This window comes from Nostoc sp., assembly GCF_036919895.1.
In the GTDB taxonomy this organism is placed as follows: Bacteria; Cyanobacteriota; Cyanobacteriia; order Cyanobacteriales; family Nostocaceae; genus Nostoc.
Genome location: NZ_JBALBW010000056.1, coordinates 1 through 115,343 on the forward strand (window position 1 = coordinate 1; position 115,343 = coordinate 115,343).

Genomic DNA, 115,343 nt, shown 5'->3' on the forward strand with positions numbered 1-115,343 from the left:
AATTCACCGTCTTCCTCATCTCAAAAAATGGTTTGTGGAAATTTTTGCTAAATCGGCATAGCTATTGGATCATTTTTTCTGTGGAGTTCTCTTATATAAAATTGCCTGTCTCCGTCAAGGCGGAAGTGTAATTGCCCAAGAGTTGGGGGGAAGGCTTTTACTGCCAGATATGGCAGATGAACAAGGGCAACAACTATTAAATATTGTCGAGGAAATGGCGATCGCTTCTGGTATCTCTGTCCCACAAGTTTATCTCCTTGAAAGAGAAACCAGCATTAATGCCTTTGCTGCCGGATTTACCCCCAATGATGCTGTAATTGGAGTCACCCGTGGAACTTTGCAACACTTGAGCCGAGATGAGCTACAAGGAGTCATTGGCCACGAATTCAGTCACATCCTTAATGGAGATATGCCAGCAATTCTCATTTTGAAACCAGTTTGCGTCATTTGAGCGATCAATGAAATTATTAAGAATTATTAAACCCTTGCATAACAAGGGTTTTTATGTAATGAAATCTTAAAATGAGAATTGCTGGAGATATGCGGCTAAATTTGCGTTTAGTGGGACTCCTGCATGGGATTTTGTTCATTTACTTAACCGGGGAATTGCTATGGCGAATTCGCGGTGATTTCCGCTTAGGAAAAGAAGATAAGGGTTTGCCCCTGTGGGCTTTTGGTTTAGCACTGATGGCAATTGGCGGTATCGGATTACTCTGCGGGCGACTGATTAAAGCCGCCGTCTCTCGCCAACGCGAATTTCTCGCTGATGCTTCAGCTGTACAGTTCACCCGCAACCCAAACGGACTTACCGGAGTCTTTCAAAAGCTCCAACAGATGGATTCACGGTTGATTTCGCCCGCAGCAGAAGCTGCTAGCCACATGTTTTTTGGCAATGCCCTCAACCCTTCTTTCTGGGAAAATATGTTTTCTACCCACCCGCCCCTAACAGAACGTATTCGCCGCGTTGGGGATTTAAACGTCAGCAATTTGGCAGCAATGCCATCTCGCAATCAAATGCGTTCCCCCTCCCAGGAATCTCTAACAATGGGCTTTGCTGGTGGTTCCAGCGCCACGCCAGAACAGGTAGTCAACCAGGTAGGAAGCGTTACCCCAGAGCATTTTTCCCATGCTCAAGCGCTGTTATCGCAGTTACCAGAATCCCTGGGCTTGGGCGTGCGGGAGCAGCAAAGTGCAATGGCGATCGCTTTTGCCCTAGCATTAGATTCTGAAAATATCGAGATCCAAAAACGTCAAATTGCTTGGTTACGCGAGGTGCAGCCGCCTGAGTTGGTAGATAAAACCTTGGAATTGAGTAGCGAAATTAGCCAGTTAGATCCTAAAATTCGCTTGCCACTTGTAGATTTGGCAGTACCCATATTGCGCCAAAATTCTGCCAAAGAATGCCAAAGGTTGTGTAAATGCGTCCACGGTTTAGTTGTAGCCACTGGAAGTTTATCACTGTGGTCTTTTGTGTTGCAGTTAATACTGTGGCATCGTCTCCAACCTAGTATAAATTCTACATCTACTACAACAGTAGAATTTACCTCCATAGAACAAATTTGGCCAGATTGTCTATTAGTACTATCTGTAATTGCCCGCGTTGGACACTCTCAGCCTGATGCTTGCACGGAAGACATTGCCTATGCTTTTCGTTCTGGAGTTTTTCGACTTCCTAAAGCTGGAGAACAAGAAAAACCAGACACGCCACCAACCTGTAATTTCACTGAACTTAAGAAAAGTATTGAACGCCTCCGCCTTGCTAGTCCCAAACTCAAGCAAGCTATTGTAGATGCTTGCGCTCATACGGTACTATTAGACAATAAAGTTACACAGTCAGAAGCAGATTTGCTCAGAGCGATCGCCATGACTCTAGACTGTCCTATTCCCCCATTTTTAAATCCTCAGCGTAGTGTTTCAAAACAGAAACAATCTTCTTAAAAAGCCGATTAATATGGCTAGTGAGACAAAATTATTTATAACTAAACAAAAAAATCCGTTTTTGCGGTTTTTTTATTAATAGTTACTAATAGTTGTTTACCAGGAAGCATCCCAAATGTGCAAGTTTAATTTATATACAGGATTGTGACTTACCCGGAAGGATGAAAAACGAACCACAAAGGACACAAAGGGAAGAGCATTGAAAAGGGTTTTTACATCAGTCCCTTATATTTATTTTTGCCATTTAATTGCATTTACAGCCAATTGATGTATTTTGTTCTGATTACTCTTATTGTATAAATAGTTATCTTGGCAAAAGAGTATCATATTGTACAAAAAATCCTTAGCTCGCTAGAAGTCTTAACTGGCTTAAAAAGTTTAGACAAAAAGCCAGCATTCCAGAAATTTGATTGCTATATTAGATTAAATAACTATTCTGGCAAGGATTAAAAAGCTGTGCGGGATGATTTACAGGGCTTGGAAATTAGTCAGGATGAACTGCAAAAACTAACTAATTTACCTGTTAACGATCGACTTTTAATCATTACAAATGCTCTTCAAAAGTTAGCGAAAATATACATCAAGAAAATTCAAAGTTCGGAAGGCGCAACTGTAATTTTTATTGGGTTTGCTACATTTGTTTTTAGCTATCTTTTGTTTGATATATTTCTAAAAATATTTGTATCATGGATAGAGGTTCCATCCTGGATATTACTAATTATCTTAGGTGTTTGGGTTGGCGGTGTGACGCAAACTATCTTATATTTAATATGGAGAAGCAGAAGTAAAATTGTCAGATTAAATATGACAAGTTCTCTGAGAATTCTGTTAAATGATGTTGACAGATATAATACTGTTATTAGAGCAATAGATATCAACGATCAAATAGAAGAAGCTGGGAATCCAGAAGTGCTTATAAAGGAAAGAGAGAGTGTTCTCGCGGCGCTTCAACTAACAAAAGCTGATTTAGTTCGCGCTTTGAAGACAGAAAGGATTTTGAGAGAAAATAAGAGTTTTATCCTTAGTAATACAGAACTATTCGTCAATAATTTAGCAACTTTAACAGCCATGCAAGTAAATGAACAGGCTACTGAGCATGGAAGATTACTCAATGAAGCGTTACAAATTGCATTAGATGTACAAGACGAGATGAAAAGATTACAGACTCAGGGTTAAAACCAATACTCAGGGCAACGTGCATAAAGAAGTGAATTTGAGAAGGCGTAGATGCTCTCTATAAGTCCATAAGACGCTGTTGAATGGGTTCGGTTCCAACCGACATGTTAGACATCCTCAATGGCTTTTTGCCTAATCCTTCCCACGGTTGCGATCCCCGGTCTAACATAAAGAATATTCCTCAAGCGATCGCTTATCGGCATGGACTGGAAAGAAATCAGAGGTAATTGGGTAATCATTCCCCGAAATCCCATCGGTATCATCCATTTTTTAGGAGGTGCATTTGTCGCCACTGCACCACACATCACTTATCGCTGGTTACTCGAACAACTAGCAAGTAAAGGCTATGTTGTAATTGCTACGCCTTTCGTCAACACATTGGATCATACTGCGATCGCCAAATCTGTGCTGTTAAACTTTGACCGCACCCTCGAACGCTTACATGATTCTGGGGCATTACGCAAGCTTTACTTCCCCGTCTATGGTCTTGGACACAGTATGGGCTGTAAACTTCACTTGCTGATTGGTAGCCTTTTTAAAGTAGAACGTGCAGGCAATATTTTAATATCCTTCAACAACTACGCCGCTAAAGAAGCTATCCCCCTAGTAGAACAGTTCAATTCTACTTTTGCAATCGAGTTTACCCCCTCACCCTTGGAAACCAACAAGCTTGTCCAAGAGCGTTACAATGTTCGGCGCAATTTATTAATAAAATTTAGTAATGACACCATCGATCAATCAGCAGCTTTAACCAAAATCTTACAAGAACGTTTTGATGAAATGGTGACAGCACAAACCTTACCAGGAAATCACACAACACCTCTAGGTCAAGATATTAAATGGCAAACTGGAACATCTTTCACCCCCTTTGACGCATTAGGGCAATGGTTCAAGCAAGAAGCATACCGCGACTTGAATCAGCTAAAAAGTTCCATTCTCTTATGGGTAAATCCTCTTGCACCGCCATAATATTTTATGACATTAATAAGTCATGAATTCGACGGTGAAATATAAATGAGTTAGTAAGATATTTTTATTGATATTACTAACTAATTGCCAACATATATTTTTATTTTCTATTTAGAAAACTATTAATGAGTGTTTACTACAATTTTATATGTTTCAAATACTAGTAATTGATGATGATTATTCTATAAAAATCCTCCTAAAAAGGATGTTAGAAAAACAGGGCTATGAAGTAGTTACTGCTAGTAGTGGCGAGGAAGGAATAGAAAAAGCGATAGCTTGCCGTCCAGCACTAATTATTTGTGATTGGATCATGCCAGGATTGACAGGTTTGGAAGTCTGTCACCGGATTAAGGAAGATCCCAAATTTTTCACCACATTCTTTATTTTATTAACATCCTTAGATTCCGTTGCCGATTGCGTCAAAGGTCTAGATGCTGGTGCTGATGATTTTATTTCCAAACCTATCGAGCATAATGAATTACAAGCACGGGTAAGAGCAGGATTACGCCTCCATCAATTGAGTAGAGATTTGCAAGCTCAAAAGTTACTTTTAGAATCAGAAATGTCAGAAGCAGCAGAATATGTGCGATCGCTGCTACCTCTTTCGATGACTGAACCCTTCAATATAAATTTCCGATTCATTCCCTCACGACAACTTGGCGGCGACTGTTTCGATTACTATTGGCTTGATGATGATTATCTGGCAATTTACTTACTCGATACTGCCGGACATGGACTTAAAGCGACTCTTCCCTCAGTTTCAGTGCTGAATCTACTGCGTTCTCGTGCGCTCAAAAGTCTGAATTACTATCAACCTAGTGATGTATTAAAGGCTTTGAATGATACTTTTCAGATGAATTATCAAAATGACAAATACTTTACGATTTGGTACGGAGTTTACAACCGAATTAACCGTCATTTAGTTTATGCTAGTGCTGGCCATCCACCAGCAGTTTTAGTAACTGGTGCATCGCCCAGAAAATCTGAAGTTAAACTCTTGAAAACCCCCGGTATGCCAGTTGGGATGTTTCCAGAAGCAAAATATGTTGATGAATTTTGTAATATTGAAGAATTCAGTAGTCTTTACATTTTTAGTGATGGCGCTTATGAAATCACTAAATTAGATGGCACTCTTTGGAGTTTGGACGCTTTTATTCAGTTACTTGTCAGCTTACAACATCCCATTGATTGCCAACTCGATCGTGTACTGAGTTATTTAATCGCTTTGAACTCCAAAGATGCTTTTGATGATGATTTATCTATTTTGCAACTTAAGTTTGATTAATTACATATTGGAGACTAAGACCTGATTAAATGCGTCTTGGTTAGGAAAGATTTCAAATACTTTATCCATATTAGTCAGTTCAAATAATATTCTAACTTGCTCGTTAATTGAGCAAAGAACAAGCTTAGTATCTGCCGCACGCAAGGTTTTAAAAGCTAATACTAAAGCTCCTAAACCGGAACTATCCATAAATGTTACATCTTTAAAATCAACTAACACAATCCTTGCACCACCTTCTAAAATATCAGTGATGTTTTGTCGAAATTCTTGTGAAGTTGTGGCGTTTAAATTACCGTTGAGCTTAATAACTTTTACTTGTTCTCTCATAATTATGTCACACTGATTTTTGTAAATGATTGTCTGATTTCGCTATTATATACCCATCATAGAACATTTAAAAATGCTTGTAAAATAAAAAATCAGATTCAAGATAGAGTAAGTATTGACAATTAATCTGGATGGATAAAGAATAATTATAAATAATTTGATATCTTTTTTATATAATTAAAAAAAATATTTAGCTTGATTAAATATAGTTTTTCTAGTACTAAAAATCCCATTGTAAATAAAAAATTAAGTAAGTCAGCACGAAAAAGATATGTATCTTTAGATTTGTAAAAAGGTTAGGATAACCGATTATTAAGCTGTTCCATGATTTGAGTCTCTTTACATAGGTTTATTTTTTAAAGCCGACTTACCTATATCTCATTGATTTAGGGATATACCGATCTACAAGCTGAAGTTACTGCTTTTCAGATTATTTCGCAAATATTTTTTTATTTATGTCCAATTACTTACATAATTGAAAGAATTTACCTCTGGACTACCATCTCAATACACTAAGGCTCTACCAGAAAGTTCTCTGAGGCGATCGCCTCTGCTACTCTAGTATTCCCAATATTTATAATTTCTCAACATCCAACACAAAAAGTAAAGAGTTATAAATTTATAACTCCTGACTCCTAAATCTTTCAAACAGGACTAACTTTGGCCCTGTGAAGCAGCTTCTCACCTTGAAGGTAGCCAGTGTAGCGCACCTTGACTGTTTCACCAGATTGTGAAGTTCCCTCCATTAACTGGTGCAGTTGGGGATCGTAAGGTAATTCTGCTCCCACAGGTGCGATCGCTTCTACTCCCCACGACTGTAAAAGTTTTTCTAGGGGTTTCTGCACCAACGGGACTATTTTCACTGCTGCTAGCTGTGGATTCTCCTGCGCTTTCTGTGCTGCTGTTGGCCATTGCAGTAACAAAGACTCCAGCAATTGTAAAGTTGACTGCTGGAATTCTTGTACTAATATCTCTCGCTGCTGTTCTAGTTGAAGTTGCGATCGCTGGTACTCTTTTTTTAAATCTGCAATTTCTTGCAATAATTCCTGAATTGAGGCTGTTTTATCCTGTAACAACTCTCCGGTTGAAAAAGTTACGACTAATTCACTCAATGGCATCTGTAATATTAAGGAAAGCTTAAGCAGTACTTCTACCCGCATCTGCTCTAGTTTTCCTTGTCGTAACCGCAAAATTTGATACTCTGAGACACCAGCAGCACGACTGAGCGCTTTAAAACTAGAAATATCTACCCGTTGCATTAAACCTTGCAACTTTTGAGTGAAATCAATATTGGGCATTTGGTACTAGGGTGTATTTTCAAACTTATATCTTAAAAAATAGGCGATCGCAGGTTAGTGTGTTGATCCGATGTAATTGATAAGGAATTTTGACTTATCCCGGAGGATAAAAAACGAACCGCAAAGGACACAAAGAACACAAAGGTAAGAGGATTTAAAAGGGTTTTTGCGTCAGTTCCGTATATTTTTGCCGAATTGGGATGTTCTCGTTTTTATGAAAAAAACCCTGGGTATTATTCCAGGGTGCATACACGTTTTCAGGCATTAACAGGCTGAATAATAACTTTGTAAAATTGTTATTTCTACTACCTATAGAATGATACAAATATTGAACGATAGGACTAGTATTTTATTTTTGAAATATACGTAGTGGCGTGACAAGGCTAAATGTCTACATTAAGAAAATAGAAATCATCAATCAAATCACTTCTTCAATATTAAGAATATTGTAATTATTTATACTAAATTACAAGCACGTTGCAACGCTTGCTTAAGTAGACCTTGATATTCTTCATCCTCAACCCGATAAGCCCCAAACCTCTCCAAATGCGGATTCATCATTTGGGCATCGAAAAATACAAATTCCCTTTGGCGCAACCTTTCCACCAACTTAACCATCGCCACCTTTGAACCTTCGGGAATGCGGTAAAACATCGATTCGCCAATGAAAGCACCGCCAATGACAATTCCTAAAATTCCCCCAGCTAATTCGTCACCTTGCCAAGTTTCAAAACTAAAAGCATAACCACTCTGGTAAAGTTGCCAGTAAATCTTTTGCAATTCCGGTGAAATCCAAGTTGTCTCTCTGTCAGCACAACCAGCCACCACAGCTTGAAAGTCTCGATTAATCGCCACAGTAAACCGCTCTTGATTCAAGACACGCTGCAAAGACTTGGGGTAGTGAAACCGTTCATCCAAAGGAATAAAAGTCCGATCGCGACTTCCGTACCAACTCAGGCGATCGCGCTCATCAGCCATGAGAAAATAGCCTTGTGCATAACCATCAACAATAGCGGCGATATCATATTGCATAAATAAATATAAAAAAACACTCTTAGAAACGCAATTTGATGTTATCACTCAACCTCAGCGTTCCTCTGCGTTTCCCTCCGCGTCCCTCTGCGTTTAAGATAAATAAAGATGACTCAACCAATTCCACCCATTACCTTACCACCGCCCGAAAATCCCTTACTTGAAGGTGAATGGTTACGAGAGCGTTTACAACGGTGGCTAGATACTGAATTTATCCCCGAAGCGGTAAACCAAAATATTGCCCAACGAGCCGCACAGATTTTTGTGCGTCAACGGATGGAAGGAGAAAACGACCTTGGTTCTCTGGTAATTGCTATTGTCACAGAGATGCAGTCCTATGATTTTTCCCATAGCTTTTATGGAGAGTTTGCGATCGCCAACGCCGTCAGCGATCTACTCTTAGAAAGTCTGGGAATTGATAAGTGTTGCGGTCAATAATATTTTGTCATTTGTCATTTGTCCTTTGTCATTTGTTCTTTACCAATGACTAATGACTAATGACTAATGACTCTTGACTACCAGCTAGACTTAACAACTCCAGGCAATAGACCTTCATGCGCCCATTCTCGCAGCACGTTCCGAGACAACCCAAAATCGCGGTAAACACCTCTAGAACGACCAGTCAACCAGCAACGATTGCGGTGGCGGGTGGGCGCACTATTGCGGGGTAGCTGTTGAATCTTGCGGTGAATTTCCAACTTCTCCAAAGGAGATGCTGCACTTCTGAACTCATCCAAAAGGGCTTCTCGCTTGTCAGCATACTTTTCTATTAACCTGGTGCGCTTTTTCTCGCGCTCAATCATGCTCTTCTTTGCCATTATTCTCTAACTTCTTTAAAGACACCGTTCTCCATTCTACAGTTTCTCCATCAATTCTGGGGTTACTTGTGTCGTTTACCCTACAACCACCGGCTTATTCGCAGTAGGGCATAAATCGGCAAGCTCACACGCAACACAAACGGGAGAGCGAGCTTTACAAATAGCACGACCGTGATAAATCAGTCGAATTGACCAATTTTCCCAATCAGGTTGCGGCAATAAACCTATTAAATCTTGCTCAATCCGAACGGGGTCTTTTGCTTCAGTTAAACCCAAACGTTGGGACAGGCGCTTGACGTGAGTATCTACTGTCACGCCAGCATTAATGCCATAACCATGACCCAAGACTACATTTGCTGTCTTCCGCGCCACACCTGGAAGCTTTAACAACTGTTCCATTTGATTTGGCACAACAGAGTCAAACTCGTTAACAATCATCCGACAGGCGGCTTGAATGTTTTTAGCTTTATTGCGATAAAACCCTGTAGAGCGCACCAAGCTTTCTAATTCTACCAAGTCAGCGATCGCTAAACTCGCAGCATCAGGAAACCTACCAAACAAAGCTGGTGTAACTTTATTCACTCGCTCATCAGTACACTGAGCCGAGAGAATAGTTGCCACCAGCAATTGTACTGGCGTTGAGTAGTTCAAAGAGCAAGTAGCATCTGGATAAAGACGCTTCAAACGAGTTAAAATTTCTAGCGATCGCTTCTTCTTAGATAACGATTTGCGGGTAGTACTCACTGGAATAATTTTTGTACCCACTCCAATTGGCTAGTTAATTGAGTAGTTTCTTTGACGATCAGAAAAATTCCTAAGCCTAAGAGTAACACCAAACCTGTTTGCATTACACCTTCTTGAATCCGAGCCGGTACAGGCTTACCACGCAAACCTTCAATCAGCAGAAAAGCCAATTGTCCGCCATCCAAGGCTGGTAAAGGCAAAATGTTGATAATAGCCAAGTTAATGCTGATAATTGCCGCAAAAGACAACAGATTTACAGCATTGTCCTCAGCTAATTTTGCACCAATTTTGACAATATTAACTGGCCCAGAAACTTGCCCAGCAGTTTGTTGAAAGTTGGTAATTAACTGACCAAAACCACTTAGTGTCCCAACAAATAATTGTTGAAATCTATTAGCAGCAAGACCAAAAATTTCAAAAGGACTATTAGGACGGCGATAAACTGCGGTAGCATTTGGACTAAGTGCCACCCCAACTAAACCTTTGCCATCGGCTCCCAGTTTTGGCGTTAATTTGATGGATTGTTGTTGGTTTTCACGCAGAATTTTCAGTTCGATTTGCTGATTGGGATGAGTTTGAATTTCTTTAGTCAGCAAAGGAGTTGATTTGTCAGAAGCTGGGAGTTCTTGACCGTTAACAGCCAGAATAATATCACCTTCCCGAATCCCTGCTTGATAGGCAACAGATTCTTGATTAACAGGCTGGACAATGACACCAGCTTGATAGTTTAATTCCTTGGGAATGCCGACGATACCCAATTGCAGAACCAACACCAAGTAGGCAAATATTAAATTTGCAATCACACCGGCACTGATGACAATCGCCCGGTCTAAAACTGGACGGTTACGCAGCAGATTTGGGTCATTGGGTGGAACATCGCTATCGGGGTCATCATCGGGAAAGCCGACAAAGCCACCCAAGGGAAAGGCGCGAACAGCATATTCGGTTTGTGAACCTTGGTACTTCAAAAGAACTGGGCCAAAACCCAAAGAAAAACGGTTAACGAGAATGCCTTGAGAACGGGCTGCAACAAAATGTCCCAACTCGTGTACCAAGATTAAAACAGCCAAGACTGCGATCGCTGCTAAAACTGACATAGAGTAAATTAGTGAAAATATTAAGCTATAGTTATCTCTATTCTAATTGGGCATTGGCAATGGGGCATTGGGCATTGGTAAATGACAAATGACCAATGACCAATGACAAATCACAATACTTCACGTCCCAAATAAGGTTGCAGCGCTTCTGGTATCCTCACCGTCCCATCAGGCTGCTGATAATTTTCCAAAATTGCTGCCATAGTCCGTCCAACTGCCAAACCCGAACCATTCAGGGTATGTACGAACTGAGTACCTTTTTTACCCGCCTCTTTGAAGCGAATATCAGCCCGTCGCGCCTGGAAATCTATAGTATTGGAACAGCTAGAAATTTCGCGGTATTTGCCAGAAGAGGGCAACCAAACCTCTAAATCATAAGTTTTGGTAGAGGCAAATCCTAAATCACCAGTACTTAAATTTACTACTCTATAGGGCAACTTCAACGCTTGTAAAATTCCTTCTGCACTCCCCACCAATTTTTCCAGTTCATCAAAAGACGTACTGGGTTCGACAAATTTCACCATTTCCACCTTGTTAAACTGATGCAGGCGAATTAATCCCCGCATATCGCGTCCATAACTACCAGCTTCGCGGCGAAAACAGGGAGTAAAAGCGCAGTGGTAAATAGGCAAATCTTCAGCAGCGAGAATTTCACCCCGGTAGAGATTTGTAACCGGAACTTCCGCAGTCGGAATCAACCACAAATCATCATCAGCGCATTTAAAGCTTTCTTCAGCAAACTTGGGTAACTGACCGGTCGCCGTCAAAGACTCGGTATTAACTAACAACGGCGGACTGACTTCCACATATCCAGCTTGAGTATGGAGAGTGAGCATAAATTGAATCAATGCTCTCTCCAATGCTGCACCAGCACCCACCAAAGCCACAAAGCGACTTTGGGCAACTTTTACAGCCCGTTCAACATTGAGAATACCTAGCTTTTCGCCTATTTCCCAGTGAGGGAGAATATTCGGATTTTGGGGAATATACTCATCACCCCAACGGCGCACTTCTACATTATCTTCCTCATTTTTCCCAAGGGGTGTAGAGTCGCTTGGTAAATTGGGAAGCGCCAACACAAGTTGAGCGATTTGAGCTTTGAGGTCTTTTTCCTGGGGTTCCAGTTGACTCAATGTCGCCTTGACAGAGTTACCTTCATCGCGCAAAGCTTGAATTTCTGGGTCTTGAGGATTGATCCCAGATTTAATCTTTTGCCCGACAATTTTACCGACTTCGTTGCTCCGAGCTTGAAGTTGACTGCGCGTCCCCTCTAGTTCTCGTTGTTGCCGATCTAACTGTAGAATCGGTTCAATGTCGTATTTACCACTACGACTATTCAATCTTTCTTGAACTAATTGCGGATTTTCCCGTATTTGCTTGATATCCAGCACAGATTTTTCTCAGTTTTTAGCCTAAAATCTTCCTATCAATACAGTTAACACATTAAGCATTTAGCATATAGTAATTTTGGTTTGCTGGGGCAACATTCTTATCGTCTACTAAGGTCGGTTAATACGATTGAGTAGCCAAAGTGACGCTATAACCCCTGCAAAATGGGCTGATACAGTGTTGGTATTTGCCTGTACCACAAGCATATCTAGACCGCTAATAATGCGGGTAGGGTCAAAAAATTGCGTAGTTATCGCTTGGGGAGATATCGATCTTGCTACCAGTGTACCAACGATCGCCTGCGCCCCCAAAAGAGTCACCAGCGTTCCCCCTAAATTCACCCACAGCCCTAAGCGTAATACTTGCACAGTCTCGCTTTTCCGAGGGCGGTTGCTGGCATTAGACGATTCCAATTGCTTGCCAATTCTAGTGTAACGGTAAGCTAAATAAATACCTCCACCCAAAACAACCAGTCCACAAATTGCTAAAAATACGCCAAAGCCAGTCCCAGGATTATTACTAGAACTACCAGTTCTTTGATTAAAGACGGCGAACAGCAACACAATTATGCTAGAAACAACGCCTAATACTAGCTGAATCCAGAAGCTAATCCAACCTGTAAGGCGAAAGGTTTGGGCAATTGCCCGCAAAGAAGATGAAGATGATGGAGCATCGGGAGTCTTTGACATAATGATCGCTAATGTGCTGGGGACGCTTTCAAAGGATACAAAGATATACGGATATGGAGAACTTTATTTAGAGGTATCGCACTTTGCGTCTCTAGTCTTTGCATCCTATTTGATAAATTTACTATCACATTTATCAAATAGGACAAGAGATCCTCTTGTCCAGCAAATCAGTAATGCTTACTACTTAAGTATGTTCGCCACCATAGCAGCTTTAAACCCGACATATCCCTTAGCTTAAGTTTTTCGGATTTGCATGGGGAAAATCACTGTAAAACAAAGTGTTTATTAAGTTTTACAGACAAAATTGCATTTTACCTGTAAAATTTCTTCGATGGCATTTTATTGCTTAAGCAGTTCTAACTAGCTCGGCATCACTTAACACCAAGACAGTCAGAAAACCCACGCCTTTAGGTGGGGGCTTGGCACTTGCCCTAATCTGACCAAACTAAGTAACTTTGCCACTCTCTGTTCACTCCTCACCACACTGTATCGAGCTTGGGTAAGGAGAAATTTCCTGTATCCCTAAAACTCGCAAACTCGTCCCACAACTTCACAGACGTGGGTAATCATTTTGTGTTTACGCAATAGATATCTAGTCTAAGTAGCATTATATATATTACTCACTTAGCAGTAGCACTGTATACTGACTACAAGGATTGTAGACCTCACCCTAAGGCATTTTTTTAGCCATTCACTAACCATGAAAATAGAGGATATATATCAATTTTTTGAGAGTCCTCCGCCAACTTACCTTTGTCAGGAAGTAGCAGTTTGTTACATACTGTCTGTTTTATTACAAGGTGAATCCTACGGAACCGAGTTGATTGAGCAATTAGAAACTGAATATCCAACCTATCGGCTTTCGGATACCGTACTTTATAGTGCAATCAAATTTCTGGAAGACGAAAAGGCAATCACTGGATATTGGAAGAAACTGGAAGGACGAGGACGACCCAGACGGATGTACAAAATTTCTCCAGAATGGCAAGTTAAAGCGCAGGATTTAGCTGTTCAATGGCTTAACTACATCAACAGGAGGACAAAGTAACGAATAATTGATAATGGATAGGTCTCCTCCAGTCGAACACTAACAATAAGTTATGGATACTGCTATTCTGCCATCTACGTTCCTGCTAACCTTGTTGTTATCGGTTGGGCTGTTTTTCTTTATTCGTGCCTCGACTAAAGACCGCATACAAACAGTGCAACTGGTATCCGAGCAAGATGAAGCTGCTTTAATGTCTCAATTAAAAGAGTATTTTCGCTCCCGGTCTTACCGAGTGGCAGCGCTAGACCGAGAACAAAATAAAGTGACTTTTGAAGGTAATGTTCGCCCCAGTTGGTTCTTAGCTATATTTTTAACCATGCTGGCAGCGACTGGGATTGTTTGTCTATCGCTAGTCGTATACTTGCTTTTTCCTAACCTCAGTACCTTTGTTCTGGCTCTGGTACTGCTGTCGCCTTTAAGTGGTCTATTTTATTGGAAAAAATCTGGAAGACTTGAGAAGGTATCACTCAAAGTAGAAACAACTAAGAGCGAACAAACCTCCTCAAGCAAGATAACTGTAGTTGCCCATCGAGATGAACTCAGCGAGTTACAGAGGACGCTACAGCTTAAGGCTGGTGAATAATTGTTGTTTTTTTTTAAATGTGATATGCAGACTTCTGACCCGATCTAATCTTTAGATAATGAAAAGTAGGAAGGAGGAAATCAAGACTTCCACTTTGCCAATCTTCCCCACAACTTATGTCGTGGGGAAAAATTTAAATTCATTAACTTAAATTTGTTGACAGAGTTTGGTTAACAATTTACGGCATTAGAGCGCAACTTCACTAGCGCTTTTGGAGGCGCTTGGCTCTATACCCACTCCCTTCTATATCATGACACTAGTATCAACCCATGCAATCTTGCTTGGTTTGAGACTAATTGATTTTCCAACTACCTAGATTAGCCTTAAAAAGCAAATCAGCTCCAAACTAAAAAAAAATTAAATTTTGCATAAACTTAGCAATTTTGCCAGTTAATGATAGTCAGGAGCCACATCCAATCCGTCAGATGGCCGTCTATGCTTTACCGACTAGCTAAGGCAAGAGTTTCTTGACTTGGCGAAGGTTCTAATACCCTCAAGCTAGGAAACAAGAAATGGTTTTCCTCTACGTATTGAGCACCAAACAGCCCCTTTTCTGCCCAGAAATAACGATCTGTGGTGTGTTCATTTCGCTTAACGAGTAGCAACGCCGGTGGCAAAATACCTTCAGCTTGAATGAATCTTCTCGCTGCTGTCACAGGTTTTTCTTCGCCGCTCTCGATGCTATATTGAGGCACGTGCTCCAGAATCCGCCGTCCTTCTTGACGACGGCGACTTTTCCTTTTGCGTCTCCTTGCCAATCTATTGTCCTCCTCTTTCAAGCTATAGATTGTAGTGTTAGCTACAAAATCCGTCGCCATTATATAAGTTCTAGTTCAAAATATCAATAGTTTTTAACCTTTTAATGCAAGAAAGTTAACATCTTTGAAAGTAGAGAAAACAAAATTACCTAAGGATATAATCCCTTGGTACAAACAAACCATCACTGAGAAGATTTTAGTTAAGCTTTATGAAATGAGTGAGGTAAAAATTAAGTATCCTCTCTTATCATCATGCCTCAAAATCTGTAATCTTGAGCAAGAGCTAAAAAATGTTAATGTCTGCCAGTTCCGATTTTATTGCTCTGTGTCGAGAGCAAATAGCACTGCTAACCCAAGGTCTGGGAGCAACTTTAAGTATTGTGTACCTGACACAAGAATTGGTAGAGACTCCTTCTGGTGAGGCCAAACTGATTCCTGTGGTAATTTACCCGGAAACAGCATTATTACCGCCAGGGGAAGAGAGTGCTGAGACAAAAGTACACAAGCAACTTCAAGTTGGAAATGTGTTTAGACTACCCAACGCTCGCAGAAGGTTATTGACAGCCAGTTCAGAATCTCCAACCTCATCACAGGAGTCTGAGGCATCTCAACCCCATCTAAAAGAGGAATACCTCTTTAGTGGCAACCAAATTGTTTTACCTCTGGTTTATGAGGGTGTAATGATGGGGTTACTAGTGACGGGTAGGCAAGATCGGGCATGGAATGAACATGAAGAAAGTCAGATTCAACGAATAGCCCAAACATTAGCGATCGCTTGTATCTTAGATCAACGGCGGGCATGGTTTGAGGATCAGTTGCGCGATCAACAAATTCTCCAAGAAAAACAGCGAGATTTGCTGGATAATCTATTACATCAGTTTCGTAACCCATTAACAGCGTTACGGACTTTTGGTAAACTGCTGTTAAAGAGACTCCGACCGGGAGACACCAACCGGGATGTGGCAAATAGTATCGTGCGGGAAAGCGATCGCCTCCAAGAATTACTACAACAATTCGATCAAGTAATTGACTTGACAGAGGAAGATTTAGCACCGCTACATCTGCCCGAACATGAAGTATTTGTGGAAACAACTATCCAAAAATCCGCTAAACCGCCGCTATTATTACCGGGAACGGGAGATAAAGCAGTTGACTGCTCGTTAGCAGATATATTAGAACCATTATTAATATCAACTAAAGCAATCGCCCAAGAGCGAAAGCTAAAAATAATAACTGAAATTCAACAGAATTCACCCCTAGTACGCGCCAATGTCAAAGCATTACGAGAGGTTTTAACTAACATCATCGATAATGCCTTGAAATACACTCCCACTGGCGGCAAAATTTTGATTCAGGCGGGGCAAGAAAAAGCTAATTTTCAAGGAATTATCATCAGTGACAACGGGCCTGGTATTCCAGCCCAAGATTTAGAACATCTTGGAGAACGGCATTATCGGGGTGTACAAGCGCAAACAGAAATCCCTGGCACAGGTTTGGGGTTAGCGATCGCTAAACAATTAATAGAGCAAATGCAGGGCGAAATCGAGGTTTTCAGCCCTGCAATCAACTCTAAATTAACTTCACCCAATGCACCGGGGACTACGTTTATTATTTGGTTGCCGGAAGTTCAAAATTAGTCAGTCATTTGTCCTTTATCATAATGGCTAATAACTGAACTTAAGAGTTGGTCATTTTTCCTTTATAAATACTAATGACCAATGACCAATGACCAATGACTATCTTAGTGAAACCAACAAGTTTTGATTGATTGTCATTTGTAAATCAGTATTTGGGTCAATTGCCACTAAGTCAACACTATTCTTACCGAAGAACAGACCAACCAACGCACCGATACCAGCGCCACCCAAGACTTCTTCTGTGGCAATGGCGCGATCGCCAGTTACAGCAGATACCGCAGTTGCTGCACCTGCGCCTAATACAGTGTTTTTGATAATTGAACCAATGCTAGTACCCTTCTTCACGGTTTCAGTTTTGGTAATAACTTCAGAAGTAGCGTTAAGTTGATACTCTTGACCACTAGTCAAAACCAATTTTTCAGCAACGAATTGAGAACCGCCTGTAGCAGGTTTGAGTTGACCAATAACTTGACTACCAGCCGGAATCACTACAGATCCGTCTTGTGTCAACACATTTTGGGATACTGTCAATGTTAAAGGCGCTGTTTCATCCTTTGTAACCAGAATTTTTTCTGCTTTGTCATACTTCACAGGAATAGCAGTCCCTTGAGGAATTGTCACAGCTACAGGTGTTGGAGTCGTAGACCCGACAGCCACGACATAAGGCGAGTTAATTGCTGAGGCTTGGTTAGAACTAACCAATGCTTGGTAGATAAAAGCTGCTACCTGGGCGCGAGTAGCGGTTGCAGTTGGATTCAAGAACTTCACATTAGGATAATTTACAACGATTTGCTTTTCAGTTGCGGCTGCGATCGGGCTACGGGCATAGCTAGCGATGGTAGAGGCATCGTTGAAGTATTGCAGAGTGCTTTCGGTATTGCCACTGGGACTATATTCCAGACCGTTAGCGAGGGAAACTAAAACCTGCTGGCGGGGAATAGCTTGGTTAGGCTCAAAGCGATTACCAGGATATCCAGATAAGAAACCAATGGTATAGGCTTGCTGAATGGCACTAGATGCCCAATAGTTGCTAGGCACGTCAGCGAAATTGATTGGCGATCGCTGCTGTGATTTTTGGAAAGCTTTGTTGACCATAGCGGCAAATTGAGCGCGTGTCACTGCTTCTTCGGGGCGGAAGCTACCATCAGGAAATCCGGCAATTACACCTCGCTGTGACAATTGTTGAATAAATTGTGATGCCCAATAGTTAGATGAAACATCAGAAAAAGTGGTTTGAGCTAAAGATGGTGAAGCGGTAATAAAAGGCGCTACAGTGCCGACTGTGAGGCTCAAAGCCATGAGTGCAGCTGTTCTAGATTGCAAACGATTTAAAGTAAACATTATTTTTTAACTCCAGGGACAATTATTTTTTTTACTGTTAATTAATTAGACAATTGCTAATATCTTTGGTTCCCAATTTTTTCTGTATTTTGTAAAAACCATTACTTTAGTAATACAGTCATTTTTCCAAAGTCTATGTCAAAGGAAGCAGATAATAGGAGTAGTGTAATTACCCTATTAGCTCTCAACCTAATTAAAAAAGTATTCCAAGAAAGATTGATACTGATTAAGACGATACAAAGGTATAATAGTTGCTGGCAAATTCATTTTTAGGGTTAAAAATGAATGCGATCGCCCACTATAGTTAAAGTGGCGATCGCATATCAGGGATGATTAAAGTTACGACTTGAATGGAGTTAAAACCAGTAGCAGCCACGACATCAGGCAGTTAATTGCTAAGGTTTAGACACTACATAGGGCGAGTTAATTGCTGGGGCTTGGCTAGAACTAACCAATGCTTGATAGATAAAAGCTGCTACCTGGGCGCGAGTAGCCGTTGCACTTGGATTCAATGACTTTACATTAGGATAATTTACAACGATTTGCTTTTCAGTTGCAGCTGCGATCGGGCTACGGGCGTAGCTAGCGATGTTAGAGGCATCGTTGAAATATTTCAGAGTGCTTTCGGTATTGCCACCAGAAGTAAATTTCAGACCGTTAGCGAGGGAAACTAAAACCTGCTGGCGGGGAATAGCCTGGTTAGGCTGAAAGCGATTACCGGGATATCCAGATAAGAAACCAATGGTATAGGCTTGCTGAATGGCACTGGATGCCCAATAATTGCTAGGTACGTCAGCGAAATTGATCGCCTGTCGTTGCTGTGATTTTGGGAAAGCTTTGTCGATCATAGCGGCAAATTGAGCGCGTGTGACCGCTTCTTCAGGGCGGAAGCTACCATCAGGAAATCCGGCAATTACACCTCGTTGTGACAATTGTTGAATAAATTGTGCCGCCCAATAGTTAGATGAAACATCAGAAAAACCAGTTTGAGCTAAAGATAGCGGAGAGCATCCCACTTGGATGGGTTTCCCTTGCAGGCTATAAGTCACCGAGTCACAAACAAAACCTGCCGACTTAGACTCTATATAAGTCCGCTTTGGCGGATTTTGTTTATCTAGCTGCGATTTCCAATTATCAGATATTTTTTCAAGAGTGGGATGCTTACTCAAAAACTCTGAGTCTGCAACAATATCGTGAGGGCCTTTAACACTTATCTTAGAAGTATTGAGATAAATATTATAATCGTAAGTAACGTTTTTATTTTTCGTATTACTATTAGCATCTTTGCCGGGAAAAGCATAGAAAATGTTATTTAGAATCTTGACATCAGATGATGAATAAGCAAATATTTGCCCACCTTTATTTTCTGGAGTCTGATTATTTAAAACAGCCGTGTTATTTACAATATCAATATGATCGCTTGAAAATGCATGAATACCTGAGCCACCATTATTAAATGTAAGATTGTTTTTAACTAAAGTCCGTCCTGTATATGCAGCCAATTTGGAGTTATTCTGATCGTTTCTAAAAGTATCGAGAATAATGCCATTACCATCTGTGATCTTTCCGACTTCAATCCAAGGGATATACATGCGATTGTTGTAAGTCTTGTTGTTGGTAATATACATCTTGTATCCCTGGTTTTTGTCAGAATTCCAACTATTCAACATTGAAATACCACTAGAACCATAAACACCATACCAGGCATTATTGAACACCACGTTATTATCTAGTGTCACATAGTCTGATTGAATCGCTGAAATACCTGCTCCTCCACAGTCATGAACTTTATTGTTCAGAATACGGATGTGATGAACATGACCGCTGGTTCGTCCGTCAATGTTGATGCAGTTTCCATTCGTCAGTGGGTTTAGTTTGTTAGTCTTCTGACTCATCGCATAATCAAGGGTTATGTTGGCATTGTTCCCGACAACCTCCAACCCGTTGATCTCGATATATGAAGCTCCATTTGAAATTACAATCCCGTTCCATGTATTGTGCTGAATTTTTGGAAAATGTCCAGGATATGCTTTATACCTAATCCATGCATTTGCAGTTCCAGAACGTTTAATACTTACTACACTTCCAGTATTGGGTATATTTGTGTATACCCCGTTCATAATTAATACTGTATCACCAGGGTTGGTAAGGTTTGCTGCCTTTTGAATTGTCTTAAATGCGGATGAAGTAGAAAGTCCACTATTTTTGTCGTTTCCAGTACCACTAACGTAGTATGTTTTCGGTGTTGAATTCGCACTAATTAGCTCGTCGCGGCTAGATAGACTCATTTCCTTGTTAGTGGATATCTGACGGACGTTTTCAACTAAAGATGCTTTTATCTTTTCTCCCTGAGCCAAAAGACTTAATACCACGGGAATTGCAAGATATGTGCTTAAACTAAAACCTTGAATCGCCACAAGAAAAGGCTCCTTTATCACTACTACTTAACAAAAAGTATCAGGATATTACGTAATTTTGAATACTCTTTTAGATAGAGAATAAAATAAAGCCGATTTTATTAGCTCTTTTGATAAGGTAATTCAATAAGTATCGATACTGATTAAGACGATATGGAGGTATAATGCTTGCTGTTAAATAAGTTTTTTTAGGTCTAAAAATGAATGCGATCGCACACTCTAGTTAAAGTGGCGATCGCATATAAGGGATGATTAAATTCACGACTTAAATAGAGTTAAATCTAGTAGCGGGATTGTGGTACTAAATTCAAATTAGAATTCAGTGTGAGCCTTAAATCTTGTGCGGGTCTGATGACAAACGCATTTACTTCTTTTTTCCGCAACAGTACGCTAGCACCCGCACCCGCAGCTGCACCAAGAACAGGTTTTAAATCGTCAATTCTGCGATTACCAGTAAGTAGTGAACCTAAAAGACCAGCACCTCCACCAATAGCTGCGTCAGTTAAAACCTGACTGGTGTTGGGCCCCTGTTTAACTCTTTGAGTTGTAGTGTATGTCCGAGAAGTTGCATTAATCGACTGACGCTGACCATTAGAAAATTCTAATTCTTGAGCGACAAACCGCACGCCTTTTCCTTGGTTATCATCTGTATTTCTTGAATAATTATCTAAGTCAACAGATTCTAGCCGTCCATTTACTTTAGTACCAGCCGGAATTAAGACATTTCTATTTTTGTCGATAATGTCATTAGCTATTCTCAAGGTTATAGATTTACTTTCCCCAGGAGCAATAGTAATTGTCTCTTTATCGTAGGTGACAGGAAAATTTACCCCAGAAGGGATGGTAACGTTTCCATATTGACTAGTTCTGTTGTATTGTGCATTAGCAGGAGCAAAGCTGAATAGAGGGCTAATGACGCTTGTGGTAACGGCGATTGCCATAAGTGCAGCACTTCCAGATTTCCATTGATGTAGGCGAGTCATAAGAGGGTTTTCCTTTGTGTGTGTGATATGTGTAATGACGGTGATTTACTGAGTTTGTTTCTGACTGTTTTTGAACCTGTCTATAGGCGTATTCCGAAGATAAAAGTACTCATTATGACGGGAGTCTGTGCGATCGCGATCGCACCTCACAATGTGTATCCTGCTAATGTGCGTTACTAAAACCAGAGGCAAGACATTTATGCGACGTAAATGGGGATCGTTTTGTTCCCAAATGCTGTTTTATTACTTATGTCCACATATCTAAGCCGTTGATATAGAGGCGAATGGGCTAACTGCGAACTCTTATTTATATTCTAGATTGATTTGCTAGGACTTGGAAAATATTTTTGCTTTCTTAACGAATGATTTACCTGTGGGATTGAAAAATCAACTATGTGCTGTGTGTGTATTTAAGATTGCTGCTGAAGCTGTTTAACCTCTGCGATCGGTAATAACAAAGTATCTTCTATTTCCTGTCGCACTTCACGGCTAACATAACAATCGCTATTTAGGCAATCTACCAGTAATTGATTGGCATCATAATACTGCTGAAGCAATTTCTTTTGCTCGTTACTGAACTGCCAATCATGACCAATATTACGATATTTAATCATTAATTCTCTTAATTTTTCACACCAAGTCTTCTCATTAGCTAACCACCATTTTTGAAATTCTTGCTTGTCTTGTGTGCTTGGTAGTTGCTCTCGAAGTTTTTGCAGCAAATTCTTGAGTTCTCGGTCGAGGCAGAGGCAGAGGGAGAGGTCGAGACAGAGGGACAGGTCGAGGGAGCGGGAGAGGTCGAGGCAGAGGGACAGGTCGAGGGAGCGGGAGAAGTCGAGGCAGAGGGACAGGTAAAAGGCCCTAACTGCTGCTGGTTTGTAAGAAAACTTAACGGAAATAGATTTTTCTTTTGCCCACAGAAGAAACTCCTGCAACCTCTGATCATCAGCCACTATAAAATCAATTTTCTCCTTCATCAACAGCAATAACCGATCTGCACTTGGAGACATCCCAACTGCTAGCAAAAAGACTTCCCGCCAGCGTTTCTCAGTAATATGGCTAACAAGATTTTTCAGCGCTTCCTCTGATGACTGTCTCACAACCACAAATTCTCTAGCTGTGAAATACTCATGAAATGTCAGGTGAGAAAATGAGTAAATCCTTTTCGCTCTTGCGACAACTAGCCCATGATGATGCTCAATTGAACGCAAAACTTGCTCACTGTCAAGTTGCAATGCTTCTTCGTCAGTATTAGCACCGGGTAAATTGCGGATGTATTCTGTAATGTAGTGTTCTGCTACTTTCTGCTTGAAGAAATATTCACTCCCCTCAAAAGTAGTCAACGCCATTTTGCTGAGTAAATCTTCTTTACGCTGGACTGATAGCTTTTTGTAAATCTGATTGCGTTCAATTCCTCGCTTCGCATCCCATTTTTTCAATAACGCATCCAGTCCTTCTTTATATAACTCAGAACGATTTGCAGGGAAATCTCCTGACTCTTCAAATGCTAAACAAAGCAACGTCAGCAGCAGAGGACTTGCAGCAAGTTGTTTGATTCGGCTATTCTCTTCGAGACGTTTGATAAAAGTCTCTGGTTTTACAGCTTTCTCCTTAAACCAGTTATTGGCAAAGTTAGAAATTTGGTTATCGTCAAAATCGGCAACTTCTACCTCTGTGAACTTCTCAAAGGTATACTTCCGCGCTGCAATACGACAAGTCATCACAAACTGATTTTTTGGGAAATTGCCAGAAATCTCACGAATTGTCTTTAATACACGGTCACTATCCTCTTCTCTAACCTCATCTAACCCATCAAGTAAAACTAATGCCTTGCCATTTGTTAGTACATCTCGGATATAAGAGATAGGATTTATCGTCTCTTCAGTGATGTATTGCAATAATCCAGGTTTGTTTGCAGCTTCCGCAAAGTTTTTGAGGGTGACAAAAATCGGTACACGTTCAGCCTGAAACTCACCTGCAATACACTGAATCGCCAAATACTTCAGAAATGTGGTTTTACCTGCTCCTGGTTTACCCAAAATCATCAACTTGGAATATTTCTCAACCGCTTCCAGTCCTGGCACTCGTTTTTCAGTAATTCTGTTAAGTCCAAAGAGGTCAAAATCCTGGCTGCTAGACTGTTCTAACAATTCATCAATTCCTAACCGTCGCTGTCCAGTGATTTTCTCTAATATATTGACGCTAGTGTAAATGTCATTCAAGCCGATGGGTTGAGGCGTATCCAGCATCCGCATTGTGCCGCAGCATTCTTGAATGAGAGGTTTTATCTTTTCACGTACTTGTTGAATGATCGCATCAATATCAATGCTGTTATCTTGACTTACCTCTGGTTCACTGGTTGGTTCATTAACTACTACTTCTTCCCACTCTAAATCTAGCCTGTCGCAAATCTGGACAAAGAGATTGCGGTCAACTGGCTTACCTGTAAGGAACTTTCCAATCGGTTGGCGAGTTACTTCTAACTCTTTGGCTAATGCCTTTTGAGTTAACGAATAACGAATTAAAGCTCTTTTTGCTTTTTGGATACCTTCTGGAGAAGAGAAAAGCGATCGCCCGGACATAAGCTAACCAGTACACTTTTGCTGATTCTAACTACTAATTTGGCAATTCATCCTGAGCGCATACACAACTCACTCATATCTCAAACCTGTATTTAAGCTTACAACAAACACTCGCCTGTAAAGCTAGGGATGTAGTGATTCAAACGATTTGGGAGTCGATCAATGTTATCCAAGAAATTTCCTTCAAGAGATGAAGTGCTGGCTGTTGTAACGCTGATTATGGTGATTGGTTCTCTCACTCTTGCAGTTATCGACGAAAAGAGTCGCCCTCCATTTCTCGATTTAACAAAATTTGCTGTCGGTACGTATATTGGATTATTGATACCTCGGTCTACGTCAAGCGATGTCTAGGACGGGCTACGCCTACGCAACTAGCCAAATTCAAATTATGTCTTGGCAATTAGAAGTCGGACGACCATATAAATAAAACCCGCGCTGGCGGGTTTTAATTTTGTATTATCCACAAAAATTGATCTAACCTGAGTAAATTAGCGTATTACTTCGTCGAGTTTCCCACAAAGATAAGAACCGCTATAAAGCTCATATTGAAGCCGGAAAATTTCCTAGTTAATTACATCTTTAAAGGCGAACAGAAGCAACTGTTCTAACCGCTAAAGCTCTTAGTATTTATTCTCCCAGAATTTTCTCCGAGATATCAGATATATCCCTAGCAGAGATATACCCGCTATCGTTGCAGGTTCGGGTATCGGTTTGATTTCGGCATAAATAGCTGTTCTACTTGTGCCTCCTTCAAGAGCCTTAACACTTATCTGGGGAATATCTGGATTAAAGCCAGTTAGCTCTAGCGTGTATTTATTGCCTTCAAAGGTGAAACTGCGATCGCTCAAATTTTTGTCTATGAATACAAAGTCTGCATTATCTTCAGGATTTGTTGCGTCATTAGGTGTATTTACTAGATGCAACTTGAAGTCAAAAACTTGGCTGATTCCAGTGGGAGGGTTGAAGGATACATTGAGATTTAAAGGTACAAATTCAACGCTTGTACCTTTGAGTACCGTTCCATTAAAATAAGTTAAATCAGCTATTTTGAATGCAGAGTTGATGTCTGCTGAAAATGAACTTCCATTAAAGGTAAGTTTATTTGAGCCTGTGACTATACACACAGGAGTGCTTGCATTTAATGGACAAATATTAGGATCGCCCCAAGTAAATGTTTTGCTTCCCACACCTGTATATACAGGATTGGTATCGGTGCTTCCTGGAGTAGGTTCTCCCCATGTACCACTAGAGATACCAGAAAAAGTGAGAGCATCTGCTTGACCAGAGAAACCAAATCCTGTGGTTGCACTCACAAAAAAACTAGATATAGCAGTCGCAAAAATCAAACTTAGTTTCATAACTTAGGTTTCAATTCTCATCCTCTGAGCTTTTTTCAACTAGATGTCTAGTCTACGTTAGTGAATTTACGGAAAATACGCCAATATCTTATTGTAATTTTTATAAAGACTTTATACTTTTTTAAGTTTGTTTAACAATAAATTTATATTTATTAAGCTAAATTTATGGATTGTTTAAATATTTTACCATTTTATAATTAGAAAACTATTTATGTAGGTGTAGCCCGTCGTAGACATGGCTACTTTAGTTGATGCTCTGGCTAATTGTCAAGTTTATATCAAGTTATTTTTCAACAGTTTTCAGCGTTTTTCTTATAACTTTGACAAAATCTCTGGCAATAACTGACTAGGAATTTTAGATAAAGCCAGATTTTGTCCCTGTATCCCTAATTCGTTATGAAAAGCGCGAATAGTTTTTACCACATAAGTAAAAGTTGTTTGATAAGCTTCGGGTTGTTTGCTTAATCCTTTTAAGGCTTTTAAATGGTTTTCTAATGCTACTTCTAGGTGTTGAGAACGTGTTGCTTTGTCACCATTAAATGACTTATCTATTACTAGCTGATAATGTGCTAGTCCCAGGTTATTATAAGAGGCAAGCAAATCGAAACTTAAAAGAGTACCGCTCAGTGAGTGAGCCAAGTCTATGGCCTCTTCGTAAGCGCTGATGCATAGTTGCAGGTAGTTTTGTCGTGTCTGTTTAGTTGTCTGAGATAGGTTTGCTAAATGCCAGTAGGCAGTACCCAGATTATTTTGTGTAGCGGCGCAGGCACTAGGGACATTAGCTGGAGTGCGATATTTGAGAGCTTCACTGTAGACATTAATCGCTAGCTGGAGATTTTGGGCAGGTTGTTCGTATTGTGCCAGATTCCAACAAGCAGTACCGATGTTGTTTTGAATCATCCCATACTTAAGCGGTTCTTCTTCGGGGTTGTAGTGTATAAGTGCTTCGTTGTAAGCTGCGATCGCTTTCTTTAAATGCACAATTGGTTGATTGTATTGCCCTAGATGCCAGTAAGCAGTACCTAAATTGTTCTGGCAAGCCGCATACTTTAATGAATCCATCTCGGCTGTACGGTAGCTGAGTGCTTCACTGTAAGCTAAAATTGCTTGCTGCCAATTTTCTGATGGGTGAGAAAAACGAGCTAAATCACCATAAGCTGTCCCCAAATTATTTTGCACACGAGCGTAAGTTTCTGGATGCGTCTGGGGTGACATCATCTTTAACGCCAACTGATAAAATTCTATCGCCTGATCTATATAAGTTTGCCCTTCCTCAGAATTGGGTGGTGTGCGGTATAGCATCCAGTAGAGTGTGCCCAAATCATTCAAGATATCTGGAAGTTGCGATGAAGTTTCGTCATAGCTTATTGCCTCCTGATAGGCAATAATTGCCACCATCAGGTTTTCTAGAGTTGAATCTCCTTGCTCAATGCGAAGGCGGTATAAAGTGCCCAAGCGATGATAAGCTTCTGCCAGTATCTCCCCTGAAACAAGATTTTCGTGTAATTCTTCAATCTCCAGCAAAATCTGCTGCGGTTGTAAGTAATCTTCAGTATTTTGAGCAGAGTTTGTGTTGATTGTTGCTATTACTAGTTCTGTTAACTCGCTACTAACATAAGATAAAGATGACAGCGATTGATTATCATTCCTACTAGCAGACCTATTAGTAAATTCTTGCTGTTGTGGCGTAGCTTCCTGGGTTTTATGTACGCTATTCTCTTGTATCTCTGCTGGAAAATCGGAATTATTTTCAAACTTGAACTCGGTGGCTACCGTTCTGAGTTCTGCTTGGCTAACTGATTCATCTAGAATCGACTGCTCAATATTCTCTAAATCCAAGCTTCCAGAACGTTTTTCACGTTCTGGATAGACTGCGTTTTGAGTTGCTGGTGTGGGTTCTCCAGCAAATACAAATACGCCAGTCCGACAACGCCAAAACTGTGGTGCTGATTGCTTGATAGCAGATAACCAAGGGCGCGGTATCCACAACAGCAAGTTAGATTCTAGGAATCTGCTGGATTCTTGGGTAGAAAAATATTGTTCGCTTAAACGAAGATAGTGTAAAAATAAACGCTGTGTTGCGACTGGTTGCTTGGTGAGATGCTCCACACCTACAATCTGAAATGCTGGGACTGGAAAAGGTCTTCCAGGGGTATCTTTTGATGCCCCAACAATTGGCGGTGGATAATTTGCCAACCATTGATTTATCTGGACTATGGGATTGGGGTCGTTTAAATTCAAACGTAACGTAACTAATCGCGGATAGGCTGGAGTGCTATTTTCCTGAGCATTTGATGACCGATATAGAACCTGTCCAATAGGATAAGCCAATGTAGAATGCAGACGGGCTGCTACTTGATTTCTTAAGTGTAAATTATCACATACAGCTAAAAAAAGTTGTCGTCGCAAGCCAAGACTTAAGGCAAGTTTCAGGCGGTGGTATACTTGCCGATTCCAAGTTAAATTATTGTTGTGTGCAGTCTCATTCACGCTTAAAGAGCCAAAACAAAGTATATATCACCGTTCTGGGTGCATCCAAGTGGGCTAAACTCACGATAGAAATCATTTTTAAATAGATATTGTGCTGCTAGGGATCAATTAAGCCTTTATAAATATAAACAAATAAGTATATAATTATACTTTAATTACCAGTTTAATTTTAACAAAAAATAAAAAAGCAGGCCCCTATTTAAATCGGAACCTGAAAAACTATAAAGAAGATGAAGTTTTCTGAAAATATTTTACTATCAACTGCTCTTAGAAACGAAGAAGGCGACTAGAATCAAGCCGACAACCAAAGTTGTAGCGACGATTCCTAGTACGATATAAGTTCGCTTTTGCCCTTCTGTGGGAGGTTCTGCTTGATAAATCTTTGGTTCCCTGGCAAAATTATTCAGAAGGCCGCCTTCTTCATTGATATAGGGCATGAATGAATTCCTTTATCCTTATCGTTAATTTAATGTTACATAAATGCTAAATCCGCTCTGAAACTGCTAGACAAATCGTTACATTACATTTGTCATTTGTCATTGGGTATTTCCCTATGCCCCATGCTCCATTCCTTAACTAGTAATCGTCCCGGTGAGAGGTGAACTAGGACTGGCATAATCTTTGATGGGCATCCTGCCAGCAAGGTATGCTAGACGACCCGCGACTGTTGCTAAATTCATGGCACGAGCCATTGCTGCTGGGTTTGGAGAAAGTGCGATCGCACTATTAATTAATAAAACATCTGCTCCCAATTCCATTGCTTGGGCGGCTTCTGAGGGTGAACCAATACCTGCATCTACTACCACAGGTATACCTGCATTTTCGATAATGATTTGGATGTTGGCGGTTGTTTTTAGCCCTTGTCCAGAACCAATTGGCGATGCCAAAGGCATTACCGTCGCACAGCCTACTTCTTCTAAACGCTTGGCTAACATGGGGTCAGCGTTAATATAGGGCAATACTGCAAAACCTTCTTTCACTAGTTGCTCTGCGGCTTGCAGCGTCCCAATTGGATCTGGGAGTAAATACTTAAGGTCAGGTATTACTTCTAACTTGACAAAGTTATTATCTTCCTGACCTAACAATTTCGCCATTTCTCGTCCTAAACGCGCCACCCGAATCGCCTCTTCAGCAGTTTGGCAACCTGCTGTATTGGGTAACATCCAAATTTTTGTCCAATCTAAGGCTTCAGCTAAACCTTCATGTCCGGGGGCCTTGGTTTGTACCCGTCGGACTGCCACGGTGACAATTTGGCAATCACTGGCAATGACGCTTTGCTGCATTTCTTCAATGCTGCGATACTTACCAGTTCCCGTCATCAAGCGGGATTGAAAGGTTTTGCCAGCAATAATTAGTGGGGAGTCTTGAATAGGGAGTGGGGATATAGCAGTATGATGCCCGTTAGAGAAATTGGCAGAATGAGTCAGCATTGGGGTGGAGGTAGATGGCTGGAATTGGAAGCGCGAATAGTGAAAATCAGCAAGTAGAGGATCGGGCTTTTGTTCTAATATTAAGTCGGCAATCAATGCGGCGGTTACGGGTGTCAGTAGAATTCCGTTACGGTAATGACCAGTTGCAAAGGTTAAATTTTGACAGTGGCTAGTGCCAAGGATGGGTAACTCATCAGGGGTGGCTGGGCGAAATCCCCACCAGAACTCTTGGATGGGATAATCTTTTAATTGGGGATACAGCCGGATGGCAGCTTGTAATAATTTTTGAATGCCGTCTGGGGTATTGTTGGGGGTGAAGCCAACGTCTTCGCTTGTTGCCCCGATAATCAGGTGATCGCGTCTTGGTACGATGTAAATATTCTGCCCAAACAAAACCCGCTTCAAGGGCAAGTCCGGTGTAAACTCTGGTATTCGCACACTCAGCATTTGTCCTTTTCTGGGACGCACGGGTATCGGTAATAACTCATTTGACCAAGCACCTGAAGCTAAAACATAGTGCGCGGCGCGAATTATCCCAGCATTGGTTTGTACGCCAACAACTTGTTCTTGCTGCTGTAAAAATGCTTCTACTGTAATACCGTCTTTGAGTTCAACACCAACAGATTCAGCCGCCGTCCGCAATACGTGAGCTAGAGCTTTATTATCAACTTGTGCGTCTTCAGGATACCACCAACCACCAACTACCTCTGCTCCCAATCCTGCCTGATATTGATGAATTGCTTCTTTATTTAACCAGTAAGCCGGGGAAGAGGGAGAAAGACTTTCCCCCCTGCCCCCCGCCCCCTGCCCCCCTGCCTCTTCAAAGACGGGTGCGAGGATACCACAAGGACGGTAGCCAGTATTGAAACTGGTTAGTTCTTCTAGTTTGCGCGTCCAGTCGGGATATAAAGCACGCGATCGCCAACACAATGAACGCATTGCCTCATTGGTGATGTTTTCCGCGTCTGGTGCTAACATCCCAGCGGCGGCGTGGGTAGCGGCAGCCTGAAAGTCACGACAAAACACGGTGACGTTTGTCCCGCGCAGTTTTAGTTCAATGGCGATCGCTAAACCAATAACGCCGCCACCAATAATTACGATCTCACTAGTCATTAGTCATTAGTCATTGATCGTTAGCCATTTATCATTAGTACATAACTAATAACTCATAACTAATTTACTCATAACTTATAACTTATAACTCGTAACTAAAGACGGATATATCGTTACCACAAGGCGCGAATTGGTTCGTTGCTTTGATTGGCATCGCTAGATGTCGTGTTTTCGGAACTGTTTGTATTGCCGTCTGTTGTACTGTCGGCAGGTGATGTTGAGTCATCAGAAGGATTCTGAGCAACATTACTTCTATTGTCAGGTCTTGGGGCTACAATAGAGCGCTTGTTTTCGTTTGTTTCAGTTGTTTCATTTCCTTCATTTGCAGTTTCTTCATTTTTACTGCCAGCACTGCTATTAACATTGATATTAGCTGGCAGGACTTTTGCTGCTTTACCACCGGGAGCGTTAGCGCTTTGCACGCCCATAGGAAAATTGATGCCTAGTAATGTACCAAGCAGAATGGCCAAACCTCCAGCCATTAAAATCAGGGGTGTCCATCTACCCATCTTGTCTTACTCCTTTTTAACCTTTTGGTGTCCACACTATTCGAGAACCTTGTCCCCAAAATCCATCAAACTTTGTCACTTTCACATCGCCTGAAACCTGAGTTTGGCAGGCTAAACGCAAGTCTGTTGTAGGAGAATGGGGAGGAAGCGAACGCCGGGTTCGATCGCGCCAATTCGCTGTTGATACTTCGCCCTCTACCTTAACCGCACAGGTTCCACAACTGCCAATGCCCCGACAGTTTATTACCTTAGCACCGTCATTGTAGAGGTTAATACCATTTTGCAGCAAAATTGCTCGGAGATTGCTTCCGCTTACGCACTCAATTGTTTTACCTTCAGCTAGTACCTTAGGCATTTTTAAATTGCCAAACTGGCATTTTGTTGTATATTGACACATTGCCTCGAAAGTTGTCTCGTCGGTCCCAGTTTTATGACCACAAATTCTTCACCTCAACTTTGGCTCTATGACACTACATTGCGGGATGGCACTCAGCGCGAGGGGCTATCAGTATCGATAGAAGATAAGTTACGCATTGCCAAAAGACTCGATCAACTGGGAGTTCCTTTCATTGAAGGCGGTTGGCCTGGTGCTAATCCCAAGGATGTACAATTTTTCTGGCAACTCCAAGAAGATCCGCTAAAACAAGCTGAAATTGTGGCTTTTTGTTCGACTCGCCGGCCCAACTCCACTGCTGCAACCGAACCGATGCTACAGGATATTTTGGCTGCGGGAACTCGCTGGGTAACGATTTTTGGTAAGTCTTGGGATTTACATGTCACAACTAGCCTCAAAACGACGTTAGAAGAAAATTTGGCGATGATTCGTGACACCATTGAGTACCTCCGTTCTCAAGGGCGGCGCATTATCTACGATGCCGAGCATTGGTTTGATGGTTACAAGCAAAATCCAGATTATGCTTTACAGACATTAGAGGCTGCGATCGCATCTGGTGCTGAATGGCTAGTCCTCTGTGATACCAATGGCGGTACTTTACCCCATGAAATTAGCCAAATTGTGCAAGATGTAGTACAGGTTACTGGGGACTGGGGACTAGGAAGTAGGAAAGAATCTTCCCAATCCCCAATCCCTAATCCCCAATCCCCAATACCCCAAATTGGAATTCATACTCATAACGATTCAGAAATGGCGGTTGCTAACGCAATAGCCGCTGTGATGGCAGGGGCAAAGATGGTACAGGGGACAATTAATGGTTATGGTGAACGTTGCGGTAATGCTAACCTTTGTTCGTTAATTCCCAATTTACAACTGAAGTTGGGCTACAGTTGTATCACAGAAGACCAGCTAACACAACTTACAGAAGCTAGTCGTTTTGTGAGTGAGGTGGTCAACCTCGCACCAGACGAACACGCTCCCTTTGTGGGACTTTCGGCTTTTGCCCACAAGGGTGGTATTCATGTATCAGCTGTAGAACGCAATCCCCTCACTTACGAACATATTCAGCCGGAACAAGTCGGGAATCATCGCCGCATTGTGATTTCTGAACAGTCTGGACTGAGCAATGTTTTAGCCAAAGCCCGCAGTTTTGGGATTAACCTCAACGAGCTAAAGGCAGAAGCCAAGCAAATTCTTCAGCGTCTTAAAGATTTGGAGAGTGAAGGATTTCAATTTGAAGCCGCAGAGGCCAGTTTTGCGCTATTGATGCACGAAGCTTTGGGAGGTCGCCAGAAGTTTTTTGAAGTTAAAGGTTTTCAAGTCCACTGTGATTTGATTGAGGGGAAAGAAACTAGTAACGCCCTAGCTACGGTCAAAATCGCTGTTGACGGCAAAAATATTCTGGAAGCGGCGGAAGGGAATGGCCCGGTTGCTGCTTTGGATGCAGCTTTACGCAAGGCTTTGGTGAACTTTTATCCCCAAATAGCAACCTTTGATTTGACAGATTACAAAGTGCGGATTCTCAACGGACATACGGGCACTGCGGCGAAAACCCGTGTGTTGGTAGAATCAGGCAATGGTCGTCAACGCTGGACTACGGTGGGGGTTTCTACCAATATTTTGGAGGCTTCCTATCAAGCTGTGGTGGAGGGCTTGGAATACGGTTTGTTATTGCACTCCCAAGGGTCAGCGGTGGTGAAAGCTTCTAGTTGACAAAAACAACTATGTAGTGTAATCACAGCTTACGCTTTTCGATTAGAAGGGGAAGCGATCGCTCAACTAATTTGTCTCAAAAACCTGATTTGTCGTAGCGGTAATTCATGAATTACCGCTACTTCAGAACTTTTTTGCGTAAGATCCTGTGTGTGCCAAAAACATTTATTCCGCTAAGTGTCGAGACATCGCTCAAACAGCATGAAGATTGCTCCAAAAAAAGACCTCTCCTACAAACAATGGGTCTTTCCGTTTCAGAACGTTGTAAAATTCATTAGCAACGTAAAACGCTGATATGGTTAATTTAGTGGCTTCTGTGCCATGAATGCCAAAATAGCAACCCAATTGCCAATCCCATACAGATAAGTATTGTTACTCCCATACTTAAATTGCTTAGGCGCAGCCCGCCACAGGCATCGCCAATCCAATATTTAGGTGCAGACCTAGAAATCGAATGCTGCAACCAAAACTTCATCTTATGCCAGGTTTTAGGAGAACTTTTCCCACGATTGGGCAACTAATTGGCTCAACCAGCGACGTTGTTCCCGATCCAACATTGGATCGTCTGCTAGCAACTGAGCGGTTAATTCTTCCAAAGATTGACCCTGGGCGCGGACAATTTTAATTACTCCAGCGATCGCAGCAGCAACGAGTTCTTCATCAATTGGCTGTTGTCGTAAAGCAAAAATTTCCTGGGGACTGTCTGGAATGGGATAATTCATGGCGTGGGTTTACAGAAATACAAAATGAACAATAAATTCTTCAACAAATTCTTAAAATTTCTTTACTGAATCTTTACCAAACTAATAGCGCGGAGTGTACCTTACTTTGTGCGTTCATAAAATCTGTCTTAGTGAGTAGATTGCTCGGAGATGTCAGGAAACGATGAGAGAAATCCTTTATTTAGAAGTTCCCACTCCAGATATAGAAACTGTACGTAGCTGGCTACAAACGGATTTTGAACCTGGAAATGGAGAAAAAGTGCTTACTTCGGAAGGCTTTCGCCTCAAAATACCCAGTGCTACTACACCTGCTGGAGCGGCTCTTTCCGAAAAATTGCCTGCGGAACTTTCGGTATTTGTCTGGACGGTGCAACGAACTACCTATCTGAAAGTGTTTCGTTGGGCAGAACAACCCTTTCCCAGTGAGGGACAAATTCTGCAACGCCTAACCAAAGAAATCAGAAGCCGTTTTCCGCATCATTACCCAGAACCACCAACGATTGATTTATCGCAGCAATCGATTTTTGCCGCACTAGGCTCTGCTTACCCTCTCACCGTCAAGTATTTTCAGAAAATGCCTAACGGTGAATACGATCTAACACGTGCCTACTGGTGGGAACAACGATGGCGCGAAGGAGTACGAAATCCGCAGCAGCCGCGTCAAGTTGTGTTTTCCAATCAAGGGGACAGGGGAAAAGGTAATCCCAGTACCCAGCCTCTAGTCACTAATCCCCAGTACGACATCATCTACATCGGCGGCGCACTAGGCGCGATTCATGCAGCATTGATGGCAAAACTAGGATATAAAGTCCTGCTGGTGGAACGAATGCCCTTTGGCCGGATGAACCGAGAATGGAATATTTCTCGCGATGAGATTCAAAGCTTGGTTAATCTGGGTTTAGTCACCCCCGCAGAGTTAGAAACCATCATTGCCAGAGAATACAAAGATGGATTCAATAAGTTTTTTGATGCGAATAATCCATCCAAACTGCGATCGCCCGTTCTACACACACCCACAGTCCTAAATTTAGGCTTAGACTCCGAAAAATGGCTCCTTATGTGTGGGCAAAAGCTGCAAGCGGCAGGCGGCGAAATCTGGGATGAAACAGAATTTATGCGTGCAGATATTGATATATCACAAGTTTTGTTGCAAGTCAAGCACTTACCTAGTCAGGTTGAAAAACAAGTAAGCGGACGGCTGCTAATAGATGCAATGGGAACTGCCTCACCCATCGCTTGGCAGTTAAATGGTGGTCGAGCCTTTGATAGTGTGTGTCCGACGGTAGGAGCGGCAATTGAGAGCGGATTTGAGCCGCAAGTGTGGGATTCGCAGTATGGGGACGTGCTTTATAGTCATGGGGATATTTCGCGGGGAAGGCAACTGATTTGGGAATTGTTTCCTGGAGCAGATGATGAACTGACGATTTATTTATTTCATTACCACGAGGTGAATGCTGAAAATCCCGGTTCATTGCTAGAGATGTACGAAGACTTTTTCACGATTTTGCCAGAGTATCGCAGGTGCGATATGGAAAAATTGGTGTGGAAGAAGCCGACATTTGGGTATATACCAGGACATTTTAGTGTGGGAAGTAGCGATCGCACAGTTGCCTTCGATCGATTGATTGCGATCGGTGATGCCGCATCACTCCAGTCTCCCCTCGTCTTTACCGGTTTTGGTTCCCTAGTTCGCAACTTAGAGCGCTTAACAACGCTGTTAGATACTGCTCTTAAACATGACTTGTTGAGTTTCCGCCACTTGAACCAAATTCGCGCTTACCAAAGTAACGTTTCTGTAACTTGGCTATTTTCCAAAGGGATGATGGTTCCCACTGGGAAATTTTTACCGCCCCAGCGCATTAACTCCATGCTCAACACTTTCTTTGGACTGTTAGCAGACGAACCCCAAGAAGTAGCAGATAACTTTATCAAAGATAGGTGTGATTGGTTAACCTTTAACCGCCTAGCACTGAAAGCTGCTAGAAAAAATCCTGCCTTACTTTTATGGATTTGGGAACTTGCTGGGCCTAGAGATTTAATGCGATGGCTTGGTAGTTATTTCAACTTCGGTCGTCATGCCCTCATTAGCGCCTTACTGAGTCCGTGGTTCGGGCGCTTCTTAAACCGGGTAGGTTTTTGGCTAGAACCCCGGAATCCTGGCTTGTGGCTGTGGTTGTTGGCAATTAATTATGCGATCGCCACAGGCAAACCGCGATCGCGCTCTCAAGTTGCAAAGGCTAACCCAGAAGCCATAATTCCGAAGTCAGAAGCAAGGATTCTCAATTAGATATTGGACATGGGGCATTCAGACGCGATTCATCACGTCTCTCTCTACTATTGACCTTGAGGGCGAAAATTCGGTAGTTCCACTGATGCTAATGACTTACGCCCTTTGGGTGGACGCTGGGGATAAACCACAGGTGAAGGTGAATTACCATCATTAGTGTTATCACCTAATAACTCTGGTGACAATTGGGAAACTTCTGACCAGTAGTCTTCAGTTTCTTCAACAGGCGACTCAGTGTGAGAGGAAGTAGAGGAAACCAGTAAGTTATTAGCTGGTGAACTTACAGAATCTGTCGTCCTAGAAATGGAGATAGTTGCAGGGGGATTGATTTCTGTTTCCAAGTGCGCCTCCTGTGGATTTTCTATTTCCTCATCGTCTTTTAGGATTGTTGCTAAAGTCTCCCAGATAGGAGAATCATTATTATTCACATCCGTTTTAGCAGCAGGCGGTGGTGATGCAGATTCAGGCTGGGAGGTGAAAAACATTTGGATTAGACTATCTAATTGCTGATCTAAATTGGATGAACCCGAAGTGGAAAGAGCTTCCGGTATATCTGGGGAATCGTCAATTTTTGGAGAGGGGATTGGTTCTGGTGGTGCTGAGGTATTTTTATTTTGCTTAACTGACCAGTTCCAAGGAGATGATGGCGGCGGAGTCGGTTCATTTCTTTGAAATGGGATTGGTGCTGACGGTTCGCCCCAAGAATTATCTCCACTCTCAGTCAAGGATTCTGATTCTGCTGACCAAGGTTGAATTGGCTGGGCGTTAGGAAACAAAGACCGAGCTTTTCTAGAAAATCTTCCTTGGGAGCTAGTTATATCTTTAGGATGTTTTGCAGTATCTTCTAAAGAGTCATAGCTAGGAACCGATGTATCTAGACATTTTTCTAGAGCCGCTTTAAATTGCAGCGTCTGGCGTTGTTGTCGCATCAGTCTAGTACGCAACTCCCGACAAACAGTTTCTGACTGCAATAACTGCTCAGACTGTTCGCTGTTATTAGTGTGTAACAACGTACATTCTCGCTCTAACTGGGCAAGGCGTTGCTGGCTAATTTGTAGCTGTGCTTTATAACTATCAGTGAAAATTTCCTGGCGTTGAACGGTTTGTACAGCAGTTTCTAATTGTTGAAATAGAGATTTTATCTGTTCTTGAGCCGCAGCCAATTCCTGAGTATGTTGGTTAAGCATCGACTCAGTAACGCTAGAACGCGTTTTCTGCCACTGCAAAACCTTTTCAGACTCAGCTAGGTTGTCTTTTAGCTGCTCTACTTGTTCATACAAATTATTGTTAGCCGAACGCAATTCTTCGTTCAATGCCAGCAGGTTCTGAAACTCCGAGTCAATAAGTGCTTGCTTACCGCTTTCCGGCTCTGCAACCCAGTCCTGCTGGGTGGTATCTTTTGAAAATTGTCTATCTTCAGCCGGCATGAGGAGTGGCAGTTGTTTAACTACCATATTGTCATTAGGCACAACTGAGTAAAAGGGACAACTCGCCTGCTCTGATTGTGGCGAATTAGCAGAATTTAGGGATTCCATCACAGCCCCCTTGTTTGAGGTGTCAGCTTCATTCATCACTTTTGACCCACCTGCCTAAAAATATCAGCAGTGCTGGCATTAGCATTGCTTATCAACCTTGTCTAATCAGGGTTTGCTCTAGAAGCTAAGTTTAACTCTCTCCAGGCACCAGCAATTAATCATCAATTGGTGTTCCCTATTTTGTATCTAGACTGATGCCGTTATAACACTATGATGCTCTTCCCCGTCAAGAAGAGGCAAGGGGAACGAGGCAGGGAGCAGGGGAGATTAAAGCAGTGGTGCCTCTGTCCCAAGGAAGTTTTTTTACATGAAAAAACTGCCTCAGCTTATATTTTATTTTCTATAATCGCATCTGTCTTAAGGTTTAAATTTAAAACGTCTTCTTTAATACATTTTTATACTGACTCATTTCTTACTTAGGATAGATGTCAGTACAAGTATCTACTATTCGATAATAATTCTGTTATTTTGAGCGATCGCTATTTAATATCAGCAAACAACTAAGAGCTTATGCTAAGAGTAAAATGTTACGAAAATCTGACAATTACGAATAAATACGGATAAATTAAAGCTTGATTAGAAACAATTAGAACCAGTAAAATAATAAAGCTTTTTTAAAGAATAATCTCAACTTAGTACGGGCTTTTTTCTGGTTAAATATAGTCCTAGCAAGCAAACTCAGTCTTATGTAAAAAAGGCTTTTTACATCAAATTGCCTTCAATATATCAAGTTTGTTTAATGACTACAAGAAAATTGTTTAAAGTATACTTGACTACTTATAAATATTTTTTACATTGTATATAATTAACAATAAAAATATCATATTTAAGTGTTAGCACGGATACACTTTTTTATTCATTTATTAAAGAATAATTAGAGTAACCGAGTTTTCTACTAGCCATAGAGTAATTATAAAGACCATGATTACTACCAATTAATGTGAGATTAAGTTAGAAAAAGCGGTGTGGTAGTTAGGCTTTTCCAAAAATTCTAAGTTTAAAATAGGGGTGCTAAAGATGACCGACATACTTTTGACGGGTGTAAATATAAAGCAAGAAGATGTCCAATTACCGCTAGTTGCAGAAAATTTTGATAGTTTTTGGGACAAAGAAATTAGACCATTATTTACAGAAGAGTCTCTATCTTTTCAGGTAAAGACTCTTAAGGGAAACTATGTAAACTACGTCAACTTGGATAATGGAGCTACAACCACTCCCTTTGCAACCCTTAAGCAGCATGTGGACGAGATGCTTGACACTTATGGCAGCGTGCATAGAGGTTCTGGGCAAAAGTCCATCATCACTACACGAGAATATGACGCTAGCCGGAACGTTATTCGGGACTTTGTGGGGTCATCTTTAAACAACTATGTAATCTTTGCGAAGAATACAACAGAAGCAATCAATGGAGCCGCCACACTTTGGGCAAAAAAACCTGGAAAAATCTTAGTTTCTGATATTGAGCATTCATCAAACCTGCTCCCTTGGGTTACTAGAGACGAAGTTGTGCAATACAGAACCCAACCGGACGGAAGTGTAAGTGTCGCAGAAATTGAAGAGATTTTCAAGGCACACCAAAATCTCCCCGAAGCCGAGCAAATTAAGTTAGTAACAATTACAGGTGCTTCGACAATTACAGGTTACAGACCCCCAATTTACGAAATCGCAGCTTTAGCACATCGGTATGGTGCGAAGATTTTTGCAGATGTGTGTCAGTTAATTCAGCATGAACGAGTAGATATGGGTGCTGACGATGACCCATGTCATCTAGATTTTGTGGCTTTCTCTGGACACAAGATGTATGCACCTTATGGAACCGGCGTTTTGTTGGGGCCAAAGGAATTTTTTGATAGTTCTTACCCTTATCAAATCGGTGGTGGAAACTTGCCTTATATCACCAGAAATCTAGAGATCAAGCGTTTTTATACAGAACGGGCCCATGACCCTGGAACACCAAATGCAATGGGGGCGATCGCCATTGCCAAGGCAATTGATATTATCGAAGCAGTAGGGCGCGATCGCATTGCTCACTATGAACACTCTCTAGTAGAATTCACGTATACAAGGCTTAGGCTGATTCCTGGAGTGCAATTACATATCCCAGGAGATAATTTAGCCCATGTTATTCCCTTTGATATTGATGGATTTGATGGACGCTTAGTAGCAGAAATTTTGGCACAAGAATACGGCATCGGGGTTAGGGCTGGGGCTTTCTGCACTTATGAATACATTCGCAAACTCAAGAATGTTTCGGATGAGCGAGACTCCGAGATTGCTCAGGAAGTAGACAGAGGAATTACCCGTAACATTCCTAGTATTATCCGCGCTAGTTTTGCAGTATATAATACATTAGAAGACTGCGATCGCTTTATTGATGCGATCGCTCAAATAGCTAAAAACGGATTTGACTACTACTTGCCCAACTACACACAAGATGAAATCACTGGTGTTTGGACAGCGATAAATAGCTAGTCTTTTTACGGTATGGGGCATTGGGCATTGGTTATTAATTCATCTCCCTTTGCCTTTTAATCTCTGTATTTTTATTACGAATTACAAGGGGGTAATAGCTTGAGTGATGAAAACCTCTTTGACCAGGAAGATTATCTACACGCACGGGTTGATGAGTACATTTGGCAAAAAAGCGCAGATGCAGGTATTTCCCGCCAGCGCTTTCTAAAAATATTAGCCGCGATGGTTGGTGCAACAGCCATTGGAGGATTAGCTAAACCTGCACCGGCTCACAGTCAGACAACTGTTAAAACTAAAGGCAGCAAAATACTTAAGCCATTGCCATCAGGCTATATCTCTCATAGCAAAGGCACATTAGAGATGAACTGGGAAGCGATGTATGGGCGTGGTTATTTAGTACCAAATGATTGGTTCTATGTTCACAATCGCAGTACACCTCCACCCTTTGACCCATCTACGTGGCGTTTGCAAATTCATGGAACTGGCGTTTCTACTCCCTGTGAGTTTACTTACGATGAAATCATCAGTATGCCCTCCATCTCAGTCACTTGTGCCATAGAGTGTGCTGCTAATGGTCGGCGCTTCTTTGAAGAGGCTTACAACACACCACTCTCTGGAACTCGATGGAGGCTTGGAGCCATTGGTGTAGCTGAGTGGACGGGTGTACCACTGAGCATATTATTAGAGCGGGCTGGGTTGAAATCTACAGCAAAAGACGTACTCATTGAGGGTGCAGATTTTGATTCGCTGGACTCAAAGGACACAAATAAATCCAAGTTCAACAATGTAGTTCCCATTGCCAAAGCATTAGCAGATAACTCCCTCGTCGTCTATGCCATGAATGGAGAACCATTACCTCCAGATCATGGCCAGCCATGCCGTGTCTTGTTCCCTGGTTGGGGAGGAAACGCCAACGTTAAATGGATTGAGCGGATTGAGGTTTCTGAAACACCGATATATACGCAGTGGGTAACGGAGCAGATGGTACTCGTTGGTGCAGATTATCCAGCGATCGCACCATATAAAGGTAAGCTGATTACCTATCAAAATGTTAAAAGCGCTTTCGAGTTGGCTTGGCCCGCTACACTTTCGGCTCAAACCCATTTACTACGTGGACGTTCTTGGTCTGGGAAAGGAAAAATTGTTCGTGTAGAAGTCAGTCTAGATGGCGGTAAAACTTGGCAATATGCCCGACTTAGAGAACCAAACTTTCCGTTTGCATGGACACGGTGGGACATCGAATGGAACCCAGTTCCTGGTGAATATTTTCTCCAGGCTCGTGCTACTGACAATTTAGGTAACACACAACCTATTAAAGTTCCGTGGAATGATTTTGGATTGCTCTACGGAGGCGTTGTTAGCCATCCGGTGACAGTACGGGGATGAGGGAGTTAGGAGACGCGATTAATACCCAATGCCCAATGCCTTATTCCCCCTAGAAAAATACCTATTTATGATTGATTTTAGTTGGTTGATTTTAGTAGCTGGAGGTCTAATATCTGGAGTTATAGCTGGACTTTTAGGAATAGGTGGTGGTATTATTACGATTCCTCTTTTAGTCACACTAGGTTATACTCCCGTTCAGGCGATCGCTACTAGTAGCCTTGCTATTGTGATTACTTCAATTTCTGGAAGTTTGCAGAATTGGTGGATGGGATACTTTGATTTTAAACGAGTAATTTACTTAGGAATTCCCGCCTTCTTAACTACTGGAATAGGTGTATATTTCGCCAATAAAATTCCATCCTATATAATACTCTTTACATTTGGCATCATACTACTCGCTAACATCTATTTGATTGAACTTCGTAAGCAACTAGCCCTCAAGGAAAAAGAAGATACAGCCCCAGTATTTAACCCATTAGTTTCTAAAATTGGCACTGGTGGAGCAGCAGGAATTTTAGCAGGTTTATTTGGTTTAGGTGGCGGTACGATTATGGTTCCACTGCAAATGTTACTACTGGGTGAAGAAATTAAAGTAGCAATACAGACAAGTTTGGGTGTAATTGTCATCACTGCTTTAGCTGCCTGCACAGGACATACATTAGAAGGAAATATTCTATTTACTCAAGGTCTCGTTTTGGGATGTGGTGGTCTTTTAGGCGTTCAGATGAGTACTCGCACATTGCCAAAACTGCCAGATTCGACTGTGAATTTAGTGCTTCGTATTTTCTTAGGAATACTCTCAATCTATCTGTTTTGGGAAGCTTGGATAAATTATCAACAAATAGTTACTAATTCGTAATCTCACACCACTAAAAGAGAGCCAAAGTCTAAATTTTCAAAGGATTTCAGCCTTATTTTGACACTTATGCTAACTGTACGCCCATACTTTGTACGAAATTTAGAGTTTTTCTAAAATCTATTTTTTTCAAAAAAGGTGAGCTATGAGTATTTTTAAAGTTGAAGTTGTTAAAATCAACAGCATTAATCCTCATCCTAATGCTGATAGACTAGATATTGCCTCTATTGAAGATATGGGGTATCAAGTAATTATAGTCAAAGGTAATTTTCAGCCTGGTGATTTAGCTTTTTACTTTCCGATTGATAGTGTTATTCCAGAAAAGTTTTTGGATGAGTTTGATATTCGTAACTACTACTCGAAAAAGCTGCGTGCTGCTAAACTTCGCGGAATTTTTTCTGAGGGTTTGCTTATTCCCGTTGGTAATAACTTTATGGGAAATGTCGGAGACGACTACACGGAGTATTTTGGTGTAACAAAGTACGAATATCCAATTCCTCAAGGGATGAGCGGGGAAGTAGAAAGTTTTATTGGACATTACAAATTCCCCAGTCCAGAAAACCTTAAACGTTACAAAAACATCCTAATTGAAGGTGAAGAAGTTGTTGTAACAGAGAAGTTGCACGGAACTAACTTCTCTGTTTTAGTTGATGCTGATGGCACAACTAAAATTGGCAGCCATAATTACTTCTGGAAAAACAGCGAAATAAACAAAAAATTAGTTTATATTCGTGCTTACAACGAAAACGAAGCTTTCCAGAAACTTCCGCCAGGAACTCAGATTTTTGGCGAAATCTACGGCGTACAAGATATCAAATATGGCTTGGATAATGGCAATATTGGAATTGCTATATTTGCTGTGCGTCGCGGCAGTTATTTTCTCAATTACAGCGATTTTGTGGCTTTTTGCGATGAATTTGCTTTACCGAAAGTACCCGTGCTTTATATCGGTGCTTACACTTGGGAAGCGGTGTCTCAGTTCAATAATGCCAATAGTGTAGTTAGTCCCAATTGCATCATGGAAGGCGTTGTTGTGCAACCACTCATTGAGAAAACGCATCCAGAAATAGGTAGAGTAGTCTTGAAGTTGATTAGCGATCGCTATCTGCTCCGTAAGGATGGAACTGAACTCCATTAGGTTCAACTCGATTTTTGGTGGCGATACCTTAACTGACGTTCCGAAATGGACTTACGAATTATTCTCTTAAGGTAGCCAACGGGGATGAAATCCGTCTAAGGGTAGTTGTTCTGGTCTAATTTCAACAGTTGCAGCATCAGCAATGGGTAACAAAGGCATTAACCACAGGCTACTGGTAGCAATAACATCTCCATCATCAGTTTTCAAAGTGTTTGTGGGTAATGATGCTGGGGGGGTTGTCTGCGGTACTACTTGGTCAAATAACAAGCCTAAACCATCAGCAGATAAACTCATTTGCACATTTCGTTGAGCGGGAGGCAGTACTAGGAGGGGTTTCTGTTGCCCGGTTTTCAGATCGATGGCCACCACATAAGGCTGTTCTATGTATTGTTCCTTGGATACTAGCTGTGTTAGCAAGCAGTAGAGGGTAGGTGAGGCGATGTCAAATTGGCAACTGACAATTGAGCCTGTTGTTTTTAATAGCTGTTTCTGCACGCCTTGGTTTGTCACTAAAAACAAATCTCGCGTGTAATCTGTATTAAACTTGACCATCGCTGCCTGAGAGCCATCTTTAGAGAAAGCCTGTACCAAACCAAACTGCGGCAGAAAATCTAGGGGTTTTGTGGCATCACCTTGCAATGGTAAAATTGCTGCTCCCTCTCCTTGGGCAACTGCTACGGCTTTACTATCTGGTGTGATCATAAAGTCTCCTCCCGGTTGGCTTTTCAAACGTTTAGGAGTGGGTTTTTCTGCTGAACTATCGCTGGTTGCTGGCATAAACCACAGGCCAAAGTCGCCGGGATTCGTTTTGTTTCCCCTCTGGATGACAATAGTTTGCCCATCAGGTGATAAGTCAAATTTCAGGTTTTCATAATCTTTACTATCTAAAACTAGGTCAACTTTTCCTCCTGGCTGTGCTTCTTGTCCAGATTTAGCAGAAACACCTGTTATCACTGTATACAGTTTGGCTGAAAGCAAGTCTTGATTGTTTGCAGCACGAGCCGAAAATAAAATTTTCTCCCCATCAGGAAATGACTCAAAGTCAATTACTATCAGGTCTTTGGGGGTAAGTACCCTTTTTTGCTCTTGGGTTAAATTGTATAGAACTAATCGTCCCTGTTCTTCTTTATCGGTTCCTATGTAAAGGATGACGCGATCGCGTGTGCGGAAACTCCCTGTAAAAGGCTGGATCGCTCGATTGTTACCTTCTTGCTGGGCAAACTTATCTTTGGCTCCCTGTAACTGAACTTTATAATTCGTGCCATAAGGTGCGGGTGTTAGCAGTGTATAAACCATCCGCCGCCCAGCCCAACTAAATTTACCTGCTAGGGGTGGATCGATTTTCAAATTATCCTCTACGCTTTTTATTTCCATTGGGCGACTGAAGGTGAGAGTAAAGGAGTTATCTTCCGCCCCAATCTGTTGATTTTGCCAGGTAAAGTCCCGCACACGAGCAGTCACCACATCACCTTGCAATATGATTAACCCAATCAGCACACTCAGCAGTAGCATCAGTGCGATCGCTATCCGATCTAGTGGTTGAATAAATGCTTTAGATTTTGTCATTGGTCATTTGTCATTGGTCATTTATCATCAACATTTCTGACTAATAACTATATGGATTCTGCGGTTGAGGAATCTTTTTGAGAGAGGTAGCGGCAATGGTAAGTTGGCGTTTACCTGCCAAATTTTCTGTCACCATTTTTCCTTCTACTTCCAGCCAGGTGTCAGGGGAATAAGTTTCTTGATTTTTTGGCAGTTGGACGGGTAATCCTACAGGATAAGCATCTGCTGCACAACAAGTTAAGACAAACCGCGCTAAAAACAAATATTCTTTCCCAATATCTGGTGGGTGGATAACAAATCCTTGTACCTTGACTTTTTGACCTGTATATGTGTCAGGCTCTGGATAGACATTGACAGTGCGTACCCAGTCTACAAGCGATCGCTCCTCTGGACTAACGGTAGCGCGAAAGGCTTGAGGTTTGACACGCGTGCTTCCCAATAAATCAGTCGTTACACCTCGTTGAAGTGCTTTGTCACTAGCAAAAACTTGCGGTGTAATGATAAAACCTAGAATCGCTGTGGTCAACAATAAAGCACTGCCCCAACCAGGGGGAAATAAACTAATATGCGGGGCGTTTGGCGTTACATCACGGCGACGACGCAACCAAAGTTCTTGCATCTTGAAGAAACCAATAATAATCAAGCTAATACCAGTCACAACCACGAACCAAATGTAATTTGGGTGAATTAACAGGTTCAGCTTGTTAGTTAGCCAATATCTCAACATCAAAATGCCCCAAGCTGTAATTGCTATGGCATCCAGCCAAGGGAGGAACAGATTTTGAATTTTAGATTTGGGATTTTTATTAGTCATTGGGCGTTGGTCATTGGACGTTGGTCATTGGGCGTTGGTCATTGGGCGTTGGTCATTGGGCGTTGGTCATTGGTCATTGACAAAGGACGAATGACAAAACAAAGATTTTTTAAAGGACGTGCAAGTTGAGGAAGAGAGTTAGTACAAATGTTAATTGTGCTGCTAAAGCAAATAAGTAAAAGACTGTTTTGGGCTTAAAAATAGATAACATCAAACCAACACTTTTGATGTCAATCATTGGCCCAAATACTAGGAATGCTAACAATGAACCACTACTAAAGGTTGAGGCAAAAGATAGGGCAAAGAAAGAATCGACTGTAGAACAAATTGACACCACTACTGCTAATATCAGCATGACCACAATCGAACTAATAGGCCCAGCACCCAGAGTTAGGATCGTTTCACGGGGGGCTAGCACTTGAATTGCAGCAGCGATCGCACTTCCTAAAATCATCACTCCGCCCAATTCCCGGAATTCTTGGACGCTATTATCTACCACTAGGCGTAGTTTATCTGCAAGGGGTTTATTGGTATAAGAAATTGGGGTACTTGCTTGTGCCAAATTAGCATCTATCCGCAGAGGTACACCTGCTTTTCCTCCTAGGATATAAGTCCCAGATTGCAAGATATTTGGTATAGCTTCTTGCTGTTGTATTTGGTAACGTTTACCACGAGGTTTGGTTTCAGGCTGCGCGGGCGGGTTAAACTTCATATACCGAGCGATCGCAGGTTGGATTATAGGATTTAAGTCCTTTTGAAAACTGAAAGCAAAACCAATAATTGTAGCAATTACTAGGGAAAATACGACTCGTAAGACTACTATTTCTGGCTGATCCCGAAATGCTGTCCAAGTTGACCAAATTACAATTGGGTTAATTGTTGGTGCTGCTAGCAAAAAACCAATGGCGACTGGTGTGGGTACTCCCTGAATCAGGAACCGCCGCGCTACCGGCACATTCCCGCACTCACACACCGGAAATAAAAAGCCGATCATACTGCCAACTAAAGCACCCAGCAGAGGATTTTTGGGCATTTTTTCTACTAATTTGCGCTCATCAACAAAAAATAGCAGCAAACTGGAGAATAAAACCCCAAGAAGCAAAAAAGGCATCGCCTCGACTAGCAGACTTAGAAATATCGTAAAACCATTGTTCAGTTGATTCATGTGCGTCGCAGTCAAAAGCAGTTTTTAGTTTTAGGGTTCTGCCTAGTCATTCTACCGAAATGGGGATCAAAAGCAGTTCGGGAAAATTAAACATCATTTAAGTAGCAAGTTATCCTACGTTTAAAATAGCGCTCAAGCGCTACAAACCTTTGCTTCAGACAAGATGGTGATTTTTACCTGAGTGCATTTACTGACGATGACCATTTCTATAGATTGTCTAAATTCAGAAATTGTTCCGAGTATAGAGGGTAAGTAGCTGCATAGATGATTTGGAATTCCCTATTACCTATGTTTATACTTACAGTAATTTTCTGAATAAGATATTAGCTCGGCTGTATTTTCATCAAGTATTCACAGTTACTCAACAATTGGGGATCGCTTTTGGTTGCTATAGCAACGGACAAGGAGGTTAGGACATTAACTGATGATAAAACCTATATACAAACGGACTTTAAACCCAGTCCCCAGTCCCCAGTCCCTAGTCCCCTGCTATACCATCATTGATTTTGGGTAGTTCTGCCAAAAATTCGATCTTAGCTTTGGTTGATTTCGTACTACTAGGACTTACGCATCAATTACAAAAATATAGGGGCAATTCATGAATTACCCCTACAGTAAATCAAGGCTTTCACCGCCTTTTGCCTAAGTCCTGACTACAAAAACTCTAAAAAGGCAAGACCAAAGTTTAGCAAACACGGTAAATGCTTGCAATCCCTTGGCCAATTTCCGAAAAGTCTGTTATTCAGAACCGGGATTTCTTAAATAAGTTGGGCTTCTGCTGTTCGCTGTTAATTACGTTTTTGTGGAGTTCCCCAAATCTTGATTTGTCGATCGAATCCACCACTGGCAAGAATTTTACCATTTGGACTAAAAGCGATCGCACTTACCCAGTCTGTATGTCCATTGAGTGTATTTATTAACTCACCTGTAGTTAAATCCCACAATTTAATCCCATCTTTGCCGGCACTCGCAAGGGTTCGTCCATCGGGGTTAATAGCGATCGCATTTACCCAGTTATTATGTCCTGTGAGGGTGCGGACTAATGCTCCAGTACTAATATTCCACAGTTTGACTGTGCGATCGCGGCTTGCACTAACTAATGTTTCTCCATCTGGTGTAAAGATGACCGCGCTAACAGAATTAGAATGAGCTACAAATTCACTGATTAATTTACCAGTACTCAAATTCCACAGCTTAATTACACCTTTATTATCACCACTAGCTAAAGTCTGTCCATCAGGGCTAATGGCTAGGGTATAAATCACATTATCAAAGCTGACTAGAGTCCCTAGAGGGCGCTGCTGTAGTAAATCCCATAGACGAATCCCATCCAAAGCTCCACTGATGAGAACTTTACTATCAGGAGATACTGCTAAAGATAATACGTTACTGGTATGTCCGACAAAAGAGCGGCTAAATTTAAGACTTTTCAGGTTCCAGAGATTAATCGTGTTGTCATCACTACAACTAGCGAGGGTTTGCCCATCTGGTGAAATCACTAAAGACTCTACGGCTGCTTTGTGTGCTTTGTTAATATCCCCTAACTTCTTGCCGTTTGCTGGATTCCACAGGCGAATAACACCCTCATTATCTGCACCTCCACTCACAAGAATTCTGCTATCTGGACTGAAAGCGAGGGATTTAACAGTTCCGTTATGTCCTCTGAGTGTGTAAAGTACTTGGGCATTAGCAAAGCTGTTGGTAGTTTGGGAATTTGGTATTATTTCAACGGCAGCATGAGCTTGATGAATGTAAAACCCTTCCCAAGTAATTACTGGAAGGGCGACAGCTGCCATAAATGACAGGATAATATATGGACGCAGAAAATTACCCCCACCTCTTCCCTCACTACTCACACTTTTTCCTCACTTTTTATATACAAACAAACCACTAAGAGTTATGAATTATCAAATCATAACGGGCTAAACGCCCCGCTAACAGCACTCAGCCCTCTTAAAGAGGTCGTTTTTTCTTAGAAACGCTTAACACTGGTAAAGGCTCACTAGAAGAACGAGAAGGCAAATAATGTTGCACTACAGGTTCCTCTGGTAGAGGACGACGCTGCTGGAAACGCCACAATTTAAAGGCTAGCGCTACGCCTGTTGTTCCTAAACCAAAAGCGAACAACGACCAGCTATCATTCAATCCGCCAATCAAAGCATCCATAACGCCCATCGTCACAAACACACTGATTAATGGCTCTTTTCGGTAGGTTGACTTCAAAAAACGAGGTAATACAGCATTCATCACAGCTTGCTTGGTTCCAGTTCAGCTTTTGTGTATATTTACCAAGAATACCTCACCCTTAATTTGCCTTTCTCATTGAAGGCAGACACTAGTTATATTTTTTTAGTAGGGGAGGGAGTGGACTCATTAATTTACTTGCGTATATTTGTTGCAAGTGTACGATATCTAAATCAATAATAGGTATTTTGATTCCTCATCTTCTTTACATTCTAGGGCAAAGTATTTCGCTATCAATTGTCAAAGTCAAAACCAACTGGGTTTTCCAGCTGGTTGAAACTCTTTTAACTTCTAGCTTACAACTTTCTTTTTGGGCTGGCTGGCGGCACTACTTCAGACCAAGCCATGATAGCACCCCTTGATTGCTTGTATATTCAATTACCAGCAGTAAAGCGAAACCAATCATTGCGGCTCGACCATTCAAGCGTTCAGCATATTCGTTAAAGCCAAACTTTGGTTCTTCTAGTTTAGGTGTAATTGTTGGTTGTGTTTGTGTCATTTTTAAGAAACCTTTTTTTCGGCAGACAGGACTTGATATGAGACTTTGCAGCAGTTATCAGGTATAAGCGGTAAAAGTTCAAGGGATTGAATAGTTCTTTTCTCCTTAACCTTTAGCCTCCACTTGGTATTTCAGCAGCTGATTGCACTGCTGAAATACCAAGATGACTTGATAAATTCAGCAAAAGCTTCATAGTAGGGAGCTATACAATCGCTCTTTTAATAAATTGTTACTATTCTTTATATATTGTATAAACACTGGGGTAATAGTCAAGGGCTTGAGTTTGGGGCTACTCAAATTAAATTGAGAAACTTAGGACACAGATTAACTATCTCTAATACAGCTATCTGTAATAAGTCGGTAGCAAGCTTGAGATTCGCAAGCTAGAGTTAAACAAAAAAATTATCAGAGGCGATATATGGAAATCGGCGTTCCAAAAGAAAATAAGGATCAAGAATTTCGTGTAGGGTTAAGTCCTTCTAGTGTGCGGGTGCTGCGAGAAAATGGTCATAGCATCTTCGTCGAGACACAAGCAGGTAATGGTGCTGGATTCTCAGATGATGACTACAGGACTGCTGGAGCCGAGATTGTCCCTATATCAGAAACAGCTTGGAATCGGGAATTGGTGGTGAAAGTCAAAGAGCCTCTGACATCTGAGTATAAGTTTTTGCAGAAAGGGCAGATATTATTTACTTATTTACACTTAGCCGCCGATCGCAAATTGACAGAGCATTTAATTGATTGTGGCACAACTGCGATCGCCTACGAAACCGTAGAACAACCTGGTGCTAACAGACTACCTTTGCTCACCCCCATGAGCGTAATTGCCGGTCGGCTAGCTGTACAATTTGGGGCCAGATTCCTAGAACGTCAGCAAGGTGGTAAAGGGCTGCTTTTGGGCGGTGTCCCTGGAGTTAAACCAGGTAAAGTAGTAATTTTAGGTGGCGGTGTTGTTGGCACAGAAGCAGCTAAAATTGCAGTGGGTGTAGGTGCGATCGTGCAGATTTTAGATGTGAGTGTCGATCGCTTATCTTACCTAGAAACCCTCTTTGGCTCTAGGGTGGAATTACTTTACAGCAACTCTGCTCATATCGAAGCCGCCGTCAAGGAAGCTGATTTGCTTATCGGTGCAGTTTTAGTGTTAGGACGTAGGGCACCAATACTAGTATCCCGCGAATTGGTCAAACAAATGCGTCCTGGTTCGGTAATAGTTGATGTAGCCGTTGACCAAGGCGGTTGTATAGAAACCTTACGTGCCACATCTCATACAAATCCGGTATATGTTGAAGAGGGTGTGGTGCATTATGGCGTTCCCAATATGCCAGGAGCAGTACCTTGGACAGCAACTCAAGCACTCAATAACAGTACATTACCTTATATTGTCCAGTTGGCGAATTTGGGAATTATGGCCCTGGAAGTTAACCCAGCTTTAGCTAAGGGTGTGAATGTGCAGAATCATCGCTTAGTGCATCCGGCTGTACAAGAGGTATTCCCTGATTTGGTAAATTAAGGTGTGCAAGTATTAGTTAGGCGATCGCTTATTTTAATAGAAGTAGCGATCGCAATTAGACTAAATTTTCTTGCCTTACGCGCGGATGGGTAGATGTACAAAATCAGAAGGGGCAAAAAATGGTTGCTGCTCCATCTATACAAGGTTTTCAGGGCAATAGTACTTTTAAACCATCCGCGCACCTTATGGAGACTGACTTTCAGCAAGTTCTAATGTGAAGAATCATTTCTAGAACTGCTTGTTTGACAATTGACAGAGATAATTTTTTTACTTTGATATTTGTGGATGCCCAAAGATTTGAATATGTTTGTTAATACTAAACTAAATCTCTCGTGTTTACCTGCTTTTACTAAGTCGAAGATATATAGAAATCTAGCGCCTGTAATATTCGGTTTGATATTACCAGCATTCATACCTGGTGTTGCAGGGGCAGAGACTGTGATGCAAAAAGTAGCACGGACAGGAGTATTAACGGCTGGTACAAGTAGAGATGCTTTACCTTTTGCATACTCTGACAGTCAAGGAAAATTGATTGGTTATTCTGTGGATATGCTGACTTTGATCCAGAAGCAGTTAGAGAAAGAATTAGGCAAAAAAATTAAACTTGAATTAGTTGGAGTTACCCCAGCAGAGAGGATTCCCAAGATAATTAACCGACAAGTTGATATTGTCTGTGATGCTAGTAGTTTTACTTGGGAGCGAGATAAAAAGGTTGATTTTTCAATCAGCTATGGTGTAACAGGTACTCAAATATTAATTAAGAAGGACAGCAATTTAGGTTCGCCGGAATCTCTGATTAACAAGCGTGTGGCTGTGCTGGCTGGAACTACCAACGAACAAGCCATCAAGCAGATACAACCCCAAGCTAAACTTGTATATTTTAAGACTAGATCAGAAGGATTTACTGCTTTAGAACAGGGTAAAATTGATGCTTTTGCATCCGATAGCATTATTTTAGAGGGATGGTTACAAACAGCAAAAAATCAAGATAGTTTTGCGATCGCACCTCCTCGTCCTTATTCACGAGAAGGAATTGCTTGTATGGTTCCTGAGAATAACTCTAAATTCCTCGGCTCAGTGAATTATTCCCTTGTCAAGTTTATGCAAGGGTTTGTTAATAATAACCCCAAATATGTTGCGATTTTTGACCGTTGGTTTGGTTCTCAAGGTGTTATATTTCTAAATCGAGACTTACGTGATTTAGCTGTGGAAACTATGCAATTGACGATCGAGTTTCACGAAGAGATTCCCCAGAAAGAGTTGTAGGCTGTAGTTGGTATTGATGGTGAAAAAATTTGAGATAGACTTTTTCCTGGAACAACTAATCTTCACCCAAGATTTCCCACCAACACGGCACTCATTACTCCAATAGACCTTGGTTTGAGTGTGAATAACCGGTTTTATTGTGCCGACTTACTTAGTTTTTTAAAGCATCACCAAATTACCTTCAGTTTCTTCCTCTAACTCATAACCATTAGCTAATTTTTCAATTGCTTGGTCAAGCATAGCTAAACCTCGATCTACATTTTCAACCAAACTTAGCTGTCCTCGGAGTTCGGCAGCACCTACGAAACCCTTAGCATACCAAGTCATGTGCTTACGGGCTTGACGGACACCGCGATCGCCTTTATATTCCCACAATGCTTGTAAATGATCTCTTGCACATTCCAAACGCTGAATCGGGGTAGGTGTAGGTAATATTTCCCCAGTTTTCAGGAAATGATCGATTTCTCCCACCAAAAACGGATAACCCAAAGTTCCACGGGAACACATCACACCATCAGCGCCAGTTTGTTCTAAACATTTCACCGCCGCTTCAACAGAAAAAATATCTCCATTCCCAATTACTGGGATAGAAAGCACTTCTTTTACACGAGTAATCCATTCCCAACGGGCATTGCCATTGTATCCTTGGGCGCGGGTACGTCCGTGGACTGTGATCATTTTTGCCCCTGCATCTTCCATCCGCTTGGCAAAGTCAAGAATAGTAATTTCGTTGTCATTCCAGCCAATACGGGTTTTGACTGTCACAGGGACATCAACAGCTTTTACAACTTCCCGGACAATTGCCTCTGCTACTTCTGGTTGCCGCAACAACGAAGAACCGCCACCATTTCTAGTGATTTTATTTACCGGACAACCCATATTAATATCAACAGTATCAGCACCTTCGGCAACTGCCTTGATTGCTGCTTCTGCCAAAAAATCGGGACGGCAATCAAATAGTTGAACGCTAATCGGGCGTTCATTGGGATCTACCTCCATGATTTTGGGTAATTGCTTGACATAATGCAATCCCGTAGCATTCACCATTTCGGTATACATCATCGAATCTGGCGCATAGCGACGCACGAGACGGCGAAACACCATATCAGTCACTCCAGATAAAGGCGACTGGAGAACCCGACTTTTGACCTCAAATGTGTCAATTTTGAGGGGTTGGGAAAGTCTAGCCTGGAGAATGGGGGAGAGCGAAATCATACAAAAAATTCAAAATTATGGGAATGGAAATAGCAAGAATATTTAGGGGTATCGTGATTCGCTTTTTGTCACATTCTAGCTGTCCAGTAGACAAGCTAGAGATTCTACTGGATGGCAGGGGTTTTTATTTAAATTAGTCAATGTTCTAACGCCGTTTATCCTTGACAAATGGGGCTTTTGGAGCGTGCCGCTAACTCAATTTAGTCAAGAATTTAGTCAAGGATAAAATCTGGAAGGCTGAAAGAGTGGGTGACGAGGGATTTGAACCCGCAACCAATAGATTAAGAGTCTACTGCTCTACCGTTGAGCTAGTCACCCACACGAATAACTATCATAGCAGACCTCTAACAATTTAGCTAGTGCCGCGCTAAAAAACAATTAAAGGGGGAATTTGATAGTGAAAGTGGTTTGACCAGTTCCACTCTCTACATAAATTGAGCCGCCTAAATGTCTGACCATTTTCTGTACTAATGCTAATTCCAGTCCAGTGCCGCTATGTTTCCAAGGATCGTGTTTGGAAAGGTGATAAAAAGGCTCAAATATCCGTGACAGTTCGTTGCTGGTAAGCTCTAGTCCCGAATTGCTAATATTAAGCTCTACTGCATCCCCTCTCAGGTGAGCAGAAACTGTGACGGACTCACCTGCCGGGGTATATTTGCAGACATGGTTGAGGAGTTCGGTGATAATCCTCTCCATATCTGTGATATCTGTCTCTAAAAGCGGGAGTTCGCAATCGATACTCAGGTTTAACTGCTGTCCCTGGCAGTTGGTGAGGTCTCGAAAAGACTCGACAATGGGATGAAGCCAGCTTTGTAAGTCAATGGCAATCAATGTTGGGGGATCGGGTTCGGCTTCGAGATATGTGAGTGTGAGTAGGTCGTTAATTAACTTGCTTTCTCGCGCACACTCGTTATGCAAAATCTGCAATAGTTGCGGAACTATTTCTATCTCTAGTATTTCTGGGGGTGTCAAGACACTTTCGAGGGTTTGGACTGCAAGGCTGATACTAGTGATGGGTGTCCGCAGTTCTTGGGAGAGGTTTCTGATAAATTGGTTTTTGAGCCGATCGCAATTTTCTAATTCTTTTACCTGTGCCTGGATTTGTTGGTAAAGTTGAGCTTGGCGAATTGCGATCGCACATTCATTGGCCACCTGCTGCACTAACTCGATTTCAAATTCATCAAAAGCCTCTTGTGATGGTCTTGTCAACCAAAGATTTCCCAAAATCCCTTGAGGATCAAAAATTGGACAAGCCATCTGGGACATAACCAATAGCTTTGGTTGCCATCCAGAGGCAATTTCCAAAAATTGCAGAGGTTCTTTTTGCAACAAGGGCTGATAAACTTCTAGACGGTCTGCAATCTGTCTAGTTTCTCCTTGACACTGGGATAGGTTAATGCCGTACTCGTAGGCAATAGTTACCAGGGTTTGACAAGGGCTATAGAGTTCAATTTGGCAACATTTAAGGTTGAGTAACTCTGCTAATTCCTGAGTCACTGTCTGCAATACCAGAGTTTCATCGAGACTGTCGCGGATTTGTTCTGTCATCCGTCGCACCAAGGCTTCAAAGTTTCGCACCTGCTGCAATTGATTTTTGTGCTTCTCCTTTTGCGACTCCAGCTTGCCTTTTATATCCTTAAGCTGCTGACGAAGTTCTGCCTGTCCAGCAGCAATGCCGATTTGAGTTGCCAGCTGTTTGAGTAAGTCAGTTTCTGTTTGCTGCCATTCCCGTGATTCATGGCAATGCTGGGCAATCAATAGCCCCCACATATCTTGCTCTTGGAAAATTGGCACTACTAGATTGGCTCCGATCTGCAAAGATGCCAGAAAATCTATATGGCAAGGGTGCAAGCCGGCTGCATAGATATCTTCAACAACTTGAATGCAACCTCGCTCGTAGTGTTCTGGATGTTTGCCATTGAAGCAGGAATCGGTGATATTTTTTCCTAAAAGTGGTTCACTTGTAGCCACAGATGATTCGGCAATGATTACCCCACTGCCATCAGCCTCGAAGCGATAAATTAGAATGCGATCGCAATTCAAAAATTGTCGTAGTTCAATTGTAGTCTGATGCAGAATTGTCTCTAATTCTACAGATTGGTGAATTCGTCCAGCGATCGCTTCTAGCAATCGTTCCCGTTCAACCTGGAGTTCGACTGCTTCTTGGGCTTGCTTCACAGGAGTAATATTGCTACTAGTACCAATCAGTCGATAAATTCGGGAGTTAGCATCCCTTAGTGGCGTGAGAGTTGTACTCCACCAAGTGAGAACCCCCTGGAATTGCAAACATTGTTCATAGGAAATAGTTTTGCCAAATAGCACACAGTCAACGTAATGCTGACGCACCCTAGCAGCATCGATGGGGGAGAGAATATCCTCTGGTTTTTTCCCTCGGAGATCGTCTGAGCAAATACCTATCCACCGCTCATGAGTGGGATTAAGTGCCACATACTGAAAATCTCCATCCTCTAGAACATCTACTATAAATATTGATGCCTGCACAGAATCGTACATGCTCAATAGAAATTGCTCACTACTACTTTTCTCATCTACTTCTGTGCCGAAGATAATTTGAGGAGGCGATAATTTTGTCAACTCCATAGTTGATTCTGCTGGATTTATATTCATGCGAGAGTCCCTTTCTGGTTATGACTGACTCTTCTAGGCGCTCTCTTCTCGTTACGCTTGTAGTAGATGCACTTTAGCGCCTATAGCAAAGTATTGTCAGCTGTTGCTCATGGAAATTTGGATCTTTCTCTACTTCTTGTCAGAAATCTAGGAAAGCTAATAGGAGTCAGCTTAACAAATCCTGCTTTGTGAAAGCGGAAATACATTTGCAGATTAGGGCAAATTTAATGATTTTTGAACAGTTTTCCAAGATTCTTGCATATACTTAAGTACAATCATCAAATTATATCAATTAATTCTATAATTCTTAATAAATTTATGGGCGATAGTGGGAATGGGAAGATATAATAAAAGATCAGAAGAATGTTTAATTTCATCCTCAGTTAAATATTTTTGCATAGCTTGTCTTTCGCTTCAGCAATTGTTCTAAGCTTTGCACAGCAACACTCATTGACATTTGACTCTCAACTTACGATCGCAATTTATGAGCATTCATTCCGGTGAGGATACCAACTAGCAGCCAAGTGATGGCTAATCCCATGACTTCACCTAAGAATAACTGCGTTAAGCGATGTAAGATCATCCCCACAGCAGAACCCACAGGGACAGCAACAGCCCAACTTGCCGAAGAGACAAATATCCATCGCCAGGCCATCGGCTGAGGAATTGCCAGCCATTGTGCCAATCCAATCCCCAAGCCGCCAAGTGCCCCATAAATCGCTCCCGATAGGATTCTCATAGGAAGAATCTGAGTGCTGGGTACAATCCAACCTACCGCACCAATACCGATGGCGGTGATGATACTCCAACCCAAAAGACTTGACAAAATCCACCTGATGCAAAACACAGGTTCTTTGAGAAGACAACCTTGAGGAAGTGCGATCGCAATTGAGCCGATAGCCGCTTCTATCACCCCAACATCTGGCTTTTCGCCAATTTCAACAAAGAGTAAACTCAATAAAAAACCGCCACAAGTAGCGAGAGTCCACAGCAATGTAAAGCTAAATCTAGTATTTTCCGGCGCGAATGACATTGAGGGTACTGGGGACTGGGGACTGGGAATATGGGAGAATTACCAATGACAAATGACAAATGACAAAATCAAAGTTTCTTTGGTTTGGATAGTCTGACAGTTCTAGCATTAAACATCTCAAAAAAAGCTTTGCGTCGCTGTTGGGGAGATTCTGGTACAATATAACCCCAGAGACTCTCCCAGTAAAAAAAGGAGATGCCATCAAAATTGCGATCGCGCACAGCTTGAACCTGTTCTCGAACTTGCGCCATTTTTACAGGATTACGCACCGTTCCCGTTGATATCCCAATTTCTACAGGAATTAAGCTTTGAGCCAATTTTATCGATGGTTGTTCCAGTTGAGCGATAAAGGAGCTTTTGTCATTTCGATATACTTGCAAAATTAACTCATCAACTAAACCTTTTTTTACCCAATTTTCCCAATCTTGCAAATAGTATTTGTAGGCAAAAGCTTGATAATTGGGAGATAGGGATATTTTTGCTTTGGGCTTAACCGCCTTCACAGCTTGATAGATTTCCGCCATAAAATCGGTAATTTTGTCTGCCCGCCAACGCATCCATTCTGGGTTAAAAGGGTCAACAGGGGGACTTTTGCCTTTATGCTCTTGCTGGTAGAGTTCAATAGTGAAGCGATCGTAACCAAACTGTACTGGCATCCCAAAATGATCGTCAATCTGAATACCATCCACATCGTAATTCCTGACTACTTCCAAAATTAGCCCTTGCATAAACTCTTGCACTTGCGGATGTAGGGGATTCAACCAAGCCAGCTTGTTCACCAAACTATTATCAATTTCTTCTGGTGGCGCATCTTGGATAGACTTTATACCTTCTTGCCCAATTGTTAACCAGTCAGGATAACGCCTTGCTAATTGTGAATAATGAGGTGTCATAAACCCGTATTCAAACCAAGGAATGACTCTCAAATTTTTATTTTTAGCAAGCGTTACTATCTTTGTTAAAACATCCTGTCCACCGTGCATAAACTTTAAAAAAGGTTGAGTGTCTGAGCCTGTAGTCATTTCAGCTACAGAACTTTTATAAAAAGTATGTCCTCGGTTCCAAACCACAGGATAAATTGTATTAAAGTTGAGATTTGATAATTGGTTTATAGCACGGTTAATACCCCAAGGTATAAATAGCACACCACTAGCAACATTAGTGAGCCAAACGCCGCGAATTTCTGTAGTTAAAGGACTTATTTTTTGGGAATAAACTGGCAGGGAAGAGACTGAAGAGAGTGAAGAGACTGTTAAAAAGACTACTAATCCCAAACACATTAAGTAAGAAACACAACGGCGAGCAACCCGATTCATTTGTAGCATGACCTAGTGCGATCGGAATATATATAACTACAAAATAAAGTTATAATCCTCCGGGTTATGTAAACAAATGATGATTTTATGCCGAGGTGTAAATTAATAAATGTGCTTCAATAGACAATTATCGCTATTTTTAATCTTGTGAAATATAAGAGTTCATCTCTTTCCCATTTTAAGACTGCGAACAAGATGAACTTAGCGGAAATTAAAATCTTTCCATACCTTCAAATTGCTTGATAGCTGATGCATTTGCTGCTTCACCACAAGTCCGTGGTGTAGGGAATATCTTTTCAGGATTTGCTAACCCTTTAGGATTAAAGACCTGCCGCACCCATTGCATAGTTTCTAAATCAACTTGGCTAAACATCTGTGGCATATAGCACCTTTTCTCTGCGCCGATGCCATGTTCACCAGAAATACTACCACCAACTTGGACACAAAGTTTCAGAATTTTTCCACCCATTTCTTCTACTTGTTCCAATTCTCCAGGCACAGAATTATCGTAAAGAATTAGCGGATGAAGATTGCCATCGCCAGCATGAAAGACATTAGCAACACGATAACCGTACTCTTTACTTAATGCCTCAATCTCATGCAACACATAAGGTAATTGAGTCCGAGGAATTACACCATCTTGCACATAATAATCTGGACTTAAATGCCCAGCCGCAGCAAAAGCAGCTTTGCGTCCTTTCCATAATTTCAATCGGGTTTCTGGGTCACTCGCAGAAGTAATATTTCGCGCCCCATTCTTTTTACAAATTTCAGTAACTCGCTGCTTATTTCCTGCAACTTCCACTTCTAAACCGTCAATTTCTATTAGTAAAATAGCAGTAGCATCGCGGGGATAACAATTTGTTGCTACAACATCTTCAACAGCATTGATGCTGAAGTTATCCATCATTTCCATACCACCGGGAATAATTCCAGCGCTGATGATGTCCGAAACAGTTGCTCCCGCAGCTTCAATACTTGTAAAATCTGCTAACAGCACACAAATTGATTCAGCACTTTTGAGAATTCGCAAAGTAATTTCTGTAGCAATTCCTAAAGTGCCTTCAGAACCAACAAATACACCTGTTAAATCATAACCAGGCATTTCAGGGATTTCTCCGCCTAAATCGACAATTTCCCCTTCTGGCGTGACAATTTTTAATCCTAAAACGTGGTTAGTAGTGACACCGTATTTGAGACAATGTACGCCACCAGAATTTTCGGCAATATTTCCGCCAATAGAGCAGATAATTTGACTGGAAGGGTCAGGAGCGTAGTAAAATCCAGCACCACTAACGGCTTGTGTTACCCAACTATTAATCACCCCTGGTTGCACAACTGTCCGTTGATTTTCCAAATCAATGCTCAAGATTTGCCGCATTAACGAAGTAACAATTAAAACAGAGTCTTCGACTGGTAAAGCGCCGCCAGACAAACCAGTACCAGAACCGCGTGCGATGAAGGGGATAGAGTATTGATTGCATATCTTTACAATTTCCGCAACTTGTTCTGTAGTTCTGGGTAACGCTACCACAGCCGGACGTTGGCGATAACCAGTTAAACCATCGCATTCGTAGGTAATGAGTTCTTCACGGCGTTGCACCACGCCATTTTTGCCAAGGACAGCCTCGAATGCTTTGAGAATAGGTTTCCAGTTGCGTTGTTTTTTATCTTGGGTAAGCATAGTTTTTTAAAGTTCAAGGTAGATGTTTACAGATTACTTAAAATTGCAATTACTTCTTCTGCTCAATGGATTTAATATAGGTTTTTCATCTTTAATATGAATCAAGAATTTGTTTTTTAGCTATAATTTTTATTAGCTAATATAAATCCCAATTCTTGAATAATATTTTACACACTTTATACTTATCTATGAGTTAAACAAACTTTCAATTCCAATAGATATAACTATTTTACACCCTCTTGGCTTAAATCAACTAACCTAAAAATAACACTCTCAAATACTGGAAAAAATCATGGTTCAACAAGTTCTAATCAATGATGATGATTACTATGTACCAGATGCCAACCAGCTAGTCACTGAAAATGATACACCTGTGGATAATTTCGCATCTGCCAAACAACAACGCCTTTTAGTTAGTTCTCTTTACAGTTCTTTACAAAACCAGACTTTTTTAGCTGAAGCTAATGTAGGTATTTACTACACAGACCTTCAGCCGCCCATTGTACCTGATGTCTTTCTCAGCTTAGATGTCCAAGTACCTGAAAAGTGGTGGGAAAAACAAAATCGTTGTTATATGGTTTGGCGTTTTGGCAAACCTCCCGAAGTTGTCCTCGAAATTGTCTCAAATAAAGAAGGTGATGAACTGGGCAAAAAGCTTAAAATTTATGAACACATGCGGGCTAGTTACTACATCGTATATGACCCAAATCAGCAATTAGCAGAAAAAATACTGCATATATATGAACTTAGGGGAACACGCTACTTTGAAACTTCAGAAACTTGGTTAGAACAAGTTGGTTTAGGTATAACTCTGTGGGAAGGTGAATTTGAAGGCAGACAGGATAATTGGTTACGCTGGTGCTACCAAAATGGTAATGTTTTGCTAACTGGGGATGAACGTGCTGAACAGGAACAACAACGGACTGAACAAGCAGAACAACGTGCTGAACAAGCAGAACAACGCAGCCAATTACTAGCAGATAGGCTACGGGCTATGGGTGTAGATCCCGACACTCTTTAAGACACTCGCTGTAAAGACGCAAAGTTTTTTGCGTCTTTGCATGAGCAAAAAAATCTCACTAATTAGTGGAATTAATAAACTCATTTATTCGCTGCCAAACCTTCTCTAATAAATCAAGATCGTTCGCATCAAACCATTCAATTTTGGGATATGCTCGAAACCAAGTGCGTTGTCGCTTGGCAAATTGTCGTGTATGCAAAACTATTAATTCTTTGGCTTCATCTAAAGAAATATCCCCAGCCAAGTATTGCTTGATTTCTTGATAGCCCAAAGTATTCAATAAAGACAAATCAGCGCCATATTTTTGACAAAGATACTCCACTTCAGCAACCAAGCCATTTGCTATCATTTCCTCAGTACGCTGTTGAATACGAGCAAGCAACTTTTCAACATCGCAATCTAAACCAATTTGCAAAATCGGATAATTTGGTGGATTCTCCCCTTGTTGTTCGGAAATGGGATATCCAGTAACATAATATACCTCCAATGCTCTTAAAGTTCGGACTGAATCATTGCCATGAATCTTTTGTGCTGCAATGGGGTCAACTTGTTGTAACATCGCGTAGAGTTGTGCTTGACCGAGAGATTCAAGTTGCGATCGCAATTCAATTTGTGGTGCAACTCTCGGAATTTTCATCCCTTGGACAATGGAACGGATATATAAACCAGTCCCACCAACTAGCAAAAGTGGCGTAACATCAACAGAAGCAATTAAGGCTTGTGTTTGTTGCTGATAGTCTGCTACTGTCATCGTGTCTGTGGGAGCGCAGATATCTATTAAGTAGTGCGATACTAATTTTTGTTGTGCCAGAGTTGGTTTTGCTGTACCAATATCAAACTCACGGTAAACTTGACGAGAATCAGCACTAAGAATTACAGAACCAAAGCGCATCGCCAAAGCCAAAGCCAAACCAGACTTACCTGTAGCCGTCGCCCCACAAATAACAATTAATTTAGTCATTTCTTCCCCATCTCCCTCATCCCCCTCATCTTCCTCATATCGCCCGGTAGTGCAACCCTAGTATAAACTTCTCTTGAAAATGCCCTACAGACGCTAGCAGGGCTTTTGTGTTACAATTTTGGAGTGTTTTTGCTTTTATTTATTTTTAGGCGAGTTTAACCCCACGCATCAGGAGAGTTTACATGACGAGCAGTTACAGTGCCGATCAGATTCAAGTTCTGGAAGGTCTGGAAGCCGTCCGCAAAAGACCAGGAATGTACATCGGTACCACTGGGCCGCGAGGACTCCACCATTTAGTTTACGAGGTGGTGGATAATTCAATCGATGAGGCTTTGGCGGGTCATTGCACTCATATAGAGGTGGATATCAACGCTGATGGTTCTGTGACTGTAACGGATGATGGTCGCGGTATTCCTGTCGATACTCACTCGCGCACCGGTAAATCGGCTTTAGAAACCGTGATGACGGTACTACACGCTGGTGGTAAGTTTGGCGGCGGCGGCTACAAAGTTTCTGGAGGATTGCACGGAGTTGGTATTTCTGTTGTTAATGCCCTATCTGAGGTTGTAGAAGTTACAGTTTGGCGAGATAAAAAGGTTTATCTCCAACGCTATGAACGCGGTATCCCAGTTAGTGAACTGCAAGCAAAGCCTTACAAAGAAGCTAGAACTGGAACTTCTGTTACTTTTAAACCAGATACCCAAATCTTCACTGTTAGCATTGAGTTTGATTACATCACTTTATCAGGTCGTCTACGGGAATTGGCGTATCTGAATGCTGGTGTCAAAATTACCTTTACTGACCACCGTCTGGAACTACTAAAAAGCGATACACCGAAGGTAGAATCCTACGATTACAAGGGTGGTATTAAAGAATATATCGCGTACATGAACCGCGAGAAGCAACCTCTGCATGAAGAAATTATCTATGTACAGGGTGAACGCAACAACGTCCAAGTGGAAGTTTCTTTGCAATGGTGTACTGATGCTTATACGGATAATGTGCTAGGTTTTGCTAACAATATTCGCACGGTAGATGGTGGTACGCACTTAGAAGGGTTAAAGGCCGTTTTGACTCGGACATTAAATACGATCGCACGTAAGCGCAATAAAATTAAAGAGAATGAAACTAACCTCAGTGGCGAACACGTCCGCGAAGGTTTGACTGCGGTAATTTCCGTTAAAGTCCCAGATCCAGAATTTGAAGGACAAACCAAGACTAAACTCGGTAACACTGAAGTGCGGGGGATTGTCGATTCTCTGGTGGGAGAAGTCCTCACCGAATATCTAGAATTTCATCCGGCGATCGCAGATTCAATTTTAGATAAAGCTATCCAAGCTTTCAAAGCCGCAGAAGCAGCCCGTCATGCGCGGGAATTAGTTCGGCGCAAATCAGTGCTAGAATCTTCGCCATTACCAGGTAAATTGGCAGATTGCAGTTCTCGCGATCCTAGCGAATCTGAGATATTCATCGTGGAAGGCGACTCAGCCGGCGGAAGTGCGAAACAAGGACGCGATCGCCGCACTCAAGCTATTTTGCCTCTACGTGGTAAAATCCTCAACATTGAAAAAACCGATGACGCTAAAATTTATAAAAATAACGAAGTTCAATCGTTAATTACAGCCCTCGGTTTAGGTGTCAAAGGTGATGAATTCGATTCTACCCAACTGCGCTATCACCGCATAGTCATTATGACTGATGCTGACGTAGATGGAGCGCACATCCGTACTTTGTTGTTAACATTCTTCTATCGATACCAACGAGCGCTGATTGAACAAGGCTTTATTTATATTGCTTGTCCCCCACTGTTTAAAGTAGAACGGGGACGTAATCATGAGTACTGCTATAGCGATCGCGAAAAGAATCAAGCGATCGCCAAATTCCCTGCTAACGCCAACTACACCATCCAACGCTTCAAAGGTTTGGGTGAAATGATGCCACAACAACTCTGGGATACCACCATGAACCCAGAAAGCCGCAAAATGAAGCAAGTGGAAATTGAGGACGCTGCCGAAGCCGATCGCATCTTCACAATTTTAATGGGCGATCGCGTCGCACCCAGACGAGAATTTATCGAAACCTATGGTTCTAAACTCAACTTCACCGATTTAGATATCTAATATCAATTCTCTAACACTACTTGAATAATTTGTGATCCTGGTAATGAGTGATACGCTTTCACTCATTACCTTTTTTATATCCATAATAAATACCTCTTTTGGATGATGGCAAACCAAGGAATCTATAAGTATTTTATCCACTCTGCGGTTTCTTATTCCCTAATTCTTAGGTAAATTCTAAGTTAGTGAAAATTCATATAATTTGCTTATTGTCAATATTTTACAAAAATTCAGTATTTAAGTGTTAGTAAAATTACCAACTTTGTTGGGAAGTTAGTCAAGATAAAACTCTTTGCACTGAGTAGTACAGATCGGCGGAAATAAGCCAGCCATTTGAAATGTCTAAAACTCTTACACAATAGTAATTACAAATTATCGAACGCGTAGCGTTTTGTAGAGAAGCAGTACTAGCGAATTAATTTTGTCTACCAACTAGAAACACATTTGTTATCCTTTAATAAAATAACTGAATATCATCTATCAAACAGCAATTAATAGGTATTTTGGGGATTTCTCATCATAAGATGACAGAAACTTACCGAAATAAAAGTATTTAAATTTACAATTTATTTACGCAGAAAAGCTTTGTAACTAAAATTATCAGGTAATCTTCTTGATTCTCTTGGTTCGGGGTAATTGCTACTGAAAGCACACACCATCTGGCTGAAAACTTGTTAATATCTTCATGTACTGCCGTGGCGATCGCGATTGTATCGTATGTATCTAATAAAGTTTTGCCTGGAATAGGACTATACTGGCAAGTTCACAAGACAAATTGTTTTTGAATTGATTAAAATATCCTTGTATACAATAAGAAGAGTTTGTCAAGTTTCATAGGGCTGAAATCGCCACAGTGCGCTAACGTGTGAATAAGGCCAAATTAGTTAAACCTAAATTGATCAACTATCAGGTCGATTCTGCCACAGCCTCAACTCCTCAGTTAAGGTAATTGTAAGCAGAAGGTTAACTAACTAAAGGCAAGTACTACCACCTTGGTTGTATTTACCCAATCGAAAGACTAGCTTTAATCTCAGGAATGCGTAATTTATGAAGGAAATGTAAAAATGGGTAGATTAATACTTGTCGTCTGAGTTAACATACAATGCACTCTTCCTAAGTAATTAATGTTGTGTAAAATACATGAAATTGGGCAGGAGCAATCATACTTACTTTGTAATGTAATAAGAGCGTCACTGCAATTCCGAAAAGTTGAGAAAAATTTCAGGGTATAACTCCCGTTTTTAATGTCTTTTTGGTAATAGTGGCTAAAAATTCCTGAAAGAGTTCATGATTAATACACAAAAAGAGTGCAATTTCTGTGAAACAGGCTACAATCGGAAGAGTCTTTATAAGAAAATCTGCCAGCATTCTGAACTCATTAGTATAGAGTGGCAATTTTTTTAAGAGAGACGAGTATTTTTTTTGACCAGTTAGTTGAAAGCAGTATGTGATAGCAACACATATAACATTTACTAAGGTGAACAAATCACTTTTAGACGTGGCTTAAACTAAACTAAAAAACCTCCAACAGGAGGTGCAAAATGTCCGAAAATATTTCTGGCAAATCTGCCAAAAAACTTATTTTCGGTTGACAATTGGCTCGTTTAAAAGAGCAATAAACACATCTTGAGTAATTGATTCTGCAAGGAGCATGAGGAACGCGGCATGAACCAGGCTAACAACGTACTCGAAAGCATATATCAGCCTGAACTAGAAATAATGAATCAGCCTGAGCTCGAGTTAGAAGAACTCTTAATAGATGATGAAGAGGACTTGCTTATCATCGATGAAGGTGACGATGAATTTTTAGAGCCTCAGACTGATGAGGACGACGCAAAGTCTGGAAAAGCCGCTAAATCGCGTCGTCGGACACAAAGCAAGAAAAAGCATTACACAGAAGATTCCATTCGGCTTTACTTGCAAGAAATTGGTAGAATTCGGCTGTTGCGGGCAGACGAAGAAATCGAATTGGCGCGGAAAATCGCCGATTTGCTGGAATTAGAGAGGGTGCGGGAAAGACTATCAGAACAGTTAGATCGCGATCCTAAAGATAGTGAATGGGCAGAAGCAGTACAACTACCTTTGCCAGCTTTTCGTTATAGGCTCCATGTTGGTCGTCGGGCGAAAGATAAGATGGTGCAATCTAACCTCCGTCTTGTGGTTTCAATTGCCAAGAAGTACATGAATCGTGGTTTGTCGTTCCAAGATTTAATTCAGGAAGGCAGTCTCGGTTTGATTCGCGCGGCGGAAAAGTTTGACCATGAGAAAGGTTATAAGTTTTCTACCTACGCTACATGGTGGATTCGTCAAGCAATTACCCGCGCGATCGCAGACCAATCCCGCACAATTCGTCTTCCAGTTCACCTTTACGAAACCATCTCTCGGATTAAGAAAACTACCAAGTTACTATCTCAAGAAATGGGTCGCAAACCAACCGAGGAAGAAATCGCTACTCGGATGGAAATGACCATTGAGAAGTTGCGGTTTATTGCTAAATCTGCCCAGTTGCCTATTTCGCTAGAAACGCCTATTGGTAAAGAAGAAGATTCTCGGTTAGGCGATTTTATTGAATCTGATGGTGAAACACCAGAAGACCAAGTTTCCAAAAATCTTCTGCGCGAAGACTTGGAAAAAGTCCTCGATAGCCTCAGCCCCCGCGAACGTGATGTCCTCAGACTGCGTTACGGCTTGGATGATGGTCGGATGAAGACCCTTGAGGAAATCGGACAGATTTTCAACGTTACCCGCGAACGGATTCGTCAAATTGAGGCGAAGGCACTTCGTAAGTTACGCCACCCCAATCGTAACAGCGTTCTCAAGGAATATATTCGGTAGTCATTAGTTATTAGTCATTTGTTTAAAGCGAATGACTAATCGCAAACAAATAAAAAACCTGGTAGTGAATTAGCACTCCAGGTTTTTTTATTTATAGGTCATTTTGAGGTCATCTTAGATATTAAAACTTACAAGATGCCCCAAAAATGTAGGAAGCCTTGACCAGAGAAAACTTCAACCAAAATGGCGGCTGAAAAGCCAATCATTGCCAAACGACCGTTCCAAACTTCTGCTTGTGGGGTAAAGCCCCAGCGCCAAGCGTTGCGATCTTCAATAATTACAGGAGTAGTGACTTTTGTTGTGCTTGCGTTTGTCATGGTTCGGACTCCAAACTTAATTTTTAAGGTTTATTGCCTTATGTAAACTAATATAACAAATATTTTTATAAAAGCAACATTTTTTATACTTTTGTTTCCATACCTTGACATAAATGGACATAGCTATTTATACATATTAAAACATCAACCTTCAGTGAGATTTACTGAGGCAGAATAAATGTTATTCAGATTTTTAGCCTTATGAACAATATAACTTTATTGAGACTAATTATCAAATATTTTAGATGAATTGCCTTATATAGATAGATGTTATTATTTTAAATTAAAAATATACTGATAATTTAAGTCAGTAGTAGACAATTTCCATTTCTTTTGAAGTCAAGACAAAACCAAACTTCTCATACATAGGTTTACTATCGTCAGTGGCGTGAAGCCAGAGGCATTTTGCTTCAGTTGCTCTCACAAAGCTGATAATTTTTAATAATGCTGTCGCAATTCCCTGCGATCGCCACATAGGAATTCTATACACATTCATAATGTAGGCTTCTAAACCCGCAGGAGTTCAAGAGGCACTTGGATTAGCGTCTCTAAGTCCTGCAAGTTGGCTTGTCGCAAGTTGAACATGACTCTGATTTACGATCGCACTTCAGCCACGGTAATAATTTTTTCATCGCGGTTGAGTTGAAGAATGCTTTCACCTTTCACATCTCTACCTAAAATCGGCACGGTTTCCACAGGTATTCGCACTACCCGTTCCTTATTCGTCACTAAAGCGACCTCACCAGATGCGATCGCTATAACCATACCAGCTAAATTATCAGTTTTGCTGGCAAATTTCATCGCTTGCGTCCCCAAATCGCCGCGATTAGCCGCTCTTAACTGACTTGCAGCCATCCGCTTGGCATATCCTTCTTGAGTAACTAGCAATAATTGGTCATCTTTACCGACAGTGACACAGCCAACCATTTGCTGATTTTTCAATAGTCGGAATGCTTGTAAACCCATTGCTGCGCGACCCATAACGGGTAACTGTTCATCATTGGCTACAAAACGCAACACTCGCCCACCGGAACTAGCTAAAATCAGATGCGCCCCTGGATTGGTGAATTGGGTAAATGACAATTCATCATCGTCTTTGAGCTTCAAAATCGTGATTCCGCGCCGCGTTAAGTTTGTGAATTCTCCCAGAGACAGACGCTTAATTCTTCCCTGTTTTGTTAAGAGAATCATCTGCTGAGTTTCGAGATTGTCTGGTAGTACAAAGCGGCTGACCACAGCTTCTTGAGCGCCTTGAGCAGTATTACTGAGCATTGTAATCAAAGGTTTTCCCCGTGGAGAACGCCCAGTAGTTGGGGGGATTTCTCCCACATTCACAGGGTAGACTTTGCCACCACCAGTTAGTATTAGTAAATCTTTTTGGGTGTCAGTCAACACAGTTTGGATAATGAAGTCGTTATCGTGCAGACCATTTTCAGCTTTCGACTTTTTCCCAGATGGCTGCGTGCGGCGAACATAACCCCGTTGGGTAAATTCTAAAATTGCTTCCTCTGCCGGTTCAGAAGATTTCAGGTTTTCCTCTTCCTCCTCTGTCCCTCTGCTCCTCTGCTCCTCTGCCTTAGACTTTTGTTCTTCTCCGATTTTTGTCCGCCGAGGATCGCTGTATTTGCGCTTGAGCGATCGCAATTCTTTTTTCAGCGCCTTGAGTAATTCGCGGCGATCGTTGAGTAATTGTTCTAGCGAACTAATTTGTTCGCTAACTTGCTCAAATTCTTGCTGCAAATTTTGCTGTTCTAAACTGGTGAGACGACGCAACGGCATAGCCAAAATTGCATCTCCTTGCACCTCACTCAAATCTAGTTGGCTACAAAGATTTATTTTTGCCGTACTTCCATCGGGAGCTTGCCGTAAAATTTCAATTACCCGATCCAAATTAGATAGGGCTTTGAGTAAACCTTCTACCAAATGCACACGACTTTGAGCTTTCCCCAACTCGTAATTGTAGCGACGGTTCAGCGTCTCTTCGCGGAAACTCAAAAATTCTTGCAAAAGTTGACGCAAACTTAACTGGCGGGGTTGTCCATTGACGATCGCTAAGAGAATTGCCCCAAAGGTCATTTGTAAAGCAGTTTGGTGATACAAATGCTGGAGAACTTCTTGGGGATTGGTATCGCGTTTGAGTTCAATTACTACTCGCATCCCTTCGCGATCGCTCTCATCCCGAAGATCGGAAATTCCTTGCAAACGTCCTTGATTTACTAAGTCCGCCACCTTCTCAATCCAAGCGGCCTTGTTCACTTGATAAGGCAATTCTGTAATGATAATTGCCGTCCGTCGCTTGCTTCCCCTACTGGCTGGAATTTCCTCCAGAGTTGCAACTCCCCGCAGCAAAATTCCACCTTTACCTGTGGTGTATGCTTCCCGAATTCCCGTCTCACCAATTATTTCTCCACCTGTGGGAAAGTCTGGCCCTGGAATTAGCTCAAATAATTTTTCATCTGCCAAATCTGGGTTATCGATTAAAGCGATTAACCCATCCACAACTTCCCCTAAGTTGTGCGGTGGAACATTTGTCGCCATTCCCACAGCAATCCCAGAACAGCCATTGAGCAACAGAAACGGTAATTGAGCAGGTAACACCGTTGGTTCTTGCTGGGAATTATCGAAGTTCCCGATAAATTCCACCGTTTCTTCACCAATTTCTGTCAGCATTCCCTCATGGCTGATGGGTGCGAGGCGCGTTTCTGTATAACGCATCGCCGCCGGCGGGTCATTATCAACGCTGCCAAAGTTACCATGTCCGGCTAGCAAAGGATAGCGGCTAGAAAAATCTTGCACCAGCCTAACTAAAGCATCGTAAACTGATTGGTCGCCGTGGGGATGGTATTTACCCAACACATCACCCACTACACGCGCACATTTTCGATAAGGTCTATCTGGTACTAAACCGAGTTCGTGCATTGCATACAAAATGCGGCGATGCACTGGTTTTAAGCCATCACGCACGTCTGGTAGCGCTCGCCCGACAATCACGCTCATGGCATATTCGAGATAAGACCGTTGCATCTCGGTGTGCAGGGCTGTTGGAATTACCTGTCCCGTTGAGAGAAGGTTTAACTGTTTTGCCATGAGTTTTTTCCCTGAAATTTAACTACACAAAAGCTGGCGTAACTCAATATTGCAGCAACCACAGCATAACGGATGAAGTGGGATTCCTAACAAAATTTTGATAGTCATAGAAGAAAAAGCAGTAGTATCATCCTTGATGACAAGGATGTACATAGACTATTAAAAAGGTAACGGATAGCAAGTAGCTGTTTTAATAGAATGATAATCTGCTGCACACTTAATTTGTATAGACTCCGTAGCCAGGATACTTCCCATGACTGCATTTTCTCGTTTTTAATTTTGAATTGCCTAAGCTCCTTACATCTACCTCTATTACTAAAATTCTCATGAAAACTGTTTTAATTGTCGAAGACGATCTAATTAATGCCCGCGTTTTTTCCAAGATTTTGTCCAAGCGCGGCGGCTTAGGAGTGAAACATACTGAAAATGTTGAGGAAGTAATAAAAATTGCCCAATCAGGAGAAGCCGACCTAATTTTGATGGATGTTTCTCTGTCTAGAAGTGTTTATCAAGGTAAATCTGTTGATGGAATCAAGATTACACAAATGTTAAAATCTGATCCAAAAACAGCAAACCTACCTGTTATTTTGGTGACAGCACATGCGATGGAAGGCGATCGCGAGAATTTTCTTAAGCAAAGCGGTGCTGATGGCTACATTTCTAAGCCAGTTGTTGACCATCAACAGTTTGTTGACCAAATCATTGCACTTCTACCCACAGACAACCAGTGAGAATTGACAACTGATTTCAGGAATAATCGCCCGCAAAGGTTTTTGGGCGACTATTTCCCGTCTTTAGTTAGTATAGGTGTACTACGAAAAGGTACTGTTAGGCAAGTGGTAATAGGAAAGTCAATAGGGAATGGGAAATGGGAAATGGGACTAATGAAAAATTACTTCTTTCCCTTCTGCTCCCCTACTCCCCTGCTCCCCTGCTCCCCTGCTCCTATTGAGTAGGCTGTTTTTCAGGCGCTGATGACGAGTTTTCTCGTTGCTGTAGGGCTGCTTGAATACGGGGTAATTCTAAGAATTTTTTCGTATCAGACAGTAGGCGATCGCCCCAGAGGTTTTCTTTGAGAAAATTCAAATTAGCATAGCGCTGATCGATACGGAGTGCAGCTTCGCCTAAGCTTAATCCTTGTTGGCGATCGCCTTTAGTGTACAGTGCCACTGCCAAAGCTAACAAAGGTTCTGCGGCTTGCTTATCAAGGCTGACAGCAGATTGCCACCGCTTAATTGCTTCGGGTGTATTACCCTGTTCGTAGTTGATTAAGCCAATGTTGTTGAGCGCTGGCCAGAATTTTTTATCTTGAGAGACAGCTTTATCGTACTGGGCGATCGCATCTGGCAATCGACCCAGCAGAAAGTAAGCATTACCCAAGTCAAATAACCCTTCTGGATCGTTGGGTTTTAACTTCAAACCGTCTTGGTAATTGACAACAGCTGCTTGGTAATTTTTCTGCTGAAAATTAGCTGAACCCAAAGCAAACAAAATATCACCATTTTTGGGGTTGAGAGATTGCGCTTTTTTCAAACTAGCGATCGCCCCGTCAAACTCTTTGGTCTGTAGTTGCAATCCACCTAAGAGCAACCACACTTTGTCATTCTTCGGAGCTAGTTGACTAGCCAGACGCGCTCGCGGCAAAGCTAATTCAACCTGTTGAAACTGAGCTAGTTGAGCCGCCTCTTGTGCCAGACTCAACCCCTGCTTCTCTAACTTTGCCCCATCTAGTTGCAGTGTATGGGGTATTAATGCCTGCGCGTTAGCGGCTTTTGGCATACTCCACAAACTACAGACCATTAGAAAAGAAATCAAACGAACATGTTTAGGCACATTACCGCCTTTAAGCCACTAATCAAAGAATCTTTCAGCTAGCTTAAACGATCTCCGCTCTTGACGGTAGCAAAATCTTACGTCATTAGCTCTTGACATCCCTATCACTAAGGCAATATATTAATAAGTAATCACTCACTTATTTATGGCTCGTATACCCAGAATCACCAATCAGCAAATCTTAGAAGCGGCTCGTCAAATTTTCCTGCAACATGGATTTGGTGCTTCAACCTTAGAAATTGCTCAACAGGCTGGGATTTCTGAAGCTTCAATTTTCAAGCGATTCTCAACGAAAGAAGAATTATTTTTTGCGGCGATGGGAATTCCAGAAAAACCCCTGTGGGTGAACGAGTTGGAATCTCTTTGTGGTAAAGGCGATCTCAAAGAAAATCTAATCAGTATTTGCTTCAAGATAATGGAATTCTATAGCGAGGTGCTGCCTCAGATTATGATGCTGCGATCGCGAGGCAATGCGCTTCCAGAACCTGGAGATAAAGAACCAAGACCCATACGAGATATCAAAGCACTAACCGCTTTCCTACAGCATGAAATAAACCAAAATCGCCTTCGCCCTTGCGATCCCCAGACAGTGGCTCATATTTTACTCGGATCGCTGATGAACTACGTTTTCTTAGAACAGATTTCGTCTCAAGCCATTATAGAAAGGGTCAATTTACCAATAGGAACTTACTTAAATTCTGAAGTTCGTGCCATAGAAGTCTCAGCATTTATCCAAAGTTTTGTGGACATTGTCTGGCAAGGAATTGCACCAATGCAGGATTAAATTTAATATTTTTATTCATCTCCTATTCCCCATTAAAAAACTGATGACTTTGGTCATACATAAGTTTGGAATTACTTATGACTTTGGTCATACATTGGTTTAAAGTTTTTGATCGATAATTATTATGTATGAATTTATACGATGAGGTAAATATCAAATACCTTGATCCCACAACAAAAGCAACTATCCAAGATTGCTGAATCGGAACCTAAGCCAAATAGAACTTTAATCTAAATAAGGATTTAATTCCATGTTTAAACCAAACCGTATATCCATAGTCTTAGCTGCTGCTGCCCTAATAATTGTTCCCACTATCTTGACTGCTCCTGCAAGTGCCCAGACGAAAGCCTACTCTGTTGCTCAGAACAATCAAGATCGGGATCGCGACGGCAGAGGCAACTATAGAGAAGATGGAAACCCTGGAGACAGAAGTAATTTGAACCGCGATCGCGACGGCAGAGGCAACTATAGAGAAAATGGAAACTCTGGAGACAGAAATAATTGGAACCGCAACGGCAGATCCTATCCTGGAGAAGTCAGAAACTCTAGAGATCGGGATAATTGGAACCGTGACAACCAATCCTATAGCAGAGTAGTCAGACTTGGTAATGGTGATATCAGATATCCCAATGGGCAAATTATTCCTGCTAGATCCATAGCCAGATTGCGTAATCAAGGTTACTTCAGACTTCCCAACGGAGATATTCTTCTTCCCAGTCAGGAAATTGTTCCTGCTGGAAGATTAGTAAGAGTCCGTGATGATTATTTCAGACTTCCTAGTGGGTTGGTACTGCAAATAAACCTTTAAAACACTCTTAACCCAAAATAATTGTCAGTATAAAGGCTACCAGGTTATAGTTTTAGCCTTGAACAACCAGCTTGGTAGCCGTTCCTTATAGACAAAATGGACATGAAGATTGATACACCAAATGCCGTAGATTCATCAGTTTCGCTTCCAGAGATCAAGAAAAAAAAGGGCAGACGAAATTGGCTCTCTTGGCTAATTGCTTTTTGCCTTTTGGGGGGAATTGGCTATGCAGTTTATTATCAAGTAGTCGTTGTTTCCCAGCAACAAGCTAGCCGTAAAGTGCTGACAAGACCTGTACAAAGGCAGAGTTTAACAATCACAGTTTCAGCAAACGGAACGGTGAAGCCTGAGCGCTCGATTAACCTCAGCCCAAAAAATTCCGGCATTCTGAAAAGCCTGCTGGCGAAGGAAGGGGATATCGTCAAACAAGGACAGATTGTCGCTTACATGGATGATTCTAATCTGCGGGGGCAACTCACCTCTGCTCAAGGACAATTGGCACAAGCCGAGGCGAATTTGCAAAAAGCGATCGCAGGTAATCGTCCTCAAGATATTGCTCAAGCCCAAGGAGTATTAGACGAAGCTGAGGCGAATCTGCAAAAGGTACAAGCAGGTAATCGCTCTCAAGATATTGGCCAAGCACAGGCACGTTTGCAAAGCGCTCAAGCCACCCTTCGCCAAGCAGAAGACGATTTAGTTCGCAATCAACAGCTTTATAATGCAGGCGGTATTTCCCTTCAGACTCTTAACCAAAATCGTGCCACTCGCGATAGCGCCCAAGCTAGTGTCAATGAAGCACAGCAAGCACTGGGATTACAAAAAGCTGGGTCACGTCCAGAAGACATCGAGCAAGCAAGAGCCGTGGTGAAGCAGAGACAGCAAGCTTTGGCACTTTTGAAAGCGGGAACGCGCCAAGAAGACATTAACGCAGCCCGCGCCCAGGTAACATCTGCTCGGGGTTCGCTGCAAAACATCCAAGCCGAAATCAATGACACGATCATTCGCGCCCCTTTTGATGGGGTGGTGACAAAGAAATTTGCCGATCCAGGTGCTTTCGTGACTCCCACAACTGCTAGTAGTGAAGTAGCTTCTTCTTCTTCTTCTTCAATCTTGTCTCTAGCTTCAACAAATGAAGTTGTTGCAAATTTAGCAGAAACAAATATTTCCAAAATCAGCCTTGGTCAAAAAGTCTCGATTACAGCAGATGCCTACCCAGGAAAAACCTTTGAAGGTAAAGTCAGCCAAATCGCAGCCCAAGCAATAGTAGAGCAAAACGTCACCAGTTTTGAAGTGAGAGTATCACTTTCAGATCCTCAAAGACTACTGCGGTCTGGGATGAATGCAGAAGTAGATTTTCAAGTCGGTCAAGTTGAAAATGTTTTAGTAGTGCCAACAGCCTCAGTGGTGCGCCAACAAAATGCCACAGGTGTGTATGTGGCTGGAGCAGATAACAAACCTGTGTTTACTCGCATCGAGACTGGCGTTACCGTGAACAACTTTACTGAAGTTAAGTCTGGATTGACAGGAAACGAGAGAGTATTACTCAGTTTCCCACCTGGATCGCGTCCGCAATCAACACCTCGTGGAGGAGTTTTCCCTGGTCTAGGAGGAGGCGGTGGCGGCGGCGGTCGTTCAGGTGGCGGTCGTTCAGGTGGTGGTTCCCCTTAAAGTGAGTTTTTTAACGTTCGCGGAGCGTGCCGGAGGCATTACCGCAAAGGACGCAAAGGACACAAAGGAAGAGAAGGAAGAAATGAGTTTTAAATAAAACCTTATGTTTAAGAGATTTAAGGGCTTTTACAAAGCTAAGAATACCCGCACAGTACCGTTGCTGGAAATCTTGACAATGGCGGCAGAGACTCTGTGGAGTAACAAATTACGCACAGGTTTAACTATGTTGGGCGTGATTATTGGGATTTCTTCAGTCATTGCCATTACTTCTGTCGGTCAGGGAGTGCAAAAGGGGGTTGAGCAACAGATCCAAGCATTGGGTACAGATGTGATCCAAATCTTAGCGGGTGCTGCAAGAAGCGGAAATGTCCGTCAAGGAGTAGGTTCTAGCAGCACCTTGACTTGGGAAGATGCTAAGGCGATCGCTACACAAGCGCCATCAGCACAAATGGTTTCTGCTTATCTCCAACGCAGCGCTCAAGTTGTATATGCAGGACAGAATACCTCAACAACCATTTATGGCACAGATTTGAACTACCCAGAAGTCAGGAATACTCACCCTCAGCAAGGGAGATATTTTACTCAAGAAGAACTAGATATTACTGCACAGGTAGCTATTCTTGGCCCTACAGTTCAAAAAACACTCTTTGGACAGGGTGTAAATCCGCTCGGCGAGAAAATTCGCATTCAGGGAGAGGCTTATGAAGTGATTGGGGTGATGGAAGCTAAAGGTTCTCAAGGGCCGATGGATCGAGATGACCAGGTTTTCATTCCTCTAACTAGTATGTCCAAGAGACTAGTTGGGAACAACGCCCTGGTAGGTGTTTCTGTAAATGGAATTTTAGTTAAAGGTGCTAATCAGGAGGAGTTAGAAGCTGCTCAGTTTCAAGTTACCAATCTTTTACGGCTGCGTCATAACATTTATCCACCACAAGCTGATGATTTTCGACTGACTAATCAAGCTGATATTGTGAGTACCTTCACTAGTGTTGTGGGTTTATTTACAGTCATGGTGGTAGCGATCGCTGGAATTTCCTTAGTGGTTGGTGGAATTGGTATTGCTAACATTATGCTGGTTTCTGTAGTTGAGCGGACACGAGAAATCGGGATTCGCAAAGCCGTAGGAGCAACTAATTCAGCAATCCTTAATCAATTTTTAGCCGAAGCGATCGTGATTTCCATTGTCGGCGGAGGTATTGGGATGGCAACTGGCGTTTTATTAGCTTTTGTAGCTTCAAGCATTTTCAAATTTCCGTTTGTAATTTCTTTCTTGTCGATCGTTGCTGGGTTTGGACTCTCATTGAGCGTTGGCTTACTCGCTGGGGTGATTCCAGCACGGAACGCATCTAAATTAGATCCAATCACTGCTTTACGTAGTGACTAGATAATTTGTAATGGGCTAACGCCCCGCTACGCTAACGTAATTTGTAATTCGTAATTAATATGACAACAATGATTTGGTTGGAATCTATTACTAAAACTTACTATTTAGGAGAAGTTAGTGTTCCAATCCTTAAAGGAATTGAACTCTCCATTGAGGAAGGGGAATATGTCTCAATTATGGGTGCGTCAGGTTCTGGTAAATCCACGCTCATGAATATTTTGGGATGTCTGGATCGTCCCACGACTGGAGACTATATTTTTGAAGGCAGAAACCTGACGACTTTTGATGATGATGAATTAGCGTATATCCGCAACCAAAGGATAGGTTTTGTGTTCCAACAATTTAACCTATTGGCGCGGGCGACAGCGCTGGAAAACGTCATGTTACCAATGGTTTACGCTAATTTACCCAAGCCTAAACGCCGTGAAAGGGCATTAGAAGCCCTGGAAAAAGTAGGATTACAGGGACGCATCTCTAACCGTCCTAGTCAACTGTCTGGGGGACAACAACAACGGGTAGCGATCGCTCGCGCTTTGGTCAACCGACCTGCATTAGTTTTAGCAGATGAGCCAACAGGAGCTTTAGATACTGAAACTTCTGGTGAGGTGATGAATTTGCTGACTGAACTTAATGACCAAGGAATCACGATTGTGATTGTTACTCATGAACCAGATATTGCTGCTCAAACTAGAAGGATTATTCGAGTTCAGGATGGCTTGATTGTAGGCTAATTTGTTAATATCAACCATTAGAGAGGAAATTTAAGATTTAAATCTCTGTAGGTCAATCAAAATGAAAACTTTTGATTGTATCCTCAAAGAAACCTAATTAATGACTACATGTATTTATGAATCTTAGCTTATTGTTTGTGCATTCTACCTGGGTTAGCGTAGCGTTGGGGATTATTTTTCCAACTTTAGCAAGTGCAGCAACTCCCTCAAAACCGCAGAATTCCTCAAACTCAGTACAGGTTCCCAATTACCTCAACCCTAATCCCAATCCTCTCCAATTCCCTACCAAACCGGAGGAAGTAAGGATTCAGGGAACTGTACCAATCAGTTTGGCACAAGCTTTGGAACTAGTACAACGGAACAATCGAGATTTACAAGTAGCCATAAGGCAGCTAGAACGCAGTCGTTCATCTCTGCGTGCATCTCAAGCTGCCTTATTTCCTACTTTGGGAATCAACAGTAGTGTGACTAACAGTGGTAATGGTTTTACTAACAATTCATCTCAAGCCAGCACCTCTTTTAATGGTTCAGCACAACTGAATTACGATGTCTATACTTCCGGTAATCGACAAGCAACAATCCAAGCAGCTGAAGAACAACTACGTGTGGATGAATTTAATGTTGAAAGTCAGTCTTTGACAATTAAGTTGAATGCCACAACTCAATACTACGATTTACAACAAGCGGATGAACAAGTAAGAATTAATCGATCTGCTGTGGAAAATGCCCAAGCTAGTTTGCGGGATACTCAAGCCAGAGAACAAGCTGGAGTGGGTACGCGGTTCGACGTGTTGCAATCTCAGGTTAATTTAGCAAATACCCAACAACAACTGACTAATGCGATCTCGCAGCAGCGAATTTCCCGTCGTCAGCTTGCTACCACATTAAGTTTGTCGCAGTCAGTTGATATCAGTGCCGCAGATTCTGTAAAATTGGCGGGTCTTTGGGAGCGGACGGTAGAAGAAAGTATTGTCCAAGCGTTTAAAAATCGTCCAGAATTGCCACAATTTTTAGCACAACGTAATATTGCCGAGCAACAGCGTCGTCAGGCACTTTCTCAGCTAGGGCCGCAAATTAGTTTGGCAGCCAGCTATAACCTGCTAGATCGGTATAATGATGGCGTTAGCGTTACTGATGGCTATTCAGTAGGACTCCAAGGAAATCTTACTTTGTTTGATGGGGGAGCCGCAAAAGCAAAAGCAGGTCAGTCGAGAGCTGATATTGCGATCGCAGAGACTCAATTTGCTAGCCAGCGCGACCAAATTCGCTTTAATGTAGAACAGTTCTATTCTCAATTACAATCCAATTTAAAGAATGTGCAAACTGCCGGTGTGGCTTTAAATCAAGCCAGGGAAGCTCTGAATTTAGCAAGACTGAGGTTCCAAGCTGGTGTAGGCACTCAAACAGAGGTGATTGCTGCTGAAAATGACTTGACAACAGCAGAAGGTAATCGGGTTACAGCTATTTTGGATTACAATCGCGCTTTAGCTAATTTGCAAACTTTAGTTACTTCCAGGGCTTCGCGCTAAGGTCATATCATTATTGAGGGCTTTCACGCTTCCAAGGAAAAATGGGCTACTTATAATTATCAGTTAGAAGTAGTAACGGTTGATGTTGAAGAAAGTCCGATTGAACGTCCTAAAAAAAGTTTTACAGTAGGAAAAAGAAACAGCATACACCAGAAGCGAAGCGTCTCGGGAGCATCCCAAATGTGCAAAAACCTTGATACCCCTCATCCCCTAACCCCTTCTCCCATACATGGGAGAAGGGGAACTAGAGTCATTTCCCCCCTCTCCCAAACATGGGAGAGGGGCTGGGGGTGAGGGAAAAAAGTTAAGCAAAATTGGATGCTCCCGATCGTATCCGGCTCCCCTTCAGTCACAAGTAGTAGTACAAGCGAATGGGAAAATCATCTGTACTGCTTGCGGTAATGTTAAAACTTGAGGAATGAGTGTATTCTAGAAACTGCATATCTAATGCTACTTTCATCAGTATATTGTGGATTAATTGGGATTTCTTTGAAGGATTTTAATACAATTACAATCCGATAAAGCTTAGAGTATTTATATTGCTTTTCTTGGATATCAAAACGCAAAATGTTTTCTAGTGGATATTCAATAACTTGGTTGCCACGCAGACTTTTACGTTCGATAAATACCCGATCGATACTCTTATAAAAAGTGCAGATAGTTACAGGTGAAGTTCCAAAATAAGCTGCGATCGCCATAATAATTAATATAGATAAATTTAAGAAAAATAAATAATTTCGCTGATTTTGCTGTATGAATAGAGAAGTTTGCCTAGAGTTAATAAAATCGTTAGTTTTCAAGGTAAATTCCTGATCATCTTCATAGCTAACATGGGATAAAAGAGGAAAGTCTTGAAATGGAGTCACAATTATAACTTGATAAATTCTCCCCCCTTTGCTAGTAGTCTTTGTCAGAATGTATGCTTCTCTGGGGTCAAAGATTTTGAGTTTCTCCATACTTCCCAGCAAATTAAACCGCCTCAATTCACAGTTAACTTGAGTTGGCGAGACGCGATCGCAATTGAGACTAACTGAAGCAGACTCAAAAAATAAGCAGTAAATCAAAAAGCCTAAACAGATAGTAAAAATGCAACATCCGATAAACCAATATCTGAGTGGTCTATGCTTTAGCTGCAATCTAGTACGGGTTTCCTCTACAATTTTCATTAGTGCCTCTATATAGAATACTTAAGCCTTGAGTAGAGTATGCCCTTGGTAATCCATTCAGCGATCGCTAAGTCTAAGTACTAGGGAGGATTTATGAGAAATCGCTAAAAAAGCTTTGGCTAGCTGGTAGATAATTAGGGCATAAAGCTATAGCTAGAAGCATGGAAACCAAACAGCTAGGAAAAACTGGTGTCTTTGTGAGTGCGATCGGTTTGGGTGGTATGCCCATGTCAATCTCTAATCGCCCTCCCGAATCTGAATCAATCGAAGTTATTCATCATGCTCTGGATTTGGGTATTACATTTATTGACACTGCCGACTCTTACTGCAAAGATGAGTCAGAAAAACACCACAACGAGCGACTAATTCATAAGGCGCTTGCTAGTTACAAAGGCGATATTAGCCAAGTAATTGTCGCAACTAAGGGCGGTTTAATGCGTCCTAATGGAAACTGGACAAGCAACGGCAACCCAGAACATTTACGCGAAACAATTCGAGTTAGTTTTGAGGCGTTGGGTGGTGCTAAACCCATCGATGTTTGGCAATACCATTCTCCCGATAGTAATTACACCATTGAAGATTCTCTTGCGCCTGTGAAAGAAGCTGTAGAGGCAGGTTTAATTAGGTTTGTGGGAGTTTCTAACTTTTCCGTTGAACAAATTAAGCGATCGCGGGATGTAGTAGATATTATCTCAGTGCAGAATCAATACAGCCCTTGGCAACGACAACCAGAAAATGACGGAGTGTTGAAGTATTGCGAACAGCAAGGATTGACATTTTTGCCTTGGAGTCCCTTTGGTGGTAGACATCGCCATCAGAATTTGCAAGATATTCCTGCGATCGCTAACTTAGCTAAAGAAAAAGATGTGTCACTATATAATATCGTTCTAGCTTGGTTGCGTTCTAAGTCGCCCGCTATTTTGCCAATTCCTGGTGCTAGCAAGGTTTCTAGCATCGAAGACTCAGTACAAGCGATCAATGTGAAACTATCTGATGAAGAAGTGCAAAAAATTGATCTGGCAACTTAATCATTTCTGCCCCCTTTAGTCCCCTTTTAGTAAGGGAGGACTATAGGGGGCGGGGGGTAAATATAGTGCAGCTTCACAGAGAAACGGTAATAACACACCCCACTTGAGAATATTTGCGATTGGGTAAATTTGGTTTACTAATTAATTTTTTAACGCCGACTTACTTATAACCCCTGCATGATTCGCCCTATATTGCAAAGGCTGGACGATGATGAATCCAAGGGTTAGCCGCTTCTAATTGTGCTGCTAGGCTGATGAGTGTAGCTTCAGCCGCAGGTTTACCAATTAGCTGCACACTCATGGGTAAACCGTTACTATCAAAGCCTACAGGAATTGCGATCGCAGGTTGTCCAGTTGCATTGGCAGGGGGACAAGGGGCAACCCACTCAATAATATTTTGGAATGTCTCTTCTGGACTCAGCGAAGCCCATTCCCCCACGCGGATAGGTGAATGCAGATAAACTGGCAATACCAGCACATCAACGGTATCAAAAAACGCCACAATCTGCCGTGCTATTATCTGCATTTGGGAAACTGCTTTCAGATAGTCAGCGACAGAACCTGTACGGGCAAATAGCCAGCGATTCAATGGCTGCAAGGCTTCAACCGGAAGTCCCGCCGCAGCTACTCCAGCTTGCCAAACGATTTGAAATGGTTCGACTAAACCGCTAAAATCTGGAGATTTCTGTTCAACTTCATGGCCGAGTTGTTCTAATAACTGGACTGTTTGACGGACACCTTGCTGACAGTTGGCATCAGCTTCTCCCAAAGGAGAAATGCTAGTGTCAAAGGCAATTCGCAAAGCACTAAGTTTTGTCTGAGTGGCGGCGAGAAATGATGGTTCGGGATCTGGCAACCAGTAAGGATCGCCTGTGACATAGCCACTTATGGCATCCAAAAGGGCAGCAGCATCAGCCACAGTCCGAGCGATGGGGCCGTTGACGGCAATTCCAGCGAGGCGTTCGCCTACGGGTGCTTTACTGACTCTGCCTCTGGATGGTTTGATTCCTACCAAACCACAACAAGCCGCAGGGCCACGAATCGAACCGCCGCCATCAGAACCTTGAGCGATCGCACATAATCCTGCTGCTACCGCCGCCGCCGCGCCACCACTGGAACCACCAGGGGTATATTCTAAATTCCACGGATTTCTGGCTGGCGGAAAACCCGTAGGTTCACTGTATGGAAATGAACCTAATTCGGATGTGGCTGTTTTCCCAAGAATAGTAAACCCAGCTTGTTTAATCCGCATTACAACACCATCATCATAATTAGGGATATTATTCAGTAATGCTGGATTTCCATAAGTACAGGTAACATCAGCTACAGCATTCAAATCTTTAATGGAAATTGGCACACCAAAAAATGGCGGTAGTTCTGAGGTAGTTGTCAATAATTCTGTTTTGGCTTTGGCATCTGCGATCGCTAGTTCTGCCGTCACTGTAAAATAACTTCCTAATTGGGGATTTAACTGGCCAATCCGTTCTAAATATATTTCCACCAACTCTAGGGGTGATATTTCTCGGCGACAAATTAATTGCGCCAACTCTAGTGCTGGGGTAAATGCTAAATCAACTTCATTCATAAGTTAGTGAATGGGTAATTTTGTCTTTCTCTGGGATTTTTAAACTGAAATTGTTACTTTAGCAGGATTTACGGGAATTATACATTTTATAGATCCTAAGATTTGCCACTCAACTAGGATGCTCAGATGTGTGGTTATGTTCTGACTGAAGCCATTTTAATTGTTTCGCATAAACTTTCGACAAATCCCTAAGAGGTATTTATGGCTAACCGAGAAATACTTATTAGTGAATTGCCAACACTAGTTCAGAGTTTAAAACTGACTATTGGCGATTCTAATGAAATCATGGAGCAAATTATCCCGATCAATGATGCTCAGGAAAAACTACGAACTATTAACAAATTAATTACTCAGGAATTGAAATTAGAGAACGTCAAAAAATCTGCGATCGCCACACTTCCTCAAATAGTTATTTTGCCTAACATTGGATTAGTAGATCCAGGGATCGCAGAGAAGTTTGGCAACTCAAAAACTCAAGTCTCATTAACTGATTTACAATCAAAAATCGATTCTTGGATTGAATGGGGTTATTTTTTGCAAGCAATAGCTGCTGATATTCTCAGTGATATTCAGTTGGTAAATCAACTCAATTCCGATATTAATCATCTAAGCATCCGCGCCCAATTAGAGATTATTGCTGAAAACTTAAAATTTAACTTATTTTTTGATAACTCTCAGCTTTTAGAGCGTCAAATTAACAAAATCAACAATTCCAAAGATGAATTATTAGAGTTGCAACATAAATTAGCTTATGTTTTTAATACTATTAAAAATAGTCGAGATTTATTAAATATTTTATTAGGAGTATCTGCTTTTTGTGGTAAATCTGGTTTTACCTTAGAGTGGTTAGATGATGACCACGAATTAATTATATCGACTGATAGTAAATTTAAAGAATTGACTGATATTCTTAATGATTGCGATTATTTCCAAGAACAAATTGCTGCTTTAATTATTCAGGGTGACACTTTAAAGAAAAAGGCAGAGCAAGCGCTAAAAAAGATTGAACAACAAAGTAATAAAAAGGTAATTAATAGCCAGCATATAGAAATAGTACCAAAATTTTCGACACCAAAAATAATATATTCAGCTTTGCTCTTAGTCTCAAGTTTATTAATCTTGGGTTTTGGTGGTTGGAAAGTTAAAGAGCAAAGTCTCCAATGGCAGCAGATGAGTCTAAGTTTAACTCAAGAAGGGAGTGCGATCGCTAAGTTTAAATCTGCTAAAAAACTTGGTATGGAAGCTGCTTACTTGGTTCAGAATCCACCACATCCTCTAAAAGTTTGGCAACAAGCACAAAACAAATGGCATCAGGCAATAATCTTATTAGATAGTATTCCTAATGAAACATCAGTTTATGCTAAGGCAAAGGAAAAATTAGCTTACTATCAGATTAACTATAAATCTATCAGTCAAAAAATATTGGTTGAAAAAAAAGCTTTGGCAAACTTAGAATCAGCCCAAAAACTAGCAATAGAAGCTAATTTATTTGTCCAAAATTCACTTAATTCGCCACTAAATCGACAGCAGACACAAGATAAATGGGCGCAAGCAATCGATTTATTAGAAGCGATTCCAGAGACGACATTTATCTCTACACAAGCTAAAGAAATGCTTACTATTTATAAAAATAATTATGCAGCTATCAGTAAAATATAGTATTCATAAATGAGATCCCCAACTTTTTAAAGAAGTCGAGGATCTAGACATAATGAATTTCTACAAATCAGATAGTTTTGTTAATTTCCGAATCAAATTGGGAAACATAAAGTAAAAAATTGGGTATTTATCTGTTATGAAAGCGGTTTTACAACACAGCGAGGAAGATTGTGGTGCTGCTTGCCTTGCAACCATAGCACAATACTATGGTAAAACTTTCGGTATTAACAAAATGCGGGAATTAGTAGGTACAGGTAAGCAAGGTACTACTTTGCTTAGTTTAAGAAGAGGGGCAGAAAACTTAGGTTTTAATGCGCGTCCAGTGAGAGCAACTCCTGAGTTAATAGAACGCTTGGATAGAATTTCTCTCCCTGCTATCATTCACTGGAAAGGGTATCACTGGGTTGTATTGTACGCACAAAAGGATCAGAAATATATTATTGCCGATCCAGCAGTAGGTATTCGCAAGCTCAACCGTCAAGAGTTATTAGAGGGATGGGCAAATGGTGTCATGCTGTTATTAACTCCAGATGAAACTCGTTTTTATCAACAGGAGTCGGATAAAATAGGTGGCTTTGGACGTTTCCTCAAAAGAGTTTTACCCTATAGCAAAATCCTTGCGGAAGCGATCGCAATCAATATTATAGTTGGACTTCTTTCTCTAGCTTATCCTTTAATGATGCAACTTCTCACAGATGATGTTTTGGTGAGGGGAGATATCCAACTATTAACTACCGTAGCCATTGCAGTTATTACTTTAAATATTTTTCAAGCTGCTATTGGTATTGTTCAATCTCACTTGGTAGGACAATATGCTCAAAGGCTAGAATTGGGATTAATTTTAGATTACGGGTATAAACTCCTCCGCTTACCTTTATCTTATTTTGAAGCCCGTCGCAGTGGGGAAGTTGTCAGCCGCATTGATGATATAGAAAGGGTTCATAATCTAGTTTCTCAAATTGTTTTGGGTTTACCCAGTCGATTTTTTATCGCTGTTGTTTCTTTGGGAATCATGATTTTTTATAGTTGGCAGCTTTCTTTAGCTTCCTTATTTGTCTTTATGATAGTTATGGGTATTAATTGGCTATTTTTACCTGCTTTACGACAAAAAACCCGTGATTCTATTATTTTAAATACAGAAATTCAAGGTTTTCTTGTAGAAACTTTTCGCGGTATTCAAATACTTAAGACAACCCAAGGTACTCCTCAAGCTTGGGAAGAGTATCAAGCTAATTACGGTCGCCTCGCTAATTTAAAGTGGAGTACGATGAAGCTAGGGTTTTACAGTACTACCGTTACAACTCTATTCAATAGTTTGACAAATATTGGTTTACTTTGGTTAGGCAGTTATTTTGTCATTAATCGCACTCTAAGTATAGGTCAATTACTTGCTTTTAACGGCATGAGTGGAAATTTCTTAGGGTTTTTAAGTTCGGTGGTAGGCTTAGTTAATGAATTTATTACTGCTCAAGTAGTAATTCAACGCCTAACAGAAGTCCTAGATGCTACAGCAGAGGATGAGAAAGAGCGTAAAAAACCTTGGGCAAAAATTACTGCTGATACAGATATTGTTTGTACTAACCTAAACTTTCATCATCAAGGTAGAGTTAATTTATTAAAAGATTTCTCTCTCACTATTCCTGGAGGGAAAGTAACAGCCTTAATCGGACAATCAGGATGTGGAAAAAGCACTTTAGTCAAGTTAATTGCGGGATTATATGACTTGCAATCTGGTAATATTCGTTATAGAATTTATAATCAGCAAGACATATCTTTAGAATGCCGCCGTCAACAAATAATATTGATTCCTCAAGAACCGTACTTTTGGAGTCGTTCAATTATTGAGAATTTCCATTTTGCCTATCCTTCAGTTGATTTTGAACAAATCGTTAGAGCTTGTCAAATAGCTGGTGCAGACGAATTTATTAGCAATTTACCTGATAAATATCAAACTATATTAGGAGAATTTGGTGCAAATCTTTCTGGAGGACAGAAGCAAAGATTAGCAATAGCCAGGGCAATTGTTACTAATCCACCAGTATTAATCTTAGATGAATCTACAGGCGCTTTAGACCCAGCATTAGAAACTAAAGTTTTAGATAATTTATTAGCGGCTCGTCAAGGTCAAACAACTATTATGATTAGTCACCGCCCTAGAGTGATTGAGCGGGCTGATTTCATTGTTCTGTTAGAAACAGGAGAGTTGAAGCTGACTGGTACTCCCAATGAATTACGTCAGCTACCTGGTCAGCATTTGAAATTTTTAACTCCATAATATTCTTAAGTAATTTTTATTTTATAGGAGTTATTAATAATTACTATTTATTTTTTCCTTATACTTATTATACATTAGCTACTAATCTTGCTTTTCTCAAAATAAATTGCAATACAGTTTCTTCTTTAGAGATAATATCAGCGCTTCCTTCCATTCCTAGTTGGATAGCACATTCTTTTCCTGCAATCTTCAATACATAGTTTTCTGGTTTTATATTTACCTTGTAACTACCTGCTTGTGAAATTCCCCCCATCCCGAAAGAAGAGTTAGAAGAATTGAAATTAGATTGAGGTTCTATTGCATCTGGAGAAATACTGCTCACTGTCCCTTGTAAAGAACCATAATCAGGATAGGGACAAGCAGATACGCGCATATATACTTTTTGTCCCAGCCGAATTTTACTGATTTCCTCAGCAGGAATATCGGCTTTGATTTCCAATGGTGCTTCACTAGGAGCAATTTGGGCAATCATCTGTCCAGAAGCAATGACTTGGGAGGCATTTCGTAGATTCAGTTGTGCTATTGTGCCAGAGGCAGAAGCACGAATTATGAGATTTTGGAGTTCAATTTCTATTTGTTTGAGTTCTTTTTGGTAGCTATTTAATTGGTTTTCTAATTCTGTTCGTCGTTGAATTAGCTGTTCTCTTTCTTGCTGGAGTCTAGATAAAGTTGCTTCTCCTCTAGCTTTTTCTTGAGCGATTCTTTCACGAGCGATCGCCACTCCTGCTGTAGAGTTAAGGGTGGTTTTGGCTTTTTTTAGCCTTGCTTGCGCTGCTTCAACAGCTCTTTGTTGCTTTTCGACAGTTTGCTTGTGAGCTTCGACTATTGCTAATTGAGATAAAAGTGCTTGTTGTTGTTGTTGAGCTGCCAGAGTTACTTCTTCGTATGCGTCTTGAGAAAGCGCACCAGATTTGACTATCGGTTTATAGCGATCGCTTTTGACGATCGCTGCTTTGAATGAAGCTTGGCTTGCAAGTGAATTCGCTTGAGCCGACTTTAATTCTGCTTTGGCTGTTTCTAAATCACCTTGAACTAATTTTAAGTTAGCGACTGATTCTTCTACTTCTGTGGTGCTGCTAACTTGACTATTGTGATATTCCGTTTGAGTGCGTTGCAGTTCAGCCTGAGCAGCAGATGTGCCACGATTTGTTTGTTCGCTTTCTGCTTGAATCTGTCTATCTAAAGCAGAAATTTGAGCCGTTATTTGAGTTGATTGAACTGTAGATTGTTGAATATTCCCAAGAAGTTGACTTTTTTTCGTTTGTAGGCGAGAGCCATCAAGTATAGCGATGGTATCTCCTTGTTTAACTTCCTGATTTCCTTTTACTAAAATATCTTTTACTATCCCTTCCGTCGCAGCTTGTACTAGGCGGAGTTCTCCAGCTGGACGAATGGTAGCAGCTACTTTAACTGTAGTTTTATATTTGAGGATACTTGCAAGAGTAACGCCCGCAACAAAGGTAGCTATAAGTATTAAACCGCCAATAGTTGTCCATTTACCGATTGGAGGTAAAAAATCTTCTGGAGTAGCAACAGCTAGAGAGTTAAGATTAATTTCTTCTGGCTGAGGTATTGCTTTTTCTCCCTTGGGGAATGAATGAGAATTTGAGACGAAAGATATATCAACATTAGTCATAGTTAAGTAGAAGAAGACAAGTTTGAGAAGTTATAAAATTTGCAGTTGCAGTTGAAGTGTAGTAAGCAAAAAGCTCTGCCTTTAATTGTTTGAAGGAGGCAGAGCTTGAGTAACTGCATTTCTTGGTTAGAGTTGAGAAATCAGGTAGATAAGTTGTTTAAGTTTTGTTAGTCTAATTTCCGTCTAATTGTCCCTCTCCCACCATTCCAGTTACTTCTAAAGCTAGCTCACCTGCTGTGTAGAGTCCAAGTGCTGTCATGCCTCCGGCCTGAGTCACTGCGTTGGTTGAATTATTCAAAGTTTTTATTGTGGCGTATGAAACTGCTTTTGTAACTTTCTTCCACCAACTTTTACCTCCTGTTAATTGTTCGCAGCATTCATCTGACAAGACTTCAAACAATTCTTATTGGTTTTCAATTGTCAGGCTTTCAATTTTATTAATAGACATGGTTCTTCTCCCAAATAAAGAAATACGAGAATTTACTTGTTATATGTTGAGCTAGAAAAAATATTATCTCTTGGCTCTACCTATTAATTAGATTAATCCAAAAGAATGTCTCTGCACAGACTTGACACTCAACATTTTCAAAGATAGCAACCAATATTAAATTTTTTTGCTCTTTATTAGGTATTTATTTGGTTCATTTTTCTGATTTAAGCTTAGTAAGTAAATATCTGGAACTTAATCGGGTATATAGCCTTGATTCCTAACAATATCAAGCTTTTCAATATGCAATATTTTTCATTTATTTGTATATAAATAATATTTATAAAGGAATCATGAATTAGTTATAGTCTTACAGGATTTATTTAAAGTTATCAATAAACTTTCTAAGCTTTTTCTACCTATTTACCCTGAAATTTATTTTTTGGGCAGGTATGAATTGGCGTAGATATAGACATTACCTCACTACGCTCAGAAATGAAACTATATTTTCTATTTGGAAACATCTTTTTAAGCTCGACTTTATCCATTTTTCCGTTTGGGCGATCGCAAAGGTAAGCGACTCTAGTATTTTCCCACATTCTCTGTATTCACTTTTGGTTTTTCAATGCGTAAGTTCTAGAACTGTTTAATATTCTCTTCGTTTCTCTATGAAAACTTCCACTAACCTTGCATTAAAAAAATAAAGAGGTAAATCGCCTTTTTTTGACGTTTTACCTCTCTTAAAAATAGATAATTACAACTAACAATTACACTTTAGAACGGTCAGTCAAAATCTCATAACCAGTATCTGTGACCAAAACTGTATGCTCAAACTGAGCCGACAAAGAATTATCCACGGTGACTGCTGTCCAACGGTCAGATAATGTGCGGGTGTGTCTAGAACCCGCATTTAAAATTGGCTCAATTGCCAGCGTCATCCCCGCACGGAGTTTAACATTTGGCATCTCGCGGGTACGGTAGTTAAATACTGAAGGTTCTTCGTGCAGGTTACGACCGACACCGTGTCCGGTGAATTCTTCGACTATACTAAAGCCGTTAGCTTTCACATGGTCTTCAATTGCTCCAGCTAAGTCAAGCAGGTATACACCAGCCTTTACTTGTTCAATGCCCTTAAATAAAGCTTCTTCTGCGACGCGAATTAATTTAGCAGCTTCTTCCGTCACTTCACCAACAGCAATTGAAATGCAAGAATCACCATGAAAGCCTTGATAATAAGCGCCCGTATCTACTTTTAATACATCTCCCACGCGAATCACTTTCTTGGGGCTAGGAATGCCATGTACTGCTTCGTTATTAATGCTGGAGCAAATAGAACCTGGAAAACCGTGATATCCTTTAAAGCTCGGTGTTGCACCCATTTCGCGGATGCGTTTTTCTGCGTGAGCATCCAAATCAGCCGTTGTCATTCCTGGCTTTACTAGCTCTGAAATTTCTTTGAGGACAGTTGCCACAATTGCTGATGATTGTCGCATGATTTCAATTTCACGCGATGATTTAATTTCAATTCCTCGTCCCTTTTTTTTTGATGTTGCAGGCTGAGTTGTTTGAGAAAGTAAGTTACTGAAAATGTTCATAGGAAATTAATAATTACTGGTGGCTTTGCCGATGAAGTATGAATGCTTTCTCTAGATTACTTGAGAAATAATATCTATAGGACTCCTATTTTATATTTGAACAAAATTAGGTATTATAGGGTGTGTTAGAACGAAGTTCGTAACGCACCATTATCAAGAATTTATTGCCGTACTCTCCGCGATAACACCCTACGGATCTTTTCAGAAATCAAACAGGATTCCTATATAATTTAAGTTATTTTAATCCCTGATAGGGATTCTTGCAGTTTAACTGCGTAATGTATATATAATAACACATTAGCTTCCTCCTGATATTTTAGACTTCAATCAAAATTGCTCTAACTTATTTTTCGCTGCACACTATAAGATTTCGCTCAATTATCTTTAATTGAAACATTAGACGGTTATTCAATCCTAAGTCTAAGAATTTTTAATTTTTTATGGCAATTTCTCCAGTCATACCTGCTTCTGTATGTCCCGGTATTGAACAACGTAAGCCATAAGTTCCAGATTTCAGAGGCACAAATACCCATTCTGCCTCAGCACCCGGCTTGAGTTCCAGTTCGTGAATGGCTCCTTTGATTTCTACTTTGCCTGCTTGAACTTTTTGTGTCCAGATGCCATCGGCAAAATCTTTGGCAGTAAAATAGTGCTTCAGTTGGCTGGGATTGGTAATCCTGAGTTGATAGCGTTTACCAGCCTCGAATTCTAGATAATTTGGCTCAAATTTGAGTTCGTTAGCCAAATTACCCAAGCTAATTGTAATTTCTGTGGCTGGTTGCTTGAGTAAATCGCCAGATAAATTCGCCGCTATTGCTGGAGTAGCAGCGATAAAATTTAAGCTGAGAAGCAACGTTAATATCACGTACTTTCGACGTAATATTTGCAGCCAAGCAGTGTTTGGTAAAGGAAGAGATTTAACTACAATTTGGTATAAATGGTTGTAAATTTTCATCGGTAGTCCTCAAAAGGCAATGCTGATGAGCAGGAACAATTAATAGGTAGCGGTAAAAACCGCTTTACCTATTCTTTATTATCCATGCCCAGCGCCCATCTCTACCTAATGCTTTTTTCTGCTAACACAGATGGCCCAGCAGTCACGACTACGATTTTATCTGGGTGGAGTAATTCACGAGCGGCTTGATTAACTTGCTCAAAGGTGACTTTCTGGAGTTTGTCAGTAAAGGAATGTAATTCTACTTTATCTAGTCCATACACCTCATTCATCAGAATTCTATCTGTTAATTCTTCTGGGTTTGCCAGGGAAACGTTGTAGTTGCTAATGAGGGTGCGTTTAGCTGTTTCTACTTCCAGTGCAGTTACGCCTTGTTGATGGATTTGCTGTAGTATTTGACGAGTACTAGCGATCGCTTTACTGCTATCTTCTGGACTAGTTTGCATTTCGATCAAAAATGTGCCCGCATTCTTCCCAGTATGGAAGTAGCTATAAATTCCATAGCTCAATCCTTGGCGATCGCGCACTTCTGCACCCAGTCTACTAGATAAGGTATCGCCTCCCAAAATCTGGTTCAATACCAAGGCTGCATGAAACCGAGGATCGTAACGGTTAATACCTGTGTAACCCATATATGTTACAGCTTGGGCTTTACCTGGTAAGACTGGGTTAACACTGACTATTTTCTCCGGCATTGATACCGGGGGATATTTTAATGTGGGTGCTTGGCCGCTAACTTGCCAGTTACCAAACTCATTTTGAATTAGCGATCGCACTTTGTCTAGATCAAAATCTCCCACCAGCGCCAACACTGTCGTATCTGGACGATAATGTTTAGCTTTGAAATCAATCACATCCTGGCGCTGAATCTGTTGTAAACTCTCTTCTGTGGGAAAGGTATGTAAAGGATGTTTTTTCGGGTAAATTGACTGAACAAATATTCTTCTGGCTACTTCTGATGGCTCATCTAATTCCAGTTGCAAATCAGTTAAAGTTTGTTGGCGATGCAATTCCAACTCTTTTGCGGGAAAGGTACTATTTTTAACAACATCTGCCAATATCTCCAGAATTATCGGCAAATCCCCTGCTAAACTATCACCTTCGATATGCACACCTTCACGATGGACTTCAAAGTTGAGACTCGCCCCTCGTTCTGCCAATACTTTAGCAATAATTAAGACATTTTTGCTCGTAGTTCCATTTAGTAAATTCTCTGATACAAAAGCAGCCAAGCCCGCTTGATTCTCTGGATCGAATTCTGTCCCGGCTTGAATGTAGCCGCTCAGGGTAACGGTGGGAGTGCTACGATCGGGTAACAGTAATATCCGCAGTCCGTTGGTAAGTTTAAATTTCTGTGGTAACACTTGGGCAATCGCATCTGTAACCAAATCCACAGGCGGTAAGTATTTCGCCACCTCACAAGGAAGCACAGGCACGCCAGGAGAGAAATTTTCGGTAGTTTGGGCTGAGTCTGGTTTGTGACTAACCCCTGTTACCTGCTTTTGGGTTGGTTCAAAAAAGCCTACTATCCGAGATTCTTTTGTGAGATATTTATTAATCACAGCTACAACATCCGTCGGCTTCACCAGACGAACAGCAGCCAAATAGCGGTCTGTGTAGCGATAATCACCAACAGTTGTCTCGTCATTACCCAAACGCATTGCTTGAGAGGTAATATCACGGTTACTCAAAATCACATCTGCTGTTAATTGGGTTTTGGCTCGTTCTATTTCCTCAGTTGTCACACCTTTTTCTGCTACATTAGCGATCGCGCTACTCAACACTGAATCAATTTTTTTCAAATCTTGTTTAGAGCCAGCCGTTACCAAAACCTCATACCAGCCAGATTCTCGCAAACTGGTAACGGATGCCGTAACTTCACTAGCTAAACCTGATTCCACCAATGCCTGATAAAGTCTAGAATTCCTTCCCTCTGTAAAGATGTAATCCATCACATCCAGCATTGGTACATCTGGTTGATTCGCATCTGGTAGCGGATACACAACTTGTAACAGTCGCCCTGCTCCCGGTTCTCGCAAGACTATGGGAATTGAGAATTTGGAATTGGGAATTGGGCATTTGGTTATTAATTCTTCTCCCCCTGGTTCCCCCTCTTGCCTTTTTGGTAGTTTGCCAAATACTTCTTTAATTGTTTCGAGGGTATTTGCAGTTTGAAAATCTCCAACAATTACTAAGACGGCATTATCGGGAGTGTAAAAGTTGCGGTAATATTTCTCTACTTGTTCAACCTCAAATTTCTCGACATCAGCTTTGGTTCCACCTACGGGCAAACCATAAGCATGATTAGGAAACACCGCCTGCATAACGGCGCGGTTGAGGCGATATTCTGGACTGTTTTCGTAACCTTGCAATTCAGAAATTACTACTCGCTTTTCACTCGCCAGTTGTTCTGGCTCAATCTGGGAATTTTGCATTCTGTCTGCTTCTAGCACTAAAAGCGCTTTTAGCTTGTTACGTTCCACAGTACCGTAATATGCAGTTTGGTCATAGCTGGTAAAAGCATTGGAATCACTACCTAAAGCACTAAACAAACGGCCAAATTGAATTGGACGATTTTTCGTGCCTTTAAACATGAGGTGTTCCAATTGGTGGGCAATGCCATTCACGCCTGGTTCTTCGTTACGTGAGCCAACCTTATACCACACCTGCACCGTCACCACTGGCGCAGTATGCACTTCCTTTGTTAGGACAGTTAAACCATTTTCCAGCACTATCTTACGGACATTTTCTGTCAGTGTTGAGGGCATTATTCTTTTTACTAGGAAGGTTGATTGGTATTTTTCTTTGTTAGATATAGCTGGATGTTGGCTATTAGCAGGTTGCTCGCTCAATAAAAAAACTGCTACTAGCCATAAGCTTAAAATTAATAACGGCAAGGGATATTTATAAAACCTGGAAAATCCATACATTTATTTAGCAGGTATCGCTGTAAATTAAGTTACATAGTTATTTTTGTGAACGATCACGTTTAATCTGGCAAAAAAATCTGTTACTGAAGTAACAATACAGAAAAACAATATATTAGCAATAAAGGTAATAAAAAAGCTAAATTACGGGATTTTTGCTAAAACCCGAATGAATTCCAAAGGTAAGCCATCGGTATCGGCGATGAAAGCTACTTCGTAAATGCGATCGCCTATTTGCTGTTGTGTCGGTTCTAAAAGTACCTTCAACGGCTGTAATTCTTCGGTTTGACTCTCAGAAGCAATCAATACACGTTTTTTTAAATTTGTCAACCAACTAGGTAAATCTGGTGTAATCTCAGTTAAATCGAACGAGAGATGATAGTAACCCACATAATGCTCGTCAGCAAAGGCATCTGGGGCTGGCTTTGGTTCGGGAATTTGGATCAGTTCAATTCTGCCGCCCAATCCTTCCATCCAGCAAGCTAGCGTATAGCCTGTAGTAAAGCGTTCCGAAATTGTAAACCCTAAATGTTGGTAGAAAGCGATCGCTCGATGAATATTCGCAGTCCGAATAGAAGCATGGTGCATAATTTGTCCTTTATCCTTTGTCAGTTGTCCTTTTTTGTAAAAGTTGCGATCGGAGAAAACCTCCGATCGTAACTTTGCACTTTGTACTTTGTTATTCACCAATGACAAATGACAAATGACAAATGACCATTACTCAAACAACCTGAAATAGGGGTAGCGTACAGGGACACCAGGCTCTTTTTCCAAGTCAAAGTTAATCACTTCCCAGCATGGATCTTCTGAGGTATCGGGGCTAAACTCCACGGGTAAGCCATATAGTCGAGCAGCAGTGGCTTCCGGTTGTCCAGAACGCCAAGGTGTGCTGCGTTCTAAATAGCCACTCATCAATTCCTGATAGCGTCGAGCAATAATCACTTTTGTTGCTCGAAAGCCTTGGGTATACAGCTTATCTAATGCTTCGTGAATTTCAAAGCGGATACCATCAGGATGAGTATGCTGTCTATACCATTCATTATTCCACCTCCGCCAATGACGGCCCGATTGCAAATGAACTAACTCACCATTCTTAGGATTAGCTTCAAAAGCGCCATGACGCGGACACAAATAGGTATCTGTTAATGTCAGCGCCTGAATAGTCTGGCGACAATGGGGGCACTGTATTTCCGGCCCAAACATCGGGTACTGAAAGCCTGGATTCATCATGAAGTGCGTACAAACATAATTTCGTCTTCACCAGCACTAGTGGATTGGATTATACACTTCGGCTCCACCACTTTGGGTTAATTGCTTACTGCTGCACAGACACGCAGTTGCAGCAGTAACGTTGCAGCAGTAACATTGTTCACGAGTGTTTTCCTCACCGTAGAGGCTTGACGCTGTGATATTCTGGTTGTGCAACCAGCCTCAAAGGTTGGAGTTTTTCCAGTGTTCCTGAGTACCATATTCATATTCTATCGTGTCTACCGCTTCTTACTGGACATCTCCTGATTTTTCTCAAGCTGCCTTCATCGCAGCCAATGCTGTTGTTATAGGTTCGGTAAATATAGCAGCAGGGGTGAGCATTTGGTATGGAGCAGTAGTTAGGGCAGATGTAGAACGGATTGAAATTGGCGAATGCACAAATATTCAGGATGGTGCAATTCTACATGGCGATCCTGGTTTTCCGACAATTTTAGAAGATCATGTTACCGTCGGGCATCGCGCTGTGATCCATTCCGCTTACATTGAGCGTGGAAGTTTGATTGGCATTGGCGCAGTGATTTTAGACGGGGTACGAGTGGGTGCTGGTAGCATTATCGGTGCTGGCGCAGTTGTAACCAAAAATATACCTCCTTTGTCACTGGTTGTAGGTATTCCTGGCAAAGTGTCACGACAAGTAACAGAGGTTGAAGCCGCAGAATTGATTGAACACGCTAAACGTTACCAAAAATTAGCTTTAGTTCATGCTGGTAAAGGTACTGATATCGGGTTTTGCAAGTCGTAGAGAGTCCTGAGTGCGGGACGACGAGGGAGAAATAACCAATGCCCAATGGCCCATCCCCAATCCCGCATCCTAAATAATTTAAACATTCTTTACATAATTGGGAAAAATTGCCCACTTCAGCTAAGAATAAAAATGAGAGCAGTTGACAAAACTTTAATTTCTACTTAAGAGAGGGGTTCTAGATATGGATTCTATCGATTTCCGTATAGCGATCGTTTTAGCACCAGTTGCCATTGCTGCTAGCTGGGCAGTGTTTAATATTGGTGCTGCGGCTTTAAGACAAATTCAAGGCTTTTGGGATCGGGAAGCCTAAATTCAGCATAATATCATCCCTTTTGAACCGACTGTTTCTATTTACGGAGACAGTCGGTTTTACAACAATTAATACTGCATTAGCCACAGAGGCAGAGGAAAAAGTGGCAATTTTTATTCTCTCCCCTGCCCCCTGCCCCCTGCCCCTACTCCCCACTCCCCCTTCCTTGAATATTGATTCTGTAATACAACCCCTTCAACGGTTTGGTGTCCATCTGGGACTTGATCGCATTGTCAACTTATTGGCAAATCTCGGCAATCCTCATCACCAAATTCCGGTAATTCATGTTGCTGGTACTAATGGCAAAGGTTCAGTCTGTGCCTATCTTTCTTCAGTACTCACTGAGGCTGGTTATCGCACAGGACGTTACACTTCACCACATTTAGTCGATTGGACGGAACGTATTTGTTTAAATGAACAGCCAATTTCTTCAGAGGAATTGAGCCAATTATTAGAAAAAGTCCAAGCGGTTATTCGGGCTGGTGACGAGGAGATCCCCCCAACCCTTCTTGAAAAGGGGGACTATGTTTCCCAATTCAAAAGGGAGGATAAGGGGAATCAAACCTTTTCGGAAAAGTATGGGAACCCGACTCAGTTTGAAGTAATTACGGCGGCTGCTTGGTTATATTTTGCCCAGCAACAAGTGGATGTGGCTGTGATAGAAGTCGGACTAGGAGGGCGTTTGGATGCTACAAATGTTTCTTTGGAACCCTTGGTTACTATCATCACTTCCATCAGCCGAGAACATTGGCAGCAACTTGGCCCCACGATCGCGGACATTGCTAGAGAAAAAGCAGGTATTCTCAAACCTGGATGTCCCGTTGTGGTTGGAGGATTGCCACCGGATGCAGAAGAAGTTGTGCGATCGCGTGCTTTAGAATTACAATGCCCAATTTTTACGCCCCAACCCGCCCATCAAATCGCTACAGGATGGGCAGAATATCAAACACTTCAAAATTCTCAATTAATTAAATATCCTTTGCCATTAGCGGGACAAATTCAACTAGCAAATTCAGCTTTGGCAATAGCAGCTTTAGAAATTCTCCAACAACAAGGTTGGCAGATTTCTGAAGAAACCATAATTAAGGGCATGGCAAAAACTCAATGGCTGGGGCGGATGCAATGGACTACGTGGAACAACCATAAATTGTTACTTGATGGCGCTCATAATACTGCCGCAGCCCAAGTTCTTCGCCAGTATGTCGATAGCTTAGATACAGCTAACCCCAAGCCCGTCAACTGGGTTATGGGAATGTTTGCCGATAAGGATCATGCGGACATTTTTAGCGCCCTGCTGCGCCCAGGCGATCGCCTTTTTTTAGTGCCAATACCAGTAGAATCTTGGCCGGGTAGAACTTCCGCCGATCTACAGGAATTAGCAAACCTAGCTTATAGCCTTTGTCCCAAATTAAGCGATCGCCAAATCCATCCAGATTTATTCACAGCACTAGAAGCCACTACCACAGACGGTTTAATCATTGTATGTGGTTCTCTTTATCTCGTAGGCGATTTTTTATCAGTCACTAATTATAATTCGTAAATCATAATTACAAATTACCTGTTATTCCACTCCTGTGCAGCATCTTCTACGGCTTTATCGACAGTCTTCTCCCCTAACATTGCTGCTTGTAAATTCTCATAAACTGCCTTTTGCAGTTTGTTGAAATCCTTCAAATTAGGGGTTAATATTTCTGCCTGTTGCAGTTCTTTAGCACTCAGAACTCGCGCTTTTTCTACTATTGAAGCATTAGCAGGCACATCTTTAAAGTAGCTATCAGACAATGCCTTGACTGTAGAAGGTAAGACATTTGCAGCTTTAGCGAAAGCTAACTGATTTTCGTCATTGGTGACAAATAAAGCAAACTTCACAGCGCCATCTGGTTGTTTAGTGTCACGGGGAATAACTATGTTCATCACCGCGACATTTTTCTTGCCCGTGTCACCAGTCAGTTGAGGCGCTATTCCCGTAGCTTGGGCGATTTTCGGGGCATTATTAGCGATCGTTTTCAGAAACTCTGGCCCAGAAGCTAGAAACACAGTCTCTCCAGATTGGTATAAATCGATCGCGTGGCGATGTCCTTGCGTTAAAGCCTCTTTAGGCAGTAACCCTTTTTTATACAAGTTCACCCAATACTGAAACGCTGCCTTACCTGGTGCTGAATTAAACGCCGCTTTCCCATCAGCATCTATTAGGGTAACTCCCATTTGCACGAAAGATTCTAGTACTTCACCAGAATCTTGCGGTACAAACGTCACAAAAAAGGCATATTTCCCTGTCTTATCTTTAATTTGTTGCGCTGCTTGTGCTAATTCTCCGTAGGTTGCAGGGACTTTATTGATACCTGCCTGTTTTAATAAATCAGTGTTATAAATGGTTAACCGTGTAGTGAGATACCAGGGAATCCCAAAACTCTTGCCATTCAGCGTAGAAGATTCCCAAATATTCGGCAGATAGGAGGAACGTACATCTTTCGAGACTTTTGCATCTAAATCTAACCAAGCATTTCGTCCTGCAAGTTGGGAAGCAAAACCTGGATTGAGGTTAACTACATCAGGTGGCGTTTTTGCTGAGACAGCTGTTAAAATTTTGTTCTCCATAGCCGCCCAAGGTACATCGACCCAGCTAATCTTTATACCTGGATTTTGCGATTCAAAATTCGCAATTAGGTTTTTGAAGTAGCCGGTAAATTGAGGTTGGAGTTGCATTGTCCAAAACTCAATAGTTGCTGCTCCTGAATTAACTTGTTTTGTATTTGTACTGACATTACTTGTACTGCAACTTACAATCAAACTGGTTAATAAGCCAAGCATTACAAAAGCAACAAGTTGTTTAAATTTTCGTAATTGAATCATTTTCCCAGTATTTTTACGCTTGATAGGTGTGAAAAGCTTAGACAGAATTGTCGAGATTATAGGCTAAATAAATTAATTAGCACCAAGTCGGTTTTTAGTATCATTTAAATTTTCAATTTAGCAGTCCAGCAGGCACAACTGTGGTAAAAAGCTTCAAAAGTCTGTTTAGCAAATCGAATAAAGGGGTCGGCATTGAACTTGCTCCCGAACGGGTCAATGTAGTTCAGCTACGCAAGCAGCGTCAAGGCATGAAACTAGAAACCTTTATATCGGTGGCAGTTCCCGAAGGTGTAGTTATCGATGGTCAAATCACCGACCCCGCAGCAATGGCGCAATTAATCCAGCAGGCGCTAGCTGAGAGCAAAATCAAAACTTCTCGTGTTGCTACTGGTGTGCCAGGGCGAGATTCTATCGTTCGGATTATACCAGTGCCAGCAGAGTTAGATGACAAAGAACTGCGAGAAATGGTACTCAACCATGAAGCAGGTTTATATTTACCCTATCCTCGTGAAGAGGCTGATGTGGATTATCAGAAACTTGGGTACTTTGTAGATGAAGATGGCATTGAAAAAGTACATGTACTCCTAGTTGCCACCCGCAAGGAGATAACGGATACCTATATCAGTACATTTGAGCAGGCAGGATTACAAATTGATGTTTTAGAAATTAACAGTTTTGCTCTTATTCGGACTATTCGTGAGCAATTGCGACAATTTGGGCCGCAAGAAGCAGCAGTGCTAGTTGATATAGAGTTCGACAGTACAGAAATTGCCATCATCGTTAACGGAGTGCCGCAATTTTCGCGCACAGTTCCAATCGGAACTTATCAAATGCAAACAGCCTTAGCAAGGGCAATGAGTTTACCTACATCACGAGATATGGAACTGTTACATGGAATGATTATTCCTCCAACTCCCATAGACGGCGGGAAAACCGGCGTTACCGAACTCGATCCTGGTATGGCAGCCATATTAAGAGTATTGGGAGAACTAACGGATGAACTGCGCCGTTCCATAGATTTTTACCTCAATCAAAGTGAAAATTTGGAGGTAGCGCAGATTATATTAGCTGGCCCAGGAGGTGGACTCCAGCAGCTAGATGAATTCTTTACCCAACGACTGAGCTTACCAACTACCCAAATAGATCCAATCGGCTCTTTATCTTTGGAAGTTGACACTGAGAAATATCCACAGGTGCAACGCTCTGGGTTGGCGATTGTACTTGGTCTAGGAATGCGGGAGGTGTAACAAAATGTATAGCCTAGATGTTAACTTTCTAAAAGATCGCCCAGCATATCAGAAAAAGCCTGAGAGAAAGGGAGGAATATCCCTAAAGTTTCCTACTGGGGATTTAACACTACTGTATGCGGGAGTTGCAGTAGGTGTAGTCCTTCCAGCTTTATTGGGAATTGGTTGGTGGTTATTACAAGGGAAGATTGTTGAATTAGATGGTCAGATCGCACAACTAGACCAGGAAAGCAAGAGGTTAGATACAGAAGTAGGAAATCTTAACAAAATCAAAGCCGAGACGAGTGCAATTAAAGGGGAAACTCAAGCATTAGTCACTGTATTTGACCAGATTCGACCTTGGTCAGCAATGCTACAAGATTTGCGCGATCGCATCCCCGCGGCAGTGCAAATCGAAACTATCAAGCAAACTCCACCCATTGCAGTAGCGGCAGGCCAGCCCCCAAACAATCCTGCTGGAGGATTAGAAATTACCGGATTGGCTCGTTCTTTTAACGATGTCAATGATTTCTTATTAAGTTTACAACAGTCTCGATTCTTGAAGTCCACAGAAAGCAGAATTATGACAGCAGCCTTAGTGGATGCTCCTATACCACCAGGTACAGGTCAACCTACTAATGGTGTAATAATTAAGCCACCTCAAGTAGTTAAATACACTATTCAATCGACTATGAGCGATGTTCCAGCTTCGGAATTAATCCGGGAGTTGGAAAAAAAAGGCACAGTGGGGTTAGTGACTCGAATTCGTAGTATGCAACAAACAGGAGTCATTTCAAAATGACGCTGAGTGATGATTTAAATTTTGCCGAACATGGTGGGGACTTCAACTCGGAAACGCCAGCCCACCCCGTAGTATTTGGCATTACCTTCACACCAAAAATCATTGGCATTTTGGTGGGGGTAATTGGTTTAGCAGGAGCAGGTTATATATTGTTAAACTTGCTGATGCCAGCTTTGGAAAGCTATCAGCAGCAGCAAGCAAAAAGCTCTGAACTGCAAGGGCAAATTGAGCAAAAAAAAGCCAATATCAAACAGATTGATAAAGTTAAACAGGAATTAGCTCAGGCAAAACAGCAAAAAGTACAAGTTTTAGGTTTATTCGCTAACGAAAAAAGTTTAGATACATTGCTGTTAGATTTGAACCGCTTAATTGAGTCTGGAAATACTCCAACTTCTGTTAATGCAGTCAGAGCCAAACTGAAGAGGTTTGTGCCAGTTTCCCAAAAACCAGAACCGATTACTGATGGAACTTTAGGACTACAGGTTGACGGTAAGCTGGAACGCAGCAGTATCAATGCTGAAATTACAGGAACTTATGAGCAAACACAATCAATAATTCGTAACATTGAGCGGTTACAGCCTTTGTTAATAGTTAAAGATTATCAAGCAACTTTGGCTCCAGTAGAGTCAAGATCCCCATTAGATAAAACACCTGTACAGGTTGGGCCAGCAGCGATTAATACATCATTCCAGTTGCAGGTATTGATGCCACTTAGTGCAGAAGAAATAGCTGCCGCCGCAGCTAAAGCTGCCCCGAAAAAGTAGTTAGGAATGAGAAGTTAGGAGTTAAGAGTTAAGAGTTAATAGTTAGGAGTTATCATTCCTAACTATTCACTCCTAACTCCTAATTTCTCACAACTTTTTGTAAACAAGGTTTTATAAGGTGAGGAATGAACTGTGAAACAGCTTCACGGTAATAGTTTTATATTGGGTACTGCCGCTTTTGCATTTTTGGCAGCGCAACCAGTTTGGGCACAAATTAGTCAAGTTACTAATGTCCAGTTAAATCCAGTTAATGGTGGAATTAGCGTTGCTTTGAAAACTTCTTCAGGTTCGCGCCCCCAAGTTTTCACTACAAAAAGAGGCAAGACTTTAGTCGCAGATATTATCAATACTCAATTACGATTACCACAAGGTAATAGCTTTCGTCAAGATAGCCCAGCGCCAGGAATTGCGTCTGTCGAGGTTAATCAGCTTGATGCCAATAGCATCCGGGTGACGGTAACGGGGAGTAACAATACACCTGAGAGTCAACCGGTGGTGCGATCGCAAAATGGAATTACACTCAGCTTTAGCCCATCCGCAGGCACTATAGCATCAGCATCAACGCCAACAGCGCCACCTGCTTCTACTCCAGCCCAATCTGGTCAAAATTCAGGTGTTCTAGTTCCAAACCCGGAAATTACCATTGACGGAAAACCTGCACAAGCTGCTGGGCCAGGTCAACCTCTGAGTCAGGCTCCACCTTTCTTACCTAGAGCCGTCGCCCCACCAGTGGGAGATATTGCTATTTCCGCTACCGATGCTTCTCCTAGCACAATTGACTTAGGAACTCAGGAGCGTGTACCTCGTTTAGTATTGCGAGATGCACCGGTGCGTGAAGTTTTGTCACTGCTTGCTCGTGCTGCTAATTTGAACCTAGCTTATGTTGGCAGTGAGCAAGGTGGTGGAGGTCAACAAGGTGGTGCTGCACAAGGAACCTCTCAAACAATCTCGTTAGATATAGAAAACGAGCCAGTGCAAGATGTGTTTAACTACGTTTTGCGTTTGAGTGGTTTAGAAGCTAACCGCAGTAATCGCACAGTTTTTGTAGGGCCTAAACTACCTAATGCGACCCGTGATATGGTTATGCGTAACCTGCGACTCAATCAAGTAACAGTGGGAGTTGCCATCAACTTTTTGGTTGGCTTAGGGGCAGAAAGTGCTATCAGCCGCGAACGACAAGTTACCAGTGTTAGTGCTGTAGCTGTTGGCAATGCAGCTGCTCCTGTCACACAAGCTCAGACGACGACAGAAACCAGAGTTGAAACTCAACGCGTTACTTTTACAGACTCTAGCCCATTACTTAGAGGTTTACAGGCATTAGGAGATGAGCGCACCAATTCTTTGACCCTGATTGGCCCTCCTCGGCTAGTTGAGATGGCGATGGCTCAACTAACTCAGCTTGATATCCGCCGTCGTCAAGTGGTAGTTAACGTCAAGATTATCGATGTTAACCTCAATAACACCCAAGACTACAACACTAGCTTTTCTTTTGGGCTTGGCAACAACTACTTCAGCAGTGATGGTGGTGCAGCGTCTTTTAATTTCGGTGGTTCCAGACCAGCTACTAGTTCTGAAGTAGCAAACAGTGTGACTCAGACACCTACTATTACAAATCCACTGACAGGAACCCCTTTTGTTAATCCCAACGGTAGTGTATCTATTCCAGGAACTACCCCAGGTACGGTAGTAGTAGACGCAAATGGTAATGTCACTAGAATCGCAAACCCAGGAAGTGGCTCTTTCTACCAACCTATTTCGCCCGCTAGTACAAACGCCTTACAACCAGGTTTCACTAATATTACTCCAGCGACCGATAACATTATTACAAGGAACGCTGATGGTACATCAAGTATCACACAAGGTACTTTGGGTACAGCTACTACAGCTTTGTCTTCTCTATACCAGTTCCCCAAACGTCTTCTCAGTAGCTTGCAAGCTCAAGTGACAAATGGAAATGCCAAGATTTTGACTGACCCAACCTTAATTGTACAAGAAGGTCAGCAGGCTCTTGTAAATCTGACTCAGGAAGTTGTAGGAAACATAACGCTCCAAACAACAGATACTTCGGGTGGTTCTAGGACAGAAAGAACAATTGAGAAACAAAAAGTTGGTTTAACATTAAATGTAAAAATTGACCGGATTGACGATAATGGTTTCGTTTCTCTATCGGTTGCTCCTACTGTCAGCGCTCCTACAGCCTCACAAGATACAGGAAATGGACAGATTATTTTAGTGTCTGAGCGTTCCCTTACTTCTGGCTTAATTCGCTTACGAGATGGTCAGACGCTCATTCTCTCAGGGATTATCCAAGACCAAGATAGGACAAGTATCTCCAAGATTCCTATTTTGGGCGATCTTCCACTGATTGGTGCGCTGTTTAGAAAGACAAATAGATCCAATCAGCGCAATGAGGTGGTTGTATTGCTCACGCCTCAAATTATGGATGACTCTGAAAACTCCTCCTACGGCTATAACTACAATCCCAGCCCAGAAGTGCGCCAAATTCTTGAGCGTCGGGGGTTAAAGCTTCCTGGTAGGTAGATAAAGATTATGAGCAGGTGAGTCACCTTTGGCTCAAATTCTCACACCTCTCCCTGCTTTGAACGGTAGCCCCGCTTGCGGGGAGGGGTTCTTTTCTTATGGGAATTTAGCGGACATGATATTAGACATCGCCCGGCATTGAGCCAGAAGCCTAATCTTTAGCTATTTATTCACATTCAGCAACTGCGAAGTTTCTAACCGACTCATCCACTTCTCTAAATAAACTCGATTATTTTTCTCTTCGTTTGGATCTTTAGTATCTAAAGGATGAGGCATCAGTCCCAAAATTGTTGCTGTCGTCACGCAAAACATCGATTTTTGGAAACTCATGCAAATTTGCACCCGTAAATCATCTTCACCCCGAAGACTGCGACGATAAATTTCGTGCAAATACTCTGGAAGATAATGACGCATATCCTGCATTAACAAGGTGGGAGGAATACCCGCGCCGCCGATAGGTAAAGGATCGGCATACAATGCGCCATACTGAAATCGGGTTTGATCTGGGGGAATTTGATAAGCTTGGGCGTTGTATGAAACTGTTCCGTGGAAAGGAGTTCCCCGAAAGAATACTGCTTCTACATAAGGTATTGCTGTATCTGCTAAGAATGTCAAACCAACGCTTTTAGGAATGATTTCATAGACTTCACCTCGAATTTTGACGGCGTAGGTAATTGGGTTTGACGCATTTGCTACTAACGCTGTTTTAATGTGGTCTACAACTTCGGGAATCGATTTGATTTCACCTTGGTCGTAACGGTCTGATAAGCTGAGGAACATATCAGCCATAACTCGCCAGAATTGACCTAAACCTGTGTAGTAAGCAGAGACACGCAAGTATTCTGTTAAGAAATCTGGAAATAGTTGGTTAATACCGGGAACTAAGGGATTATTTTTAAACTTTGCAGCGATAACAGCTTGCGCTCTTTCTTTAAATTCTGTTGTATCTAAATATGTATCTAGTCCGCCGCCACCGTGCCACATCATGGCTTTCATGCAATATTCGGCATATTCAAAATTAATGCGGTTATGCCACCAGTGGCGGAGTAATTTTTGAAAAGAAACTTCTCCATTAAAATATTTAAAAAATGGGAAAAATGTTAAAAACTGATGCTCGGCAATATAGTTAAGATTATTTGAATAAGCATCTAAAACTACACCATAGCTTTTAAGAATACCAACAACTTCTAGTACATTTTCTGGACTATCAGGGAGTAATGCTTCTCCTTTTTGCAGACGTTCAATATACTCAGCTAAGGGATTGTGAGCAGCTTTCTTTTTAATAGTTACCATTACCATCTCTCCAAAAAGTATAGGGATTGGGATATTGGGTACTGGGTACTGGGTACTGGGTACTGGGAATCGCGTATTACGTATTAGGAAAAATCTTCCCTCATCGCCAGTCCCTAATCCCCAGTCCCTAATCCCTAATCCCCATTCCCCATTGCTTTATCCAAGGACACTGCTAATACTACGTTTTGGCTATTCACCATTGCTGTAATAGTTGGTTCAGTCCAGCGTGCTAACCAAGCGGGTTGAATGCCGAAAATCACAATCAGCATGGCTAAAATTGCAGCTGGGATGCGATCGCTCCAATAGACACGTGGTAAGTTAGTAACTTGTGCAGACAAGCGGCCAAAAAAGGCACGGTCGAGGAGTATTAGGAAGTAAACCGCAGTTAAACCGGTACCAAGCATTGATAGTAGGGTTTGCACTGGAAAAACTGGGAAACTGCCCCGAAAAATGATGAATTCGGAAATAAAGCCCACCATTCCTGGTATCCCTGCGCTAGCCATAACTCCCAAAACCATGAGGCTACCAATTACGGGCATACCTCGTTCTGGGTTCAGCAATCCTTGGAGAACATCTAAATCTCGGCTACCGGCTTTGTTATACACAACCCCTACCAGCAAAAACAGCATGGCGGAAATTAAGCCGTGGCTAATCATCTGCATGACAGCACCTAATACGCTTAATGGTGTCGCCGCAGCCGTCGCTAACAGCACATAACCCATGTGTCCAATAGAACTGTATGCTACCATTTTTTTCATATCGGTTTGAGCGATCGCGCAGGATGCACCATACAGTACACTTATCACTGCCCAAGTCGCTAACCAAGGAGCCAAATAAGCCCAAGCTTCTGGTAACAAGTTCATACCAAACCGCAGTAAGCCGTAGGTTCCCAACTTCAACAGCACCCCAGCCAATAGTACGGAAATGGGTGTGGAAGCTTCAACGTGAGCATCTGGCAACCAAGTATGAAAGGGAACTAAGGGAATTTTAATCCCAAAACCGATCAAAATCCCCGCTAGCAGTAAAAGCTGTGTCGCTAAAGGTAAAGTCGTAGTGTTTAAGGTTGCTAGTGCAAAGTTAGAGGAACCACTCAGCCAAACCATGCCGAGGAAACTTGCTAAAATCAAGATTCCCGAAACGGCGGTATAAATGAGAAATTTTGTCGCCGCATAACCCCGCTTTTCTCCACCCCAAATAGCTATCAATAGATACAGAGGAATTAGTTCCAATTCATAAAACAGGACAAATAACAGTAAATCCTGTGCTAGAAAAGCTCCAGTTACCCCAGCGCTTAATAATAGGATCAAAGAGTAATAAAATTTAGGACGCTGTAGAGATTCATCGCTACTGTAGATGGCAATAGAAGTTAATAGTCCATTCAAAACCAGCAGTGGCAAAGACAAACCATCGATTCCCAGGTTATAATTTAGACCTAAAACATCTATCCAAGGGACAGACTCGGCAAATTGTTGAGTGGTTTCCACTGGATGGAACTGAACTGCTAATACGATTGTCCACAAGAAAGCGATAGTGGCAAAAATTAAAGCTACCCCACGGGCAAACTTCCCACTGATGCCAGAAGGCGAGAAACCAATTAAAGCTGCACCGATTAGCGGCACTAGAATTAAAAAACTAAGCATAAGCAGGTATGGAATGGGGGAGTGGGGAATGGGGAGTGGGGAGTGAGGAAGATTTCTCCCAATGACAAATTACCAATCACCAATGAAAACCCCACTAATTAACTTTATTGGTGCCGACCTCTTTAAAAAGGCAATTTATCTAGTAAACCCGATGACCAGCCGATGAAGAAAACTAGGACGCTGACAACTGCGAGGATGGTCAACATATAGCCCTGAGATTGCCCAGAAATGCTGTACTTTAAAGTTTGTCCGCCCAGAATTGTCGCAAACCCAACTAAGTTTACTAAACCATCGACTAAATAGCGATCGCTCCAAGCAGAAACTCTAGATAGTAGTGCGACTGCACTCACTACCGTTACGCGATAAACTCGGTCAATATAAAAATCATAACCTAATAAGTCTTGCACAAATCTCCACGCCAAAAATCTCGATCGTGACCAAGCTTTGTGGAGATAAACTGTAGACCCTGCAACTATTCCCAGTACTGTAGAAGTAAATAAGGCTAATGCCACCAACCAATTAATACTTTCCCAATCTGGTAGTAAGTACCATTGCTGTAGCATCAAGGGCAAAAGTAGGGTCAAGACTGTAAGAGTCACCATCGGTAAGGCCATTTGCCAACCAACTTCCGGTGTCCTCCGGGTCTTTTGTTGCGGTTTCCCCCAGAAGACTAATCTGAATACTCTAGTTAAGTTCAATGCTGTCAAGCCATTGACTAATAATAAAACCCCAATTACCCAAGGGCTAATATTCACGAAACCGTCAGCCCATGCTAGCATTGCCCAGAAGCCTCCTAGTGGTAGCACTGTCACCATCCCTGCCGAACCGACAATAAAGGCGGTGGTGGTGGCTGGCATCCGCGACCAAAGTCCACCCATTTCTGTTAAATCTTGGCTTTGGGTAGTTAAGATGACTGAACCGGAACTCATAAATAATAATGCTTTAGCGATCGCATGAGTTAACAGCAACATCAAGGCTACACCCCCTTGCTGTAACCCCACCGCCAAAAACACTAACCCCATGTATGCGCTGGTGGAATGAGATAGCGATCGCTTAATGTCAATTTGAGCTATAGATACTAATGTTGCCCCAATTGCCGTTACCGTACCCATAATTACCAAGGCATTTAAGGCAACTGGCGACAGTGCTAACAATGGCTGAAATTTATACAATAAATAAGCACCACCAGCCACTACCAACGAGTTCCGCATTACCGAAGCCGGGTTTGGCCCTTCCATCGCCTCATCTAACCACAGGTGCAGGGGAAATTGGGCGCATTTCCCTGCCGGCCCAGCAATTAACGCCAACCCCAGCAAGGTTGATGTGACTGGGCTTAAATTAGCTGTTTGCGCCCACTCATATAAATCCGAAAAGTTCAAACTCCCGGCTAAAGTAGAAAGCGTCACCACAGCCATCAGCAGCAACAAGTCTCCTACCCGTTTAGTCCAAAATGCATCTCGCGCCGCCGTCACTACTAGCGGTTGAGCATACCAGAATCCCACTAGTAAGTAAGTTGAAAGCGTCAGAACTTCTAAAAGCGCATAGCTGAGAAACAAAGAATCACTGATTGCTAGACCACTCAACGCTGCTTCAAAAAATCCCATCAGCCCAAAAAAACGCGCCAGCGACCAGTCTTTTTCCATGTAACCCAGAGCGTAAACTTGTGCCAATAAGCTTAAACCCGTAATTAAAACTGTTGCCCCAATACTGACTGCTGAGAGTTCCAAGGTAAAAGATAAGTCTAAATCAGCAGCTTTGAACCACGGCACGAGTAACTTTTCTGGTTCTCTATCCCAGATATTTTTAAATACAAACAGACTATGGACAAAAGCCACAACAGTTGTCAAAAAGTTGATGTATGCCGCAGGTCTTGGCCCTGTTCGCCGAATTATTCCTATTCCCCAGGGCAACGTTAAAACTGCGCCTAATAAGCTATATAAAGGCACAAACCAACTTGTTGAAAATAGAAATTGATCCATTTAAATTTACCTTGATGACTCAGCCTTTATTATTTTAAAAAATCTTTTCAAGAACTATTTATTTAAAAAATTAATTTAGTAAAACATCAATATTTCTTTATTATTGTTTAAACTAAATTATCAAAAGTATTTTTACTTCGCTTTACCCTACTAAACTTCGATAAAATATAACTTTACATACGTAAAAGCATTTACTCGCCTTAACTTTACCTCTGTTTTTACATTTGTATTTCTACTTTGAACAGAGTAATTTATCCGATACATTTGAAAAAATTATATACTTTTCACCTAGTCGTTGTAAATACAACAAAACGTCAGAAAAGATAGATACAGCAAAAGATACAGCCGCCTATCTTCCCTCGCCAGATAGATTTAACCTTGGTTATGAATCTCGTTTTGTAAATGTAATAAAGAAATTATAAAGCATAAGTGGCTGCTCAAGTAATTCAGTAAACTTTAATTGCTCAAAAGCCTAGATAAATATTTGTTAAGTTTTTTAAAACTTTCTTATCATAAACTATTATAGTAATTTATATTGCCAGGAACGCCAAGCTTTCCTATGCTTAAATTGGAAGTGTTTTCTTAGCTATAAGATCAGGCTCTCCCCGTCAAAAAATTCAGACGACAGTACAGATTGCATTAATTTTGTAGGAGTTCTGCGATGCCAATTGCAGTTGGAATGATTGAAACGAAGGGCTTTCCAGCAGTTGTGGAAGCTGCTGATGCGATGGTGAAAGCCGCCCGTGTCACCTTAGTAGGGTATGAAAAAATTGGTAGCGCTCGCGTCACCGTAATAGTTCGGGGAGATGTATCGGAAGTGCAAGCTTCTGTAGCTGCTGGGGTTGAAGCCGCGAAAAGAGTCTTTGGTGGTGAAGTATTATCTACTCACATCATTGCTCGTCCTCACGAAAACCTGGAATACGTCTTGCCGATTCGTTACACAGAAGCTGTGGAACAGTTCCGTACCTAAAAACTGTTTAAAAAAAGTAATTAACGCTCTTTACCTTTTTGAGCATCACTTTTGTCCAAGGCTAAAAACTTTAAATAGGGATTAAAACTAATGTCAATTGCAGTGGGAATGGTTGAAACGCTGGGCTTTCCAGCAGTAGTGGAAGCTGCTGATGCGATGGTGAAAGCTGCTCGTGTAACTCTAGTAGGTTATGAAAAAATCGGCAGTGGTCGAGTTACCGTAATTGTCCGGGGTGACGTTTCAGAAGTTCAAGCTTCTGTAGCCGCAGGGGTTGAATCAGTGAAGCGAGTCAACGGTGGACAAGTGCTTTCTACTCACATCATTGCTCGTCCTCACGAAAACTTAGAATACGTCCTACCAATTCGTTATACAGAAGACGTAGAGCAATTCCGGGAAAATGTGAACGCAATTCGTCCTTTCGGTAGAAGACCGTAATTTGTAATGCAAATTGCCAAAGTTCGCGGCACAGTAGTTAGCACCCAAAAAGATCCAACTCTCAGAGGTGTGAAACTACTGTTATTACAATTAGTAGATGAAAACGGCAATATCCTACCAGAGTATGAAGTAGCAGCAGATATTGTGGGAGCAGGAGTAGATGAGTGGGTACTCATCACTCGTGGTAGTGCCGCTCGTCAAATTGTTGGCAATGAACAGCGTCCATTAGATGCAGCAGTGGTGGCGATAATAGATACTATTTACGTTGAAGATCGCCTCATTTACAGCAAAAAAGATCAATATTGATAGTCATTTAGTCATTAGTCATTAGTCATTGGTCATTAGTGAATAACAAAGGACTTATGACAACGGACAAATGACTTATGACAATATAGGAGGAATCTCGCAATGGCAGTCCGCAGCACGGCAGCACCCCCAACTCCGTGGTCAAGGAATTTAGCTGAACCCAAAATCCATCAAACTGCTTTTGTACACTCATTCTCCAATGTGATTGGGGATGTACGAATAGGTGCAAATGTAATCGTTGCTCCGGGGACTACGATTAGAGCGGATGAAGGCACACCTTTTTATCTTGGTGAAAACACCAATATTCAAGATGGTGTGGTCATTCATGGGTTAGAGCAAGGTCGAGTAATTGGCGATGACCAAGAGAAATACTCGGTATGGGTAGGTAAAAATACTTGCATTACCCACATGGCTTTAATTCATGGGCCAGCTTATGTAGGGGATAATTCCTTCATTGGCTTTCGCTCGACGGTGTTTAATGCCAGGGTAGGCGCAGGTTGCATCGTGATGATGCACGTTTTGATTCAAGACGTAGAAATTCCCCCAGGTAAGTATGTACCTTCGGGAGCGATAATTACTAGCCAGCAGCAAGCTGACCGCTTGCCAGATGTGCAAGATCAAGATAAGGAATTTGCTCATCATGTGGTTGGGATTAATCAGGCGCTACGGGCTGGTTATCTTTGTGCTGCGGATAGCAAATGTATAGCACCCATCCGGGATGAAATTGCTAAATCTTATACAGGTAATGGTATTACTGTTTTAGAGTTGGAAAGGAGTAGTGAAGTGGCGAGCAATAGCTTGGGTGCAGAAACAATAGATCAATTACGCTATCTATTGGAACAAGGGTATAAGATTGGTACAGAACACGTAGACCAAAGACGGTTCCGCACGGGTTCTTGGACTAGCTGCCAACCAATCAAACCGAGATCCCTTGGTGAAGCGATCGCAGCATTAGAAAGCTGTGTAACAGACCATAGCGGCGAGTATGTCCGACTATTTGGCATTGACAAAGGTAGACGACGGGTGTTAGAGAACATCATCCAACGCCCTGATGATGATGCGAAACCAGCTACCAGCTTTAAAGCTCCTCATAGTAGTCATAGCAATGGCAGCTACAGCAATGGTAACGGTAATGGTAGCAGCTCTAGCAGTGGCAAAGTCAATGGCGAAACTCTAGAGCAAATCCGCCAACTTTTGGCAGGTGGTTACAAAATTGGTATGGAACACGTAGATGAGCGGCGGTTCCGTACAGGTTCCTGGACTAGCTGTAAGCCAATTGATGCAACTTCCACCAATCAAGTAATCTCTGCCTTGGAAGAATGTATATCAAATCATCCAGGTGAGTATGTGCGTTTAATTGGCATTGATGCCAAAGCCAAACGGCGGGTATTAGAAACCATTATCCAACGTCCAAATGGTCAAGTAGCTACCTCTGGTAGTCAGAAATCATCATTTAGCAGTGGAGGATCTGGTACTGCTACAGCAACAGCTACCAGTACCCGTTTGAGTACTGAAGTAGTAGATCAACTCCGGCAATTATTGGCTGGTGGTTATAAAATTAGCATTGAACACGTAGATGAGCGCCGCTTCCGTACTGGTTCCTGGACTAGTACAGGTCATATTCAAGCCTCCTCAGAAAGAGAAGCGATCGCAGCCGTAGAAGGACACCTTGGCGAATACCAAGGGGAATATGTGCGCTTAATTGGTATCGACCCCAAAGCCAAACGGCGGGTATTAGAGACAATTATTCAACGTCCAAATAGTCAAGTAGCCTCCTCTAGCAGTGAAAAATCATTTACTAGCAGTACACCCTCGGCTACAGCAACAGCTACCAGTACCCGCTTGAGTAGTGAAGTAGTAGATCAACTCCGGCAACTATTGGCTAGCGGCTCTAAAATTAGCATAGAACACGTAGATGAGCGCCGGTTCCGAACTGGTTCGTGGACTAGTACTAGTCAAATTCAAGCCTCCTCAGAAAGGGAAGCGATCGCAGCCGTAGAAGGACACCTTGGCGAATACCAAGGGGAATATGTGCGCTTAATTGGAATTGACCCCAAAGCCAAGCGTCGGGTGTTAGAAACGATCATTCAAAGACCATAGCAGTGAATGGGGAGTAGGTAGACCCGATCAATCGTGTCTGTACGGGAGTAGAGAATAGGAAATTTTAATATCCACCACTCACTACTCCCTAGAACGGGGAGTAGGTAGTTTTAATATCCCCAATCCCCAATTCCCAATTCCCAATTCCGGCTTCCGAGGTTAAAATTTCCATGTCTGTGCTGTCACTGCGCCTCAGCAATAATTTTGATTCTTACATTAGTGGTGAGGTGACTATTCATCCAAGCGCAGTACTTGCACCTGGGGTCATCCTCCAAGCGGCTGAAAACAGCAATATCGTCATTGGGCCAGGGGTCTGTATTGGCATGGGAGCAATTCTCCAAGTCCATGAAGGAACCTTAGAGGTAGAAGCAGGGGCAAACCTGGGAGCCGGTTTTTTGATGGTTGGCAAGGGCAAAATTGGAGCAAATGCTTGTATTGGTTCCGCAACAACAGTTTTTAACTATTCTGTTGAACCAGGACAAGTAGTTCCACCTGGTTCGATTTTAGGAGACACCAGTCGGAAAATTGCTCAAACAAATCAGCCTGAACCATCTGCTAATAACGCCACGGCTACAAGTGTGCCACCTCAGAAGGAAGAGGAAAATAGCTCAGGGGGAGTTAAGGAAAAGGTAACTTCCTCAACGAACTTCTCATCTGCGGCTTTTGTGGATTTCAAACAAAATAAGTCGATTTCTTACTTTAAATCTCCCGCCACTCCAGAAACCCAGCCTCCTCCCGTGGAAGAACCAGCCAAGGATGCTGAACCGCCCTCACCAGAACCCATCCAAGAGTCTACAAAACATGAATCAGACCCCAATCAGCTAACTACAGAATCCGCTAACGGTTTCGGGACTCAAATTTATGGACAAGGGAGCATAAGCAGACTGTTGACTACATTGTTTCCCCATAGACAATCCTTGAGCAACCCAAACTCTGACGATTAGTCTGAGTAAGTGTTAATTGTAAGTTGTCGGCTTTATGATTATCTGGGAAAGTTCACATGGAAACATCTAATCAACGGTCTATGAATACCAGCCAGGGAGCGACTAGTCATGAAACCTATCAGGATACTGCTTTGGGTTTAGTTTCTACCCGCAGCTTTCCAGCGATCGTTGGGACGGCGGATATGATGCTGAAATCGGCAGGAGTTCACCTAGTTGGGTATGAAAAAACTGGTAGCGGCCATTGTACTGCGATCGTCCGGGGTGGAATTGCTGACGTGCGTCTGGCGGTAGAATCTGGTGTCCAAACGGCTGAACAGTTTGGTCAGTTGGTTTCTAGCTTGGTAATTCCCCGGCCTTATCCTAATTTAGATATAGTACTTC

General features: G+C 41.7%; 95 protein-coding genes, 1 tRNA gene and 4 pseudogenes (1 of these 100 running past the window's edge). 47 read left to right on the plus strand and 53 right to left on the minus strand.

From position 1 onward, the window contains the following. The first annotated feature begins 64 nt into the window (after nucleotides 1-64). From V7K55_RS09860 to V7K55_RS09885, 6 genes are all read left to right on the plus strand, one after another. Nucleotides 65-451, plus strand: coding sequence for a M48 family metalloprotease (locus V7K55_RS09860; RefSeq protein ID WP_334830651.1), 387 nt, complete (start codon nucleotides 65-67; stop codon nucleotides 449-451). Nucleotides 452-522: 71 nt separating this feature from the next. Continuing rightward, nucleotides 523-1,938, plus strand: coding sequence for a M48 family metalloprotease (locus V7K55_RS09865; protein ID WP_334830653.1), 1,416 nt, complete (start codon nucleotides 523-525; stop codon nucleotides 1,936-1,938). Between the two features lie 456 nt (nucleotides 1,939-2,394). Then, nucleotides 2,395-3,114 (plus strand): hypothetical protein, encoded by a 720-nt coding sequence (locus tag V7K55_RS09870; protein ID WP_334830655.1) that lies wholly within the window; start codon nucleotides 2,395-2,397, stop codon nucleotides 3,112-3,114. Between the two features lie 83 nt (nucleotides 3,115-3,197). Beyond that, nucleotides 3,198-3,341 (plus strand): hypothetical protein, encoded by a 144-nt coding sequence (locus V7K55_RS09875; protein ID WP_181154277.1) that lies wholly within the window; start codon nucleotides 3,198-3,200, stop codon nucleotides 3,339-3,341. Next, nucleotides 3,316-4,083, plus strand: a complete 768-nt coding sequence (locus tag V7K55_RS09880) for a DUF1350 family protein (RefSeq protein ID WP_334830657.1) — start codon at nucleotides 3,316-3,318, stop codon at nucleotides 4,081-4,083. The genes V7K55_RS09875 and V7K55_RS09880 overlap by 26 nt, the downstream gene beginning before the upstream one ends. A 148-nt stretch (nucleotides 4,084-4,231) precedes the next feature. Further along, on the plus strand, nucleotides 4,232-5,368 hold the full coding sequence (locus tag V7K55_RS09885) for a SpoIIE family protein phosphatase (protein ID WP_334830659.1): 1,137 nt from the start codon (nucleotides 4,232-4,234) through the stop codon (nucleotides 5,366-5,368). On the opposite strand, the gene V7K55_RS09890 is transcribed toward V7K55_RS09885, so the two are convergent. From V7K55_RS09890 to aat, 3 genes are all read right to left on the minus strand, one after another. Then, a complete protein-coding gene (locus V7K55_RS09890; RefSeq protein ID WP_334830661.1) occupies nucleotides 5,369-5,695 on the minus strand; it encodes an STAS domain-containing protein in 327 nt (108 codons plus the stop codon). Between the two features lie 644 nt (nucleotides 5,696-6,339). Next, nucleotides 6,340-6,993, minus strand: a complete 654-nt coding sequence (gene grpE, locus V7K55_RS09895; RefSeq protein ID WP_334830663.1) for a nucleotide exchange factor GrpE — start codon at nucleotides 6,991-6,993, stop codon at nucleotides 6,340-6,342. A gap of 456 nt (nucleotides 6,994-7,449) precedes the next feature. After that, nucleotides 7,450-8,025: a leucyl/phenylalanyl-tRNA--protein transferase gene (aat, locus tag V7K55_RS09900; RefSeq protein WP_334830665.1), complete on the minus strand. Its 576-nt coding sequence runs from the start codon at nucleotides 8,023-8,025 to the stop codon at nucleotides 7,450-7,452. Between the two features lie 108 nt (nucleotides 8,026-8,133). Between aat and V7K55_RS09905 the strand changes: the two genes are divergently transcribed. Then, nucleotides 8,134-8,463, plus strand: a complete 330-nt coding sequence (locus V7K55_RS09905; protein WP_094328987.1) for a hypothetical protein — start codon at nucleotides 8,134-8,136, stop codon at nucleotides 8,461-8,463. Between the two features lie 77 nt (nucleotides 8,464-8,540). On the opposite strand, the gene rpsN is transcribed toward V7K55_RS09905, so the two are convergent. The 5 genes from rpsN to V7K55_RS09930 all read right to left on the minus strand — a co-directional run bounded on the left by rpsN (nucleotide 8,541) and on the right by V7K55_RS09930 (nucleotide 12,762). Then, nucleotides 8,541-8,843 carry a 30S ribosomal protein S14 gene (rpsN, locus tag V7K55_RS09910; RefSeq protein ID WP_094328988.1) on the minus strand — a complete coding sequence of 101 codons (303 nt, stop codon included), beginning with the start codon at nucleotides 8,841-8,843 and terminating at the stop codon, nucleotides 8,541-8,543. Between the two features lie 75 nt (nucleotides 8,844-8,918). Next, entirely contained in the window at nucleotides 8,919-9,608 is a 690-nt protein-coding gene (gene nth, locus V7K55_RS09915; RefSeq protein WP_334830668.1) for an endonuclease III, read from the minus strand. Beyond that, nucleotides 9,584-10,684 carry an RIP metalloprotease RseP gene (gene rseP / locus V7K55_RS09920; RefSeq protein WP_334830670.1) on the minus strand — a complete coding sequence of 367 codons (1,101 nt, stop codon included), beginning with the start codon at nucleotides 10,682-10,684 and terminating at the stop codon, nucleotides 9,584-9,586. The genes nth and rseP overlap by 25 nt, the downstream gene beginning before the upstream one ends. A gap of 110 nt (nucleotides 10,685-10,794) precedes the next feature. Beyond that, nucleotides 10,795-12,075, minus strand: a complete 1,281-nt coding sequence (gene serS, locus V7K55_RS09925; protein ID WP_334830672.1) for a serine--tRNA ligase — start codon at nucleotides 12,073-12,075, stop codon at nucleotides 10,795-10,797. Nucleotides 12,076-12,183: 108 nt separating this feature from the next. Continuing rightward, nucleotides 12,184-12,762, minus strand: a complete 579-nt coding sequence (locus V7K55_RS09930; RefSeq protein WP_334830674.1) for a DUF3611 family protein — start codon at nucleotides 12,760-12,762, stop codon at nucleotides 12,184-12,186. A gap of 700 nt (nucleotides 12,763-13,462) precedes the next feature. Here V7K55_RS09930 and V7K55_RS09935 point away from each other — a divergent pair. Both V7K55_RS09935 and V7K55_RS09940 read left to right on the plus strand, forming a co-directional pair. Continuing rightward, nucleotides 13,463-13,810 carry a PadR family transcriptional regulator gene (locus V7K55_RS09935; RefSeq protein ID WP_334830676.1) on the plus strand — a complete coding sequence of 116 codons (348 nt, stop codon included), beginning with the start codon at nucleotides 13,463-13,465 and terminating at the stop codon, nucleotides 13,808-13,810. A gap of 52 nt (nucleotides 13,811-13,862) precedes the next feature. Next, nucleotides 13,863-14,393: a cofactor assembly of complex C subunit B gene (locus tag V7K55_RS09940; protein WP_094344864.1), complete on the plus strand. Its 531-nt coding sequence runs from the start codon at nucleotides 13,863-13,865 to the stop codon at nucleotides 14,391-14,393. 440 nt (nucleotides 14,394-14,833) lie between these two features. On the opposite strand, the gene V7K55_RS09945 is transcribed toward V7K55_RS09940, so the two are convergent. Further along, on the minus strand, nucleotides 14,834-15,151 hold the full coding sequence (locus V7K55_RS09945) for a DUF3155 domain-containing protein (protein WP_094329017.1): 318 nt from the start codon (nucleotides 15,149-15,151) through the stop codon (nucleotides 14,834-14,836). A gap of 290 nt (nucleotides 15,152-15,441) precedes the next feature. On the opposite strand from V7K55_RS09945, the gene V7K55_RS09950 reads away from it, so the two are divergent. Next, the gene (locus tag V7K55_RS09950; RefSeq protein WP_334830680.1) at nucleotides 15,442-16,788 is read left to right on the plus strand and encodes a GAF domain-containing sensor histidine kinase; all 1,347 of its coding nucleotides are present in this window, start codon (nucleotides 15,442-15,444) and stop codon (nucleotides 16,786-16,788) included. 99 nt (nucleotides 16,789-16,887) lie between these two features. Here V7K55_RS09950 and V7K55_RS09955 read toward each other — a convergent pair whose 3' ends face one another. From V7K55_RS09955 to V7K55_RS09965, 4 genes and pseudogenes are all read right to left on the minus strand, one after another. After that, entirely contained in the window at nucleotides 16,888-18,129 is a 1,242-nt protein-coding gene (locus tag V7K55_RS09955) for an S-layer homology domain-containing protein (RefSeq protein WP_334830682.1), read from the minus strand. A 404-nt stretch (nucleotides 18,130-18,533) separates the two neighbouring features. After that, nucleotides 18,534-19,166, minus strand: a pseudogene (locus V7K55_RS09960) (S-layer homology domain-containing protein); the annotation flags it as partial. Between the two features lie 270 nt (nucleotides 19,167-19,436). After that, nucleotides 19,437-20,417: pseudogene (locus tag V7K55_RS27510) on the minus strand (right-handed parallel beta-helix repeat-containing protein); the annotation flags it as partial. A gap of 410 nt (nucleotides 20,418-20,827) precedes the next feature. Next, on the minus strand, nucleotides 20,828-21,529 hold the full coding sequence (locus tag V7K55_RS09965) for a conjugal transfer protein TrbI (RefSeq protein ID WP_334830684.1): 702 nt from the start codon (nucleotides 21,527-21,529) through the stop codon (nucleotides 20,828-20,830). Between the two features lie 27 nt (nucleotides 21,530-21,556). Here V7K55_RS09965 and V7K55_RS09970 point away from each other — a divergent pair, with 27 nt between their 5' ends. Beyond that, complete coding sequence (locus V7K55_RS09970; RefSeq protein ID WP_334830686.1) at nucleotides 21,557-21,709, plus strand: hypothetical protein; 153 nt, start codon at nucleotides 21,557-21,559, stop codon at nucleotides 21,707-21,709. A gap of 230 nt (nucleotides 21,710-21,939) precedes the next feature. Here V7K55_RS09970 and V7K55_RS09975 read toward each other — a convergent pair whose 3' ends face one another. Next, nucleotides 21,940-24,111 carry an NACHT domain-containing NTPase gene (locus V7K55_RS09975; RefSeq protein ID WP_334830688.1) on the minus strand — a complete coding sequence of 724 codons (2,172 nt, stop codon included), beginning with the start codon at nucleotides 24,109-24,111 and terminating at the stop codon, nucleotides 21,940-21,942. Between the two features lie 162 nt (nucleotides 24,112-24,273). On the opposite strand from V7K55_RS09975, the gene V7K55_RS09980 reads away from it, so the two are divergent. Next, nucleotides 24,274-24,462: a hypothetical protein gene (locus V7K55_RS09980; protein WP_334830690.1), complete on the plus strand. Its 189-nt coding sequence runs from the start codon at nucleotides 24,274-24,276 to the stop codon at nucleotides 24,460-24,462. Between the two features lie 269 nt (nucleotides 24,463-24,731). Here V7K55_RS09980 and V7K55_RS09985 read toward each other — a convergent pair whose 3' ends face one another. From V7K55_RS09985 to V7K55_RS10010, 6 genes are all read right to left on the minus strand, one after another. Continuing rightward, nucleotides 24,732-25,469 carry a choice-of-anchor K domain-containing protein gene (locus V7K55_RS09985; protein WP_334830692.1) on the minus strand — a complete coding sequence of 246 codons (738 nt, stop codon included), beginning with the start codon at nucleotides 25,467-25,469 and terminating at the stop codon, nucleotides 24,732-24,734. A 312-nt stretch (nucleotides 25,470-25,781) separates the two neighbouring features. Then, a complete protein-coding gene (locus V7K55_RS09990; protein ID WP_334830694.1) occupies nucleotides 25,782-27,959 on the minus strand; it encodes a tetratricopeptide repeat protein in 2,178 nt (725 codons plus the stop codon). A 257-nt stretch (nucleotides 27,960-28,216) separates the two neighbouring features. After that, nucleotides 28,217-28,396, minus strand: coding sequence for a photosystem II assembly protein Psb34 (gene psb34 / locus V7K55_RS09995; protein ID WP_334830696.1), 180 nt, complete (start codon nucleotides 28,394-28,396; stop codon nucleotides 28,217-28,219). A gap of 135 nt (nucleotides 28,397-28,531) precedes the next feature. After that, the gene (gene thiO, locus V7K55_RS10000; RefSeq protein WP_334830698.1) at nucleotides 28,532-30,502 is read right to left on the minus strand and encodes a glycine oxidase ThiO; all 1,971 of its coding nucleotides are present in this window, start codon (nucleotides 30,500-30,502) and stop codon (nucleotides 28,532-28,534) included. Between the two features lie 113 nt (nucleotides 30,503-30,615). Next, entirely contained in the window at nucleotides 30,616-31,011 is a 396-nt protein-coding gene (locus V7K55_RS10005; RefSeq protein WP_334830700.1) for a hypothetical protein, read from the minus strand. Between the two features lie 16 nt (nucleotides 31,012-31,027). Next, nucleotides 31,028-31,366: a 2Fe-2S iron-sulfur cluster-binding protein gene (locus V7K55_RS10010; RefSeq protein ID WP_334830702.1), complete on the minus strand. Its 339-nt coding sequence runs from the start codon at nucleotides 31,364-31,366 to the stop codon at nucleotides 31,028-31,030. 75 nt (nucleotides 31,367-31,441) lie between these two features. Here V7K55_RS10010 and cimA point away from each other — a divergent pair, with 75 nt between their 5' ends. Further along, on the plus strand, nucleotides 31,442-33,118 hold the full coding sequence (gene cimA / locus V7K55_RS10015) for a citramalate synthase (protein ID WP_334830706.1): 1,677 nt from the start codon (nucleotides 31,442-31,444) through the stop codon (nucleotides 33,116-33,118). 488 nt (nucleotides 33,119-33,606) lie between these two features. Here cimA and V7K55_RS10020 read toward each other — a convergent pair whose 3' ends face one another. Further along, entirely contained in the window at nucleotides 33,607-33,840 is a 234-nt protein-coding gene (locus V7K55_RS10020) for a hypothetical protein (protein ID WP_334830708.1), read from the minus strand. Nucleotides 33,841-34,003: 163 nt separating this feature from the next. Between V7K55_RS10020 and V7K55_RS10025 the strand changes: the two genes are divergently transcribed. Next, entirely contained in the window at nucleotides 34,004-36,127 is a 2,124-nt protein-coding gene (locus V7K55_RS10025; protein WP_334830710.1) for an NAD(P)/FAD-dependent oxidoreductase, read from the plus strand. 47 nt (nucleotides 36,128-36,174) lie between these two features. Here the strand turns inward: V7K55_RS10025 and V7K55_RS10030 are convergent, their stop codons facing one another. After that, on the minus strand, nucleotides 36,175-37,698 hold the full coding sequence (locus tag V7K55_RS10030; RefSeq protein WP_334830712.1) for a hypothetical protein: 1,524 nt from the start codon (nucleotides 37,696-37,698) through the stop codon (nucleotides 36,175-36,177). 981 nt (nucleotides 37,699-38,679) lie between these two features. On the opposite strand from V7K55_RS10030, the gene V7K55_RS10035 reads away from it, so the two are divergent. From V7K55_RS10035 to V7K55_RS10050, 4 genes are all read left to right on the plus strand, one after another. After that, nucleotides 38,680-40,134, plus strand: coding sequence for an aminotransferase class V-fold PLP-dependent enzyme (locus V7K55_RS10035; protein WP_334830715.1), 1,455 nt, complete (start codon nucleotides 38,680-38,682; stop codon nucleotides 40,132-40,134). A 99-nt stretch (nucleotides 40,135-40,233) separates the two neighbouring features. Continuing rightward, nucleotides 40,234-41,520: a sulfite oxidase gene (locus V7K55_RS10040; RefSeq protein WP_334830717.1), complete on the plus strand. Its 1,287-nt coding sequence runs from the start codon at nucleotides 40,234-40,236 to the stop codon at nucleotides 41,518-41,520. A gap of 67 nt (nucleotides 41,521-41,587) precedes the next feature. Beyond that, entirely contained in the window at nucleotides 41,588-42,379 is a 792-nt protein-coding gene (locus V7K55_RS10045; RefSeq protein WP_334830904.1) for a sulfite exporter TauE/SafE family protein, read from the plus strand. A 142-nt stretch (nucleotides 42,380-42,521) separates the two neighbouring features. After that, complete coding sequence (locus tag V7K55_RS10050; protein WP_334830719.1) at nucleotides 42,522-43,514, plus strand: RNA ligase (ATP); 993 nt, start codon at nucleotides 42,522-42,524, stop codon at nucleotides 43,512-43,514. Nucleotides 43,515-43,580: 66 nt separating this feature from the next. Here the strand turns inward: V7K55_RS10050 and V7K55_RS10055 are convergent, their stop codons facing one another. From V7K55_RS10055 to V7K55_RS10080, 6 genes are all read right to left on the minus strand, one after another. After that, nucleotides 43,581-45,080 (minus strand): Ig-like domain-containing protein, encoded by a 1,500-nt coding sequence (locus V7K55_RS10055; RefSeq protein ID WP_334830721.1) that lies wholly within the window; start codon nucleotides 45,078-45,080, stop codon nucleotides 43,581-43,583. A 40-nt stretch (nucleotides 45,081-45,120) separates the two neighbouring features. Next, nucleotides 45,121-45,894, minus strand: coding sequence for a TIGR03943 family putative permease subunit (locus V7K55_RS10060; RefSeq protein ID WP_334830723.1), 774 nt, complete (start codon nucleotides 45,892-45,894; stop codon nucleotides 45,121-45,123). Nucleotides 45,895-46,003: 109 nt separating this feature from the next. Further along, complete coding sequence (locus V7K55_RS10065; RefSeq protein WP_334830725.1) at nucleotides 46,004-47,059, minus strand: permease; 1,056 nt, start codon at nucleotides 47,057-47,059, stop codon at nucleotides 46,004-46,006. A gap of 788 nt (nucleotides 47,060-47,847) precedes the next feature. Next, a complete protein-coding gene (locus V7K55_RS10070; protein WP_442949081.1) occupies nucleotides 47,848-48,855 on the minus strand; it encodes a WD40 repeat domain-containing protein in 1,008 nt (335 codons plus the stop codon). Nucleotides 48,856-49,012: 157 nt separating this feature from the next. Then, nucleotides 49,013-49,306 (minus strand): hypothetical protein, encoded by a 294-nt coding sequence (locus V7K55_RS10075; RefSeq protein WP_334830730.1) that lies wholly within the window; start codon nucleotides 49,304-49,306, stop codon nucleotides 49,013-49,015. A 325-nt stretch (nucleotides 49,307-49,631) separates the two neighbouring features. Next, entirely contained in the window at nucleotides 49,632-49,802 is a 171-nt protein-coding gene (locus V7K55_RS10080; protein ID WP_334708678.1) for a hypothetical protein, read from the minus strand. A gap of 418 nt (nucleotides 49,803-50,220) precedes the next feature. Between V7K55_RS10080 and ald the strand changes: the two genes are divergently transcribed. Continuing rightward, nucleotides 50,221-51,312: an alanine dehydrogenase gene (gene ald, locus V7K55_RS10085; protein ID WP_334830733.1), complete on the plus strand. Its 1,092-nt coding sequence runs from the start codon at nucleotides 50,221-50,223 to the stop codon at nucleotides 51,310-51,312. A gap of 303 nt (nucleotides 51,313-51,615) precedes the next feature. Continuing rightward, nucleotides 51,616-52,578 carry an amino acid ABC transporter substrate-binding protein gene (locus tag V7K55_RS10090; protein ID WP_334830735.1) on the plus strand — a complete coding sequence of 321 codons (963 nt, stop codon included), beginning with the start codon at nucleotides 51,616-51,618 and terminating at the stop codon, nucleotides 52,576-52,578. 159 nt (nucleotides 52,579-52,737) lie between these two features. Here the strand turns inward: V7K55_RS10090 and dusB are convergent, their stop codons facing one another. The 6 genes from dusB to glcD all read right to left on the minus strand — a co-directional run bounded on the left by dusB (nucleotide 52,738) and on the right by glcD (nucleotide 60,454). Beyond that, nucleotides 52,738-53,793 carry a tRNA dihydrouridine synthase DusB gene (dusB, locus tag V7K55_RS10095; protein WP_334830738.1) on the minus strand — a complete coding sequence of 352 codons (1,056 nt, stop codon included), beginning with the start codon at nucleotides 53,791-53,793 and terminating at the stop codon, nucleotides 52,738-52,740. A gap of 246 nt (nucleotides 53,794-54,039) precedes the next feature. Beyond that, nucleotides 54,040-54,111 (minus strand) — tRNA-Lys (locus tag V7K55_RS10100). 60 nt (nucleotides 54,112-54,171) lie between these two features. After that, nucleotides 54,172-56,421: a sensor histidine kinase gene (locus V7K55_RS10105; RefSeq protein ID WP_334830740.1), complete on the minus strand. Its 2,250-nt coding sequence runs from the start codon at nucleotides 56,419-56,421 to the stop codon at nucleotides 54,172-54,174. 469 nt (nucleotides 56,422-56,890) lie between these two features. Beyond that, nucleotides 56,891-57,454: a hypothetical protein gene (locus V7K55_RS10110; protein WP_334830742.1), complete on the minus strand. Its 564-nt coding sequence runs from the start codon at nucleotides 57,452-57,454 to the stop codon at nucleotides 56,891-56,893. Between the two features lie 68 nt (nucleotides 57,455-57,522). Further along, on the minus strand, nucleotides 57,523-58,770 hold the full coding sequence (locus V7K55_RS10115; protein WP_334830744.1) for a glycoside hydrolase family 10 protein: 1,248 nt from the start codon (nucleotides 58,768-58,770) through the stop codon (nucleotides 57,523-57,525). A 211-nt stretch (nucleotides 58,771-58,981) separates the two neighbouring features. Further along, nucleotides 58,982-60,454 carry a glycolate oxidase subunit GlcD gene (glcD, locus tag V7K55_RS10120; RefSeq protein ID WP_334830746.1) on the minus strand — a complete coding sequence of 491 codons (1,473 nt, stop codon included), beginning with the start codon at nucleotides 60,452-60,454 and terminating at the stop codon, nucleotides 58,982-58,984. Between the two features lie 292 nt (nucleotides 60,455-60,746). Between glcD and V7K55_RS10125 the strand changes: the two genes are divergently transcribed. Continuing rightward, on the plus strand, nucleotides 60,747-61,475 hold the full coding sequence (locus V7K55_RS10125) for a Uma2 family endonuclease (protein WP_334830748.1): 729 nt from the start codon (nucleotides 60,747-60,749) through the stop codon (nucleotides 61,473-61,475). 58 nt (nucleotides 61,476-61,533) lie between these two features. Here the strand turns inward: V7K55_RS10125 and miaA are convergent, their stop codons facing one another. Beyond that, nucleotides 61,534-62,436, minus strand: a complete 903-nt coding sequence (gene miaA / locus V7K55_RS10130; RefSeq protein WP_334830750.1) for a tRNA (adenosine(37)-N6)-dimethylallyltransferase MiaA — start codon at nucleotides 62,434-62,436, stop codon at nucleotides 61,534-61,536. 182 nt (nucleotides 62,437-62,618) lie between these two features. On the opposite strand from miaA, the gene gyrB reads away from it, so the two are divergent. Together gyrB and rpoD are read left to right on the plus strand one after the other, a co-directional pair. Continuing rightward, nucleotides 62,619-64,556 (plus strand): DNA topoisomerase (ATP-hydrolyzing) subunit B, encoded by a 1,938-nt coding sequence (gyrB, locus tag V7K55_RS10135; RefSeq protein WP_334830752.1) that lies wholly within the window; start codon nucleotides 62,619-62,621, stop codon nucleotides 64,554-64,556. Between the two features lie 1,665 nt (nucleotides 64,557-66,221). Then, complete coding sequence (gene rpoD, locus V7K55_RS10140; RefSeq protein WP_334830754.1) at nucleotides 66,222-67,391, plus strand: RNA polymerase sigma factor RpoD; 1,170 nt, start codon at nucleotides 66,222-66,224, stop codon at nucleotides 67,389-67,391. Nucleotides 67,392-67,519: 128 nt separating this feature from the next. On the opposite strand, the gene V7K55_RS10145 is transcribed toward rpoD, so the two are convergent. The 3 genes from V7K55_RS10145 to gyrA form a co-directional block, all read right to left on the minus strand. Further along, on the minus strand, nucleotides 67,520-67,708 hold the full coding sequence (locus tag V7K55_RS10145; RefSeq protein WP_334830756.1) for a chlorophyll a/b-binding protein: 189 nt from the start codon (nucleotides 67,706-67,708) through the stop codon (nucleotides 67,520-67,522). Between the two features lie 307 nt (nucleotides 67,709-68,015). Continuing rightward, nucleotides 68,016-68,204: a GNAT family N-acetyltransferase gene (locus tag V7K55_RS10150; protein WP_334830758.1), complete on the minus strand. Its 189-nt coding sequence runs from the start codon at nucleotides 68,202-68,204 to the stop codon at nucleotides 68,016-68,018. A gap of 98 nt (nucleotides 68,205-68,302) precedes the next feature. Then, nucleotides 68,303-70,795 (minus strand): DNA gyrase subunit A, encoded by a 2,493-nt coding sequence (gene gyrA, locus V7K55_RS10155; RefSeq protein ID WP_334830760.1) that lies wholly within the window; start codon nucleotides 70,793-70,795, stop codon nucleotides 68,303-68,305. 326 nt (nucleotides 70,796-71,121) lie between these two features. Here gyrA and V7K55_RS10160 point away from each other — a divergent pair, with 326 nt between their 5' ends. Then, on the plus strand, nucleotides 71,122-71,526 hold the full coding sequence (locus tag V7K55_RS10160; protein ID WP_094332808.1) for a response regulator: 405 nt from the start codon (nucleotides 71,122-71,124) through the stop codon (nucleotides 71,524-71,526). Nucleotides 71,527-71,740: 214 nt separating this feature from the next. Here the strand turns inward: V7K55_RS10160 and V7K55_RS10165 are convergent, their stop codons facing one another. Next, complete coding sequence (locus tag V7K55_RS10165; protein WP_334830763.1) at nucleotides 71,741-72,628, minus strand: tetratricopeptide repeat protein; 888 nt, start codon at nucleotides 72,626-72,628, stop codon at nucleotides 71,741-71,743. A 145-nt stretch (nucleotides 72,629-72,773) separates the two neighbouring features. Between V7K55_RS10165 and V7K55_RS10170 the strand changes: the two genes are divergently transcribed. From V7K55_RS10170 to V7K55_RS10195, 6 genes are all read left to right on the plus strand, one after another. Then, nucleotides 72,774-73,412 (plus strand): TetR/AcrR family transcriptional regulator, encoded by a 639-nt coding sequence (locus V7K55_RS10170; protein WP_334830766.1) that lies wholly within the window; start codon nucleotides 72,774-72,776, stop codon nucleotides 73,410-73,412. Between the two features lie 250 nt (nucleotides 73,413-73,662). After that, nucleotides 73,663-74,220 (plus strand): hypothetical protein, encoded by a 558-nt coding sequence (locus V7K55_RS10175; RefSeq protein WP_334830768.1) that lies wholly within the window; start codon nucleotides 73,663-73,665, stop codon nucleotides 74,218-74,220. A 102-nt stretch (nucleotides 74,221-74,322) separates the two neighbouring features. Further along, the gene (locus V7K55_RS10180) at nucleotides 74,323-75,888 is read left to right on the plus strand and encodes an efflux RND transporter periplasmic adaptor subunit (RefSeq protein WP_334830770.1); all 1,566 of its coding nucleotides are present in this window, start codon (nucleotides 74,323-74,325) and stop codon (nucleotides 75,886-75,888) included. A 103-nt stretch (nucleotides 75,889-75,991) separates the two neighbouring features. Further along, nucleotides 75,992-77,272: an ABC transporter permease gene (locus V7K55_RS10185; protein ID WP_334830773.1), complete on the plus strand. Its 1,281-nt coding sequence runs from the start codon at nucleotides 75,992-75,994 to the stop codon at nucleotides 77,270-77,272. 59 nt (nucleotides 77,273-77,331) lie between these two features. Next, the gene (locus tag V7K55_RS10190) at nucleotides 77,332-78,003 is read left to right on the plus strand and encodes an ABC transporter ATP-binding protein (protein ID WP_334830775.1); all 672 of its coding nucleotides are present in this window, start codon (nucleotides 77,332-77,334) and stop codon (nucleotides 78,001-78,003) included. A gap of 116 nt (nucleotides 78,004-78,119) precedes the next feature. Then, complete coding sequence (locus tag V7K55_RS10195; RefSeq protein WP_334830777.1) at nucleotides 78,120-79,532, plus strand: TolC family protein; 1,413 nt, start codon at nucleotides 78,120-78,122, stop codon at nucleotides 79,530-79,532. A 404-nt stretch (nucleotides 79,533-79,936) separates the two neighbouring features. Here the strand turns inward: V7K55_RS10195 and V7K55_RS10200 are convergent, their stop codons facing one another. Further along, a complete protein-coding gene (locus V7K55_RS10200) occupies nucleotides 79,937-80,698 on the minus strand; it encodes a hypothetical protein (RefSeq protein WP_334830779.1) in 762 nt (253 codons plus the stop codon). Nucleotides 80,699-80,859: 161 nt separating this feature from the next. On the opposite strand from V7K55_RS10200, the gene V7K55_RS10205 reads away from it, so the two are divergent. After that, entirely contained in the window at nucleotides 80,860-81,726 is an 867-nt protein-coding gene (locus V7K55_RS10205; protein WP_334830781.1) for an aldo/keto reductase, read from the plus strand. 187 nt (nucleotides 81,727-81,913) lie between these two features. Here V7K55_RS10205 and V7K55_RS10210 read toward each other — a convergent pair whose 3' ends face one another. Continuing rightward, nucleotides 81,914-83,311: an amidase gene (locus V7K55_RS10210; protein WP_334830783.1), complete on the minus strand. Its 1,398-nt coding sequence runs from the start codon at nucleotides 83,309-83,311 to the stop codon at nucleotides 81,914-81,916. A gap of 201 nt (nucleotides 83,312-83,512) precedes the next feature. On the opposite strand from V7K55_RS10210, the gene V7K55_RS10215 reads away from it, so the two are divergent. Together V7K55_RS10215 and V7K55_RS10220 are read left to right on the plus strand one after the other, a co-directional pair. Beyond that, a complete protein-coding gene (locus V7K55_RS10215; RefSeq protein WP_334830785.1) occupies nucleotides 83,513-84,970 on the plus strand; it encodes a hypothetical protein in 1,458 nt (485 codons plus the stop codon). A gap of 136 nt (nucleotides 84,971-85,106) precedes the next feature. Next, entirely contained in the window at nucleotides 85,107-87,245 is a 2,139-nt protein-coding gene (locus tag V7K55_RS10220; protein WP_334830787.1) for a peptidase domain-containing ABC transporter, read from the plus strand. A gap of 67 nt (nucleotides 87,246-87,312) precedes the next feature. Here V7K55_RS10220 and V7K55_RS10225 read toward each other — a convergent pair whose 3' ends face one another. The 8 genes from V7K55_RS10225 to V7K55_RS10260 all read right to left on the minus strand — a co-directional run bounded on the left by V7K55_RS10225 (nucleotide 87,313) and on the right by V7K55_RS10260 (nucleotide 96,254). Next, the gene (locus V7K55_RS10225; RefSeq protein WP_334830789.1) at nucleotides 87,313-88,881 is read right to left on the minus strand and encodes an HlyD family efflux transporter periplasmic adaptor subunit; all 1,569 of its coding nucleotides are present in this window, start codon (nucleotides 88,879-88,881) and stop codon (nucleotides 87,313-87,315) included. Nucleotides 88,882-89,053: 172 nt separating this feature from the next. After that, complete coding sequence (locus V7K55_RS10230; RefSeq protein WP_334830791.1) at nucleotides 89,054-89,281, minus strand: hypothetical protein; 228 nt, start codon at nucleotides 89,279-89,281, stop codon at nucleotides 89,054-89,056. Between the two features lie 794 nt (nucleotides 89,282-90,075). Next, the gene (gene map / locus V7K55_RS10235) at nucleotides 90,076-90,903 is read right to left on the minus strand and encodes a type I methionyl aminopeptidase (RefSeq protein WP_094333161.1); all 828 of its coding nucleotides are present in this window, start codon (nucleotides 90,901-90,903) and stop codon (nucleotides 90,076-90,078) included. Between the two features lie 430 nt (nucleotides 90,904-91,333). Then, entirely contained in the window at nucleotides 91,334-91,858 is a 525-nt protein-coding gene (locus V7K55_RS10240) for a plastocyanin/azurin family copper-binding protein (protein WP_334830793.1), read from the minus strand. Nucleotides 91,859-91,959: 101 nt separating this feature from the next. Further along, a complete protein-coding gene (locus V7K55_RS10245; RefSeq protein WP_334830795.1) occupies nucleotides 91,960-94,788 on the minus strand; it encodes a M16 family metallopeptidase in 2,829 nt (942 codons plus the stop codon). A 141-nt stretch (nucleotides 94,789-94,929) separates the two neighbouring features. After that, the gene (locus V7K55_RS10250; protein ID WP_334830906.1) at nucleotides 94,930-95,373 is read right to left on the minus strand and encodes a VOC family protein; all 444 of its coding nucleotides are present in this window, start codon (nucleotides 95,371-95,373) and stop codon (nucleotides 94,930-94,932) included. Between the two features lie 129 nt (nucleotides 95,374-95,502). Continuing rightward, nucleotides 95,503-96,015 carry a TIGR02652 family protein gene (locus V7K55_RS10255; protein ID WP_094346058.1) on the minus strand — a complete coding sequence of 171 codons (513 nt, stop codon included), beginning with the start codon at nucleotides 96,013-96,015 and terminating at the stop codon, nucleotides 95,503-95,505. Nucleotides 96,016-96,092: 77 nt separating this feature from the next. Next, nucleotides 96,093-96,254, minus strand: coding sequence for a hypothetical protein (locus tag V7K55_RS10260; RefSeq protein ID WP_334830797.1), 162 nt, complete (start codon nucleotides 96,252-96,254; stop codon nucleotides 96,093-96,095). 14 nt (nucleotides 96,255-96,268) lie between these two features. On the opposite strand from V7K55_RS10260, the gene V7K55_RS10265 reads away from it, so the two are divergent. The 3 genes from V7K55_RS10265 (at nucleotide 96,269) to V7K55_RS10275 (ending at nucleotide 98,649) form a co-directional block, all read left to right on the plus strand. After that, nucleotides 96,269-96,796, plus strand: a complete 528-nt coding sequence (locus V7K55_RS10265; RefSeq protein ID WP_334830803.1) for a gamma carbonic anhydrase family protein — start codon at nucleotides 96,269-96,271, stop codon at nucleotides 96,794-96,796. Nucleotides 96,797-96,980: 184 nt separating this feature from the next. Beyond that, nucleotides 96,981-97,109 (plus strand): photosystem II protein Y, encoded by a 129-nt coding sequence (locus tag V7K55_RS10270; RefSeq protein WP_334830805.1) that lies wholly within the window; start codon nucleotides 96,981-96,983, stop codon nucleotides 97,107-97,109. Nucleotides 97,110-97,275: 166 nt separating this feature from the next. Then, on the plus strand, nucleotides 97,276-98,649 hold the full coding sequence (locus V7K55_RS10275; protein ID WP_334830908.1) for a bifunctional folylpolyglutamate synthase/dihydrofolate synthase: 1,374 nt from the start codon (nucleotides 97,276-97,278) through the stop codon (nucleotides 98,647-98,649). 14 nt (nucleotides 98,650-98,663) lie between these two features. Here the strand turns inward: V7K55_RS10275 and V7K55_RS10280 are convergent, their stop codons facing one another. Further along, complete coding sequence (locus V7K55_RS10280; RefSeq protein ID WP_334830807.1) at nucleotides 98,664-99,962, minus strand: ABC transporter substrate-binding protein; 1,299 nt, start codon at nucleotides 99,960-99,962, stop codon at nucleotides 98,664-98,666. A gap of 140 nt (nucleotides 99,963-100,102) precedes the next feature. On the opposite strand from V7K55_RS10280, the gene pilM reads away from it, so the two are divergent. The 4 genes from pilM to V7K55_RS10300 all read left to right on the plus strand — a co-directional run bounded on the left by pilM (nucleotide 100,103) and on the right by V7K55_RS10300 (nucleotide 105,295). Continuing rightward, entirely contained in the window at nucleotides 100,103-101,209 is a 1,107-nt protein-coding gene (gene pilM / locus V7K55_RS10285; protein WP_334830810.1) for a type IV pilus biogenesis protein PilM, read from the plus strand. 4 nt (nucleotides 101,210-101,213) lie between these two features. Beyond that, on the plus strand, nucleotides 101,214-101,990 hold the full coding sequence (locus V7K55_RS10290; protein WP_334830813.1) for a PilN domain-containing protein: 777 nt from the start codon (nucleotides 101,214-101,216) through the stop codon (nucleotides 101,988-101,990). Beyond that, nucleotides 101,987-102,754: a pilus assembly protein PilO gene (locus V7K55_RS10295; protein ID WP_334830815.1), complete on the plus strand. Its 768-nt coding sequence runs from the start codon at nucleotides 101,987-101,989 to the stop codon at nucleotides 102,752-102,754. Before V7K55_RS10290 ends, V7K55_RS10295 begins: the two co-directional genes overlap by 4 nt. A gap of 132 nt (nucleotides 102,755-102,886) precedes the next feature. Beyond that, a complete protein-coding gene (locus V7K55_RS10300) occupies nucleotides 102,887-105,295 on the plus strand; it encodes an AMIN domain-containing protein (RefSeq protein WP_334830817.1) in 2,409 nt (802 codons plus the stop codon). A 162-nt stretch (nucleotides 105,296-105,457) separates the two neighbouring features. Here the strand turns inward: V7K55_RS10300 and V7K55_RS10305 are convergent, their stop codons facing one another. The 3 genes from V7K55_RS10305 to V7K55_RS10315 all read right to left on the minus strand — a co-directional run bounded on the left by V7K55_RS10305 (nucleotide 105,458) and on the right by V7K55_RS10315 (nucleotide 110,207). Beyond that, nucleotides 105,458-106,588: a CO2 hydration protein gene (locus V7K55_RS10305; RefSeq protein WP_334830820.1), complete on the minus strand. Its 1,131-nt coding sequence runs from the start codon at nucleotides 106,586-106,588 to the stop codon at nucleotides 105,458-105,460. Between the two features lie 134 nt (nucleotides 106,589-106,722). Continuing rightward, entirely contained in the window at nucleotides 106,723-108,228 is a 1,506-nt protein-coding gene (locus tag V7K55_RS10310; RefSeq protein ID WP_334830822.1) for an NADH-quinone oxidoreductase subunit M, read from the minus strand. Between the two features lie 122 nt (nucleotides 108,229-108,350). Next, on the minus strand, nucleotides 108,351-110,207 hold the full coding sequence (locus V7K55_RS10315; RefSeq protein ID WP_334830824.1) for an NAD(P)H-quinone oxidoreductase subunit F: 1,857 nt from the start codon (nucleotides 110,205-110,207) through the stop codon (nucleotides 108,351-108,353). Nucleotides 110,208-110,868: 661 nt separating this feature from the next. On the opposite strand from V7K55_RS10315, the gene V7K55_RS10320 reads away from it, so the two are divergent. The 7 genes and pseudogenes from V7K55_RS10320 to V7K55_RS10345 all read left to right on the plus strand — a co-directional run. After that, nucleotides 110,869-111,177 carry a carbon dioxide-concentrating mechanism protein CcmK gene (locus tag V7K55_RS10320; protein WP_012410633.1) on the plus strand — a complete coding sequence of 103 codons (309 nt, stop codon included), beginning with the start codon at nucleotides 110,869-110,871 and terminating at the stop codon, nucleotides 111,175-111,177. Nucleotides 111,178-111,267: 90 nt separating this feature from the next. Beyond that, on the plus strand, nucleotides 111,268-111,612 hold the full coding sequence (locus V7K55_RS10325; protein WP_010995041.1) for a carbon dioxide-concentrating mechanism protein CcmK: 345 nt from the start codon (nucleotides 111,268-111,270) through the stop codon (nucleotides 111,610-111,612). A gap of 6 nt (nucleotides 111,613-111,618) precedes the next feature. Next, entirely contained in the window at nucleotides 111,619-111,918 is a 300-nt protein-coding gene (locus tag V7K55_RS10330; RefSeq protein ID WP_334830826.1) for a EutN/CcmL family microcompartment protein, read from the plus strand. Between the two features lie 102 nt (nucleotides 111,919-112,020). Beyond that, nucleotides 112,021-113,676: pseudogene (locus V7K55_RS10335) on the plus strand (ribulose bisphosphate carboxylase small subunit); the annotation flags it as partial. Nucleotides 113,677-113,772: 96 nt separating this feature from the next. Further along, nucleotides 113,773-114,018 (plus strand): annotated as a pseudogene (locus V7K55_RS27515) (ribulose bisphosphate carboxylase small subunit); the annotation flags it as partial. 170 nt (nucleotides 114,019-114,188) lie between these two features. Next, nucleotides 114,189-114,962 carry a transferase gene (locus V7K55_RS10340; RefSeq protein ID WP_334830829.1) on the plus strand — a complete coding sequence of 258 codons (774 nt, stop codon included), beginning with the start codon at nucleotides 114,189-114,191 and terminating at the stop codon, nucleotides 114,960-114,962. A 56-nt stretch (nucleotides 114,963-115,018) separates the two neighbouring features. Continuing rightward, nucleotides 115,019-115,343, plus strand: the 5' portion of a protein-coding gene (locus tag V7K55_RS10345) for a BMC domain-containing protein (protein ID WP_334830831.1). It continues 470 nt past the right edge of the window; only the first 325 of its 795 coding nucleotides appear in the window; its start codon is at nucleotides 115,019-115,021; its stop codon lies off the right edge, out of view.

Excerpts from the sequence above, each read along its gene's own strand:
- V7K55_RS09865 (WP_334830653.1), top strand. The coding sequence starts at position 523 with ATGAGAATTGCTGGAGATATGCGGCTAAATTTGCGTTTAGTGGGACTC.
- V7K55_RS09875 (WP_181154277.1), top strand. The coding sequence starts at position 3,198 with ATGGGTTCGGTTCCAACCGACATGTTAGACATCCTCAATGGCTTTTTG.
- V7K55_RS09880 (WP_334830657.1), top strand. The coding sequence starts at position 3,316 with ATGGACTGGAAAGAAATCAGAGGTAATTGGGTAATCATTCCCCGAAAT.
- V7K55_RS09885 (WP_334830659.1), top strand. The coding sequence starts at position 4,232 with ATGTTTCAAATACTAGTAATTGATGATGATTATTCTATAAAAATCCTC.
- V7K55_RS09890 (WP_334830661.1), bottom strand. The coding sequence starts at position 5,695 with ATGAGAGAACAAGTAAAAGTTATTAAGCTCAACGGTAATTTAAACGCC.
- grpE (WP_334830663.1), bottom strand. The coding sequence starts at position 6,993 with ATGCCCAATATTGATTTCACTCAAAAGTTGCAAGGTTTAATGCAACGG.
- aat (WP_334830665.1), bottom strand. The coding sequence starts at position 8,025 with ATGCAATATGATATCGCCGCTATTGTTGATGGTTATGCACAAGGCTAT.
- V7K55_RS09905 (WP_094328987.1), top strand. The coding sequence starts at position 8,134 with ATGACTCAACCAATTCCACCCATTACCTTACCACCGCCCGAAAATCCC.
- rpsN (WP_094328988.1), bottom strand. The coding sequence starts at position 8,843 with ATGGCAAAGAAGAGCATGATTGAGCGCGAGAAAAAGCGCACCAGGTTA.
- rseP (WP_334830670.1), bottom strand. The coding sequence starts at position 10,684 with ATGTCAGTTTTAGCAGCGATCGCAGTCTTGGCTGTTTTAATCTTGGTA.
- V7K55_RS09930 (WP_334830674.1), bottom strand. The coding sequence starts at position 12,762 with ATGTCAAAGACTCCCGATGCTCCATCATCTTCATCTTCTTTGCGGGCA.
- V7K55_RS09935 (WP_334830676.1), top strand. The coding sequence starts at position 13,463 with ATGAAAATAGAGGATATATATCAATTTTTTGAGAGTCCTCCGCCAACT.
- V7K55_RS09940 (WP_094344864.1), top strand. The coding sequence starts at position 13,863 with ATGGATACTGCTATTCTGCCATCTACGTTCCTGCTAACCTTGTTGTTA.
- V7K55_RS09950 (WP_334830680.1), top strand. The coding sequence starts at position 15,442 with ATGTTAATGTCTGCCAGTTCCGATTTTATTGCTCTGTGTCGAGAGCAA.
- V7K55_RS09955 (WP_334830682.1), bottom strand. The coding sequence starts at position 18,129 with ATGTTTACTTTAAATCGTTTGCAATCTAGAACAGCTGCACTCATGGCT.
- V7K55_RS09965 (WP_334830684.1), bottom strand. The coding sequence starts at position 21,529 with ATGACTCGCCTACATCAATGGAAATCTGGAAGTGCTGCACTTATGGCA.
- V7K55_RS09970 (WP_334830686.1), top strand. The coding sequence starts at position 21,557 with ATGTGTAATGACGGTGATTTACTGAGTTTGTTTCTGACTGTTTTTGAA.
- V7K55_RS09975 (WP_334830688.1), bottom strand. The coding sequence starts at position 24,111 with ATGTCCGGGCGATCGCTTTTCTCTTCTCCAGAAGGTATCCAAAAAGCA.
- V7K55_RS09980 (WP_334830690.1), top strand. The coding sequence starts at position 24,274 with ATGTTATCCAAGAAATTTCCTTCAAGAGATGAAGTGCTGGCTGTTGTA.
- V7K55_RS09985 (WP_334830692.1), bottom strand. The coding sequence starts at position 25,469 with ATGAAACTAAGTTTGATTTTTGCGACTGCTATATCTAGTTTTTTTGTG.
- psb34 (WP_334830696.1), bottom strand. The coding sequence starts at position 28,396 with ATGCCCTATATCAATGAAGAAGGCGGCCTTCTGAATAATTTTGCCAGG.
- thiO (WP_334830698.1), bottom strand. The coding sequence starts at position 30,502 with ATGACTAGTGAGATCGTAATTATTGGTGGCGGCGTTATTGGTTTAGCG.
- V7K55_RS10005 (WP_334830700.1), bottom strand. The coding sequence starts at position 31,011 with ATGGGTAGATGGACACCCCTGATTTTAATGGCTGGAGGTTTGGCCATT.
- V7K55_RS10010 (WP_334830702.1), bottom strand. The coding sequence starts at position 31,366 with ATGCCTAAGGTACTAGCTGAAGGTAAAACAATTGAGTGCGTAAGCGGA.
- cimA (WP_334830706.1), top strand. The coding sequence starts at position 31,442 with ATGACCACAAATTCTTCACCTCAACTTTGGCTCTATGACACTACATTG.
- V7K55_RS10020 (WP_334830708.1), bottom strand. The coding sequence starts at position 33,840 with ATGAATTATCCCATTCCAGACAGTCCCCAGGAAATTTTTGCTTTACGA.
- V7K55_RS10025 (WP_334830710.1), top strand. The coding sequence starts at position 34,004 with ATGAGAGAAATCCTTTATTTAGAAGTTCCCACTCCAGATATAGAAACT.
- V7K55_RS10030 (WP_334830712.1), bottom strand. The coding sequence starts at position 37,698 with ATGAATGAAGCTGACACCTCAAACAAGGGGGCTGTGATGGAATCCCTA.
- V7K55_RS10035 (WP_334830715.1), top strand. The coding sequence starts at position 38,680 with ATGACCGACATACTTTTGACGGGTGTAAATATAAAGCAAGAAGATGTC.
- V7K55_RS10045 (WP_334830904.1), top strand. The coding sequence starts at position 41,588 with ATGATTGATTTTAGTTGGTTGATTTTAGTAGCTGGAGGTCTAATATCT.
- V7K55_RS10050 (WP_334830719.1), top strand. The coding sequence starts at position 42,522 with ATGAGTATTTTTAAAGTTGAAGTTGTTAAAATCAACAGCATTAATCCT.
- V7K55_RS10055 (WP_334830721.1), bottom strand. The coding sequence starts at position 45,080 with ATGACAAAATCTAAAGCATTTATTCAACCACTAGATCGGATAGCGATC.
- V7K55_RS10060 (WP_334830723.1), bottom strand. The coding sequence starts at position 45,894 with ATGACTAATAAAAATCCCAAATCTAAAATTCAAAATCTGTTCCTCCCT.
- V7K55_RS10065 (WP_334830725.1), bottom strand. The coding sequence starts at position 47,059 with ATGAATCAACTGAACAATGGTTTTACGATATTTCTAAGTCTGCTAGTC.
- V7K55_RS10070 (WP_442949081.1), bottom strand. The coding sequence starts at position 48,855 with ATGGCAGCTGTCGCCCTTCCAGTAATTACTTGGGAAGGGTTTTACATT.
- V7K55_RS10075 (WP_334830730.1), bottom strand. The coding sequence starts at position 49,306 with ATGAATGCTGTATTACCTCGTTTTTTGAAGTCAACCTACCGAAAAGAG.
- V7K55_RS10080 (WP_334708678.1), bottom strand. The coding sequence starts at position 49,802 with ATGACACAAACACAACCAACAATTACACCTAAACTAGAAGAACCAAAG.
- ald (WP_334830733.1), top strand. The coding sequence starts at position 50,221 with ATGGAAATCGGCGTTCCAAAAGAAAATAAGGATCAAGAATTTCGTGTA.
- V7K55_RS10090 (WP_334830735.1), top strand. The coding sequence starts at position 51,616 with ATGTTTGTTAATACTAAACTAAATCTCTCGTGTTTACCTGCTTTTACT.
- dusB (WP_334830738.1), bottom strand. The coding sequence starts at position 53,793 with ATGATTTCGCTCTCCCCCATTCTCCAGGCTAGACTTTCCCAACCCCTC.
- V7K55_RS10105 (WP_334830740.1), bottom strand. The coding sequence starts at position 56,421 with ATGAATATAAATCCAGCAGAATCAACTATGGAGTTGACAAAATTATCG.
- V7K55_RS10110 (WP_334830742.1), bottom strand. The coding sequence starts at position 57,454 with ATGTCATTCGCGCCGGAAAATACTAGATTTAGCTTTACATTGCTGTGG.
- V7K55_RS10115 (WP_334830744.1), bottom strand. The coding sequence starts at position 58,770 with ATGAATCGGGTTGCTCGCCGTTGTGTTTCTTACTTAATGTGTTTGGGA.
- glcD (WP_334830746.1), bottom strand. The coding sequence starts at position 60,454 with ATGCTTACCCAAGATAAAAAACAACGCAACTGGAAACCTATTCTCAAA.
- V7K55_RS10125 (WP_334830748.1), top strand. The coding sequence starts at position 60,747 with ATGGTTCAACAAGTTCTAATCAATGATGATGATTACTATGTACCAGAT.
- miaA (WP_334830750.1), bottom strand. The coding sequence starts at position 62,436 with ATGACTAAATTAATTGTTATTTGTGGGGCGACGGCTACAGGTAAGTCT.
- gyrB (WP_334830752.1), top strand. The coding sequence starts at position 62,619 with ATGACGAGCAGTTACAGTGCCGATCAGATTCAAGTTCTGGAAGGTCTG.
- rpoD (WP_334830754.1), top strand. The coding sequence starts at position 66,222 with ATGAACCAGGCTAACAACGTACTCGAAAGCATATATCAGCCTGAACTA.
- V7K55_RS10145 (WP_334830756.1), bottom strand. The coding sequence starts at position 67,708 with ATGACAAACGCAAGCACAACAAAAGTCACTACTCCTGTAATTATTGAA.
- V7K55_RS10150 (WP_334830758.1), bottom strand. The coding sequence starts at position 68,204 with ATGAATGTGTATAGAATTCCTATGTGGCGATCGCAGGGAATTGCGACA.
- gyrA (WP_334830760.1), bottom strand. The coding sequence starts at position 70,795 with ATGGCAAAACAGTTAAACCTTCTCTCAACGGGACAGGTAATTCCAACA.
- V7K55_RS10160 (WP_094332808.1), top strand. The coding sequence starts at position 71,122 with ATGAAAACTGTTTTAATTGTCGAAGACGATCTAATTAATGCCCGCGTT.
- V7K55_RS10170 (WP_334830766.1), top strand. The coding sequence starts at position 72,774 with ATGGCTCGTATACCCAGAATCACCAATCAGCAAATCTTAGAAGCGGCT.
- V7K55_RS10175 (WP_334830768.1), top strand. The coding sequence starts at position 73,663 with ATGTTTAAACCAAACCGTATATCCATAGTCTTAGCTGCTGCTGCCCTA.
- V7K55_RS10180 (WP_334830770.1), top strand. The coding sequence starts at position 74,323 with ATGAAGATTGATACACCAAATGCCGTAGATTCATCAGTTTCGCTTCCA.
- V7K55_RS10185 (WP_334830773.1), top strand. The coding sequence starts at position 75,992 with ATGTTTAAGAGATTTAAGGGCTTTTACAAAGCTAAGAATACCCGCACA.
- V7K55_RS10190 (WP_334830775.1), top strand. The coding sequence starts at position 77,332 with ATGACAACAATGATTTGGTTGGAATCTATTACTAAAACTTACTATTTA.
- V7K55_RS10195 (WP_334830777.1), top strand. The coding sequence starts at position 78,120 with ATGAATCTTAGCTTATTGTTTGTGCATTCTACCTGGGTTAGCGTAGCG.
- V7K55_RS10200 (WP_334830779.1), bottom strand. The coding sequence starts at position 80,698 with ATGAAAATTGTAGAGGAAACCCGTACTAGATTGCAGCTAAAGCATAGA.
- V7K55_RS10205 (WP_334830781.1), top strand. The coding sequence starts at position 80,860 with ATGGAAACCAAACAGCTAGGAAAAACTGGTGTCTTTGTGAGTGCGATC.
- V7K55_RS10210 (WP_334830783.1), bottom strand. The coding sequence starts at position 83,311 with ATGAATGAAGTTGATTTAGCATTTACCCCAGCACTAGAGTTGGCGCAA.
- V7K55_RS10215 (WP_334830785.1), top strand. The coding sequence starts at position 83,513 with ATGGCTAACCGAGAAATACTTATTAGTGAATTGCCAACACTAGTTCAG.
- V7K55_RS10220 (WP_334830787.1), top strand. The coding sequence starts at position 85,107 with ATGAAAGCGGTTTTACAACACAGCGAGGAAGATTGTGGTGCTGCTTGC.
- V7K55_RS10225 (WP_334830789.1), bottom strand. The coding sequence starts at position 88,881 with ATGACTAATGTTGATATATCTTTCGTCTCAAATTCTCATTCATTCCCC.
- map (WP_094333161.1), bottom strand. The coding sequence starts at position 90,903 with ATGAACATTTTCAGTAACTTACTTTCTCAAACAACTCAGCCTGCAACA.
- V7K55_RS10240 (WP_334830793.1), bottom strand. The coding sequence starts at position 91,858 with ATGAAAATTTACAACCATTTATACCAAATTGTAGTTAAATCTCTTCCT.
- V7K55_RS10245 (WP_334830795.1), bottom strand. The coding sequence starts at position 94,788 with ATGTATGGATTTTCCAGGTTTTATAAATATCCCTTGCCGTTATTAATT.
- V7K55_RS10250 (WP_334830906.1), bottom strand. The coding sequence starts at position 95,373 with ATGCACCATGCTTCTATTCGGACTGCGAATATTCATCGAGCGATCGCT.
- V7K55_RS10255 (WP_094346058.1), bottom strand. The coding sequence starts at position 96,015 with ATGATGAATCCAGGCTTTCAGTACCCGATGTTTGGGCCGGAAATACAG.
- V7K55_RS10260 (WP_334830797.1), bottom strand. The coding sequence starts at position 96,254 with ATGGTACTCAGGAACACTGGAAAAACTCCAACCTTTGAGGCTGGTTGC.
- V7K55_RS10270 (WP_334830805.1), top strand. The coding sequence starts at position 96,981 with ATGGATTCTATCGATTTCCGTATAGCGATCGTTTTAGCACCAGTTGCC.
- V7K55_RS10280 (WP_334830807.1), bottom strand. The coding sequence starts at position 99,962 with ATGATTCAATTACGAAAATTTAAACAACTTGTTGCTTTTGTAATGCTT.
- V7K55_RS10290 (WP_334830813.1), top strand. The coding sequence starts at position 101,214 with ATGTATAGCCTAGATGTTAACTTTCTAAAAGATCGCCCAGCATATCAG.
- V7K55_RS10295 (WP_334830815.1), top strand. The coding sequence starts at position 101,987 with ATGACGCTGAGTGATGATTTAAATTTTGCCGAACATGGTGGGGACTTC.
- V7K55_RS10305 (WP_334830820.1), bottom strand. The coding sequence starts at position 106,588 with ATGGTAACTATTAAAAAGAAAGCTGCTCACAATCCCTTAGCTGAGTAT.
- V7K55_RS10310 (WP_334830822.1), bottom strand. The coding sequence starts at position 108,228 with ATGCTTAGTTTTTTAATTCTAGTGCCGCTAATCGGTGCAGCTTTAATT.
- V7K55_RS10315 (WP_334830824.1), bottom strand. The coding sequence starts at position 110,207 with ATGGATCAATTTCTATTTTCAACAAGTTGGTTTGTGCCTTTATATAGC.
- V7K55_RS10320 (WP_012410633.1), top strand. The coding sequence starts at position 110,869 with ATGCCAATTGCAGTTGGAATGATTGAAACGAAGGGCTTTCCAGCAGTT.
- V7K55_RS10325 (WP_010995041.1), top strand. The coding sequence starts at position 111,268 with ATGTCAATTGCAGTGGGAATGGTTGAAACGCTGGGCTTTCCAGCAGTA.
- V7K55_RS10330 (WP_334830826.1), top strand. The coding sequence starts at position 111,619 with ATGCAAATTGCCAAAGTTCGCGGCACAGTAGTTAGCACCCAAAAAGAT.
- V7K55_RS10340 (WP_334830829.1), top strand. The coding sequence starts at position 114,189 with ATGTCTGTGCTGTCACTGCGCCTCAGCAATAATTTTGATTCTTACATT.